We start from the raw sequence: 115343 nt of genomic DNA on the forward strand, positions 1-115343 counted from the left end.
GATCACCGTCGCCGCCTTCGCCGGAGCCCTGCTCTCGGTGCCCGCCGCGGCCGCCTTCTTCACCCTCCTCTACTCCATCGGCGGCACCACCGACGTCCCCGTAGTCAAGGTGTTCGGCGCGATGGTCGGCGTCCACGTCCTCATCGGCATCGGCGAGGCCGTCATCACCGCCGCCACCGTCGGCGCCGTGATCGCCGTCCGCCCCGACCTCGTCCACGGCGCCCGCGGCCTGTCCGCTCCGCTGAAGCTGCGCGTCGGCGGCGAACTCGTCGACGCCCCCTCCGCCCCCGCCGCCGTGCCGGTCGCCGCCCGCTCCACCAAGCCCGTGTGGATCACCGGCCTGGTCGCCGCGCTGGCCCTGGCCGGCATCGTCTCCTTCTACGCCTCCTCCAGCCCGGACGGACTGGAGAAGGTCGCCGCCGACAAGGGCATCGACCAGAAGGTCACCGAGCACGCGGCCGCCGACTCCCCGCTCGCCGACTACAGCGTCAAGGACGTCTCCGACGCCCGCCTCTCCGGCGGCCTCGCCGGGGTCATCGGCGTGGGCGCGACCGTCGTCGTCGGCACCGGCGTGTTCTGGACCGTGCGCCGCCGCCGCAGCGCCGACCTGACGGCCGCCTCCACGGCCGTACCGGCCGCCTGACATGGGCGCGGGTCACGCCCACAAGCTCTACCGGCCGGGGCGCTCGCCGGTCCACGACCTGCCGCCGCACTGCAAACTCGCCGCGACCTTCGGTTTCGTGGCCGTCGTCGTGTCCACACCGCGCGAGGCGGTGTGGGCCTTCGGCCTGTACGCCGTCCTCATCGCGGCGACCACCGCCGTGGCCCGGATCCCGCTCGGCTTCCTGCTGCGCCGCCTCCTGATCGAGGTTCCCTTCGTCGCCTTCGCCGTCCTGATGCCCTTCGTGGCCCAGGGCGAGCGGGTGGAGTTCCTCGGCATGTCGCTCAGCGTCTCCGGCCTCTGGGGCGCCTGGAACGTCCTGGCCAAGGGCACCCTCGGCGTGGCCGCCTCCGTACTCCTGGCCTCCACCACCGAACTGCGCGCCCTGCTGCTGGGCCTCCAGCGGCTCAAGCTGCCGCCGCTCCTCGTCCAGATCGCCTCCTTCATGATCCGGTACGGGGACGTCATCAGCGACGAGCTGCGCCGGATGTCCATCGCCCGGCGCTCGCGCGGCTTCGAGGCGCGCGGGATCCGGCACTGGGGGGTCCTCGCGAAGACCGCCGGAGCCCTGTTCATCCGCTCCTACGAGCGCGGCGAGCGGGTCTACCTCGCGATGGTCAGCCGCGGCTACGCCGGCTCGATGCCGGTGATCGACGAGGTGGCGGCGACCCGCACGCAGTGGGCGTACGCGGCCGCGCTCCCGGTGACGGCGCTCGCCGTCTGTCTGATGGGATGGACCCTTTGAACGCACCCACGCCCCCGCCCCCGCCCTCGCTCGACGTCTCCGGCCTCGCCTACGCCTACCCCGACGGCCACCAGGCCCTCTTCGGGGTCGACCTCGCCGTCGGGCGCGGGGAGCGGGTGGCGCTGCTCGGTCCCAACGGCGCCGGCAAGACCACCCTGGTGCTGCACCTCAACGGCATCCTGACCGGCGGCGTCGGTTCCGTGAGCGTGGCCGGGTTGTCCGTGGAGAAGCGCAACCTCGCCGAGATCCGCCGCCGGGTCGGCATCGTCTTCCAGGACCCCGACGACCAGCTGTTCATGCCGACCGTCCGGGAGGACGTGGCCTTCGGCCCGGCCGCCGCCGGGATGCGCGGCGCCGAGCTCGAGGAGCGGGTGCGCGAGGCCCTGGAGCAGGTCGGGATGGCCGCCTTCGCGGACCGGCCCCCGCACCACCTCTCCTTCGGGCAGCGCCGCCGGGTCGCGGTGGCGACCGTGCTGGCCATGCGGCCCGAGATCCTCGTCCTGGACGAGCCGTCCTCCAATCTGGACCCGGCCTCGCGCCGCGAGCTCGCGGACATCCTGCGCTCGCTGGACGTCACCGTGCTGATGGTGACGCACGACCTGCCCTACGCGCTGGAGCTCTGCCCGCGCGCGGTGATCCTCAGCGAGGGGACCATCGTGGCCGACGGCAGGACCCAGGACGTGCTGTGCGACGAGCCGCTGATGCGGGCGCACCGGCTGGAGCTGCCCTTCGGTTTCGACCCGCGCTCGGTCGTCGTCGGCTGACTCGGGGTGCCTCAGCGGTGGCATAACCGCCGGTCGGAGGTTGTTGCACAGGCCGTGGACATCCAAGGTGTGGTGGCGGAGGGCTTCGAGCCCGTCAGGGACGCGTTCGTACGCAACTTCCAGGTGCTCGGGGACCGGGGCGCGGCGGTGTCCGTGTACCGGGACGGGCGCAAGGTCGTGGACCTCTGGGGCGGGAGCAAGGACGCCGAAGGCACCGAACCCTGGGCCGAGGACACCGTGCAGATCGTCCGCTCCGCGACCAAGGGCGTGGCCGCGGCCGTACCGCTGCTGCTCCAGCAGCGCGGACTGCTGGACCTGGATGCGCCGGTGAGCTCGTACTGGCCGGAGTTCAAGGCGGGCGGCAAGGAGCGGACCCGGGTCCGCGACCTGCTCGCGCACCGGGCGGGCGTCCCGGCCCTGGATCGCGGGCTGACGGTGGCCGAGGCTGCGGACGGGGTCTCCGGAGCGCGTGCGGTCGCCGCCCAGCGGGCCTTCTGGGAGCCCGGCACCGAGCACGGCTACCACGCGCAGACCTTCAGCTGGCTGCTGTCCGAGCTGGTGCTGCGGGCGACCGGCCGTTCGCTGGGGGGCATCCTGGCCGAGGAGATCGCGGAGCCGCTGGGTCTGGACTTCTGGATCGGCCTGCCGCAGTCCGAGGAGCACCGGGTGGGCCGGGTGGGGCCGGTCGATCCGCCGGAGAGCGCGGGCACGCTCAGGACCCGGCCGAAGCGAAACGTTTCCGCGGCCTACGCCGATCCGGACTCCCTCACCCGCCGCGCCTTCGCGGCCATCGACCCGCTGCCCGACGAGAACGACCCCGCCTACCGGGCGGCGGAGCTGCCGGCCTCCGCGGGCATCGGCACGGCCCGCGCCCTGGCCCGCTTCTACGCGGCCACCATCGGCGTGGTGGAGGACGGCGCGCGGATCTTCACCCCGGCCACCACCGCGCTGGCGGGCAAGGAGTTCTCCTCGGGCCCCGACCGCGTGCTCGTGGTCAACACGCGCTTCGGCCCCGGCTACATGCTGCACGGCCCCGCGTCCCCGCTGCTGTCCCCGGCTTCCTTCGGGCACCCGGGCCGCGGCGGCTCGCTGGCCTTCGCGGACCCGGAGGCGGGCATCGGCTTCGGCTACGTCACCAACGCCCACGCCAAGTCGGTCACTGCCGACCCGCGCGCCCAGGCCCTGGTCCGGGCCGTCCGCTCGGCGCTCTAGGGCCCGCGAAAGGGCGTCGCGCGGGCGGGGCGGGGAGGGCTAGCGTGCCGTCATGACGACCACCACGCATCCCCTCTTCGCCGAAGCCCTCGCCGCACTGGGGCTGGAACCGGACGTACGCAGCTTCCCCGACGGGACCCGGACCGCCGCCGACGCGGCCGCCGCGATCGGCTGCGAGCTCAGCCAGATCGTGAAGTCGCTGATCTTCGCGGCCGACGGGGTTCCGGTGCTGGTCCTCATGGACGGGGCCTCCCGGGTGGACGTGGAAGCGGTGCGCCGCGAGCTGGGGGCGGGCGCCGTGACCCGGGCGGACGCTGCCCTGGTCCGGGAGACCACGGGCTACGCCATCGGAGGGGTGCCGCCCTTCGGGCACCGCACCCGCACCCGGGTCCTCGCGGACCGCTCCCTGCTGGCCCACGAGGTGGTCTGGGCAGCCGCGGGCACCCCGCACACCGTGTTCCCGATGGATCCGCGCGAGCTGATCCGGCACGCGGGGGCCGCGCTGGCCGACGTACGGGAGAGCTGACCGCGGGGGGCGAGCCCCCTGGCCGGCTCGCGGTCGGCCTGCGGTCGGCCCGCGGTCAGCCCGCGTTCAGGACGGCCGCCACGATCGGGCCCGCCGCGTCGCTGCCGTGGCCGCCGCCCTCGACCATCGCGGCGGCCGCCACGTCGCCGTTGAAGCCGGTGAACCAGCTGTCCGGGTTCTGCGCCCCGTCGACCTCCGCCGAGCCGGTCTTCGCGCCCTTGTCGGAGCCGTGGACCGCGGACATCGCACCCTGGGCGGTGCCCGCGGTGGCCGTCAGCTTCATCATCCGCACGAGCTGCGTCGCCACCGCGGGCTTCATCTTCCGGGTGGCCTTCGCGATCTCGCGGCCGTCCAGCGAGGCCTTGACGACGACCGGCTGGCGGAAGACCCCGGTCCGGGCGGTCGCCGTGATCGAGGCCATCGTCAGCGGGTTCATCTGGATCTGGCCCTGGCCGATGTACGCGGCGGCCGCCGCCGGACCGGTCGCGTCCGGGACCTTTCCGTCGACGGTGGGAACGCCGACCTTCCACTCGACGCCGGCGCCGATGCCGAAGACCTCACGGGCCTCCTTCGGGAGCGCGTCGTCATCGTCGACCGGCTTGATCTGCTTGATGAAAGCGGTGTTGCAGGACTGGGCGAAGCTCGTCGCGAAGGTCTTGCCGTCGAGCTTGAAGCCCTTCAGGTTCTTGAAGGACTTGCCTCCCCAACTCACCTCCGCCGGGCATTCGGCGACCTTGTCCGCCGCCACCAGACCCCGGTCCAGCAGCATCGCGCCGGTCACGATCTTCATCGTGGAGCCCGGCGCGCGGGCTCCGCTGAGGGATGCCGGGAAGCCGTCCCCGCGGTGGTCGGCGATGGCCAGGATGTTGCCGGTGCTGGGCTGGACGGCGACCACCGAGGCCTGCGGGAACTTCAGGACCGCCTGCTCGGCCGCCGCCTGGACGTCCGCGTCCAGGACGGTCTCGATCTCCCCCTCGCCCGCCTTCCCCTCGACCAGCGTCAGCAGGGTCCGCCGAGGTGCCTCCTGGGCGACCGGCTCGATCCACAGCTCGGCGCCGACCTTGCCGCCCTGCCGCTCCCCGTACGTCTTGCGCAGGCTGTCGAGGACCGGGCGCAGCGACGGGTACTTCTCGGCCGTCAGTTCCCTGCCCTTGCGGTCGACGGCCTTGACCGGCGGGTTGGCGGGCGGGCCGCCGCGCAGCTTCTCGCCCTTCTGGAGCTGCGGGTGGAGCACCGAGGGCTGCCAGTCGACGAGCGGCAGCCCCGTGGTGTTGCCGCGGACCACGGTCAGCTTGGACTCGTAGGCGAGGGGCTTGGTGACCCCCTCGTAGGTGACCTCCGCCGCGACGGAGTACGCCACCGTGGTCCCGGTCTGGGTGCCGGGGGTGATCGCGACCTTGGACACGTAGGCCTTGGTCGTGAACTCGCCGAGGGCGCCCTGCGCCTCCGCCGGGTTGTTCGTCAGATCGGCCCCCGCCCGGGCGTCCCCGGCCGCCCACGCGGTGAAGAAGGCCTGGGCGGTCGCCGCGGCATCCTTGTCGCTGACCGGCCCGGTGCCCTTGGCGGGCACCGCCGGGCCGGTCGCGCTCGTGCTCTTGACGTCGTCGTCACCGGCGTCCCCCACCAGTGCGTACACCCCGTACACGGCCCCGCCCAGCATCGCGAGGAAGGCCCCGCCTACGACGGCTCCCTTTGCAGCCCCGTTCATTCCCTCTCCCCGTTCCCGTGTGCCCCGCCCCGGCCCTTGAATGCTGAACGCGTTCAAGTGGCCCATGGAGTAGACCTTACGTCGAACAGACAAACGGTTCAGGGGTTTGGTTGCCCTGGTGCCTCCGGGATCACCGGTGCCTCAGTTTCGGGCCAGGGCGTCCGCGACGGCCCGGGCGAAGCCGTCGGGGTTGTCGAGCATGATGTTGTGCCCCGACTCGGGGACGGGGACGACGGCCACTCCGGCCGCCTCCAGGGCCTCGGTGCCGGGGAAGTGGCCGTCCTCGGCCGGAAGCAGGTAACTGCGCGGGATCTTCAGCCCCAGCAGCAGCTCGCGCATCGTCGGCGTCGTGCCCGCGGCCAGGTGGACGGCGCTGCGGTGCAGGGCGATGCGGCCGGCCAGCCGCATGGTGGACCACCAGTGCGCGCCGACCCGGTCGCGCACCTCGGCCCAGCCGCCGGCCAGGAACTCCTGCTCGGTGTAGGTGGCGAGCCCGCTGCTGCCCACGGCCGCGGGGTCGGGCGGGATCGGGTCCAGGTTGGCGTCGACCAGCACCAGTCGGGAGACGAGGTGGGGGTGCCGGTCGGCCAGCACGATGGCGATCGCGCCGCCCATGCTGTGCGCGATCAGTTCGGCGGCGCCGGTGCCCGCCTGCTCCAGCGCGGCGGCGAGGGCGTCGGCATGCGCCTCCAGCGTGTACGAGAAGTCCTCGGGCCGGTCGCTGTGCCCGTGCCCCAGCAGGTCGATCAGCAGGGACCACCGCCCGGCGAGCAGCGGATGCACGGCGCTCGCAGCAAAGTAGGCGGGCGAGGTGGATCCCAGCCCGTGCAGGTAGACCCGGGCCGGTTCGGCCCCGGGCAGTTCCACCCAGCGGATCCGGTCGCCTTCCGGCGTGACGACGGCACTACGCATCCTGAACTCCCCCGAGTCGATGTGGATCACGAGCGTAATGCGTCCACGTCCACGTACGTCGGCTCCGGCCCCAGCACGACGGCCCCGACGCCGGAAGGCGTCGGGGCCGTCGTTGTGGGTGCTACACCCAGGTGTCCAGCCACATCCGGTTCTGCCAGGAATCCATCGGGATGGACTGGCCGGTGTAGATCGGCCAGAAGTAGATGAAGTTCCACACGATCAGGAGCACCAGTACGCCCGCCGCCACCGCCCCCAGGGCGCGGCGGCGTTCCGAGGAGCCTGCCGGGCCCAGTAGGGCGCCGATCATCATGGCCACCGCCAGGCACAGGTACGGGACGAAGACCACCGCGTAGAAGAAGAAGATGGTCCGCTCCTGGTAGTTGAACCAGGGCAGCAGGCCCGCGCCCAGCGCGCACGCGATCGCGCCCGCCCGCCAGTCGCGGCGGAACAACCACTGCCACAGCACGTACAGCAGCGCGAAGCAGCCCGTCCACCACAGCAGCGGCGTGCCGAGCGCCAGCACCTCGCGCGCGCACTTGGCCGTCTCCGTCGCCGGGCAGCCGTCGGTGCCGGGCGCGGGGGACTCGTAGAAGTAGGAGACGGGACGGCCCAGGACCAGCCAGCTCCACGGGTTCGACTCGTAGGTGTGGCCCGAGGTCAGGCCCACGTGGAACTTGTAGACCTCCGTCTCGTAGTGCCACAGGCTCCGCAGCCACTCCGGGAGGAAGGACAGCGAGCTGTGCTGGTCGTTCTTGGCGGCCCAGTCGCGGAAGTAGCCGCCCTTGCCGTTGTCGGGGGAGAGGATCCAGCCGAGCCACGAGGCCACGTAGACGGAGATCGCCACGGGGACGAGGGAGAGGAAGCCGGGCCAGTTGTCGTGGCGCATCATCGCCGCGTACGGGGTGCCCGCGCCCGCCGTGCGGCGCGCGGCGACGTCCCACATGACCATCACCACGCCGAAGAAGGCCAGCACGATCAGGCCGTTCCACTTCGTGCCGAAGGCCAGGCCCAGGAAGACCCCGGCCAGGAGCCGGTACGGGCGCCAGCCCAGCTTCAGCGTCTCCGCGATCCGGGCGTCCGGCCGGGTCCGCCCCTCCTCGTCCACCGGGAGCGCCGCCGCGAGCCGGGCCCGCACCTTGTCCCGGTCGATCACCAGCGAGCCGAAGGCGCCGAGCACGAAGAACATCAGCACCAGGTCGAGCAGGGCGGTCCGGCTCATCACCAGGTGCAGGCCGTCCACGGCCAGCAGGAGGCCGGCCAGGCAGCCCAGGAAGGTGGAGCGGAACAGCCGCCGGCCGATGCGGCACAGCATCAGCACGGACAGGGTGCCGAGCAGCGCGGTCATGAACCGCCAGCCGAACGGGTCGAAGCCGAACATCCACTCGCCCAGCCCGATCACCCATTTGCCGACCGGCGGGTGCACGACGTAGCCCGGGTCCAGCGGGAGGGGGACCCCGTCGGGGTTGGCGAGGATCGACTTGTCGATGTCCTTGGGCCAGCTCGCCTCGTAGCCCTGCTTGACCGTGGCCCAGGCGTCCTTGGCGTAGTACGTCTCGTCGAATATCACCGCCTTCGGGGTGCCCAGATGGACGAACCGCAGCACCCCGGCGACCAGCGCCACCAGCAGCGGCCCGGCCCACGCCAGCACCCGCTCCCAGCGCTCCGCCGCGGCCGGCCCGATCCCGATCTGCGCCCACAGCTGCGCGGACGGCCGCGCGTACGGGGGCACCAGGCGGGTGCGCACGTCCGACTGCCGCTTCGCCCCGGCGGGCGGTACGTAGCCGAAGCCGCGCAGGCGGCGCAGCCAGGCGGACGGCTGGTCGGCGGGGTCCGGGCCGGGCCCGGCCTCGGTGGCGGGCGGGGCCCCCGCAGGGCTGGGCGGCGGCGTCGCGGTACTGGTCACCGGCACATCGTAGGGAACGACCCTGTGCCGGACCCAGGGGGACGGGAGTGTGGGGCGCGGCGGTTGGGGCGGCTGAGAGGATGGGGCGGTGACCACTGACCAGCCCGGCTCCGCCGAAGCCCCCTCCCCGGCCCCCTCCGACGCACTCGCGGGAGGCGTCCTCGTCCTCGCCGGGACCCCCATCGGCGACCTCGCCGACGCCCCGCCGCGGCTCGCCACCGAGCTGGAGCGGGCCGACGTGATCGCGGCCGAGGACACCCGGCGGCTGCGCAGGCTGACGCAGGGCCTCGGCGTGTACACCACCGGGCGCGTCGTGTCGTACTTCGAGGGCAACGAGTCCGCGCGCACGCCCGAGCTGGTCGAGGCCCTGGAGGCAGGCAAGCGCGTCCTGCTGGTGACGGACGCCGGCATGCCCTCGGTCTCCGACCCGGGCTACCGGCTCGTCGCCGCCGCCGTGGAGAAGGACATCAAGGTCACGGCCGTACCGGGGCCCTCGGCCGTCCTCACCGCGCTCGCCCTCTCCGGCCTGCCGGTCGACCGCTTCTGCTTCGAGGGCTTCCTGCCGCGCAAGGCCGGCGAGCGCCTCGGCAAGCTCCGCGAGCTCGCCGGCGAACGCCGCACCCTCGTCTACTTCGAGGCCCCGCACCGGCTCGACGACACCCTGGCCGCCATGGCCGAGGTCTTCGGCGCCGACCGGCGCGCAGCCGTCTGCCGCGAGCTGACCAAGACCTACGAGGAGGTCAAGCGCGGCGGGCTCGGCGAGCTGGCCGCCTGGGCCGCCGAAGGCGTGCGCGGGGAGATCACCGTGGTCGTCGAGGGCGCTCCGGCCGCGGCCCCCGGCGATGTGGACGCCGAGGAGCTGGTGAACCGGGTACGGGTGCGCGAGGAGGCGGGGGAGCGGCGCAAGGAGGCCATCGCGGCGGTCGCTGCCGAGGCCGGGGTACCCAAGCGCGAGGTGTTCGACGCGGTCGTGGCGGCAAAGAACGCGGCACAAAAGTCGCCGTGAGTCGGTAAAGAGCTAACCTGAAAAGCAAAGCTCAGACCGCGCACCGGGCGCTTTGGGCATGACTCGCCCAAGGACCGTCCAACACTAGACAGGGCCTGATGCGCTCCCGCCCGAAGAGGCGTCCACTGGCAATGGCAGCAGTGGAACAAGAGGAGCTGGCATGAGTGAGATCGCCGAACCCCGACCCCTCCCCCAACCCGCCGGACCCGTCGCTTCGACCGTCGCCGCGCCGGCCGCCCCGGCCGCCCCCGCGACGGGCCCCGGTCCCGCCGCCGTGCCGACCGTGCACGAGGCGTACGCCTTCGCCTGCATGAAGTGCGGCTACGGCTGGGAGCAGGGGTACGAGATAGAACACCACGTCGACGGCAGGGGCCTGCCGTTCATCGTCTACACGGCGGACGGCGAGCGGGTCCCCTCCCCGCTGTCCAATCCGACCTGCATGAACTGCGGCGGCCACGTGGTGCGGATCATGCGGGAGGGCCAGGTCAAGTCGGTCATCGGCATGCTCGACCAGCTCTACCACCACCGCGCGGCCCCGGGCATCGCCGGACCGGTGCCCGCCGGGTACACGGCGAGGGCCCCGAAGGCTCCGAAGCCCCGCAAGGCCGCCCTGCACGACGGCCCCGGGCCGGTCCCGGTGGAACCGCCCGGCCTGATGGCCCGGCTGCTCGGGTTCTTCCGCCGGTCATAAGATCGGCCGTATGAGCCGTAGTACGCCGAACGACGCGCCGCCCCCGCTGCCCGAACCGCTCCGGGTGGCGGTCGCCGACTCCCACACCCACCTGGACATGCAGTCCGGCACCGTCGAGGAGGGCCTCGCCAAGGCCGCCTCCGTCGGGGTGACCACCGTCGTCCAGGTGGGCTGCGACGTGAAGGGCTCCCGCTGGGCCGCCGAGACGGCCGCCGCGTACGAGAACGTCCACGCGGCCGTGGCCCTGCACCCCAACGAGGCCCCCCGGATCGTCCACGGGGACCCCGACGGCTGGTCGCGGCAGGGCGCCCGGACGGGCGGCGGCGAGGCCGCGCTCGACGACGCGCTCGCCGAGATCGAGGCCCTGGCGGCCCTCGCGCACGTGAAGGCGGTCGGCGAGACCGGACTCGACTACTTCCGGACCGGCCCGGAGGGCATGGCCGCGCAGGAGCGTTCCTTCCGCGCACACATCGAGATCGCCAAACGGCAGGGCAAGGCCCTGGTCATCCACGACCGCGAGGCGCACGCGGACGTGCTGCGCGTCCTGCGCGAGGAGGGCGCCCCCGAGCGGACCGTCTTCCACTGCTACTCCGGAGACGCGGAGATGGCCCGGGAGTGCGCGGCCGCCGGCTACTACATGTCCTTCGCCGGGACCGTCACCTTCAAGAACGCGGCGCCGCTGCGCGAAGCCCTGGCGGTGGCCCCGCTGGAGCTGGTGCTCGTGGAGACGGACGCCCCGTACCTCACCCCGGCCCCGTACCGCGGACGGCCCAACGCGCCGTACCTCATTCCGCTGACCGTACGGGCCATGGCCGCGGTCCGCGGCATCGACGAGGACGCCATGGCGACGGCCCTGGCGGCCAACACGGCCCGCGCCTTCGCCTACTGAGCACCCCCTCACCCGTTCGCCACGTTCCGTAGTCGCCCCGCTTTGTAGCGTGACGACCGCTCCGCTAGGGTGCCGTGCCCGAAGCAGCCGGACGGACCAGTGGAGCGAGCGCGATGAGCGATGTGGCCTGGCCGGCCGGTGGACGCGACCCCTGGGCCGTGGCCCCGGACCCGATCGCGGAACCGGGCACCTTCCCGGACCCGTTCCTCGCCCCGGGCGCGGATCAGGACCTGATGGATCCGTACGCGGACCCGTACCCGGACCCGGGGGCGACGGCCCCCGGCCCGTCCGCCGGAGCGGGGCCCTACGGGGACGTGGATCCGTACGCGGGTCCGGGGGCGTCGGCCCCGGGCCCGGCCGCCGCGGCGGGGCCTTACGGGGACGTGGATCCGTACGCGGGCCCCGGGTCGGGCCGGGGCGCGGATCTCGATCCGGGCCCGGAGGCGGGCCGGGATCCGGATGCCTTCCCGGGCCCGGCGGCGGATGCGGACCTGGGCCTGTTCCTGCGTCCGGGTGTGGACGCGGATCCGTACCCGTACCCGTACCCGGGCCCGCATCCGGAGCCCGCGGTGCCGGCGCCCCGGGGCGGTGGGCGGCGGCGGACGGCCGCCGAGCCCGGGGCGGGCCGCCGGGCACGCGGCCGGGCCCCCGCCCCGGCCGGTCCCGCACCGGGGCCCGCCCCTGCCCCCGCCCCCGAGCCGGAGCCACCGGCCACCGGCCGTCGGCGCCGCACCGCGCCGGTGGCGTCCCTGGACACCGCCCCCGCCCCGGCCGGACCCGTCCCCGCGGGGACCGGACGGCGCCGGGGCGGACTCGGCACGGTGCCCGCGCCGGCCGGTCCCGGTACCGGCGTCGGCCCCGGTGTCGGCCCCGCCCCCGGTCCAAGGCGGCGCAGGAGCGCCGCCCCCGCTTCCCGCGACACCTGGCGGCGCATCGTGCCGCAGGCCCTGGTCGTCGCCTTCCTGGCGGGCGGCACCACCGCCTTCGTGGCCGCCGACAAGGCCGTACGCCTCACCGTCGACGGAGTCCCGCGGACCCTGCACACCTTCGCCGACGACGTCGACGAGCTGCTCGCCGCCGAAGGACTCGGCGTCGGCCCCCACGACCTCGTCGCCCCGGCGGGGGCGGAGGTCCTCGACGACGGGGACGAGATCGTCCTGCGCTACGGCCGCCCGCTGAGCCTGACCCTCGACGGACAGCGGCGCGAGGTGTGGACCACCGCCCGCACCGTGGACGGCGCACTGCGCCAGTTCGGCATCCGCGCCGAGGGCGCCTACCTCTCCGCACCCCGCACCGCCACCGTCCCCCGGACCGGCCTGACCCTCGCCGTCCGCACCGAACGCAGCATCACCTTCATGGCCGACGGCCGCGAGCGGACCATCCGCACGAACGCCGCCACCGTTCAAGAGGCCCTCGACGAAGCCGGGATCACCCTCCACGGCCAAGACGCCACCTCCGTGCCCGCCGACTCCTTCCCGCGCGACGGCCAGACCGTCACCGTGCTCCGCATCACCGGCACCCGCGAGATCCGCGAGGAACGCATCCCCTACGCGACCGAGCGGGTCAAGGACCCCGCCCTCTTCGCCGGAACCGAAGTCGTCGAGCGCTCGGGCCGGCCCGGAGCGCGCAGGGTCACGTACAGTCTGCGCACCGTCAACGGGGTCCGGCAAAAGCCCCGCCGGGTCGCCCAGGAGACCGTACGCGAGCCCGTCAAACAGCTCGTCAAGGTCGGCACCAAGCCGCTGCCGACCTCCGTGCAGGGTGCGGACGGCCTCGACTGGGGCGCACTGGCCCGCTGCGAGTCGGGCGGCCGACCCGGCGCCACGGACCCCTCGGGCACGTACGGGGGGCTCTACCAGTTCGACGTACAGACCTGGCAGGCCCTCGGCGGCAGCGGCCGACCGCAGGACGCTCCGGGCCCGGAACAGACGTACCGCGCGAAGAAGCTGTACGTCCAGCGGGGGGCGAGTCCCTGGCCACACTGCGGCCGTACCCTTTATCGGTGAGCACCGCAGAGCAGCAGCCCGAAAGCACCGTGCCGGAGACCTCCGTGCCGGAGACGTCCGCGCCCGAGACCTCCGCCCTCCTCGGCGCGGCCGACATCCGGGAGCTGGCCGCCGTACTCGGCGTACGGCCGACGAAGCAGAAGGGCCAGAACTTCGTCATCGACGCCAACACCGTGCGCCGCATCGTGCGCACCGCCGAGGTCCGGCCGGACGACGTGGTCGTCGAGGTCGGGCCCGGGCTGGGCTCGCTGACGCTGGCACTGCTGGAGGCCGCCGACCGGGTCGTCGCCGTCGAGATCGACGACATCCTGGCCGCCGCGCTGCCCGCCACCATCGAGGCGCGGATGCCGGAGCGCAAGGACCGCTTCGCGCTGGTCCACTCCGACGCGATGCTGGTCAAGGAGCTGCCCGGGCCGCCGCCGACCGCGCTCGTCGCGAACCTCCCCTACAACGTGGCCGTGCCGGTCCTGCTCACCATGCTCGACCGCTTCCCGAGCATCGAGCGGACCCTGGTCATGGTGCAGGCCGAGGTCGCCGACCGACTGGCCGCCGAGCCCGGCAGCAAGGTGTACGGCGTCCCCTCCGTCAAGGCCAACTGGTACGCGGACGTCAAGCGGGCCGGCGCCATCGGCCGCAAGGTCTTCTGGCCCGCCCCGAACGTCGACTCCGGACTCGTCTCCCTGGTCCGCCGGGCGGAGCCGGTCAAGACCACCGCGACCAAGGCCGAGGTCTTCGCGGTCGTCGACGCGGCCTTCGCGCAGCGCCGCAAGACGCTGCGCGCGGCGCTGTCCGGCTGGGCCGGTTCCGCGGCCGGTGCCGAAGCGGCGCTGGTCGCCGCCGGTGTCTCCCCGCAGGCCCGCGGCGAATCCCTCACCGTCGAGCAGTTCGCGGCGATCGCCGAGCACAAGCCCGCTGCGGAGAGGCCCGCGCTGTGAGCGACACGATCGCCGTACGGGTCCCCGCCAAGGTCAACGTCCAGCTGGCGGTGGGCGCGGCCCGGCCGGACGGCTTCCACGACCTGGCCAACGTCTTCCTCGCGGTCTCCCTCTACGACGAGGTCACCGCGACCGCCGGCGACGGGCTCACCGTGACCTGCGCCGGCCCGGACGCCGACAAGGTGCCGCTAGACCGCACCAACCTCGTGGCCCGGGCGGCGGAGATCCTGGCGGAGCGGGCCGGGCTGAGCCCGGACGTCCACCTCCACATCGAGAAGCGGATCCCGGTGGCGGGCGGCATGGCCGGCGGCAGCGCCGACGGGGCGGCCGCGCTGCTGGCCTGCGACGCCCTCTGGGGGCTGAAGACCCCGGTCGACGAACTCCTCGCCATCTGCGCGGAGCTGGGCAGCGACGTGCCGTTCAGCCTGGTCGGCGGGGCGGCGCTGGGCACCGGGCGCGGGGAGATCCTGACCCCGGTCGCGGCCGGCACCTTCCACTGGGTGTTCGCGGTGGCCGACGGAGGCCTCTCCACCCCGGCGGTGTTCCGCGAGTTCGACCGGCTCACCGCCGGTACGGAGGTCCCCGCCCCGCAGGCGTCCCCGGCCCTCCTCGCGGCCCTGGCCTCCGGTGACCCGGACGCACTGGCCGCCACCCTGGCCAACGGGCTCCAGCCCGCGGCCCTTTCGCTGCGGCCATCGCTCGCCGAGACCCTCGCGGCGGGTACGGAGGCCGGGGCGCTGGCCGCGCTGGTGTCCGGCTCGGGTCCGACGACGGCCTTCCTGGTCCGCGATGCGGAGTCGGCGATCAAGGTGGCGGCGGCCCTCGACGCCTCCGGCACCTGCCGCAGCACCCACGTGGCCACGAGCCCGGCCCCGGGCGCGACCCTCCTCTGACCGGCCGCTCCGGGCGGAGCCCGTGGCGTGCGCTGCCGCCGGCCCGACCAGGCGGCGGGGGTGTGCCGCTGCGCGGCGCGGAGTCCCCTACCCGCCCTTCCACCGTTCCCCGCGGCTCCGCCCCGGACCCCTTGCCGCGGCTGGGTAGATCCAGCCTCGCCGGCGTTTGAGGCGCGGGGTCTGGGGCGGAGCCCCAGGGTCTTTGCGGGTCCGGGCGCAGCCCGGGTACCTAGGCGGGAGTGAGTACCCGCGCGCTGTTGCCGCGGAGGCCCGCGCGGGAGCGTAGGGCCCATGGGAGCCAGCGCAAGCGACATCGCCGCCGTCACCCCCGCCTCGCGGGACCGCTACGTCGACCTGCTCCGGGTCGCCTCGCTCGGAACCGTCATCGCCGGGCACTGGCTGATGGCCGCCGTCAGCACCGACGGCATAGGGAACCTGCTCGCCGTCGTGCCGCCGCTGCAGGTGCTCACCTGGGCGCTGCAGGTGATGCCGGTGTTCTTCTTCGTCGGAGGGTTCTCGCACGCCCTGTCCTACCGGTCCCTCGCGCGCCGCACCGAGGGCCCCGTGTACGCCGCCTTCCTGCGGGCCCGGCTCCGGCGGCTGCTGCGGCCCACCCTCGTGTTCGTCGCCGTCTGGACCGCCGTGGCCCTCGCCGCGCAGCTCCTCGGCGGGGGCGGCGGGCGCCTGTCCGGGGCGGCGTTCCGGCTGGTCACGCAGCCGCTGTGGTTCATCGGGATCTACCTCGCGATGGTCGCGCTCACCCCGCCCCTGCTGAAACTGCACGAGCGCCACGGCTGGGCCGCCTTCGGGGCCCTGGCCGCGGCCGCGGCCGCCGTCGATCTGCTGCGCTTCGCGGGCGGTGTCCCGTACGCCGAGTTCCTGAACTTCGCCTTCGTCTGGCTCGCCGTCCACCAGCTCGGCTTCCTGCGCGCCGACGGACAGCTCCGCCGCCCCGGCGCCCTCGCCGCCGCCGGGCTCGCCGGGGCCGTGGCGCTGGTGGCGTACGGGCCGTACCCGCTGTCCATGGTCGGGATGCCCGGGGAGAAGGTCTCCAACATGGCCCCGCCCACCCTCGCCCTGCTCGCGCACGGGATCTGGCTGGTGGGCGCCGTGGAGCTGCTCAGGACCCCCGCCGGCGCATGGCTGGCCCGGCCCCGGGTCTGGCGCGGTGTGGTCGTCGCCAACGGGGTCGCCATGACGGCCTTCCTCTGGCACCTCACCGCGATGCTCGCCGTGTACGCCGCCCAGCTCGGGCTCGGCATCGCCCTGCCCGAGCCCGCCGGGGCGGCCTGGTGGGCCCAGGTCCCGGTCAGGTTCCTCGCCGCCGCCGCGCTGACCGGCGTCCTCGTCGCGATCTTCCGGCGCTTCGAGGCGCCTGCCGCAGGCAGCACGAGCAGCTCCGGCTCCGGCTCCGGCTCCGGCCCCCGCGCCGCACTCGGCACCGTGCTCTGCCTCCTCGGCGTCCTCGGGCTCTCCACGACCGGCCTCGGCGGGCTCCTGGAAGGCCACAGCGCCACCCTGATCGCGCTCCCGGTCACCGCGCCCGCCGCGATCGGCATGGCGCTGGGCGGCTGGCTGCTGGTGGAACGGTCCGGCACTTCGCGGAGGGTTAGGCTGAGGGGCTGATCCACACCCCTTCCCTGGAGCGCTCCTGATGGCCGTCAACCTGGTCAATGTCGAGGCAGTCAGCAAGGTGTACGGCACCCGTACCCTGCTCGACGGCATCTCCCTCGGCGTATCCGAGGGGGACCGGATCGGTGTCGTAGGCCGCAACGGCGACGGCAAGACCACCCTCATCCGCATGCTCGCCAAGCTGGAGGAACCCGACACCGGCCGGGTCACCCAGAACAGCGGCCTGCAGATGGGCGTGCTCACCCAGCACGACTCGCTCGACCCGAAGGCCACCGTCCGGCACGAGATCATCGGGGACATGGCCGACCACGAGTGGGCCGGCAACTCCAAGATCCGCGACGTCCTGACCGGCCTGTTCGGCGGGCTCGACCTGCCCGGCTTCGGGCAGGGCCTCGACACGGTCATCGGCCCGCTCTCCGGTGGCGAGCGGCGCCGCATCGCGCTGGCCAAGCTGCTCATCGCCGACCAGGACCTCCTCGTACTCGACGAGCCCACCAACCACCTCGACGTCGAGGGCATCTCCTGGCTGGCCAAGCACCTCCAGGAACGCCGCTCCGCGCTCGTGTGCGTCACCCACGACCGGTGGTTCCTCGACCAGGTCTGCACCCGCATGTGGGACGTGCAGCGCGGTGACGTCCACGAGTACGAGGGCGGCTACAGCGACTACGTCTTCGCCCGCGCCGAGCGCGACCGCATCGCCGCCACGGAGGAGTCCAAGCGGCAGAACCTGATGCGCAAGGAGCTCGCCTGGCTGCGCCGCGGCGCCCCCGCCAGGACCTCCAAGCCGCGCTACCGCATCGAGGCCGCCAACGAGCTGATCGCCGACGTGCCGCCGCCGCGCGACAAGTCCGCGCTGATGAAGTTCGCCAACGCCCGCCTCGGCAAGACGGTGTTCGACCTGGAAGACGTGACCGTCCAGGCCGGCCCCAAGACCCTCCTCAAGCACCTCACCTGGCACCTGGGCCCCGGTGACCGCGTCGGTCTCGTCGGCGTCAACGGAGCCGGCAAGACCTCCCTGCTGCGCGCCCTCGGCGAGGCCGCCCGTACCCAGGGCGAGGTCCAGCCGGCCGCCGGCACCGTGACCGTCGGCAAGACCGTCAAGCTGGCCTACCTCTCGCAGGAGGTCGGCGAGCTCGACCCGTCCCTGCGGGTCCTGGAGGCCGTCCAGCGCGTGCGCGACCGGGTCGACCTCGGCCAGGGCCGCGAGATGACGGCCGGCCAGCTGTGCGAGCAGTTCGGCTTCACCAAGGAGAAGCAGTGGACGCCCGTCGGCGACCTCTCCGGCGGTGAGCGGCGCCGGCTGCAGATCCTGCGCCTGCTGATGGACGAGCCCAACGTCCTCTTCCTCGACGAGCCCACCAACGACCTCGACATCGAGACCCTGACCCAGCTGGAGGACCTCCTCGACGGCTGGCCCGGGTCGATGATCGTGATCTCGCACGACCGGTTCTTCATCGAGCGCACCACCGACACCGTCATGGCCCTGCTGGGCGACGCGAGCCTGCGGATGCTGCCGCGCGGCCTCGACGAGTACCTGGAGCGCCGCCGGAAGATGATCGAGGCGGCCTCCCCGGCGCCCGCCCCGGCCGCCGCCGGAAAGTCCTCCGCCTCCGGGGACGCGCGCGCCGCGAAGAAGGAGCTGCAGAAGATCGAGCGGCAGCTCAACAAGATGACGGACCGCGAGAGCAGCCTGCACGCCCAGATCGCCGAGAACTCCACCGACTTCGACAAGGTCGCCAAGCTCGACGCCGAACTGCGGGAACTCATCTCGGACCGGGACGACTTGGAGATGCGCTGGCTGGAGCTCGCCGAGGAGTCGTAGGCCGCGCCGGGCCTCCGGGGCCCGCGGGCCCCAAGTGGCCGATAACGGCCGCATCACGGGCCGGTCCTCCCTTGGGAACAGGGGCCGGACCGGCCCGGCCCACTTCTCGCCGTCAGTGATAGAAAGGGCTTCCTCCCACACCCGAAGCCGAAGGTATGCGCTGATGACCGAGCCGCCCCAGCCGCCGAACCCCTCCGGTTACGGGCACCTGCCGGGACCCCCGCAGCCCGGGTACGGTTTCCCGCCGCAGGGCGAGAACCCGTACGCGCAGCAGCCCCAGCCGCAGGGCCCGTACGGCCAGCCGCCGCAGGGCCCGTACGGCCAGCAGCCGCCCGGGGGCTACGGCTTCCCGCCCCAGCCCCCGCACATGCCCCCCGGCGCCCCCGGGGCCCCCGGCATGCCGCCGGCGCCGCCCGGCGGGCCGAAGAAGAAGCTCACCTTGCTGATCGCGGCCGCCGTCGCCGGCGTGCTCGTCCTGGGCACCGGTGGCTACTTCGCGTTCTTCGCCGGCAAGGACAAGGGCAACGACAAGGTCATCGGACAGGACACCACGCCGCCGCCCGCCGACGGCAAGGCCTCGCCCTCCGCCTCCGTGGACAAGGGCGACGGCAGCGGCAACGGCGACGAGGAGGAAGAGGACCTCAACGCCGGCCGCAAGCAGGGCGAGGGCAAGGTGCTCTGGTTCAAGACCAGCAAGATCGACGGCCCCGGCTCGGGCGTCGACTCCGAGGGGCAGTGGATCGTCGGCGACACCGTCGTCAAGACCCTCTGGAAGTCGATCACCGGCTACGGGGTCAAGGACGGCAAGGAGAAGTGGACCCTCACCCTCCCCACCTTGATCTGCGGGGTCACCGACATGACCGCGGACGGCAAGACCGTCGTCATGTACAAGAACGGCGAGTCCCAGAGCTCCGACTGCAACATGATGCGGATGATCGACCTCAAGGCCGGCAAGGAGGGATGGACGAAGGAGGTCCCGAAGGAAGGCCTCTTCGACGGCTTCTCCAGCCTCGAACTGGCCCTCACCGGCGACGCCCTCGTCGTCAACCGGATGGGCATGAGCAGTGCCTTCAAGGTCAGTACCGGGGACAAGCTCTTCGACAACAAGCGGGAAGAGGGCTGCCAGCCCGGCGACTTCGCCGCCATGAACGGCAAGATGATCGCCATCGCGACCTGCCAGGACGCCGACAAGACCGTCCAGGTCATGGACGCCGACCCGGCCACCGGCAAGAACACCTGGATCTACAAGCTCCCCAAGGGCTTCCAGGTCAAGACCGTCTACTCGCTGGACCCGATCGTCCTCGACCTCGGCAACAGCGAGGGCAAGGAGCGCTCCATCGTGGTCCTCGGACCCGACGGCAAGCAGCGCACCACCGTCTCCGGCGAGGGCAGCTTCCCGGTCGGCTGCGGCGGTCTCTTCAACCATTCGATCCAGAGCTGCGGTTCCTCCCACGTGGACGCGAACACCCTCTACCTGCCCACCAAGGCCGACATCGGCAAGGCGAACGAGATCGTCGCCTTCGACCTCGGCACCGGCAAGGTGAAGTGGCGCACCCCGGCCGGTGAGGGGCGCACCCTCACCCCGCTGAAGGCGGCGGGCGGCCAGGTCGTCGTCTACAGCGAGGCGGAGCGCGAGAAGGGCGGCGAGGTCCTCACGATCCCGGCCGCCGGGGGCACGCCCACCGCGGTGCTGCGCAACCCGTCCGGCGCCGCGGCCCCGGTGGAGAGCTCCTTCCTCTCCCCGAACGTGGACTACGTGGACGGCCGGCTGTTCGTCTCCGCCTCCCATCTGCAGGCCCAGAACAAGAGCGAGAAGTTCCTGATGGTCTTCGGCAAGTGAGCGACCGCCCCGAGAACGAGCAGTCCACCGCGCGACCCACCGCGCAGTCCGCCGAGCCGCCCACCGAGAGGCAGTAGCACCGATGAGTACCCCGCCGCCCCCCAGCCAGCCGCCGTCCGGCGGCTTCGGCGCGCCGCAGGACCCGCCGCCGGTCGGTTTCCGCAAGGCCGAGGACCAGCCGCCCGGCGGTTTCGGCGGGCCCCCGCCGGTACCCCCGGCCATGCCGGCCGGCCCCCCGCCGCCGCCCCCGGCCCAGCCGCCGACGGTCCCCGCCCAGCCGCCGACGGTCCCGGCCGGGCAACCCGCCGGGCAGCCCTCGTACGGCTATCCGCAGGAGTCCTACGGCTACCCGCAGCAGCCGCAGCCCGTCACCGCGCCGATGTACGCGGCCCAGAGCCCGGCGGCGCCCGCCGCCGGCGGCGGTGGCAACGAGGTCCGCACCCAGCTGCTGATCGTCGGCGCGGCCCTCCTGGCCATCGTCCTCATCGTCGGCGGCGGCTTCTGGTACGTCTCCGGCGAGGACAAGGGCTCCGACAACCAGCCCGTGGCCGAAGGCAGCGCGAGCCCCGGCGGCGACAAGGCCCCGGGCGGCGGCGGCACCGAGAAGGCGCCCGCCAAGACCAAGTCGAAGACGCTGGTCAACGTCCCGATGCCGGACTCGGCCGAGATCGTCCAGATCCCCGGCTCCTGGCTCACCGACACCACCTACGCCAAGTCCGACATGGGCAAGGTCGTCGGCTACAACGTGGCCGACGGCGCCAAGAAGTGGGAGATCCCGCTCGGTGCCAACGTCTGCGCCGCGAGCCGCTGGGTCTCGGACAACAAGACGGCGATCCTCTTCGACGAGGCCCTGCCGACGGCCGAGAAGAAGTACCAGCCGTGCAACCAGGTCGGCGTCATCGACCTGAACAGCGGCAAGCTCCTGTGGAAGGCCAACGCCAAGTCCCAGACCGGCGGCGACAAGCCCATCACCTTCGGCGAGGTCACCGTCAGCGGCCAGACCGTCGCCGCGGGCGGCCTGAACGGCGGCGCCGCCTGGAACCTGGCCGACGGCAAGGTTCTGTGGGCGGCCAAGACCGACGCGGACAGGTGCTCGGACCTGGGCTACGCGGGCGGCCCGGCCCTCGCCGTGATCCGCCGGTGCGGCCAGCACCCGAACTACGTACTGTCCGCCCAGAGCCTCGACCCGGTCACCGGCGCGCAGAAGTCCTCGTACAAGCTCCCCGCGGGCCTCGACTTCGCCCAGATCGTCTCCACCAAGCCGCTGATCGTCGCGGCGGACGTCAACGACACCTCCAAGAACGCCACCGGCGTGAGCGACCTCTTCGTGCTCGACGACGGGGGCCAGCTGAAGGCGCGCATCCCGCTCACCTCGGGGAACTACAACCCGGAGTGCGGGGCCACCGAGGTCGAGGACTGCGTCCACATGGTCGTCGGCAACGGCAAGATCTACCTGCCGACCGAGGAGCACAAGGGCACGACCGACTCCGGCCGCACCAACGAGATCATCTCCTTCGACCTGGAGACCGGCAAGCTGACCGCCGACCGCGCCGACGCCGGCGAGCGCCACACCATCTACCCGCTGCGCATGGACGGCTCCAACCTCATCGCCCACAAAATCCCGCCCTACGACGGCGGCGGCCAGGTCGTCTCCATCGACGGCAAGACGATGAAGGAGACCGTGCTCATGCAGAACCCGGCGACCAAGGAATCGCAGCGCGCCGAGACCCAGTTCGTGCCGGAGGCCGCCGAGTACCGCTACGGCAACGGGAGGTTCTTCATCGCCCGCGACGCCGTGCACAGCAAGTCCTCCGTGGTCACCGACCCGTACTACATCTTCGTCTCCTTCACGACGGGCTGACCGGCAGCGGCACCCGCGTGCCGCAGAACCCCCGGAAAGCCCCGAAGCCCCCGGAAGGTCCGTCCTTCCGGGGGCTTCTGCGCGGTATCCCCACCGCGTCGTCGAACAAGCGTGTAGCTTGCCGGGTCAGAAGGGCGGGGGTGGGTACCTCAATGGGCGTACGGGTCATGGTGGTCGACGAGCACCGGCTGCTGGCCGAGGCGCTCGCCTCGGCCCTGAAACTGCGCGGCCACCGGGTGCTGGCGGCCGCCGCCCCGGCCGCGGGCGCCGCCGAACTGGTCATCAGCCGCGCCCCGGAGGTCTGCCTGCTGGGCACCGCGACGCCCGCCGAGCCCGGGGTCTTCGAGCCGATCGTCCGGATCAAGCGGGAGCGCCCGCAGATCGCCGTGGTCGTGCTGGGCCCGGTGCCGAGCCCGCGCGGGATCGCGGCCGCCTTCGCGGCCGGCGCCTCGGGGTACGTTCGCCACGACGAGCGCATCGAGGGCGTGGAGCGGGCCCTGGCCAAGGCCCGGGCGGGGGAAGTGGCCATCGCGCCGCAGCTGTTGCAGGGGGCCTTCGCGGAGCTGCTCAACCCCGCCGCCCAGCCCGACGACGAGGGCAGCCGGCTGCTGCGGCTGCTCACCCCGCGCGAGGTGGAGGTACTGGTCCGGGTCGCCGAGGGCGAGGACACCCGGCTCATCGCCGCCGGCATGGCCATCGCGCCGAGCACCGCGCGCACGCACGTCCAGCGGGTGCTGATGAAGCTGGGCGTGGGCTCGCGGCTGGAGGCGGCCGCGCTGGCCGCCCGTACCGGTCTGCTCGACCGGGCCGGACTGCCGCCGTCCGGGGGCGCCAGGCCCTGATCGGGGCCGGGGATTTCCCCGACGGCGCGGATTCGGGTATGCCGGTGACCAGCACGCGCACGGTGCGTGCTTTTCCCCGGCGAGAGGCAGTAGTCACGTGAGCGAGACGGCGTCTTCCAAGGCTTCCAAGTCTTCCAAGTATCTGGTCACCGGCGGAGCCGGATACGTGGGCGGGGTGGTCGCGGCGCACCTCCTGGAGGCGGGCCACGAGGTCACGGTCCTCGACGACCTCTCCACCGGCTTCCGTTCCGGGGTGCCGGCCGGCGCCGCGTTCATCGAGGGCCGCATCCAGGACGCCGCCGAGCACCTGGACCCCTCCTACGACGGGGTCCTGCACTTCGCGGCCTCCTCGCAGGTCGGCGAGTCCGTGGTGAACCCCGGCAAGTACTGGGAGAACAACGTCGGCGGCACCCTGGCCCTGCTGGCCGCGATGCGCGGCGCGGGCGTGCGCAGGCTGGTGTTCTCCTCCACCGCGGCGACCTACGGGGAGCCGGGCGACGGGCCGCTGACCGAGTCCTCGGTGACCGCCCCCACCAACCCGTACGGGGCCTCGAAGCTGGCCGTCGACCACATGATCGCGGGGGAGTGCGCGGCGCACGGCCTCGCGGCGGTCTCGCTGCGCTACTTCAACGTGGCCGGTGCCTACGGGCAGTTCGGCGAGCTGCACGATCCCGAGACCCACCTGATCCCGCTGGTGCTGCAAGTGGCCCTCGGCGAGCGGGAGTCGATCTCGGTGTTCGGCGAGGACTACCCGACCCCGGACGGCACCTGCGTACGGGACTACATCCACGTCGCCGACCTGGCCGAGGCCCACCTGGCCGCGCTGCGGGTCGCCGCCGAGGGGGAGCACCTGGTGTGCAACCTCGGCAACGGCAGCGGGTTTTCGGTCCGCGAGGTCATCGAGACGGTCCGCAAGGTCACCGGGAAGGAGGTTCCCGAGGTGGTGGCTCCCCGCCGGGCCGGCGACCCGGCCTTCCTCGTCGCCTCCGCCCGCACGGCTCACGAACGCCTCGGCTGGACCCCGACCCGCTCGGACCTCACGGGCATCGTGACGGACGCCTGGAACTTCACCCGCGCCCGGCGCGGCTGAGCCCACCGGCACCCACCAGCACCCACCGACTCTCCGGCCCCACCCCTGCCGCAGGCGCGCTCCTGCCCCGACCAGGGCGGGGGCGCGCGCACGTTCCGGGCGCGCCCTCGCCGGGCGCTGCGCGCGGGCGCCCGGCGTGCGCACGCCGAGTGAAATACCCCCCGTGCAACTGCCCGCGGCACACGACCGGACGGAACGACACTTCCGCTGGAAGAAAGCAGTCGATTTCAAGCCACCCCGGAGCTCCTCCGGAAGCGCCTCGCCGGAAAATCGCTCGGAAAACTTCTGCAATTCGGCCAACCACGAGCCGACCCCGGCCCTACGCTGATGCGTGACACCGGTGGGGGCCGGTGTTGATTCAGGGGTCGAGACAAGTCGGGTACGACGTCCGGTCCGGGGTAGTGCAGAGATGTCACGGCGGCGGCCGCGGCGCCTGCGGATCACCCGGTCCGGGCGTCGTACCCGCAGTCGTCCGTTCCCCGACCCTTGGGGGTTTTGTGGTCCGTATCCGGGTACTCGTGGTCGACGATCACCGCATCTTCGCCGAATCTCTCGCCGCCGCGCTCGCGGCCGAACCGGACGTGGACGTCTCCGCGGCCGGCAGCGGCCCCGCCGCGCTGCGCTGCCTCGAACGCGCGGTGGCCGAGGGCCGCCCCTTCGACGTCCTGCTGGTCGACTCCGACCTGGCTGCCGTCCCCGCGGGCGTTCCCACCCAGCGGGAGTCCGGGTCCGCCCCGCCCGTCGCCGACGGGATCGCTCTGGTGGCGGGCGTACGGGTGTCCCATCCCGAGGTCCGTACGGTCGTGCTCGCCGAGCGCGACGACGCACGCCGGGCCGCCCTGGCGCTCCAGGCGGGCGCCTCGGGCTGGGTGGCCAAGGACTGCTCGCTCTCGCGGCTCCTGGCCGTCATCCGCGGAGTCCTGCGCGAGGAGACGCACCTTCCGCCCGCGCTGCTGACCGGAGTGCTCCGCGAACTGACCGCGGCGCGCAAGCACCGTACCGACAGCGAACGGCTGGTGGAGTCCCTCACGCCCAGGGAGCACGAGGTGCTGCGCTGCATGGTGGCGGGGCTGGGCCGCAAGGACGTGGCCGCGCGGCTGTTCCTCTCCCCGCACACCGTCCGCACCCACATGCAGAACGTGCTGGGCAAGCTGGGCGTGCACTCCACGCTCGCGGCGGTGGCCCTGGCCCGGCGGGCCGGCGTACGGCCCGCGGACCTGCCGGGACTGCCGGGGCAGGGACTAACCGGGGATGTTGTCGAACGGAGCGGTCAACTGGCGTAGCAGGCCGGCGAGATCGCCGCGCTGCGTCCGCGAGAGCTGGGCCAGGATCGCCCGTTCCTGGGCCAGCAGGCCGGCGAGCGCCTGGTCGGCGCGGTCGCGGCCCTCGGGGCTGAGGCGCACCAGGACCCCGCGGCGGTCGTTGGGGTCGGGCAGCCGTTCGACGAGGCCCTTCTTGGCGAGCCGGTCGATGCGGTTGGTCATGGTCCCGGAGGTCACCAGGGTCTGCGTCAACAACTGGCCGGGGGAGAGCTGGTAGGGCGCGCCGGCTCGCCGCAGCGAGGTCAGGACGTCGAACTCCCAGGGCTCCAGGCCGTGCTCGGAAAAGGCCAGCCGTCGGGCACGGTCGAGGTGCCGCGCGAGCCTGCTGACGCGGCTGAGCACCTCGAGCGGTTCCACGTCGAGGTCAGGGCGTTCCCGCCGCCATGCCGCGACCAGTCGGTCGACCTCGTCCTCCATGCCGATCAGTGTAAAGGGTCTGTCGACGTGAAGTCTCTTTAAATCGAGTATCTCGACCTCAAGTATCTTGACATCGAGATATATATTTCGCCACCATGGGGCATGGAGGGGGCCGGAGCAGCTTCCGATTCCGACCGTACTGCCAGCAGGGAGGCTCGAACATGCATTCCGATACCGCGCCGGCCAGGATTCCGGCGTCGACCACCGGCACCGCCACCACGACGGCGCCCCCGGCATCCCCAACGTCCCCCACGGACGACGCGCGCACCGCGCCGACCGCCCCCACCTGGGACCCGCAGCAATACCTCCGGCACGCCGACCACCGGGCCAGGCCCTTCCTCGACCTTCTGGCCCGCATACCCGATCTCCCCACCCGGGCCGCCCGCATCGCCGACCTCGGCTGCGGCCCGGGCAACGTCACCGCGCTCCTCGCGGACCGCTGGCCCGAAGCGCACATCACCGGCTACGACCTCTCCCCGGAGATGCTCCACCGCGCCGACGCCGAATACGCCGGTCCCACCGGCGGCGGGGGCAAGCTCGAATTCCGCCACGGCAACCTGGCCGACTGGCTCCCGGAGGAGACCTACGACCTGATCGTTTCCAACGCCGCCCTCCAGTGGGTCCCCGGCCACGCCGCATCCTTCGCCCCCTGGATCAACGGACTGCGCCCCGGCGGCACCTTCGCCTTCCAGATCCCCGGCAACTTCACGGCCCCCAGCCACCGGATCCTCGCCGACCTGTGCGACGCCCCGCGCTGGCGGGCCCGGCTCGCCGGACACGGCGCCCGCTACATCCACATCCTCGAACCCTCCGGATACCTGGAGCGGTTCACCGAGCTCGGCTGCGCCGCCGACGTGTGGGAGACCACCTACCACCAGCTGCTCCAGGGTCCCGACCCGGTACTGGACTGGGTCAAGGGCACCGCACTGCGGCCCGTGCTCACCGCGCTGGCCGACGACGAGGAGGCCGCCGAGGCCTTCCTCGCCGAGTACCGGGCCCTGCTCCGCGCGGCCTACCCCACGGGCCCCCGCGGAACCGTCTTCCCGTTCCGCCGGATCTTCGCCGTCGCCCGCAGGGAGGCCTGAGCGTGCTCGCCGGAGTCGACCACGTCCAGCTCGCCGCACCGCCCGGATCGGAGGAGCGGCTCCGCGCCCATTACACCGAGGTGCTGGGCATGACCGAGATCCCCGGCCTGGAGAAGCACGGCTTGGAAAAGGCCTGACGCCACACACGACGGCGCCCCGCCACCGGATCACCGGTGACGGGGCGCCGTCGTACGTGCACGCGGTACGGGGCTCACTTCTTGCGGTGGCCCACCAGCCGCGGCTTCGCTTCCAGGTTCTCCAGTCCGTGCCAGGACAGGTTCACCAGGTGCGCCGCCACCTCGGCCTTCTTCGGCTGGCGCGTCTCCAGCCACCACTGCCCGGTCAGCGCGACCATGCCGACCAGCGCCTGCGCGTACAGCGGTGCCAGCTTCGGGTCGAAGCCGCGGGCCTTGAACTCGAGGCCCAGGATGTCCTCGACCTGCGTGGCGATATCGCTGATCAGCGAGGCGAAGGTGCCCGTCGACTGGGCCACGGGGGAGTCCCGGACCAGGATCCGGAAACCGTCCGTGTAGTTCTCGATGTAGTCCAGCAGCGCGAAGGCCGCCTGCTCCAGGAGCTCCCGCGGGTGCCCGGCCGTCAGTGCGCCCGTCACCCCGTCCAGCAGCTGGCGCATCTCGCGGTCCACGACGACCGCGTAGAGGCCCTCCTTGCCGCCGAAGTGCTCGTACACCACCGGCTTGGAGACTCCGGCCTTCGCCGCGATCTCCTCCACCGACGTGCCCTCGAACCCCTTCTCGGCGAACAGGGTGCGGCCGATGTCCAGCAGTTGCTGACGCCGCTCGGCGCCCGTCATCCGGACCCGGCGGCTGCGCCTGGGCTTCTCGCTGCTGGAACTGCTGCCGTCGTTTCCCACGTCCCCCATCATGCCGCGTTCGACACTTCTTCCTTGCGCCGGGCGTCGATGCGGGCCTCGGACGGCCAGCGGACGTCGGACGCCCAGCCGAGCTGTTCGAACCAGCGGATCAGGCGTGCACTGGAGTCGACCTGACCGCGCAGCACGCCGTGCCGGGCCGAGGTCGGGTCGGCGTGGTGCAGGTTGTGCCAGGACTCGCCGCAGGACAGCACCGCCAGCCACCACACGTTGCCGGAGCGGTCGCGCGACTTGAACGGGCGCTTGCCCACCGCGTGGCAGATCGAGTTGATCGACCACGTCACGTGGTGCAGCAGCGCGACCCGGACCAGGGAGCCCCAGAAGAACGCCGTGAAGGCGCCCCACCACGACATCGTCACCAGACCGCCCACCAGCGGCGGCAGCGCCAGCGAGAACATCGTCCAGAAGATGAAGTCGCGCGAGATGCGACGGATCGCCGGGTCCTTGATCAGGTCCGGGGCGTACTTCTGCTGGTCGGTCTGCTCCTCGTCGAAGAGCCACCCGATGTGCGCCCACCACAGGCCCTTCATCAGGGCCGGCACCGTCTCGCCGAAGCGCCACGGCGAATGCGGGTCGCCCTCGTGGTCGGAGTACTTGTGGTGCTTGCGGTGGTCGGCCACCCAGCGCACCAGGGGGCCCTCGACCGCCATCGACCCCATGATCGCCAGGGCGATGCGCAGCGGCCGCTTCGCCTTGAAGGAACCGTGCGTGAAGTAGCGGTGGAAGCCGATGGTGATGCCGTGGCAGGCGAGGAAGTACATGAACACCATCAGGCCCACGTCCAGCCAGCTCACCCCCCAGCCCCACGCGAGCGGAAGCGCCACCAGCAGGGCGAGGAAGGGGACGGTGATGAACAGCAGCAGCGCGATCTGCTCCACGGACCGCTTGCTCTCACCGCCGAGGGTCGCGGACGGCACGGACGCGCCGGAAGACGCCGAGGCGTCCTCGATCACGTCGGGACTGATGGTCATAGATGTGTCCCCTGAGGGTGAGGGAGATTCGGCAGGCGCGCCGCCCGGCCACACATCCCTACGGGTGCGTAACCTACGGCAACGTAAGTATGGCAAAGGTCCTCCGCGCGGCAAGAGGAGCGCGCCCGCAGCCGGGTCCTTCGGCCCGGGCCGCAGGGCCGTCGTCCCGCCTGGTGACACAGGGACCTGGTCACCGGTACGGGCCACCTATCCTGGTGTCGTCGGACAGCGCGGTCCGCACGGGCAGCCCGAGCTGCGCATCAGGAGCGGTGGCTCCGCCGGACCAGGTCCGGACGGGCACCACCGCGCGCATCCGGGGCCCACCTCCCAGTAGCGCTCGAAACACTGCAAGGAGCCGCACCTGTGAGCAGTGCCGACCAGGCCCACTCGACCACCGCCCCGGCGACGACCCCCGCCGGCGCGGCCAACGCCGAGCTGCGCGCGGACATCCGCCGCCTCGGCGACCTCCTCGGCGAGACCCTCGTACGCCAGGAGGGCCAGGACCTCCTCGACCTGGTCGAACGCGTCCGAGCCCTCACCCGCACCGACGGCATCGCGGCCGCCGAGCTGCTCGGCGACACCGACCTGGAGACCGCCGCCAAGCTGGTGCGCGCCTTCTCCACGTACTTCCACCTCGCCAACGTCACCGAGCAGGTGCACCGCGGCAAGGAGCTGCGCGCCCACCGCGCCGCCGAGGGAGGCCTGCTCGCCCGCACGGCCGACATGCTCAAGGACGCGGACCCCGAGCACCTGCGCGAGACGGTCAAGAACCTCAACGTCCGCCCCGTCTTCACCGCGCACCCGACCGAGGCGGCCCGCCGCAGCGTCCTGAACAAGCTGCGCCGCATCGCGGCCCTCTTGGAGGAGCCCGTCGCGGGAGCCGGCGAGCGCCGCCGCCACGACCTGCGCCTCGCGGAGAACATCGACCTCGTCTGGCAGACCGACGAGCTGCGCGTGGTCCGCCCCGAGCCCGCCGACGAGGCCCGCAACGCGATCTACTACCTCGACGAGCTGCACGCCGGCGCCGTCGGCGACGTCCTCGAGGACCTCGCCGCCGAGCTCCAGCGCGTCGGCATCGAGATCCCGGCCGGCACCCGCCCGCTCACCTTCGGCACCTGGATCGGCGGCGACCGCGACGGCAACCCCAACGTCACCCCCGACGTGACCCGGGACGTGCTGATCCTCCAGCACGAGCACGGCATCACCGACGCCCTGGAACTCATCGACTTCCTGCGCGGACTGCTGTCGAACTCCATCCGCTACACCGGTGCCACCGAGGAACTCCTCACCTCCCTCCAGGCCGACCTGGAGCGCCTCCCCGAGATCAGCCCGCGCTACAAGCGGCTGAACGCCGAGGAGCCGTACCGCCTCAAGGCCACCTGCATCCGGCAGAAGCTCCTCAACACCCGCGAGCGCCTCGCCAAGGGCACCCCGCACGAGGAAGGCCGCGACTACCTCGGCACCGCCGAGCTGCTCACCGACCTCACCCTCATCCAGACCTCCCTGCGCGAGCACCGCGGCGCGCTCTTCGCCGACGGCCGCATGGACCGCACCATCCGCACGCTGGCCGCCTTCGGCCTCCAGCTCGCCACGATGGACGTGCGCGAGCACGCGGACGCCCACCACCACGCGCTGGGCCAGCTCTTCGACCGGCTCGGCGAGGAGTCCTGGCGCTACGCGGACATGCCGCGCGACTACCGCGGCCGCCTCCTGGCCAAGGAGCTCCGCTCGCGGCGCCCGCTGGCGCCCACCCCGGCCCCGCTCGACGCGGCCGGCCAGAAGACGCTCGGCGTGTTCGGCGCCATCAAGGACGCCTTCGAGAAGTTCGGTCCCGAGGTCATCGAGTCCTACATCATCTCGATGTGCCAGGGCGCCGACGACGTCTTCGCCGCGGCCGTCCTCGCCCGCGAGGCCGGTCTCATCGACCTGCACGGCGGCTGGGCCAAGATCGGCATCGTGCCGCTCCTGGAGACCACCGACGAGCTCAAGGCCGCCGACGTCATCCTCGACGAGATGCTCGCGGACCCCTCCTACCGGCGCCTCGTCTCGCTGCGCGGCGACGTCCAGGAGGTCATGCTCGGCTACTCCGACTCCTCCAAGTTCGGCGGCATCACCACCTCCCAGTGGGAGATCCACCGCGCCCAGCGCCGGCTGCGCGACGTGGCCCACCGCTACGGCGTGCGCCTGCGCCTCTTCCACGGCCGCGGCGGCACCGTCGGTCGCGGCGGCGGCCCCTCGCACGACGCGATCCTCGCGCAGCCCTGGGGCACCCTGGAGGGCGAGATCAAGGTCACCGAGCAGGGCGAGGTCATCTCCGACAAGTACCTCGTCCCCTCCCTGGCCCGCGAGAACCTGGAGCTGACCGTCGCGGCCACCCTCCAGGCCTCCGCCCTGCACACCGCCCCGCGCCAGTCCGACGAGGACCTGGCCCGCTGGGACGCGGCCATGGACACCGTCTCGGACGCCGCGCACGACGCGTACCGCGAGCTCGTCGAGGACCCGGACCTGCCGGCGTACTTCTTCGCCGCCACCCCCGTGGACCAGCTCGCCGACCTGCACCTGGGCTCGCGCCCCTCGCGCCGTCCCGACTCCGGCGCCGGCCTCGACGGCCTGCGCGCCATCCCGTGGGTCTTCGGCTGGACCCAGTCCCGCCAGATCGTCCCGGGCTGGTACGGGGTCGGCTCGGGCCTGAAGGCCCTGCGCGAGGCCGGCCAGGGCGACGCGCTGGCCGAGATGGGCGAGCGCTGGCACTTCTTCCGCAACTTCCTGTCCAACGTCGAGATGACGCTGGCCAAGACGGACCTGCGGATCGCACGCCACTACGTCGACACCCTGGTGCCCGACGAGCTCAAGCACGTCTTCGCCCGCATCGAGGCCGAGCACGAGCTCACCGTCCGCGAGGTCCTGCGCATCACCGGGGGCGAGAAGCTCCTCGACTCCAACCCGGTCCTCCAGCAGACCTTCTCGGTCCGCGACGCCTACCTGGACCCGATCTCCTACCTCCAGGTCTCCCTGCTGGCCCGCCAGCGGGCGGCCGCCGAGCGCGGCGAGGAGGCGGACCCGATCCTGTCCCGGGCCCTGCTCCTCACCGTCAACGGCGTTGCCGCAGGCCTGCGCAACACCGGCTGACGACACATGCGTGAGGGGCCCGTGCACCGATGGTGCACGGGCCCCTCGTGCATCGGGACCTGCTAGCTGTTGTACGTGGACTGCGCGCGCTCCAGGCCCTCCTGGATCAGGCACTCCACGGCGTCCGCCGAACGGTCGACGAACCAGTCCAGCTCCTTGCGCTCCGTGGAGGAGAAGTCCTTCAGCACGAAGTCCGCGACCTGCATCCGGCCCGGCGGCCGGCCGATGCCGCAGCGCACCCGGTGATAGTCCGGGCCCATCGCCTTGGTCATCGACTTCAGCCCGTTGTGGCCGTTGTCCCCGCCGCCCAGCTTCAGCCGCAGCGTCGGGTAGTCGATGTCCAGCTCGTCGTGGACCGCGACGATCCGGTCCAGCGGCACCTTGTAGAAGTCCCGCAGCGCCGTCACCGGGCCGCCGGAGAGGTTCATGAACGACATGGGCTTGGCCAGCACCACGCGCCGGTTCAGCGGTCCGGGCGGGCCCATCCGGCCCTCGACCACCTGGGCGCGGGCCTTGTGCGCCTTGAACTTGCCGCGCATCCGCTCCGCCAGCAGGTCGGCGACCATGAAACCGATGTTGTGGCGGTTGCCCGCGTATTCCGCACCCGGGTTCCCGAGGCCCACGATCAGCCAGGGCGCCGCGTCGTCCGACATCAAAAGCTCCTTATACGAAGACGACCGCCGTCCCGCTCCAGTGGAGCCGGACGGCGGTCGTTCAGCAAGTGCTGAGGGGGAGGGACGAGGCTCAGGCCTCGGCGCCCGCCTCCGCGGCCGGCTCCTCGGTGCCCGCACCGATGACCTGCAGGACGGCGATGTCGCCGTCGACGGCGAGGGTGGTGCCCGCCGGGAGGACCAGGTCCTTGGCGGTGATGGTGGCACCGGCCTCGAGGCCCGCGATCGAGACGGTGACCTCGGTCGGGATGTGCGTGGCCTCGGCCTCGACGGAGATGGTGTTCTGGAGGGTCTCCAGCATGTTGCCGCCCGGGGCCAGCTCGCCCTCGGTGACGATCGCGACGTCGACGGTGACCTTCTCGCCCTTCTTGACGATCAGGAAGTCGACGTGGGAGATCGAACGCTTCAGCGGGTGCTTCTGAACGGCCTTCGGGATGACCAGCTCGGTGCCGGCGCCCTCGATGTCCAGGGAGAGCAGGACGTTCGGGGTGCGCAGCGCCAGCTGGAGCGCGTGGGCGTCCACGTTGACGTGCTTCGGGTCGGTGCCGTGGCCGTAGATGACCGCGGGGGTCAGGGCGTCACGACGGGCCTGACGGGCGGAACCCTTGCCGAAGTTCTCGCGGACCTTCGCGGAAAGCTTGATCTCGGACATGCTCACTCCTCGTGGGGTGACGGAAATGGACGACAGTCACCCGGCCGGAACACGGCCTGCTACGAAGAGCGCGTCGATAACGGAGCATCCATACCCGTCTGAAACAGGTACGGCCTCCCTCGCCGAGCAACTCAAGGAGTGTACCCGGCGGGGAGGCCGTACCCAAAAATGATCTAACGCACAGCGGGCGTGCTTACTGCTGCTCTTCGAACAGGCTGGTGACCGAGCCGTCCTCGAAGACCTCGCGCACGGCGCGGGCGATCATCGGGGCGATGGAGAGCACCGTGATCTTGTCGAGCTCCAGGTCGGACGGGTCCGGCAGGGTGTTCGTGAACACGAACTCGCTGACCTTGGAGTTCTTCAGGCGGTCGGCGGCCGGGCCGGACAGGATGCCGTGCGTGGCCGTCACGATGACGTCCTCCGCGCCGTGCGCGAAGAGCGCGTCGGCGGCGGCGCAGATGGTGCCACCCGTGTCGATCATGTCGTCGACCAGGACGCAGACGCGGCCCTTGACCTCACCGACGACCTCGTGGACGGTCACCTGGTTGGCGACGTCCTTGTCGCGGCGCTTGTGCACGATCGCCAGGGGGGCGTCCAGGCGGTCGCACCAGCGGTCGGCGACGCGTACGCGGCCGGCGTCCGGGGAGACGATCGTCAGCTTGGAGCGGTCGACCTTGGCACCGACGTAGTCCGCGAGGACCGACAGGGCCGAAAGGTGGTCGACCGGGCCGTCGAAGAAGCCCTGGATCTGGTCGGTGTGCAGATCGACCGTGAGGATGCGGTCGGCGCCCGCGGTCTTCAGCAGGTCGGCGACCAGGCGGGCCGAGATCGGCTCGCGGCCCTTGTGCTTCTTGTCCTGGCGGGCGTACCCGTAGGACGGGACGATCACGGTGATGGAGCGTGCCGACGCGCGCTTGAGCGCGTCGATCATGATCAGCTGCTCCATGATCCACTTGTTGATCGGAGCCGTGTGGCTCTGGATCAGGAAGCAGTCCGCGCCACGCGCCGACTCCTGGAAGCGGACGTAGATCTCGCCGTTCGCGAAGTCGAAAGCCTTGGTCGGCACGAGGCCGACACCGAGCTGGTGCGCGACCTCCTCGGCCAGCTCGGGGTGGGCGCGGCCGGAGAAGAGCATCAGCTTCTTCTCGCCGGTCGTCTTGATCCCGGTCACAGCACTGTCTCCTCAGACGTGGGAAAGCTGCTCGCCCCCATGTGCGTCCGTCCCGCACACGGTGAGCCAGCCGAATTGCGTTCACCTATCACGGTACGCCGTCTCGGGCGTAGCCGTTTCCGGTCAGTTCACCTCAGCGTTCGTCGGAGTCCTCGTGGACCGCCGACTGAGCCGCCGTTGCGGCGGCACTTCCCGGACGCTTGCGGGCCACCCAGCCCTCGATATTCCGCTGCTGGCCACGGGCCACGGCCAGGGCGCCGGGCGGCACGTCCTTCGTGATCACGGAGCCGGCGGCCGTGTAGGCGCCGTCCCCGATCGTGACGGGAGCCACAAACATGTTGTCCGAGCCCGTCTTGCAGTGTGAGCCGACGGTCGTGTGGTGCTTGTGCTCACCGTCGTAGTTCACGAACACGCTGGCGGCGCCGATGTTCGTGTACTCGCCGATCGTCGCGTCGCCGACGTAGGACAGGTGCGGGACCTTGGTGCCCTCGCCGATCGTGGCGTTCTTCATCTCCACGTACGTGCCGGCCTTGGCCTTCGCGCCCAGGTTCGTGCCCGGACGCAGGTACGCGAAGGGGCCGACGCTCGCCGAGGCGCCGACGACGGCGGTGTCCGCCACGGTGTTGTCCACCCGGGCGCCCGCACCGACGTGCGTGTCCTTCAGGCGGGTGTTGGGGCCGACCTCGGCCTGTTCGGCGATGTGCGTGGTGCCGAGCAGCTGGGTGCCGGGGTGCACGATCGCGTCCTGGCCGAAAGTCACCGTCACGTCGACGAGGGTGCTCGCCGGGTCGACGATCGTCACGCCGGCGAGCATGGCGCGCTCCAGCAGACGGGCGTTCAGCAGGGCGCGGGCCTCGGCGAGCTGGACCCGGTTGTTGATCCCGAGGATCTGCCGGGGGTCCGCGCCCACGGCCGCGCCGACGCGGTGGCCGGCCTCGCGCAGGATGCCGAGCACGTCGGTGAGGTACTCCTCGCCCTGGCTGTTGTCGGTGCGGACCTTGCCGAGGGCGTCCGCGAGGAGGGCGCCGTCGAAGGCGAAGACCCCGGAGTTGATCTCACGGATGGCGCGCTGGGCGTCGGTCGCGTCCTTGTGCTCGACGATGGCGGTGACCGCCCCGTCGGTGCCGCGGATGATCCGGCCGTAGCCGGTGGAGTCGGGGACCTCGGCGGTCAGCACGGTGACGGCGTTGCCGTCGGCCTCGTGCGTGGCCGTCAGCGCGGCCAGGGTCTCGCCGGTCAGCAGCGGGGTGTCGCCGCAGACGACGACCACGGTGCCGGCCGGCCGGTCGCCGAGCTCTTCGAGGGCCATCCGGACGGCGTGCCCGGTGCCGTTCTGCTCGTACTGGACCGCGGTGCGGACGTCGGCGTCGATCGCGGCGAGGTGCGCGGTGACCTGCTCGCGGGCGTGGCCCACGACGACGACGAGGTGGGTGGGGTCCAGCTCGCGGGAGGCGGCGACGACGTGACCGACGAGCGAGCGCCCGCTGATCTCGTGCAGAACCTTGGGTGTGGCCGACTTCATGCGGGTGCCTTCACCCGCTGCGAGTACGACGACGGCTGCCGGGCGGTTGGCGCTCACGGGTGTGTCCTTCGGCTTCGGGTGGTGGACCCGTGAAGGATACCGGTGGGTTTAAGGCCCTAAACGAGGGTGGGTCCCGACTGCGAAAGCCAGGACCCGGACCGTGGGGCTCCCCTGTCAGGACTCGAACCCGAACATAAGGCACCAAAAGCCTCAGTGCTGCCAATTACACCACAGGGGATTAATCGGCTAAACCGGACATTAAGCCCTGGTGGTCGAGCCGACGGGACCTACTATGCCGCACCAGGCGCCCTGAATGCGACGGTACAAATCCGAGCCCTTCACCGGGATTTCCGGTCGCCTCCGGACCGGGGCCGCTGCGTAGGCTGGACCGTATGACCAGTACGGGGGAAGAGCAGGGAAAGGCGGGGGCCGGGCGGGACGGGCCCCTGTGGTGGGAGCGGCGCAGGTCGGCCGTGTTGGACCTGGGGCTCGGCGCGGTGTCGGCCGTCGAGTGCGGGGTGGAGGGAGTCGGGTTCGCGCACGAGGCGGGGATCCCGGTCTTCGCCGGGGTGCTGTTCGGGCTGCTGGTCGGGTCGGTGCTCGTCCTCAGGCAGCGCTGGCCGATCGTCGTGGTGCTCGTCGGCATCGCGGTGTCGCCCGCGGCCATGGGCTTCCTGCTCGGGGTCGTCGGGCTGTACACGCTGGCCGCCTCCGAGGTGCCCCGGCGGATCACCGCGACCCTGACGTCGATGTCGCTGGCCGCGACCTTCGTGGTGATGTACCTGCGGACCCGGGCGGACCCGGAGGTCACCCTCACTCTCGTCATCACCCTGTCCGTGTTCGTGGCGGTGGCGCTGACCGTGCCGCCGGTGCTGTTCGGGCTGTACACGGCGGCCCGCAGACGGCTGATGGAGAGCCTGCAGGAGCGGGCGGACTCGCTGGAGCGGGAGCTGTCGCTGCTCGCGGACCGGGCGGAGGAACGGGCGGAGTGGGCCCGTACGGAGGAGCGGACCCGGATCGCGCGGGAGATGCACGACGTCGTGGCGCACCGGGTGTCGCTCATGGTGGTGCACGCGGCGGCGCTCCAGGCGATCGCCGCCAAGGACCCGGCGAAGGCGGCGAAGAACGCGGCGCTGGTCGGGGACATGGGACGGCAGGCGCTCATGGAGCTGCGCGAGATGCTCGGCGTGCTGCGGGCGGAGGCGCCGAAGCCGGCGGCCGTCACGGCGCCGGTGGCTCTGGTGGGGAGCTTCGACGACGGGCCGACGCTGGCCGAGCTGGAGGTGCTGGTCGGACAGTCGCGGACGGCCGGGATGATCGTGGAGCTCGACGTGCGGGGCGAGTACTCCGCGTACGTGGCGGAGGTGGAGCAGACCGCCTACCGCGTGGTGCAGGAGGCGCTGACCAACTGCCACAAGCACGCCGCGGGCGCACGCGTGGTCGTACGGCTGGCGCACCGGGAGGGGGAGGTGGCCATGCAGGTGGAGAACGGCCCCTGCGACGGCAAGGCGGCCGAGCCGGGGCTGCCCAGCGGCGGAAACGGCCTGATCGGCATGCGCGAGCGGGTGCTCGGCCTGGGCGGCGTGTTCGTGTCCGGCCCGACGGACGAAGGCGGTTTCAAGGTCTCGGCGGTCCTGCCGAGCGAGCGGAAGTGGGGATGACGGTGGGGTGGGATCCGGTGGCGGAGCTGACGGACGAGGACCGGAAGCTGTTTCAGGGGCGGTGGGAGAAGAGGCTCTGGCTGAACGTGCCGGGGCCCTTCTACACGGGCGAGACGGACACGTGCTGGACCGGGCGGCTGAACGCGCCCCGCAACGTGATGTACGCGGCGAGCACCGAGGGCACCCTCGAGTACGTCTTCCGGCAGCCGCGGAACCCGGCCGAGGTGCGCGAGGTGGTGAACGCGGCGGACGAGGAGCCCTTCCAGGAGTACGCCTACGACGGGGACCGCTGGTGGACCCCGGAGACGGTGCGCCGCTGGTGGGCCGGGCGGGGCCGGGTCGAGGAGCACCTGACGCTCACGCTGGCCGAGTACGGGGACAGCGTCCATCCCGCCGACCGGGACGCCGCCGTGGGGGCGCGGGAGTTCCGGGCCTACCTGGAGGGCGGGCTCGCCGCCGATCTGCGGGCGTACCTCTTCCGGCTGGAGGAGGGCCGCTACCCCGGGGAAGGGGAGCGGCTCCCCGGGCTGGAGGGCTAGGCCGTCCCTTCCGGATCGTGCCGGCCCTAGGCCGTCGTCAGGCGGGTCGGCTGGAGGCCGGTGAGGAGGAGGGTGAGGGCCTCGTCGAGGCTCGCACCGAGGTACCAGTCGCCGGTGTGGTCCACGCAGTAGACGCGGCCCTCCTGGTCGAGGGCGAGGTGGGACGTGCCGTCGGCCTCGACGCCGAGCGGGCAGAGCTGCGTGGAGAGGGCGCGGCCGAGGTCCGCGAAGGTGCGGGCGAGGTGGAGGCCCGTGAGGGGGTCCATGCGTATCGCGGTGGGCGCGATCTGGCGGCCGGGGCCCGGAGCGGTGACGGTGAGGTTCCCGAACTCCGCCCAGGCCTCGACGGCGGCCGGAAAGACGGTGTGCCGGTGCCCGGCGGGGGTGGTGTGGTCGCGCAGGGTGTCGGCCCAGTACTCGGCCTGCTTGATGTCCCAGCGCCCCGGCTCCCAGCCGGCGGTGCGCAGGGCGGAGTCCACGGCGACCGGGAAGCGGGTGGCCGAGGAGCGGGCGTACGAAGCGGAAGCGGTGGTCATGGCGGCTACTCGGGGTGGGAGAGGTCGACGGGGCGTACGCCGAAGTGGGCGAGGAGGGCCTCGCAGGAGCGGCAGGGAGGTGCGTAGCTGCCGTGGAGCGGGTCGCCGTCCTCGCGGATGCGGCGGGCAGTGATCTTGGAGTGCTTCAGCGAGCGGCGGGCCTCGCTGGGGGTGAGGGGCTTGCGCGAGGCGCGCTTGCTGCGGGCGCCCTCCACGGTGGCGAGGTGGCGGGAGAGCAGGATCGCCTCCGGACACCGGCCGGTGAAACGTTCGCGCTGGCCGCTCGTGAGGGTGTCGAGGAAATCCTGTACGAGGGCGTGCAGTACGGGGGGCTGGTCGGCCTTGCCGGCGGTGCCGGTGAGGGTTTCGCCGCGTACGGACAGGGCGGCGGCCACGGTGGGCAGGATCCCGTCGCGGCGGAAGCGCAGCGTGGGCACGGCGGGGCGGCCGTCCCCGCCGCCGCCCCAGCGCAGGCGGGGATCGCCGGAGCCCTGGTCGGCCGCGGCGCCGGTCTGCGCCGGGACGGCCGCGGGGCCGCCGGGCCCCGCAGGGGCTGCGGGGCCTGCGGAGCCCTGAGCTCCCGCGCCTCCTGAGTGGGCGTCGGCCGATGCCGTACGTAGTGCCGTGTTCTGCATGGTGCGCTTTCCCTCCCGTGGCCGCGGTGCTGACCGCTGTCGCGCACGCCCCCGTGCTGTGGGGACAGCCTGTCAAATGTCTCCTCGCCTGTGGAAGCGGGGTCGAATATTCGTATCAATTCGGATCTTCCCGGCCGTCCTGCGGGGTCCCCGCACACGTGCGGGTGACGTCCTTGCCGGAGCACATAGGCTGTGGTGAACCAGCCAGATCCAGCAGGGGGCTACCGCCATGACGACAGGTCGGCTCGGGCATCAGGCCGCGCCACCCAACGCCGCTTACTCGGGGCAGGTCGTGCATTTCCCGGACCCCGTCCGGGCCGCGCGCCATCCCCACGGAGTCCGCATCGACGCGAACGGACATCCCGACTTCGCGCCGTACGCGCGCGCGGCCGTCGAGATCGCCGAGCCCCCGGAGGGCTTCGGCGTGGACGAGCTGCGCCTGACCGACTGCGTGTCCGCGAACGCGGCCATGCGGGCGACCGGCCACGAGCTGTGGGACACGGTCGGACCGGTGTCGACCCCGCACGGCTGGACCTGGCACCACGCGTCCGGCACGCGCCGGATGGAGCTGGTCCCCGTCGAGGTGAAGTGCCTGCTGAGGCACCACGCCGGTCTGACGACGACGGCGGTGGACCACGGCAAGCGCGGAACGCGGCCGTTGGAGGAGGTGCGCCCGGTGCACCTGGGACTGCCCAAGACGGTGGTCTCGGTGTCCGAGCAGCAGGTCCAAGGCGTCGAGGAGGACCTCGGCTACCGGCTCCCGGAGGCGTACCGCTCCTTCCTGAAGGCGGCGGGCGGCTGCGCGCCGGTGGGCACGGGGCTCGACGTGGAGCTGGGACTGCTGGTGGACCAGCCGTTCTTCACGGTGCGCGAGGAGGCGGCGGTCAACGACCTCGTCTACGTCAACAAGTGCCTGCGGGACCACCTGACGAAGGACTACCTGTGCGTGGCCTTCGCTCAGGGCGGGCTCCTCGCGGTGAAGGTGCGCGGCGAGGCCGTCGGCTCGGTCTGGTTCTCTCCGTACGACGATGCGCGCGACCAGGACGGCTGGTCGGTGCAGGAACGCGTGGAGCGGTTGCTGCTGCCGTGCGGTACGGATTTCGACGCCTTCCTGGAACGGCTGGCGGGCAATCCGCCGGAGCTGGAAACGGTGGCCGGTCTGATGGTGGACGGCGGATTCGCGCGCTCGGTTCCCGTGACGGGTCAGGGCTCGGGTGCGGGTTCGAGTGCGGGTTCGGCGGAGCGTTCGGTTCCGGGTGCCGGGTCGGCAACGGCACCGGTGGAGGGGTGACGGCGCGATGGTGACGTTTGCGCAGGCGCAGGAGCGCGCCGAGGAATGGATCAACGGGGACGTGCCCGCGTACCAGCACCGCGAGGTGCGCGTACGGGAGTTCGGACTCGGTTTCGTGGTGTGGGCGGAGGACCGCCCCGCGGGCCCCGTGTCCGGGGGCGGCCGGCAGCGGCTCGTCATCGCGCGGGACAGCGGGGAGGTGACGCTCTGGCCCGGCCTGCCGGTGGGTGAGGTGATCCGCCGCTACGAGGAGGAGTACGGGGCGTCGGCCGCGCAGGCCGAGGCTTCGGTGCCGGTGCCGCGCATCGACTCGGAACAGACCTCCTTCATGCTGAGTCCGCCGGAGTGGCTCCAGGAGGCGGCGGACCGGGCGGGGATCCCGGCGGCCCCGGCGAACCCGTTGGCCCCTTCGGCGCCCGTCGGGCAGGCGGCACCGGCCGCTTCCGGGGCGGGCTCTTCGGAGCCGGAGCCGGAACCGGAGCCCGTGCCGCTGCGGCGCGGGGGAGAGGTCCCCTACGAGCCGACCGCCAACGACGGGGTGCCCGCCGCGGTCCCGACCGGGGCCACGCCCTGGGCCGGGACCGACGTGAACCCCGGTGCGGACTCCGTGTCCGTACCGCTGCCGGCGACGGTGTTCGCGCCGCCGCTGTCCGGGTCGGACCTGGACGACGCCCCGGCTTCGTCGGGGCCGGGCCCGGAGGCGCGCACGACCCTGATGCCCAGGGGCAGTGAACTGCCGAAGACCGCCGTCGTGCCCGCGCTGGACCCGGAGTCGGGGTCGGGGCGGGGGCAGGCGTCAGGTCGGGGTTCGGCGTCCGGTCCTGGTTCCGGTTCGGCGCCTGGTTCCGGTTCGGTGTCCGGTTCCGGGTCGGTGTCCGGCGGGGACATCGCCGACGCGCCGACGAGCAAGGCCCGGGTCAACCGGCCCGGGGCCCCCGCGCCCGTGACTCCGCCGGGTCCGCCCGGTGCGCCGGGCGGCGGTGCGGAGTCGCCTTCGTACGCCGCCACCATGCTGGCCGGTCCCGGCGGGCCGCAGCAGCCCGGACCGCCCGGCCCGCCCGGAGCTCCGGGGGCTCCCGGCGTGCCCGGTGGCGGGCTGGACCATGCCGCGACGATGCTGGCGGGTCCGGCCGTGACCGGGCAGCCGCCGGCGCCTCCCGGTCCGCCGGGTGCTCCCGGGTCTTCGGGCGGGCGCGGAGACGCGTACGCCGCCACGATGTTGGCCGGTCCCGGTGGGCCGCGGCCGCCGGGTCCGCCCGGTCCTCCCGGGGTTCCGGGTGCCGGGCAGCCGCCCGGTCCCCCCGGCCCTCCCGGCGTGCCCGGTGGCGGGCTGGACCATGCCGCGACGATGCTGGCGGGTCCGGCCGTGACCGGGCAGCCCGCGCCTCCCGGTCCGCCCGGGGTGCCCGGTGGCTCCGGCGGACGCGGGGACGCCTACGCCGCCACGATGTTGGCCGGTCCGGGCGGACCGCAGCAGCCGGGCCCGCCCGGCCCGCCCGGTGTCCCGCAGTCGGGTGCCGGGCAGCCGCCCGCGCCGCCCGGCCCCGCGCCGCAGTCACCCGTACACGCGCCGCAGGCACCCGCCCCCGCTCCCGGGGTCCCCACGGTCGGCCCCGGCTACCAGGCCGTGCTGCGCTACCGCGCGCCCGACGGTTCCGAGCAGCAGCTCATCCGCCGTTCCGCGCCCGGCACCCCGCACCCGGAGTGGCAGATCCTGTACGAGCTGCGGTCGATGAACGTGCCTCCGCAGCAGGTGCTGGAGCTGCACACCGAGCTGGCCTCGTGCGAGCTGCCCGGCGGCTACTGCGCGCGCATGATCCGGGAGACCTGGCCGCAGGTCCGGATCACCAGCGTGGCCCCGTACGGCACGGACCACGCGGGCCGGCAGCAGGGCATGCGGCACCTGCTGACCCACCAGGGCGAACTGCACCAGGTGGCGGACGGACCGGCGCGCCCCGCGCCGGTGCGCGCGCCGCTGCCGCAGGTGCCGTTGCAGCCGGCGATCCCGCTGGACGCGATCGCGCAGGAGCTGGCGGGGGCGTTCGGGCCGCAAGGGGTGTTCCGCTTCGAGCAGCGCGCCGTGTCCCGGCAGGGTGTGCCGGAGATCGTTGCGCAGACGCTGATGTGGTCCGGACTGCCGGTCGATTTCGGGCCGTTCTTCTGGGCCCAGGCCGTACCGGGTGCCCCGCTGCCGACGCTGGCCGAACTGGCGGCGCAGCGGCAGGTGCAGCCGGCCTCGGACGCGGGCTCGTACCTGGTGGTGGGCAGCGACTTCGGCAAGGCGCTGTGCGTGCAGTACGGGACCGCGCACATCGTGGCGGTGCCGGTGGAGAGCGGTCCGGGCGGGGCGCCCGTGCCCCCGCAGTTCGTGAACTCCTCGCTGCCGCAGTTCGTACGGTCCCTGGCGATGCTGGGTCACATGTGGCGGCTGCGCCAGCATCTGACGCCGGAGCAGGCGGGCCGCTGGACCGTCGATTTCCAGGCGAATCTGGTGGGCCTGGACAGTGCGGCGCTCGCGTCGCCGGAGAACTGGTGGTCGGTGCTGCTGGAGCAGATGTGGGACGGGCTGCTCTGACCGGTTTCTGCTGATCTCGCGCGGATCTTCCGCTGATCCGGATGGCCGGGCCGTGACCCTCGAACAGGGTCTCGGCCCGGCCATTCGGGCTTCTATGAGCAAATGACGCATCCTTGGCAGGAACCCCCGCGAGAGAGGCGCTTCCAGGATGAGTGCACCCTTTACGACCGTGCGTGGCCGTGGCTACCGGGCGGAAGAGGTGGACCGGTACCTCGCCCGGCTGTCGGGGAGCCGGGACGATGCCTGGGAGCGGGTGGCCCGGCTGACCGTGCTGGCCAAGCAGATGGAGGCGGAGGCGGAGCGGCTGCGCGTGGAGGTCTCCGGACTGGCCCCGCAGACGTACGAGGAGCTCGGCGAGCGCGCCCGCCGGATCCTGCTGCTGGCCGAGGAGGAGTCCGAGACCCTACGGGGCGAGGCGCGGGCGGACGCGCTGGCGACGGCGGGCGCCGCCGAGGCGCACGCCGACCGGGTGACGGAGCTGGCGCGCGGCGACGCGGAGGCGGTGCGCGAGCAGACCGAGGTCCGGGCCCGGCAGGCACTGCTGCGTGCGGGGCGCGAGGCGGACGACGCGCGGACCGGGGCGCGGGACGACGCGGAGGCCTGGCGGGCGGAGGCGCAGGCGGCGCTGGCGGACACGGCCCGCCGGGCGGACGCGCTGCTCGCGGAGCGCGAGCAGGAACACGCGGAGCGCTGGGACGCGGCGGAGCGGGAGCTGGCGGCGCGGGAGGCGGAGTTGGAGTCCCGGCACGCGGAGCTGGAGCGGTACGCGGAATCCCGGCTGGCGGAGGCGAAGCGGGCGTTCGCGCAGGCCCAGGAGACCGCCCGGCACGGCCAGGAGGACGCGGAGGCGAAGGCGGCGGAGCTGATCGCGGAGGCGCGGGTGCGGGAGGAGCGGGTCGGGCGGGAGACGGAGCGGATCCTTCGGGAGCACGGGGAGTCCCAGGACGAGATGCGGGCCCACATGAACCACGTCCGCTCCAGCCTGGCCGCCCTGACGGGCCGCGCCCCGGCGGAGGGCTGACCCGGTCGGCTACGCGCGCCGCCGTTCCCGGGGACCAGCTCCCCGGACCCCCGCTCCTCAAACGCCGGAGGGACTGGATTTCGGCTGGTGCCGGCCCGCACGTACAGGCCGCGCCCGGCCAATCCAGCCGTCCGGCGTTCGAGGACCGGGGGACTTCGCCCCGCGCAGCGGATCCGTCAGGACGGCTGGTCAGACGGGGGGCCGTAGGGGGCCGGGTCGCTGCGCAGGCCGTGGGTGGTGACCACCACGGTGAAGGCGGGCGGCGCCGCCTCGGGGAGGGCGGCCGACAGGGCTCCCGACGGGGTGACGGTCGTCGGGAGGGCGGTGCCGTCCAGCTCGACCCGCGGGTTGTCCCCGAAGCCGCCGCCCTCGACCGTCAGGAGACCGTCCGTCACGGACACCCTCGTGATCACCGGGTTCCCCCGCACCGCCACCTTGTTCAGGAGGTAGGCCCCGGCCGGCGCCCCGGTCAGCGCCCACATCTCCGCAGGCAGCTTCGGCAGCCCGCCGCCCACGTCCGTCAGGAAGAACGCCACCACGTACAGCATCGTGACCGCGCTCAGGGCGACGTACTGCAGGTCGACCAGGTCGGTCCGCCCGCCGTCGTTCGAGATCAGGTCGTGCATCGGGCGCCGCTTCGTGCCCTTCGGCGCCGGTTTGGCCATGGAGCCCCGCTCCACCCGCATGCCGACCACCGCCTTCGCCGCGATGAGGGCGGCGTACGGGCCACCGAGCAGCGGGAGGTAGACGGTCGTCAGGGAGGACAGGGGCTCCTCGGGTCCCTGGAACCAGTCGACGCCGCCGCCCGCGGTGAGTCCGTAGCCGAGGGTCGTCAGGAGCAGCCAGAGCAGGATCACCGTCCAGGCCAGGGCGAGCGTGGTCGAGGTGGAGAGGCGCCCGTCGCGGCCGGTGACGAACCCGGGGTGGCGGAGCAGGCGCAGGACGATCGGGCCCGCCAGGGCGGCGAGTAAGGCGAGTGCGAAGAGCGCGGACGTCATGTGTGGTCCCCCCGGAAGTGCGGCGTCTCCGCAGAGGGTTACCGAATCAGCCCGAGCATGACAAATTCCCGGTCCCTCCGCGGGATCCCTTTCGCGCCATCCCCGCCGCGGCCGCCCGTACCCCTGCCGCCCGTACCCCTGCCGCCCGCACGCCCGCCGCCCTCATCCCTCCCGCTGCTCCGGCAGCACCGGGAACCGGCGCGGCGCCACCAGCAGCAGCACCAGGGCCGACGCGGCCGCCGCCAGGCTCGCGCCGAGGAAGATGTGGTCCCCGGCGGCGGCCACCGCCCGGCGCAGGTACTCGGCGGCCTCCGGGGGAAGGAGGCCGGGGTGGGTCAGGGCCCTGGACACGTCGTCCAGGTTCGAGGGGAGCCCGGGCACCGGGGACTGTGACAGCCGGGAGGCGATGGTGGCGTTGGCGACGGCCCCCAGCAGCGCCGCGCCGACGCTCTGCCCGACGTTGCGGCAGAACAGCACCGAGGCCGTCGTGGTTCCGCGCTCCTCCCAGCCCACCGTGGACTGGACCCCGACGATCAGCGGGAGCTGGAAGAGTCCGAGGGCCGCGCCCAGCAGCAGCATGATCAGCACCGGCTGCCAGGTCGGGGCGGGGTAGGGGAGCAGGGCGAAGGAGCCGAGGATCAGGGCGGCCAGCCCGACCCCGGTGGCGGCGGTGTTGCGGAAGCCGATGCGCCGGTAGACGTGCTGGGCGAGGGCGGCGCTGATCGGCCAGCTCAGGGTCATCGCGGAGGCGACCAGGCCGGCGCCGGTGGGGCCGAGGCCCAGGACGGACTGGGCGTACGTCGGCATGAACAGCATCGGGGCGACCATCAGCAGGCCGAGCCCGGCCATGGCCAGGTTGACGGCGGCGATGGTGCGCCGGCGCCACACCCAGCCGGGCAGGATGGGCTGCTCGGCCCGGCGTTCGATCCAGACGACGAGCGCGCCCAGCGCCGCGGCGGCTCCGAGCAGGACCAGCGAGGGCGCCGACAGCCAGGGCCAGGCGACTCCGCCCTGCACCAGCGCGAAGAGCAGCAGCCCCCCGCAGGCGAAGACGGCCACGGCTCCCGGCCAGTCGACGGGACCGGTACGGCCGGGGGGCCGGGTGGGCTCGACCAGGTGGCGGCTGATGATCCACAGGGCGGCGGCGGCCAGCGGCAGGTTGAGCAGGAAGATCCAGCGCCAGTCGGTGTACGAGGCGATCAGCCCGCCGAGCGCGGGGCCGGCCAGCGCCGAGCCGGCCCAGACCACGGACATCCGGGACTGGATGCGCGGCCGGTCCTTGAGGGGGTAGAGATCGGCGGCCAGGGTCTGGACGGTGCCCTGCAGGGCACCGCCGCCCAGGCCCTGGAGGATCCGGAAGGCGATGAGGGCGGCCATGTTCCAGGCGGCCGCGCACAGCAGGGAGCCGAGCAGGAAGAGGCTGATGCCGAGGAGCAGGACGGGCTTGCGGCCGTAGGTGTCGGAGAGCTTGCCGTAGACGGGCAGGGTGACCGTTCCGGCCAGGATGTAACCCGAGAAGATCCAGGAGAAGACGGCGAAGCCGCCGAGGTCGCCGACGATCTGCGGGACGGCGGTGGCGACGATGGCGCCGTCGAGGGCGACGAGGCCCATGGTCAGCATCAGGGAGGCGACGACGGCCTTACGGGGCCGCCCGGGTGCGGATGCCGCCCGCGTACGCGTGCTCGTACCCGCGCCCGCGCTCGTACCCGCGCCCGTGCTCGTACCCGCGCCCGCGCCCGTACCGGTATCCGCGCCCGCCTTGGCGGAGGCTTGACCTCCGGATCCGGCCTGGTCGTCCTCGGGTATGCCACCGGCACTGTCGTCGGTACTCGCGCCCGTGCTCTCCCCTGAGCCCATGAAAAACCCTTCCCCCCGTGCGTACCTGCGCGAACACCTTCTCACTGCGCCATTACGGGGTGGTATCCCCCGAGGGCGCCTCGTCCCAACGGGCGAGATCCCCTAGGGGTTGGTCCTCATAAGGGTCCAGGGACGCTTCGTCCCGGGGGAGGAGGAGGAAAGGCCGCGGGGGTCCTTAACTGGTGTCTACAGGGCGGGAGTCCGGGGGGTAGGGCTAGCACCCCTATGGATACGGCGATTGGCACCAGCGCGCCGCGGCACCCCGCCCGACAGACTTCGAATGAAGCGCATCACAGCGCACGAACCGACGACCAGACGCATACAGAACGAGGGGAAACACCGTGACAACGGCTATGACCGAAACCAGGCACGGGGGCACTGGAGGGCATGAGGCCGTCGCGGCGCGGGCGCGGAAGGTCGTCAAGGCCTACGGCTCCGGCGAGACGCGGGTCGTCGCCCTCGACGCGGTGGACGTGGACATCCACCGCGGCCAGTTCACCGCGATCATGGGGCCCTCTGGCTCCGGCAAGTCCACGCTCATGCACTGCCTGGCCGGTCTGGACACGGTCACCAGCGGGCAGATCTTCCTGGACGACACCGAGATCACCGGGCTGAAGGACAAGAAGCTCACGCAGCTGCGCCGCGACCGGATCGGCTTCATCTTCCAGGCCTTCAACCTGCTGCCGACGCTCAACGCCCTGGAGAACATCACGCTCCCCATGGACATCGCCGGCCGCAAGGCCGACGCCGAGTGGCTGAACCGGGTCGTGGAGACCGTGGGTCTGGCGGGTCGGCTCAAGCACCGTCCGACCGAGCTCTCCGGCGGCCAGCAGCAGCGCGTGGCGGTCGCCCGCGCCCTGGCCTCCCGGCCCCAGATCATCTTCGGCGACGAGCCCACCGGAAACCTCGACTCCCGGGCCGGCGCGGAGGTCCTCGGCTTCCTGCGCCGTTCGGTGAACGAGCTGGGCCAGACCATCGTCATGGTCACCCACGACCCGGTCGCCGCCTCCTACGCGGACCGCGTCATCTTCCTCGCCGACGGCCGCATCGTCGACGAGATGCACACGCCCACCGCGGACCAGGTCCTGGACCGCATGAAGGACTTCGACGCCCGTGGGCGGACGTCATGACCGTCATGAAGACCGCGCGGCGCAACTTCTTCGCGCACAAGGGGCGCATGGCGCTCTCCGCCGTGGCCGTCTTGCTCTCCGTCGCCTTCGTCTGCGGGACCCTGGTGTTCACGGACACCATGAACACCACCTTCGACAAGCTGTTCGCGGTCACCAACGCCAATGTCACGATCACCCCGAAGGCGGCCGAGAACAGCGGGGAGACCCCCGACACCGGCAAGCCGCAGGCGCTGCCCGGCTCGGTCGTCGAGCAGGTGAAGAAGGCCGAGGGCGTGCGGTCCGCAGAGGGCGGCGTGTCCTCGATGGCGGTCACCGTCGTCAACTCCAAGAACGAGAACCTCGGCTCGACCACGGGAGCCCCGACCTTCGCGGGCAACTGGACCGAGAACGAACTGCGGTCGATGAAGATCATCGAGGGGCAGGCCCCGCGCGGCCCCACCGACGTGATGATCGACAGCGACACGGCGAAGAAGCACCACCTCAAGCTCGGTGACGACATCCGCACCATCGCCGTCACCGGCGACATCCGCTCCAAGATCACCGGTATCGCCGCCTTCACCGTGACCAACCCGGGTGCGACCGTCGTCTACTTCGACACCGCCACCTCGCAGCAGAAGCTGCTCGGTGCCCCGGACGCCTTCACCCACGTGAACGTCACCGCCAAGGACGGGGTGAGCGACGCCCAGCTCAAGCAGAACGTCGCCTCCGCCCTCGGCGCCGACACCTACAAGCTGCAGACCGCCAAGGAAGCCGCGGACGACAACCGCAAGAACATGGACTTCCTCGACATCATGAAGTGGGTGATGCTCGGCTTCGCCGCGATCGCCTTCCTCGTCGGGATCTTCCTGATCTTCAACACCTTCTCGATGCTGGTCGCCCAGCGCACCCGGGAGATCGGCCTGATGCGGGCCATCGGCGCCGACAGCGGCCAGGTCCTCAAGTCGGTGGTCATCGAGGCACTGCTGCTCGGCGTGGTCGGCTCGATCCTCGGCGTCGCCGCCGGCGTCGGCCTGGCCGTCGGCCTGATGCAGCTGATGAGCCAGCTCGGCATGAGCCTGTCCACCGAGGACCTGACCATCGCCTGGACCACCCCGGTCATCGGCATCGTCCTCGGCGTCGTCGTGACCGTCGTCTCCGCCTTCATACCGGCCCGCCGGGCCGGCAAGGTCTCCCCGATGGCCGCCCTGCGCGAGTCCGGAACCCCCGGCGACAAGAAGGCGGGCCGGATCCGTGCCGCCCTGGGCCTGGGCCTCACCGGCATCGGCGCCGCGGCCCTGTACCTCGCCGGCAGCGCCGACGCCGCCGGGACCGGAGCGCAGTGGCTGGGTCTGGGCGTGCTGTTCACCCTCATCGGGTTCATCGTGATCGGCCCGCTCCTCGCGGGCGTCGTGGTCCGGGCCCTGTCCGCCCCGGTGCTGCGGCCCTTCGGCTCCATAGGCCGCCTCGCCGAGCGCAACGCGCTGCGCAACCCGCGCCGCACCGGTGCCACCGCCGCCGCGCTGATGATCGGCCTCGCGCTGGTCGCCTGCCTGTCGGTGGTCGGCTCCTCCATGGTGGCCTCGGCCACCGACGAGCTCGACAAGTCGGTCGGCGCGGACTTCATCGTCCAGTCCCAGACCGGGCAGCCGGTCGTACCGCAGGCCGAGGAAGCACTGCGCAAGACCCAGGGCCTGGCGCACGTCACCGCCTACCGGGAGGTCGACGCCAAGATCACCGCCCCCGACGGCACCACCGAGAACGACGGCCTCGGGGTCCAGGACCCCACCTACGCCCAGGACGTCCGTCGCAAGACGACCGCCGGCGAGCACGCGGACGCGTACAAGCCGGGCTCGATGTCGGTGGGCTCCGAATACGCCACCAAGCACCAGGTCAAGCTCGGTGACGAGCTGACGGTCGCCTTCACCGGCGGCAAGACCGCCAAGCTCAAGGTCGCGGCGATCACCAGCGACGAGGGCAACCTCGACAAGGGCATGAAGTACGTCAGCACCGCCGTCGCCGAGGCGAACCTGCCCGCCGACAAGATGCCCCGGCCCTTCATGGTGCTGGCCACCGCGAAGGACGGCCAGGACGACGCCGCCTACGCGGCGGTCAAGTCGGCGCTGGCCGAGTACCCGCAGTACCAGGTGCTCAACCAGACGGACTACAAGCAGGCGCTGAAGGACCAGGTCGGCCAGCTCCTGAACGTGGTCTACGCCCTCCTCGCCCTCGCGATCATCGTCGCGGTCCTGGGCGTGGTGAACACCCTGGCCCTCTCGGTGGTCGAGCGCACCCGCGAGATCGGCCTGATGCGCGCCATCGGCCTCTCCCGCCGCCAGCTGCGCCGCATGATCCGCCTGGAGTCGGTGGTCATCGCCCTCTTCGGCGCCCTGCTGGGCCTCGGCCTGGGCATGGGCTGGGGCGCCACCGCCCACCAGCTCCTCGCACTGGAGGGCATGAAGATCCTCGAGATCCCGTGGCCCACCATCCTCGGCGTGTTCGCCGGCTCCGCCCTGGTCGGCCTGCTGGCCGCACTGGTCCCCGCCTTCCGGGCGGGCCGGATGAACGTACTGAACGCGATCGCCAGCGAGTAATCGCCGGTCGGTCGTTCGGGGGAGTCCCGGCCCCGCCTCACCCGTTCGGGTGGGGCGGGGCCGGGGTCGTTCGGGAGCGGACCGGGTGCCGCGCCGCCACCACCACGGGCGGCCCGAATCCCACGCGCGGCTGTCGGACCCGCGTCGTAGGGTGGGAACCCCCGGCCCGTTCGACGTGTCGGGTCCTTCGCGTTGCCGCCTCGCGGGAACTCGCCGCACCTCATCGGATGGAAAGCCGCCTTCATGAGCTTGCACGGACTGCTCGACGCCGTCACCCGGGACCCCGCACTCGCCGAGGCGGTCACCGCGGCCGGGGACGGCAACCGCATGCACGTGGACCTCGTCGGCCCGGCGGCCGCGCGGCCCTTCGCCATCGCCGCGCTGGCCGCCCGTACCGGGCGCACCGTGCTCGCGGTGACCGCCACCGGGCGGGAGGCGGAGGACCTGGCCGCCGCGCTGCGCTCGATGCTCAACCCCGACGAGGTGGCGGAGTACCCCTCCTGGGAGACGCTGCCGCACGAACGGCTGAGCCCGCGCAGCGACACCGTGGGCCGCCGGATCGCCGTCCTGCGCCGGCTCGCGCACCCGAGCAAGGACGACCCCGCCGCCGGGCCGGTCTCCGTGGTCGTCGCGCCGATCCGCTCCGTGCTCCAGCCGCAGGTCAAGGGGCTCGGGGACCTGGTCCCGGTGAGCCTGCGCCAGGGCGAGAGCGTGGACCTCGGCGCGGTGACGCAGGCACTCGCCGCGGCCGCGTACGCCCGTGTGGAGCTCGTCGAGAAGCGCGGCGAGTTCGCGGTGCGCGGCGGCATCCTCGACGTGTTCCCGCCGACCGAGGAGCACCCGCTGCGCGTGGAGTTCTGGGGCGACGAGGTCGAGGAGATCCGTTACTTCAAGGTCGCCGACCAGCGCTCCCTGGAGATCGCCGAGCACGGCCTGTGGGCCCCGCCCTGCCGGGAGCTGCTCCTCACCGACCAGGTGCGCGAACGCGCCGCGGCCCTCGCCGAGCTCCACCCCGAGCTCGGCGAACTGCTTCACAAGATCGCCGAGGGGATCGCCGTCGAGGGCATGGAGTCCCTGGCCCCGGTCCTGGTCGACGACATGGAGCTGCTGATCGACGTACTGCCCGCCGGGTCGATGGCCGTCGTGTGCGACCCGGAGCGGGTCCGCACGCGCGCCTCCGACCTGGTGGCGACCTCGCAGGAGTTCCTGATGGCCTCCTGGGCCGCCACCGCCGGCGGTGGCGAGGCCCCCATCGACGTGGGCGCGGCCTCCCTCCGCGGGATCGCGGACGTACGGGACCACGCGCGCGAGCTCGGCATGATGTGGTGGTCGGTGTCCCCGTTCGCCGCCGACGAAGACGCCGCGGTCCACGGCGACACCCTCACCCTCGGCATGCACGCCCCCGAGGCCTACCGCGGCGACACCGACCGCGCGCTCGCCGACACCAAGGCCTGGCTCGCCGACGGCTGGCGCACCGTCTTCCTGACCGAGGGCCACGGCCCGGCCGCCCGTACCGTCGAGGTGCTCGGCGGCGAGGGCATCGCGGCCCGCCTGGAAGCGGACGTCAGCGTCCTGGAGCCCTCACTGGTCCACGTCTCGTGCGGCTCCCTCGACAACGGCTTCGTCGACCCGGCCCTCAAGCTCGCCGTCCTCACCGAGACCGACCTCACCGGCCAGCGCACCGCCACCAAGGACCTCGGCCGGATGCCGACCCGGCGCCGCAAGACGATCGACCCCCTCACCCTGGAGGTCGGCGACTACATCGTCCACGAGCAGCACGGCGTCGGCCGCTACATCGAGATGGTGCAGCGCACCGTGCAGGGCGCCACCCGCGAGTACCTGCTCGTCGAGTACGCGCCGGCCAAGCGCGGCCAGCCCGGCGACCGCCTCTACATCCCCACCGACCAGCTGGAGCAGGTCACCAAGTACGTCGGCGGCGAGGCCCCGACCCTGCACCGGCTCGGCGGCGCCGACTGGACCAAGACCAAGGCGCGCGCCAAGAAGGCGGTCAAGGAGATCGCCGCCGACCTCATCAAGCTCTACAGCGCCCGCATGGCGGCCCCCGGCCACACCTTCGGCCCGGACACCCCCTGGCAGCGCGAGCTGGAGGACGCCTTCCCGTACGTGGAGACCCCCGACCAGCTCACCACCATCGCCGAGGTCAAGGAGGACATGGAGAAGTCGGTCCCCATGGACCGCCTGATCTGCGGAGACGTCGGCTACGGGAAGACCGAGATTGCCGTGCGAGCGGCCTTCAAGGCGGTCCAGGACGGCAAGCAGGTCGCCGTCCTCGTCCCGACCACGCTGCTGGTGCAGCAGCACTTCGGAACCTTCTCCGAGCGGTACGCGCAGTTCCCGGTCAAGGTGAAGGCGCTGTCCCGCTTCCAGAGCGACACCGAGTCCAAGGCGACCCTGGAGGGCCTGCGCGAGGGCTCCGTCGACATCGTCATCGGCACGCACCGGCTGTTCTCGCAGGAGACCAAGTTCAAGGACCTGGGCCTGGTCATCGTCGATGAGGAGCAGCGGTTCGGCGTCGAGCACAAGGAGCAGCTCAAGAAGCTGCGCGCCAACGTCGACGTGCTGACGATGTCCGCGACCCCCATCCCGCGCACCCTGGAGATGGCGGTGACCGGCATCCGCGAGATGTCCACGATCACCACCCCGCCCGAGGAGCGCCACCCGGTCCTGACCTTCGTCGGCCCCTACGAGGAGAAGCAGATCGGCGCCGCGATCCGCCGCGAGCTGCTCCGCGAGGGGCAGTGCTTCTACATCCACAACCGGGTCGAGTCCATCGACCGGGCGGCCGCCAAGCTCCGCGAGATCGTGCCCGAGGCGCGCATCGCGACGGCGCACGGCCAGATGTCGGAACAGGCCCTGGAACAGGTCGTGGTGGACTTCTGGGAGAAGAAGTTCGACGTCCTGGTCTCGACGACGATCGTCGAATCCGGCATCGACATCTCCAACGCCAACACCCTCATCGTCGAGCGCGGCGACAACTTCGGCCTCTCCCAGCTCCACCAGCTGCGCGGCCGCGTGGGCCGTGGCCGCGAGCGCGGGTACGCGTACTTCCTCTACCCGCCGGAGAAGCCGCTGACCGAGACCGCGCACGAGCGGCTCGCGACGATCGCCCAGCACACCGAGATGGGCGCGGGCATGTACGTGGCGATGAAGGACCTGGAGATCCGCGGCGCGGGCAACCTGCTCGGCGGCGAGCAGTCCGGCCACATCGCCGGCGTCGGCTTCGACCTCTACATCCGGATGGTCGGCGAGGCCGTGGCGGACTACCGGTCGGCCGTGGACGGAGGGGTAGAGGAGGAGCCGCCGCTCGAGGTCAAGATCGAGCTGCCGGTCGACGCGCACGTCCCGCACGACTACGCGCCGGGCGAGCGGCTGCGCCTCCAGGCGTACCGGTCCATCGCGGCGGCCAACTCCGAGGAGGACGTCAAGGCGGTCCGCGAGGAGCTCACCGACCGCTACGGCAAGCTGCCGGAGCCGGTGGAGAACCTGCTGCTGGTGGCCGGACTGCGGATGCTCGCCCGCGCCTGCGGGGTCGGTGACATCACCCTCCAGGGGCCCAACATCCGCTTCGGGCCGGTGGAGTTGCGCGAATCGCAGGAGCTGCGGCTGAAGCGGCTCTACCCGGGCTCGGTGATCAAGCCGGCCGCCTCGCAGGTGCTGGTGCCGCGGCCGAAGACCGCCCGGGTGGGCGGGAAGCCGCTGGTCGGCCGGGAACTGCTGGGCTGGACCGGGGAGTTCCTCGCCACGATCCTCGGCTCGTAGGTGCAGCGCTCGTAGGCGCGGCGTTCGTGGGCACGGCGTTCGTGGGCACGGCGTTCGTGGGCACGGCGACGGCCGCGGTGGGGACCTTCCGGTCCCCGGTCGCGGCCGTTCGCGTTCCCGCTGGGTTACTTGTTCGGGTCGTCGTCGATGCCGAGCTTCTCTTCCATCTGCTGCTGTGCCTTGTCGACTTGGTCGGCGTACTTGTTGCCGGTCTTCTCGTTGACCTCTTGCTCGAGGTTGTCGGAGATGTCCTTGCCCTTGTCCTTGAACCTGTCGAAAATCCCCATGCTCGGGCTCCTTCCGTGATCCCGTTTGCGACGCTACGCCCGTTTGGTGCGGTTCGCTCGCTGGAGGGTCGGTACGTCCCGTAAACGCATGGAGTTTATGATCTTGTCCTATGCGTCCCCACCTGCTGTTTCCCGCCCTCCTGCTCGCCTCGGCCGTCGCGCTCTCCGGCTGTACGGTGCTCCCCGAACCCGGCGCCGGTGCCGGTGCGAACGCCCCCGGACCGGCCAACGGGCCGGTGGCCCTGGCCTCGGTGGACGGGCTCGCGGTCAAGGGGCGGGCGCCGAAGACCGGGTACGCGCGCGAGCAGTTCGGCAAGGGCTGGGTGGACACGGACGGCAGCGGCTGCGGGACCCGCGAGGACATCCTCAAGCGGGACCTGGCACGGACCACCTTCAAGGACGGCTGCACGGTGCTGACCGGGGTGCTGGAGAAGGACCCCTACACCGGGGCCCGCATCACGCACGAACGGGGCCGCACCGGCGTGGACATCGACCACATCGTGGCCCTCTCCGACGCCTGGCAGAAGGGGGCCGGAGGCTGGGACAAGGGCAAGCGGATCGCCTTCGCCAACGATCCGCTGAACCTGCTCGCGGTCGATGCCGCGGCCAACCGCAAGAAGGGGGACGGCGACGCGGCCACCTGGCTTCCGCCCGACCGCGGGTACCGCTGCCGCTATGTCGCGGCCCAGATCGCGGTCAAGCAGAAGTACGGTCTGTGGGTCACGGCCGGCGAGCGCGACGCGATGAAGCGCGTGCTGACCGGCTGCCCCGGGGAGCGCCTGCCGACCGGGGGCAACCCCACCCGCCCGCCGGAACGGCTGCGCTGATCCACCCCCGGGTCGGGTCCCGGGCCGCCCTGCGGGTCCGGCCCGGACCACCCCCCTGCATCAGGCCCTGGGCCACCCGTTGGGTCGGGCCCGGACCACCCCCTGCATCAGGCCTTCGATCAGGCCTTCTTCCAGTCCTGGCAGTCGACGGTCGTGAAGAAGCCGTCACCGGCCTCGATCGTCACGACGGCCTGGCCCTCGGGGTTCTCGTTCGCGATGATCGTGTCGACGCTGCCGGACGCGTCCTTGGTGCGCTCCCAGTAGCAGCCGGTGCCGTCTTCGGTGGAGCCTGCGGACTTGTAGGTGCCCGGGGCGACGTCGACGCCGACCTTGAGCATGCCGGCCTTGCCGGACATCTCGGCCTTCGGAGTGCCCGTGGCCTTCGGGTCCACGAGCTCCCAGCCCTTGCAGCCCTCGGTCTTGAAGATCTTGTCGGTGGCGGCGATGGCCACGTACGTGGAGCCCACGGCGTTGGCGTTGTCGATGAGCGACTCCGCCTCGCCCTTGGAGTCCTTGGCGCGCTCCCAGTAGCAGTTGTCGTCGGCCTTGTTGCCCGTCGAGCGGTAGAGGCCCGGCCGGACGTCGGAGCCGACCTGGAAGGTGCCGCTGCCCTTGATGGCCGACTTCGCCTTGCCCGCGTCGGGGGTCGGGGCGCTGCTCGCCGCCGCCGCCGGCTTCGAGGCGGCCGCGTCGGCACCCTTGTCGGCGGTGGTGTCCGCGCCGCTGCATGCGCTGAGCGTCACGAGGGCGATGGCCGCGGCGTAGCCCGCCAGGACCTGCTTCCCGGGGGTGCGGGCGATCCAGCTGGTGCGCGTGGTACGGGACATGCGTGTGGCTCCTGCCTAACCTGACGGTCTGTTCGGTGTGATCATCCCAGCAGGGCCTGTGAACCGAGTCAACGAGTTTTTGATGGATTGTTAAATTCACGCTGTGAATGGGTCTCTCCTCTTTGCGGCGGTATGCTCGCGCACATGCCGGAGCAGAAGCCCCCCACCGAGGCCCCAGCCACCCCAGCCGCCCCCACAGCCCCTATCGCCCCCGAAGCCCGCGAATCCCCCGAAGTCGCCACCCCCGAAGTCGACCCCGAAGTCGTCCCCGAGGTCACCGCCGCGGAGATCTCCCGCCTGGCCGGAGTCGGCCGCGCCGCCGTGAGCAACTGGCGCCGCCGCCACGCCGACTTCCCCCGCCCCGTCGGCGGCACCGAGACCAGCCCCTCCTTCGCGTTGGCGGAGGTCACCGACTGGCTCCGGGTCCAGGGAAAGCTCGCCGAAGTCCCGCTGCGCGAGCGCGTCTGGCAGTACGTCACCGCCCACCCCGGCGGCTCCGTGGCCGCGCTCGTCAAAGCCGGGAGCGCGCTGCTCCTCGTACGCGACCGGCCCATGGAGTGGCTGGAGGCCGCGGCCGTCTCCGACGAGCGGATGGCCACCCTGCTGGCGCCCGCCCTCGACCGGGTGCTCGCCCTGCGGTTCGGGCCGGCGCACCCGCTCGGAGCCACCGCCCACCTGGTGCCCGCCGCGGTGCCCTTCCTGCGGGCCGCGGCCGAGCTCGCCGCCGAACTCGGCACCAGGGGAGCCTTCGAGTTCCTGCTCGGCCGCCACCTCGAAGCCAACCCCCGCCAGTACACGCTCACTCCGGACGGCCTCGCCCTCCTCATGGCCGCCCTCGCCGGCCCCGCCTCCGGCGCGAGCACCGGCTCCACCGGAGCGGCCGGCGCCGCGCCCTTCACGGTCCTGGACCCGGCCTGCGGCACCGGCAGCCTGCTGCGGGCCCTCCCCGGGGCCACCACCCGCTACGCACAGGACAGTTCGCCCGAGCTCGCCTCCCTCGCCGCCCTGCGCCTCGCTCTGCAGTCGGACGCCCCGGTCCGCGCCGCCGCCGCCGACAGCCTGCGCGCCGACGCCTTCGCGCGGCCCGTCGCCGAACCGGTCGACGCCGTGCTCTGCCACCCGCCGTTCAACGAACGCGACTGGGGCCACGAGGAGCTGGCCTACGACCCGCGCTGGGAATACGGACTGCCGGCCCGCGCGGAATCCGAACTCGCCTGGGTCCAGCACGCCCTGGCCCACCTGCGCGACGGCGGCACCGCCGTCCTGCTCATGCCGCCCGCCGCCGCCGCCCGCCGCTCCGGCCGCCGGATCCGGGCCGACCTGCTGCGCCGGGGCGCGCTGCGGGCCGTCGTCGCCCTCCCGGCCGGCGCCGCTCCGCCGTACGGGATCCCGCTGCACCTGTGGGTGCTGCGCAGGCCCGCCCCGCACGCGGCGCCCCCCTCGGGACTGCTCCTCGTGGACACCGCCGCTCTCGCCGACGGGCCCGGGCAGGGACCGGGGCCGGGGCGGGCCGGGTGGGCCGCCGTGCACAGCGCGGTGGAGGAGGCCTGGACGGCGTACGAGCGCGGCGGCCCGGCCCCGGACGTGCCGGGCGTGCGCCGCGTGGTGCCCGTCGTGGACCTGCTCGACGACGATGTGGACCTGACCCCGGCCCGCCACCTGCCGCCGCCCGCCGCGGGCGGCGGCCTGGCCGAGCTGACCGCCGTACGGGACCGGCTGGACTCGACGCTGACCCGCGCGACCCGGCTCACCCCGCCCGCCCCGCCCGCCGCCTCCCCGGACCGGCCCGCCGCCGCGCCCGCCCGGCTGCCGCTGACCACCGTCGGCGAACTCGCCCGCGCCGGAGCCCTGCTCCTCTACACGGGCACGGGCAGCGGAGCGGGTCGGGCCCCCGTGCTGACCGAGTACGACGTGAGCGCCGGCACCGGGCCCTCCGGCACCCTGGCCGCCGCCGCGGAGCAGCCGCTGCTGACCGCACCCGGTGACGTGGTCGTCCCCCTCGCCGGAGGCGCCGGAGTGGCCCGCGTGGTCGACGCGGCCACCGCCGGGGCGGCGCTCGGCCGTGGCCTGCAACTGCTGCGGCCCGATCAGGGCGCGCTGGACCCCTGGTTCCTGGCCGGGTTCCTGCGCGCCACCGCCAACAACCGTCGCGCCAGCAGCCACGCCTCCACCACGACCCGGCTCGACGTGCGCCGCCTCGAACTGCCCCGGCTGCCACGGAGCGAGCAGGAGGTCTACGGGGCGCGGTTCCGGGCGCTGGCCGAGTTCGAGGACGCCCTGAGGCTGGCCGCCCGGCTCGGGGAGCAGCTCGTACAGGGGCTGTACGACGGATTGTCGGACGGCACGGTCCGGCCGGAATGAGGGCGGCGGACCGCCCGGGGCTGCGACCGTACAACGGTTGAGCGCATCCCCTCACTCCCGGCCGGGAACGCTGTATACGCTCTGACCCGGAATCCTCCGCACTTCTTCGCCCTTCCGCCCTTTCTCCGCCCTTTCTCCGCACGGCCCGTCAGGAGCAGCGATGCACGGCCCCGGCACCCCGCCGCCCCACGGACACCAGCCCACCACCGGGAGCGTGGTGGCGCTCCGCGTGCTGTTCGCGCTGCTGCCGATCCTGAGCTGCGGGTTCCTCGCCTGGGGGACGATGCTGCGGCTCGCTCTGATCACCCGCAAACCCCGGGACTGGTGGCTGCTCGGGGCCTCCGGCGTGGCCGAGGTGGTGTCGCTGGCACTGATCGGCGCGGACCCGACCGAGGACGTCAGCGGCTGGCAGAGCGACGTGGGGGCCTTCGGCACGCTCCTGAACGGCCTCGCGGTGTGCATCTACTACCTCGTCGCCGAGATCCGGCACTTCGAGGCGCTCAAGGCCGGGCCCGCCGCGGCCGGCTGGTACCCGCCGCCCGCCTCCCCCTACGTACCGCCCCAGCAGCCGGCCGGGCCCGCCTACGGATACCCGCCGGTGGCCCAGCCCGCCCCGCAGCAGGCCCCCGAGTCCGCGCCCGCCCCGACGGCGCCCCCGCGCATCGGGCAGGTCCGCGCCGAACTCGACGAGCTCAGCGAGCTCCTGCGCCGCCAGCAGCCGCCCCACAACGAGGACCCCCGCCCGTGACGGACCGGCTCATCGGTGACCGCTACCAGCTCGCCACCATCCTGGGCCAGGGCGGCATGGGCCAGGTGTGGACGGCGTACGACCGGCGCCTGGACCGCCGCGTCGCGGTCAAACTGCTGCGCCCCGACAAGGTGGCCGGCCCCGGCTCCGTGGCCGAGGAGCTGCGCCGCCGCTTCGTGCGCGAATGCCGGGTCACGGCTCAGGTCGACCACCCCGGGCTGGTCACCGTGCACGACGCGGGCAGCGACGGCGACGAGCTGTACCTCGTCATGCAGTACGTGGAGGGCGCCGACCTCGCCGACCACCTCGCCGAGCACGATCCCTATCCGTGGCCGTGGGCGGTCTCGGTGATCGCGCAGCTGTGCTCGGTGCTGTCGGCCGTGCACGCGGTGCCGATCGTGCACCGGGACCTGAAGCCGCGCAACGTCATGGTCCGCCCCGACGGGACCGTGCTGGTCCTCGACCTCGGTGTCGCCTCCGTGATGGACACCGACACCACCCGCCTCACCAGCACCGGTTCGCCGATCGGCAGCCCCGCGTACATGGCCCCCGAGCAGGCCATGGGCGGGGCCGTCGGCCCGCACACCGACCTCTACGCGCTCGGCGTGGTCCTGTACGAGCTGCTGTCCGGCAACGTCCCCTTCGCCGGCTCCACCGCGCTCGGGGTGCTCCACCGCCACCTGTACGAACCCCCGCTCCCGGTGCGCCAGTTGCGTCCCGAGGTCCCGCAGCAGCTGGAAGCCGTACTCCTGCACCTGCTGGCCAAGGACCCGCAGGACCGCCCCGCCTCCGCGCAGGCGGTGTACGCGGCCCTCGCGCCGCTGCTGCCCCACCACGGCTCGGGCGCCCCCACCGGCCCCCTCGACCCGACCCGCCCCTTCCTGCGCCCGCAAGCCCCCTGGCCCGACCGCGCCACCGTGATCCCGCCCCGGCCCGCGACTCCGCCCCCGCCGCCGAGGCCGGACGTCCCGGCGGCCGTCGAGGAGGCCAAGAAGCTCCTCGACCAGGGCAGGCTCACTCAAGCCGTGGACATCCTCGGCGGCATCCTCCCGGCGGCGGCCGAGCAGCACGGCGCGCACTCGCCGGTGGTCCGCTCCCTGCGCAAGCAGTACGCGGCCACGCTGATGGACGACGGCCAGTACCGGCGCGCCCTGCCCGAACTGCGCCGGCTCGCGGAGGAGTTCCCGGCCGGCGACCCGCAGTCCCTGCGCTTCCGCTACGACGCGGCCCAGTGCCTGGAACAGCTCGGCGAACCGGCGGCCGCCCTCGCCGAGTACCGCGCGCTGCTGCCGCTCTTCGAGAACCACTACGCGAACCCGGACCCGGGCCTCCCGCTGGAGGTCCGCCGCCGCATAGCGCACCTGCTGCTCTCCCTCGGCGACCGTCCGGCGGCCCACGACACCCTGGCGCGCCTCCTCTTCGACGCGGAACGCCTGCACGGCCCGAACCACCCCTTCACCGAGGAGGTCCGCCGCACCCTGCTCTGGCTGGGCCAGGTCCGCTGACGCTCCGGCCGGGGCAGGTCCGCCGACGCCGCCCGCCCGCCGCGAGCGGGCCGGGCCGGCCGGGCAGACCCAGCAGGGCCGCCAGGAGCAGCAGGGCCGCCACCGCGACCGCCGCCCCCGGGATGAGGCCGGGGGGCCGGAAGGTGCAGCTGAGACTGGTGGTGCGGCCGTCCAGCGGGACCGCGATCAGGCCCAGCCGGCCGGCGGCCGGGCGGCCGTTGCAGGTCCAGCCCGCGATCGCGGGGGCGGAGAGCACCGCCGTGCCCGTGCTGCCCGGCGGGAGCACGGCGCGGACGCCCGAGGAGCCGACCCGTACGGACACCGCCGCCGTGGCGCGCAGTCGGGCGACGGCCGAGGTCAGCAGGGAGCGGTCCAGGCAGGACAGCTGCCAGTGCGCCGGAGCCGCCTGCTCGAAGACCAGCACCGAGGCAGGGCCGTGCGAGACCCCCAGAGGCTGGAGGGCGGCCCTGTTGCGGGGCGGGTTGGCGTTCAGGCGGAAGGGCGGGCCGTCCGCGCGGCGGGCCGTGCCGTTGTACTCCGGGGCCCACAGGAAGGCCTCCGTCCCGGCCCGGCAGACCCCGGGGGAGAGCGGGTCCTCGTACACCCGCGCGCCCAGCAGGAGCTCCTGGTTGGCGAAGGGCGAGGCCCCGTAGGCGGGTTCCGCACCCGGCGGGCGTACGGTGACCAGCGGCGGGACCTCGGCCCGCGCGACCGTGCCGTCGGGCCGCAGCCGGGCGCCGACGGAGAACACGGCGTCCGTCACGGGATTGTCGAGGCTCTGCACGTTGCGGCCGCGCGAGGTCCAGCCCGCGCCCAGGGCCGCCATGGTCCGTGTGAACAGGTCCGGGGTGTGGCTGCTGTAGTACGCGCCGCCCTCCCCGCCCAGCAGCATCGGGTCGTTGCCGGTCAGCGCCGGCCGCCCGGCGTCCGTGCGGTACGCGGGCCAGCCCTCGGTTCCCGCCAGGGCCCCGGCGCGCGCCGAGTGGGCCGCGCCCCAGACGGGGTAGTCGTCCAGCCCCGCCAGCTTGCCCTTATGCCCGTACGCGGTCGTCGCCGACGCCTGGGCCGGCAGGACCAGCGCCAGCACGGCCGCCGCGGGCAGGACCAGGCGCGGGTGGCGCAGCGCCCACCAAGCCGCGCCCGCCACCACCAGGCCGCCGCCGAAGAGGGCGAGTCCCCACGGGGTCGCGAGCCGGCTCCCGCTCGCCGCGAGCAGGACGGCCGCCAGCACCGCCGCGCCGCCCGTCAGCGCCCACGGCCCGGGCGGCCCGGCCGACAGCCCCGCCCAGGCGGCCATCACCACGATCCCGGCCAGCACGAAGGTCTGCCGGTACGGGCTGCCGTTGGGCGTCGCGAAGAGGTGCCAGGCCAGGTGCGTCGGCATCCACTGGAAGGACAGCAGCACCAGCAGGACGAGCCCCGTCCACACCAGCCGCTCCCGCCCCGCCACGGCCCGGTGGAAGGGCAGGGCCGCCGCGAGCAGCAGGGTCCCGGTGCCGATGAACAGGGCGGGGGAGGAGAAGGAGTAGGTGGCGGGCAGCAGCCGGGCCAGCAGGTCCTCGGTCGCCACCGGCACGAAGGGCTTGAACCACCCCGGGTAGGCCTGCTTCGAGCTGAGGAAGAGGGGCACGAGCACCGGCGCCGACAGGGCGACGCCCAGCGCGGTGGTCAGCGCCGCCCGCACCAGGACCCGTAGCCGAGCCGCCGCGCCCTCCCGGGTGAGGAGCAGCCGGACCAGCAGCACCAGGACCGCGCCCAGCGTCGCCATGTAGGCGGTGTAGAAGTTCGCCGTCCAGCAGAGCGCCACCACCACCACGGCCGCCGCCGGGCGGCGCGAGCGCAACGCCCACTCACCCGTCAGACACAGGAGCGGGAAGGCGATCAGCCCGTCCAGCCACATCGGGTTGTACGAGGCCTCGATCACCGACCAGCCGCACAGCGCGTACGAGGCCCCGAGCAGCCCCGCCGCCCACACCGGCCCGCGCCGCTGGGTGCGCAGCAGCCAGGCCATCGCCGCCGCCGCGGCCGCCGTCTTGAGCACGGTGACCACGTACACCGCGAGGTCGATGTCCTGGCGCGGGAACAGCCCCACCAGGACCGCGAACGGGCTGGTCAGGTAGGTCCCGAAGTCGGGCAGGAAGCTGGTCCCGTAGCCGGACTGCCAGTTCAGCAGCAGCCCGCCCTCGGCGCGTCCGTGCAGCAGGTCCCACAGGTGCGCGTGGAAGGGCACGAACTGATTGCCGAGGTCGTTGATGCTGCGGTGGCGGGGCCCGTACGGGAAGACGCGCGCCACGGCGTCGCCGGCGCCCACGGCCACCACCGTGACCAGGGCGGCGAGCGCCGAGCCGAGCAGACCGGGGCGGCGCGGGGAGCGGTGCGGTGTCGACATGGTGGGCCGACCCTGGCACTCCCGGTGGGCCGAAGGGTGGCCATCGGTGGACGCGAACCCCAACACCCCCGGAATCGTTGGTCGAACCGGTGGCTCTGATCACCTCGACTGCATAACATCGATCACCGCACGGCCCTTGTGCACCGAAGCACAATCTCCCGGCCCTGGAGGCTCCTTTGCACCGTCGCACAGCGCTCTCCGTTTCCGCCGCCCTGCTCCTGGCGGCCCCTCTGCTGTCCGCGTGCTCGGGCGAAGCCCGCCCCGGCACCGCGGCCGTGATCGGCGGCGAACGGATCACCACCTCCGCGCTCCAGGCCCAGGTGAACGACGTCCGCTCCGCACAGAACCGCTCCGAACACGCGGCCGAGCTCATCGCGGCCGTCCCGCAGCTCGACCGGGTCAAGCTCAGCACGATGCTGCAGAGCCGGATCCTCGACCGGATGGCGAAGGACGCCGGGATCACCGTCACCCCCAAGGAGCTCCAGGACGCCCGCAAGGCCTACGACGAGGGCAACCGCGGGGCTGCGGCGTTCGAGGAGGCGATCTTGCAGAAGGCCGCGGTCGCCCCCGACCAGATCGAGCGCTGGGTAAGGGACCAGGTGCTCTTCGAGAAGCTGAACGCCAAGTACGGCGAGGGCAAGCTCGCCGAGCCCGCCGCGAAGGCCGCGGCCGGGCTCGGCATCGAGGTCAACCCGCGCTACGGCGTCTGGGACCCCCAGCGGGTCACCCTCGGCGAGCACTCCACCCCCTGGATCACCCAGGTCACCCGGCCCGAGCAGCCCCCCACCGGCGCCTAGGCCGGGGGAGGTAGGTTCGGAGGGTGACTGACGACGTGTCCTCCGAGCCCACCGGCCGCATCGTGCTGCTGACCACGAGCCACCGGGTGGCCCCCGGCATGCTGTCCTGGCCGGCCTGGCAAACCCTGCAGGCCGCGGACCGGGTGCTGTGCGCCGACCCGGGACACGTCCAGCTCCCCTACCTGCGCGAGGCGGGCGTCGAGGTCGCCCTGGAGGCCCCCGACGCCCAGGCGCTGATCGAGGAGTGCGCCGGCGGGCACACGGTCGTCGTCCTGCTCAGCGGTGAGGGAGACCGGCGGCTCACCGACGGGCTGGCCCGTTTCGCCGGCTCCGGCCGGGTCGCCGTACCGGACCTGGAGCTGCTGCCGGGCTCGTACGATCTGCCCGGCGCGCGCCTGCTCGACCTCGTCCAGGTCATGGACCGGGTCCGGCGCGAATGCCCCTGGACCTCGGAGCAGACCCACGAGGGACTGGCGAAGTACGCCATCGAAGAGGCCTACGAGCTGGTCGAGGCGATCGAGGCCGGGGACCGCGAGGAACTGCGCGAGGAACTCGGGGACGTCCTGCTCCAGGTGGTCTTCCACGCGCGCATCGCGGAGGAGGGCGGACCCGGTGAAGAGGACGAGGCGTTCTCCATCGACGACGTGGCGGGAGCCCTCGTCGAGAAGTTGATCCACCGGCACCCGCACGTCTTCGGCGACGCCACGGCGGAAACCCCGGAGGACGTGAACGCACACTGGCAGCGCACCAAGCAGGTGGAGAAGCAGCGGGAGTCGGTGACCGACGGGATCCCGCTCGGCCAGCCCGGTCTCGCGCTCGCGTCCAAGCTGGCGGGTCGCGCCCGCGCGGGGGCGGTACCCGTGGACCTGCCCCGCGGGGAGGGGGTCGGGTACGAACTGCTGGAGTTGGCGGCGCGCGCCGAGGCGGCGGGGACCGACCCCGAGACCGCGCTGCGCGCAGCGGCCCGGACCTACCGGGACGCGATCCGTGCGGCCGAGGGCGTCGGCGAGTAGCCCTCAGCAGCGGGAGGTCCCGCAACGACGTCAGGCAGCGATGTTCTCAATACTCCCGGGGCGCGCGGCCGGACGGGTTGTGCCAGTGCGGGTCGGGGCGGTTCAGGAACCACTCGCCGAAGCCCATCGGGCGGCTCGCGTCGTCCTGGCTCTTGCCACTGGCAGGTACGGAGTCGTAGAAGATCCGGTCGGGACGTGCGCCGAGCCCCTCCAGGAGGTACGAGGTCTCCCGGATGAACTGCGGCGGACCGCTCAGGTAGACGTCCTGGTCGGGCCAGAGCCCGCGGTTGCTGAGCGCGGTCGCCAGCCGGTCGGTGGCCTGGTTGCGGTGCTGGCCGGGGGCGGGGGTGATGTAGGTGACGCTCAGCCAGTCGAGGGAGTCCGCGTACGCGTCGATGAGCGGGCGGTCGTAGAGGTGCGCGGCGTCCCGTGCGACCACGAAGAGCCGCACGTCCTGATCGGGAGGGTGTTCCGCCAGGTCCTCCAGCATCGCGCGGACCGGGGCCCAGCCGGTGCCGGCGGCTATGAAGCTGACCGGGCGGTCCTCGCGGCGGAAGGTCATCTGTCCGCCGGCGGCGCCGAGCCGCAGCACGTCCCCGGGCTGCGTCTCGCGGATCAGGGCGGTGCTGAGGCGGCCGCCCTCGATCCGGCTGACGTGCAGGTCGAGCGTCCCGTCGGCGCGGGGGGCGTTCCCCAGGGAGTACGTGCGCCAGGTGGTCGGCACCCGGTTGCTGCTCACGCTCGTGTACTGGCCGGGGAGATGGGGGAAGTGCACGTGCGGGCGGAGGGTGAGGACGCCGATGTCCTCCCCGTACAACAGGTGGCGTACGACTTCCGAGTCCCACCAGGGCGGATCGTCGCTGGCGGCGGCGCCGGCCATCATCGCGTCGGCGATCATCTGGTACGCCTCTGACCAGGCCTTTTCGACCTGGGGATGCCAGGCGGACCCGGAGGCCTCGGCGAGCGCGGCGATGAGGCTGGTGCCCACGGCCGCGTAGTGCTCGTGCCCCGCCAGGAACTTGCGGTGGTCGCGGCCGAGGTCGCGTAGATAGGGGACGAGCGTCTCGTTCTCCAGGTGGGCGATCACATGGGTGAGCGCGGCGAAGAGCCGGTCCCGCTGTCGCTCCATGTCTTCGAAGGAGGCCGGGAAGAGATCACGGACTCCGGGGTTGTGCCAGAAGAGGTGGGAGTAGAAGAACTTGACCGCATGCTCGGCCCGTCTCTCCACCACCGCGAAGCTGCTTTTCAAGATCCTCACATCCACAAAACCGAAAGTAGGAACGCCGGGGAACGTGAGGTCAAGCCAGAGCCGATCTACGGACAGCCGCGACAACTGACCCATATGGGGTGATGGGTGGCGGGCGGGATACGGTCTCCGGGTGCACGAGCAGACCCCCGCAGCCCCCGAAGAGCCCGCCGCCGACCAGTCCGTGGACGGATCCACGGGCGGATCCGCAGACGGATCCGCCCCACCGCCGACCCTGTTCGACTGGGAGTTCGCGACCGACCCGTACCCGGCGTACGCCTGGCTGCGCGAGCACGCACCCGTGCACCGCACCACGCTCCCCAGCGGGGTCGAGGCCTGGCTCGTCACCCGGTACTCCGACGCCCGCCACGCCCTCGCCGACCAGCGGCTCAGCAAGAACCCGGCCCACCACGAGGGCTCCGCGCACGCCAAGGGCCGCACCGGCATCCCGGGGGAGCGCAAGGCGGAGCTGATGACCCACCTCCTCAACATCGACCCGCCGGACCACACCCGGCTGCGTCGGCTGGTGTCGAAGGCGTTCACCCCGCGCAGGGTGGCCGAGTTCACCCCGAGGGTGCAGGAACTGACCGACCACCTCATTGATCAGTTCTGCGAGAAGGGCGAGGCCGACCTCATCCACGAGTTCGCCTTCCCGCTCCCCATCTACGCCATCTGCGAGATGCTCGGTGTACCGCGGGAGGACCAGGACGACTTCCGCGACTGGGCGGGCATGATGATCCGGCACGGCGGCGGGCCGCGCGGCGGGGTGGCCCGGTCCGTGAAGCAGATGCGCACCTATCTCGGGGAGCTCATCCACCGCAAGCGCGACGACCTCGGCGACGACCTGATCTCCGATCTGATCCGGGCCAGCGACCACGGCGACCACCTCACGGAGGCAGAGGCCACGGCGATGGCCTTCATCCTCTTGTTCGCGGGGTTCGAAACCACGGTCAACCTCATCGGCAACGGGGTCCACTCCCTCTTCATGAACCCGGAGCAGCGCGAACGCCTCCAGCTGTCCCTCGCCGCCGGCGAGAGCGGGCTGCTGGCCACCGGCGTGGAGGAGCTGCTGCGCTACGACGGCCCCGTGGAGCTGGCCACCTGGCGGTTCGCCACCGAACCCTTCGTCCTCGGCGGCCAGGACATCGCGGCCGGGGATCCGGTGCTGGTGGTCCTGGCGGCCGCCGACCGGGACCCCGAACGGTTCGCCGAACCGGACACCCTGGACCTCTCCCGGACCGACAACCAGCACCTCGGGTACGGGCACGGCATCCACTACTGCCTGGGCGCCCCGCTCGCCCGGCTCGAAGGGCAGACCGCGCTCGCGACCCTGCTGACGCGGCTGCCCGATCTGGAACTGGCCGTGCCTCCCGAGGAGCTGCGCTGGCGCGGCGGGCTCATCATGCGGGGGCTGCGGACGCTCCCGGTCCGCTTCACGGCCGAATCCACAGCCCAAAACGCCTGAAACCGGCCTGACCTGAAGTCAGTTGACTGCCCAAACTTGTGACAGGCGTTCGAAGGCGACTAGGTTCTGCCGTTACCCCGCCGTTATGCGAAAGGTGCAGCCTCATGCGTTCCGGGAACGGCCGCCACAGACGCCCCCGACAAGTGCCCGCACTTGTCGTCACCGCCGGAGTCACCGGCACCGCACTCGCCCTGCCGCTGCTCGCGGCCACCGGCGCGAGCGCCGCGGAGACCTCCACATGGGACAAGGTCGCCGAGTGTGAGAGCGGTGGCACGTGGAGTGCCAACTTCGGCGGCGGCACCTACGGCGGGCTGCAGTTCAGCCAGGAGCAGTGGAAGAACGCCGGCGGGCTCGACTTCGCCGAGCGCGCCGACCTCGCCAGCCGCTCCCAGCAGATCGCCGTGGCCGAACGGGTACTGGCTTCCCAGGGCCCCCAGGCGTGGCCGCTGTGCGGAGTGCCGGCCGGTCTGACGCAGGACGCGCCGGCCGCCGTGGTGGACCCGGGTCTGCCCAGCGGTTCCGGATCCGCCACCCCCGCCCCGTCCCGCCCGGACGACTCCGTGCCCCACACCGGCACGGGCAAGCCGTCCACGGACTTCGGTGCCCCGACGCCCGAGAGCCCGGCTCCGTCGGCCCCGTCGGAGTCGCCACTTCCGGACTATCCGATCGGCGTGCCCGGCGAACTGCCCGTCATGCCCGCTCCGGACCTCCAGGCACCGCCTCCCGGGCTCCCGGGCGACCCGACGGCTCCCACGAGCCCCGTGGACCCCACCGCCCCGGTGGGCCCCGTCACTCCGGCGGACCCCACGACTCCGCCGCCGTCCGTGGACCCGACCGCGCCGGTGGACCCGACGGCTCCCGTGACCCCGTCGGTTCCGGGGGACTCGGCGAACCCGACGAACCCTGGCAATTCGGTGAACCCAGGCATTCCGGCAATTCCGGTCAACCCGGTTGATCCCACGGCCCCGACGACTCCGGCCGCCCCCGGCGATTCCGCTGCCCCGAGCGCTCCGGCGACCCCCGGCGCGACCGAGGGCGGCGGAAAGCACCGCGGCCAGGCGGCGGTCGAGACGCCCGCCGCGCCTGACGCCTCGTCGGAGCCGACGTACACCGTGAAGGCGGGCGACAGCCTCATCACGATCGCGGACGCCAACGGAGTGAAGGGCGGCTGGAAGGGGCTCTACGAGGCCAACGAGCAGGTCATCGGCGGCGATGCAGACCTGATCAAGCCCGGTCAGAACCTGGATCTAACGCACCAATAAGGGCACTTAAGGCGTCCGGAACCAGCTGATTGTCCGTTTTCTGTAAGTGAGACATGTGTCTCTTCAGGTCAACTGGCGTGTCCGGCCCGGACGGTTCCGCAAACCCCGCCCTCACCTGCGCAAACACCCTTCCGGGGAGCGCAAGTAGGCACCGCTTCCCCCCGATGTTCCTCGTTGAACATCGGGGGGAGACCTGTCTACCTTCTGAATCGCTCGCCACCGCGGGCTCCTTCGACCGCATCGCCGAATCCTGCCGGCGGACGGAGGGAACACTCGTCGCGTAAAGCGCCGAAGGCAGGAGCGGGGGAACCAAGGTAGGCGCCGGTAGCGGCCGTTGAGAGACGGTCACATCAGCCGGCTAGGGGTTAAGCCAAGCGCTAGGTCGCTCGGCCGGGCACTCACTCGCCCGAACCCGACAGCTCACCTCGTAGGCGTCGGTGAGGAGAACTCCATGCTGCTTTCGGGCAAGGGCAAGCACCGTCGCGGCTCCAAGGCCGTCCGCATCGTCACGCTCGCCGGTGTCGCCGGCGTCGCCGTGGCCGCGCCGCTGATGGCCGCGGGCACCGCTTCCGCTGCGACCGCCGGTGAATGGGACCGCGTCGCCGCGTGCGAGTCCGGCGGCAACTGGTCCATCAACACGGGCAACGGCTACTACGGCGGCCTGCAGTTCTCGTCCTCCACGTGGGCCGCGTACGGCGGCAAGTCGTACGCCGCGCAGGCCAACCAGGCCTCCAAGTCGCAGCAGATAGCCATCGCCGAGAAGGTCCTCAAGGGCCAGGGCAAGGGCGCCTGGCCGTCCTGTGGCGTGGGCCTGTCGAACTCCTCCTACACCGGCGGCTCGGCGGAGACCCCCTCCAAGCCGAAGACCCAGCCGAAGGCTGCGCCGAAGCAGGAGAAGAAGGCCGAGCCGAAGAAGGAGACCAAGCGCGTCGAGGCTCCGACCACCCGCTCCGAGCGTCCGGCCGTCGCGCCCGAATCCCCCAAGAGCGCTGCCCCCAAGACGGGCAACGGCTCCTACGAGGTCAAGTCCGGCGACACGCTGGGTGCGATCGCCGACGCGAACAACGTGTCCGGTGGCTGGGAGAAGCTCTTCGAGCTCAACAAGGACATCGTCTCGGACGCCGACCTGATCTTCCCGGGTCAGAAGCTGAACCTCAGCTGAAACATGTGAGAACGGTCGTGGCCGCTTCGGCGACGCGCAGTAGTTCCACACGTAGCTCCACCACGTAATTCCACCGCCCGGCGCGCAACCCCCTTCGCGCCGGGCGGTGCTGTGTGCGGGCGCGCTCGGCCTGACGGACCCTCCGGATCGCCGATGATCAAGGGTCCTATGTCCTGTAAGAGGGGCATTCAGGCCCTTTTTCGTCCCAGGACCCGGGCGGTCGGCTGGCCGAGTGCCCGGAGCCGGTTAGGCTCTAAGCGGCAAGGCCATCCCACGGCCTGACATGCCACCGCACACCCAGCGTCACATCCCAGAAGGAGATGCTCGTGCCGTCCATCGACGTCGTCGTAGCCCGGGAAATCCTGGACTCCCGAGGCAATCCCACGGTCGAGGTCGAGGTGGGCCTCGACGATGGCAGCACCGGCCGTGCTGCAGTCCCGTCCGGCGCCTCCACCGGAGCGTTCGAAGCCGTAGAGCTCCGCGACGGTGACCCCAACCGCTACATGGGCAAGGGCGTCGAGAAGGCGGTCCTCGCCGTCATCGAGCAGCTCGGCCCGGAGCTCGTCGGCTACGACGCCACCGAGCAGCGCCTGATCGACCAGGCGATGATCGACCTGGACGCCACCGAGAACAAGGGCTCCCTCGGCGCCAACGCCATCCTCGGTGTCTCCCTCGCCGTCGCGCACGCCGCGTCCGAGGCCTCCGACCTCCCGCTCTTCCGCTACCTCGGCGGCCCGAACGCGCACCTGCTGCCCGTTCCGATGATGAACATCCTGAACGGTGGGTCGCACGCCGACTCCAACGTCGACATCCAGGAGTTCATGATCGCCCCGATCGGCGCGGAGTCCTTCTCCGAGGCCCTTCGCTGGGGTGCCGAGGTCTACCACACCCTCAAGAAGGTCCTGCACACCAAGGGCCTCTCCACCGGTCTGGGCGACGAGGGCGGCTTCGCGCCGAACCTCGAGTCGAACCGCGCCGCGCTGGACCTCATCGTCGAGGCCATCAAGCAGGCCGGCTACGTCCCGGGCAAGGACATCGCGCTCGCGCTCGACGTCGCCGCGTCCGAGTTCTACAAGGACGGCAAGTACGAGTTCGAGGGCCAGTCCCGCTCGGCCGCCGAGATGACCGAGTACTACGAGGAGCTCGTCTCCGCGTACCCGCTCGTGTCCATCGAGGACCCGCTGTACGAAGACGACTGGTCGGGCTGGAAGACCCTCACCGACAAGCTGGGCGCGAAGGTCCAGATCGTCGGCGACGACCTCTTCGTCACCAACCCCGAGCGTCTTGCCCGCGGCATCGAAGAGGGCTCGGCGAACGCCCTGCTCGTCAAGGTGAACCAGATCGGTTCGCTGACCGAGACGCTGGACGCCGTCGAGATGGCCCAGCGCAACGGTTTCAAGTGCATGATGTCGCACCGCTCCGGTGAGACCGAGGACGTCACCATCGCCGACCTCGCGGTCGCCGTGAACTGCGGCCAGATCAAGACCGGCGCCCCGGCCCGCTCGGACCGCGTCGCCAAGTACAACCAGCTGCTGCGCATCGAGGAGATCCTCGACGACGCCGCCGTGTACGCGGGCCGCAGCGCGTTCCCGCGCTTCAAGGGCTGATCAGTCCTTTAGGGCGCAAGCCTCCCTACGTCCCCGCACTCGGTCCCGTACCGTGTGCGGGGACGTAGTGCGTCGTGCGCATATAGGGGAGGCGGATCAATGGCCGGGAACCGGGACCGGTTCGCCACGTTCTCGACCGCGACCAGGCTCAAGCAGCTCGGTGAGCGGACCGCGGCGCACGTGTACCGCTCGCAGTCCCGCCGGCAGGTCCGCCGCAGCCGGCTCACCGGCCGGGCCGCCCTGCTGGTCCTCGTCCTCTGTACCCTGGTCGTCGCCCTCGCGTATCCGATGCGCCAGTACGTGTCCCAGCGCTCGGAGATCGCGAAGCAGCAGAAGGACGCCGTCGCCGCGCGGGACCGGCTGGAACGGCTGCGCGACGAGAAGGCCCGCTGGCAGGACAACGCGTACGCCGAGCAGCAGGCGCGCAAGCACCTGCACTTCGTCCGGCCGGGGGAGGTCAGCTACATCATGACCGACCCCGGAGCCGCCGCGGGAGAGCAGCGCCGCAGCGGACAGGCCGCCACCGACCGGCCCTGGTACTCCAACGTCTGGGACGGCGTCGACAAGGCCGACCGCCCCGGCGACTGAGTCCCACCCATCCACGAGAACGAAAAGACTTCCTCCAGGCATGCAGACGCCCCCGCCCCAGACCGACCGGACCGAGCCGACCGCCGCCGACATCGAGGCGTTCGAACAGCAGCTCGGCCGCCCCCCGCGCGGGCTCCGCGCCATCGCGCACCGCTGCCCCTGCGGGCAGCCGGACGTGGTGGAGACCGCACCGCGGCTCCCCGACGGCACCCCCTTCCCGACGCTGTACTACCTGACCTGCCCGCGCGCCGCCGGTGCGATCGGCACGCTGGAGGCCAACGGCGTGATGAAGGAGATGCAGGCCCGTCTCGCCGTGGACCCGGAGCTGGCCGCCGCCTACCGGGCCGCGCACGAGGACTACATCACCCGCCGCGACGCCATCGAGGTGCTCCAGGGCTTCCCGAGCGCCGGCGGCATGCCGGACCGGGTGAAGTGCCTGCACGTGCTGGTCGGCCACTCCCTGGCCGCGGGCCCGGGCGTGAACCCGTTCGGCGACGAGGCCCTGGCGATGCTGCCCGAGTGGTGGGCCAAGGGTGCCTGCGTCACCCCGTGCGGCGAGAAGAAGGCCGAAGAGAAGAAGGCCGAAGAGAAGAAGGCCGAAGAGAACGCGGCAGCGGAGGCGGGCGCGTGATCCGCGTCGCGGCCGTCGACTGCGGTACGAACTCCATCCGGCTCCTCGTCGCCGACCTCGACCCCGCCACCGGCGAGCTGATCGAGCTGGACCGCCGGATGATCGTCGTCCGGCTCGGCCAGGGCGTCGACAAGACGGGCCGGCTGGCTCCGGAGGCGCTGGAGCGCACCTTCGCGGCCTGCCGCGAGTACGCGGTGGTCATCAAGGAGCTCGGCGCCGAGCGGGTGCGCTTCGTGGCGACCTCGGCCTCCCGGGACGCCGAGAACCGCGACGAGTTCGTCCGGGGCGTCCTGGACATCCTGGGCGTCGAGCCCGAGGTGATCAGCGGGGACCAGGAGGCCGAGTTCTCCTTCACCGGCGCCACCGGCGAGCTGACCGGCCGCACCGACCTGGAGCGGCCCTTCCTGGTGGTGGACATCGGCGGCGGCTCCACGGAGTTCGTGGTCGGCACCGAACACGTCCGGGCGGCCCGCTCCGTCGACGTGGGCTGTGTCCGGATGACCGAGCGCCACCTGACGGTGGACGGGATCGTCACCGACCCGCCGACCGCGGAGCAGATCGCCGCGATACGGGCCGACATCGAGGCCGGGCTGGACCTGGCCTCCGTGACGGTTCCGCTGGCCGAGGCGCGCACCCTGGTGGGCCTGGCCGGGTCGGTGACCACGGTCGCCGCGATCGCCCTGGGCCTGGAGGCGTACGACTCGGCGCGGATCCACCACTCCCGGATCCCGTACGAGACGGTCCGCGAGGTCAGCGAGCGGATGCTGACGCTGACGCACGCCGAGCGCGCGGCCATCCCGGTGATGCATCCGGGACGGGTCGACGTGATCGGCGCGGGCGCCCTGGTCCTGCTGGCGATCATGGAGCGGGTCGGCGCCTCGGAGGTCGTGGTCTCGGAGCACGACATCCTCGACGGCATCGCGATCAAGACCGCGGAAGAGGTCGAGACCGACAAGAGCCAGGTCTGACCTGCCGAATCGCTGAACGACGGTGCTCCGGTCGTGTACACGCGCCGGCGCGCACCAAACCAGTGCGGGTTCACCGGACATGCCGGACGCAATCGCCTGGTCCATCGCCTGACGACCGACGCGAACGCACGACACGGTGCCCCCGGCGGATCCATCCCGCCGGGGGCACCGTCATGTCCTGAGGCGCCTACGCATCCAGCCGGACCGGCATCAGGAGCGAGAACGACTCCTCGTCGTCGGGGCGGCGGACCACCACGGGGGCCTTGGGGGCGCCGAGCTCCAGGATCAGCCGGTCCCGGTCTCCGGCGTCGAGGGCGTCCAGCAGGAACGCGCGGTTCAGGCCGACGTTGGCCGGGTCGTCGTCCTCGTCGTCGCAGAGGGACAGCTCGTCCCCGTCGGTCACCTTGAGCACGCTGAGCTCGCCGGTCGCGCCGTCCTGCTCGCGTTCGGCCGGGCGGACGGGGCCGCTTTCGAGGGCCTCGCGGAAGGCCGGTACGTCGACGAGGACCCGGCGCCCCGCGGGCAGGCTGACGAGGCGGCGGTAGTCGGGAAACTCGTGGCCCAGGCAGCGGCCGGCCGCCTGGCGGTCCGCCGTCTCCGTCTCCAGGGCCACGCGGTCGCCGTCCACGGTGAGCAGGACCGGGGCGTCGTCGCTCAGCAGCGCCCGCATCGCGTCCGCGAGCGGGGCGGGTACGAGGAGCTGCAGGCGGGGGCCGGTGTGCCCGGTGGCCCCGGCGCGGGCGACGGCCAGCCGGTACCGGTCGGTGGCCACGACGCGCAGCGCCCCGCCCTCGATGTCGAACAGGATGCCGCCGAGCATCGGCAGCTCGGGGTCGGAGCCGACGGCGAACCGGACCGCGTCCAGGGCGGCGGCCAGCTCGGGCGCCGACAGGGTGAGCCGGGTGGTCGTGACGGCGGTGGCAAGGGTCGTGCTCATGGGGTGCTCCCTGCGTTCGAGATGTGCGCGGACCGCGGAGAGCTCGCTGCGTGCATCGGACAGGCCCAGTTCGAGCCGGAGCAGGTGCGCCCGGAGCAGGCCGCGCACCAGATCGGTGTCCGCGCCGGCCCAGCCGGCCAGTACGAGCCGGATGTCCGCCAGGGGCATGCCGGCCCGCCGGAGCCGGGCCAGCAGCCGGGCCTCCTCGACCTGCTCGGGCCCGTACCAGCGGTACCCGCTCGCCGGGTCGACCAGGACGGGGACCAGTACGCCTGCCCCGTCGTAGAACCGCAGGGCACTCACGCTCAGGCCGCTGTCGCGGGCCGTTTCGCCGATACTGCGCATCTCGTTCTCCACGCCCCGAACACTGGTCCCTCGACCAGGTCGAGGGTCAACAGCAGGGGTCGAAAGCGGTCTCGGGGGGCCGTTCGGGGGTCTTAGGTCCCGTCGTCCACATGAACTTCGTGAAGTTCTTCACAAGGAAAAAGTGCCTGTGAGGGCTCTGGAGGAGCCTTTTGGGCGAGTCCGGAGCCTCCTGGGCCTTCTTTTTGCTCGCGTTCGTGCGAATGACGGACGTCGCGCACCTCTGGCGGTAGGTATCCACGAAGGCGGTGGTCTACTCCGCTTGAGGGCTTGGATGCCAGTTCAGGACTGGTGTTCAACGACTCCCGTTACACCCTGGTTCCCGCTCCGCGCCATGACCTCGGTCACGTGGGCGGCGGAGTGTAGCAGAGGGGCCAGAGGTCCTTGTGAAGGGGCTCACGAGCGTCACCCCTGAGGGTGCTGGATACTCGTTCCATGAGCACCACGGAGCGTCCCAGGATCCTCGTTGTAGGAGGTGGGTACGTAGGCCTGTACGCAGCCAAGCGCATCATGAAGAAGATGCGTTACGGCGAGGCGACCGTCACGGTCGTCGACCCGCGCTCGTACATGACCTACCAGCCCTTCCTCCCCGAAGTGGCCGCAGGCAGCATCTCGCCTCGGCACGTCGTCGTACCGCTGCGACGCGTGCTTCCGAAGGCTGAGGTCCTCACCGGCCGGGTCACGAACATCGACCAGGACCGCAAGGTCGCCGTCGTCACGCCGCTGGTCGGCGAGGCGTACGAGCTGCCCTTCGACTACCTGGTGATCGCGCTCGGCGCCATCTCCCGCACCTTCCCGATCCCCGGCCTCGCCGAACAGGGCATCGGCATGAAGGGCGTGGAAGAGGGCATCGGCCTGCGCAACCACGTACTCGAGCAGCTCGACAAGGCCGAGTCCACGACGGACGAGGACGTCCGCCGCAAGGCGCTCACCTTCGTCTTCGTCGGCGGCGGCTTCGCAGGCGCCGAGACGATCGGCGAGGTCGAGGACATGGCCCGCGACGCCGCGAAGTACTACACCAGCATCAAGCGCGAGGACATGCGCTTCATCCTGGTCGACGCGGCCGACAAGATCCTCCCCGAGGTCGGGCCCAAGCTCGGCACCTGGGGCAAGGAGCACCTCGAGTCGCGCGGCATCGAGATCTACCTGAACACCTCCATGGACTCCTGCGTGGACGGCCACGTGGTGCTGAAGAACGGCCTCGAGGTCGACTCCAACACCCTCGTGTGGACCGCCGGCGTCAAGCCCAACCCGGTGCTGGCCCGCTACGGCCTGCCGCTGGGCCCCCGCGGCCACGTGGACGCCGAGCCGACCCTCCAGGTCAAGGGCACGGACTACATCTGGACCGCCGGCGACAACGCCCAGGTGCCCGACCTCGCCGCCCGCAAGGCCGGCGTGGAGAACGCCTGGTGCCCGCCGAACGCCCAGCACGCGCTGCGCCAGGCCAAGGTCCTCGGCGACAACGTCATCTCGGGCATGCGGGGCTTCCCGCAGACCGAGTACTCGCACTCCAACAAGGGTGCGGTGGCGGGCCTCGGCCTCCACAAGGGCGTGGCGATGATCGTCATGGGCGGGATGAAGATCAAGCTCAAGGGCCGGCTCGCCTGGTACATGCACCGTGGCTACCACGGCATGGCCATGCCGACCTGGAACCGCAAGATCCGCGTCTTCGCCGACTGGACCCTCGGCATGTTCCTCAAGCGCGAGGTCGTCTCCCTCGGTGCGCTGGAGACCCCCCGCGAGGAGTTCTACGAGGCCGCCAAGCCGGCGCCGGCTCCGGCCGTCGCGGCCCCGGCCGAGAAGGCCAAGGCCTCCTGACCCCGTAGGGACCGGCAGTTCCGGCAGTACCGGCAGGACCAGTTCCACCAGTTCGACCCAGCGTGTCCCGAAGGGGCCGCCCGCCATCCGTGGTGCGGGCGGCCCCTTCGGCATATTCGGGACCGGATCCGGGTATGCCGTGCGGTCGGAACTTATCGGAGCTCGTCTGACCTCGTCGGAGCTCGTCGGACCTTGTCGGAGGGTTTGCATGAACGACGCCGCGCCGCGGCTGGCCGCTTTAGCCGACACCCTGATGGGAGCCCCTCTCCCCGTCCGGATCCGGGCCTGGGACGGCAGCGAGGCCGGCCCGCTCGGCGGTCCCGTCCTGGTCCTGAACAACCGTCGCGCCCTGCGCCGGATCCTGTGGAAGCCGGGCGAGCTCGGCTTGGCCCGCGCCTGGGTGGCCGGGGACCTCACCGTCGACGGTGACCTGTTCGAGCTGCTGGACCGGGTCGGCGGGCTGCTCTGGGAGCGGGACCGCGAGCCCGGTGCGGAGGCGGCCGCCAAGGCTGCCGAGGCTGCCGAGGGCAAGTCCACCGGGCCCGCCGCCCTGCTGCGCGATCCGGGAGCCCGGGCCGCCGTACGGAGCCTCGTGGGCCTGGCGCGGCCGTGGACCAAGCCGGCCCCGCCGCCCGAGGAGGCCCACCGCCGCGGCGGCCCCCGGCACACCAAGGGAAGCGACCGGCAGGCCATCAGCCACCACTACGACGTGGGCAACGCCTTCTACGAGCGGGTGCTCGGCCCGTCGATGGTGTACTCCTGCGCCTACTGGACCCCCGGCGGGAGCCTGGAGGACGCCCAGCGGGACAAGCTGGACCTGGTCTGCCGCAAGCTCGCCCTGGGCCCGGGGGACCGGCTCCTGGACGTCGGCTGCGGCTGGGGCTCGATGGCCCTGCACGCGGCCCGGGAGTACGGGGCCAAGGTCACCGGGATCACGCTCTCGCGCGAACAGGCCGCCTACGCCCGCAAGCGGGTCGCGGAGGAGGGCCTGGCCGAACTCGTCGAGATCCGGGTCCAGGACTACCGGGACGTCAAGGACGGCCCGTACGACGCCGTTTCCTCCATCGGGATGGCCGAACACGTCGGCGCCGACCGCTACCGCACGTACGCCCGCACGCTGTACGGCCTGCTGCGGCCGGGCGGGAGGCTGCTGAACCACCAGATCGCGCGGCGCCCCGAGCCGGACGAGGAGGCGTACCGGATCAACGCGTTCATAGACGCCTACGTCTTCCCCGACGGGGAGCTGTCCCCGCTGGGCACCACCGTCGGCGAGCTGGAACGGGCCGGCTTCGAGGTCCGCGACGTGGAGGCGCTGCGCGAGCACTACGCGCTCACCCTGCGGGCCTGGGTGGCCCGGCTGGAGGAGCACTGGGAGGAGGCGCAGCGGCTGACCTCGCCCGGGCGGGCCCGGGTCTGGCAGTTGTACATGGCCGCCTCGGCGCTCGCCTTCGAGCACAACCGGCTCGGCGTCAACCAGGTGCTTGCGGTGCACACCGGGACCCGGTCGGCCTCGGGGATGCCGCTGCGCGCCCGGGAGTGGCCGGCGTAGGCCGTAGCGGCGGGGGAAACGGCGCAGGGCCCCGCGACGGGATGTCGCGGGGCCCTGCGGCTTCGTACGGGTGCGCTCGTACGGCGGCTGCGGCTACTCCGTCTTGATCGCGGTCAGCATGTTCAGCCGGGCCGCGCTGCGGGCGGGCCACATGGCCGCCAGGGCGCCCACGATGCCGGCCAGCAGCATGAAGATCGCGATCCGGTCGAAGGGGATGACCAGGGCGTAGTTCGGGATCGAGCCCTTGACGGTCTCGCCCACGGCCCAGGCGATGAAGGTGCCGAGGGCCACGCCGATCACCGCGCCGAAGAGCGCGATCACGATGGCTTCCAGGCGGATCATGTTCTTGACCCGGCCGCGGTCCAGGCCGATCGCCCGCAGCATGCCGATCTCCTGCGTCCGCTCGTAGACGGACATCGCCAGGGTGTTGACGACGCCGAGGACCGAGATGATCAGCGCCATGGCGAGCAGGCCGTACATGATGTTCAGGGCGGTGTTGATCATGCCGCCCATCTCGTTGCGGATGTCCTGCTGGGTGGCGAAGGTGATCGCCGGGTTCTTGCCGAGGGCGTCGACGAGGGCCTGCTCGCCCTTGGCCGAGGGGCCGCCGTCCATCTTGACGAGGACCTCGCGCAGGTACGGCTGCTCGCTGTGCTTGTCGAGGATGCCGGAGTCGATCACGTAGGGGGAGAGCATGCCCTCCATGTCCTTGTAGACCGCGCCGACCTTCAGGTCCGCCTTCTTGTTGTCCGCGAAGGTGACCTTCAGGGGGGAGCCGACCGACAGGCCCTCCGTCTTCGCGGTCTTCTCGGCGACCGCCACCTCGCCCCTGGCCAGGCTGGTCAGCTGCCCGCTGAGCACGTCGAAGTTGAGGAGCTGGCCGATGGTCGCGGGGTTGACCCCTGAGACGGAGCGGTAGGAGTCGCCGTCGCCGACCCGGAAGTCACCGGCCTGCTGCGGGGAGACCGCCTTGACGCCCGGGGCCTTCTCCAGGGCCGGGATCACGGAGGCGTCCAGGCTGCCGAAGCTCTGGCCCATGGAGACCGTGTAGTCCGCCTTGAGGTTGTCCGTCGTCATCCGGTCGATGGCCTTGCCCATCGTGATGCCGAGCACGGACAGGGCGGTGACCAGGGTCAGGCCGATGGCCAGCGAGGCGGCGGTGACGGCGGTGCGGCGCGGATTGCGGACCGCGTTCTGCGCGGCGAGCTTGCCGGCGACGCCGAAGACCTTCTCCAGCAGCGGGCGGACGGCCGCGATGACCGGCCGGGAGAGCGCCGGCAGCAGGATGATGATGCCGATCATCGTGAGGAAGGCGCCGGCGCCGATCATCATCTTGCCGTCCTTGCCGGTCATGGCGCCGCCGAGGATGGCGAGCAGACCGAGCAGGGTGACGGCGCCGCCGATGCTGTTGCGCAGCACCAGGGACTTGGAGGAGGCCGGCAGGTGGGCGCTGCCCATCGCGGCGACCGGGGAGATCTTGGCGGTGCGGCGGGCCGGCAGCCAGGCGGCGAGCATCGTGACGAGGACGCCGATGCCGATCGCGGCGGCGACGGTGAGCGGGGCGACGACCACCGGGCCGGCCGGGATCTTGGCGTCGAAGAGGCCCATGGCGGAGCGCATGCCGATCGCGAGGCCGACGCCGCCGATCAGGCCGATGGCGGAGGAGATCACGCCGACGACCAGGGCCTCGGCCAGGACCGAGCGCTTGACCTGGCCGCGGTTGGCGCCGACGGCACGCAGCAGGGCCAGTTCCTTGGTGCGCTGGGCGACCAGCATGGTGAAGGTGTTGTAGATCAGGAAGACGCCCACGAAGAGCGAGATCAGCGCGAACGTCAGCAGCATCTGGTTCATGCTGCTCATGCCCCGCTCGATGTCCTTGGCCTGCTCGGCCGCGAGCGCCGCGCCGGTCTGGGCCTTGGCGTCCTTGCCGACGAGCGGCTTGATCTCGGTGAGCAGCTGGTCGGCGGAGGCGCCGGCCTTGGCGCTGACCGCGAGCTCGTCGTAGTAGCCCGGCTCCAGGTAGAGCTGCTGGGCGGTCGGGGTGTCGAACAGGACCAGCGAGCCGCCCGCGTTGACCGCGCCGTCCTCGGTGGTGAAGATGCCGGCGAGGGTGTACTCCTTGGCCGGGCCGTTGTCGGCCACCCGGACCTTGTCGCCCACCTTGTACGTGCCGCGCTTGGCCGTCTCCTTGTCGAGGGCGATCTCGCCGGCCTTGGCCGGGCCGTTGCCCTCGGCGAAGGCATAGCGGGGGTCCTTGCCGTCCTTGACGGGGACGAAGTTGGCGCCGGTGTTGGACCAGCCGTTGCCGATCAGCTTGCCGTCCTGGTCGCCCACGGCGGCGAAGCCGTGGACGCGGCCGGAGGCGGTGTCGACGCCGCCGAGGGCCTTGACCTTGTCGAGGGTCTGCTGGCTGATGCCCGGCTCGCCCTCCTTGACTCCCTCGTCGTTGCGGGGGGCGCCGTAGGAGGTGACCGAGACGGCGACGCCGTCGAAGCTCTTGGCGGACTGGTTCGACATCGCCTTGCCGACGGTGTCGGTGAAGACGAGCGTGCCGGAGACGAAGGCGACGCCGAGGACGACGGCGAGCACCGTCATCAGCAGCCGGGCCTTGTGCGCGAGCACGTTGCGCAGGGCGGTACGGAACATGGTGGAGGAATCCAGGTCTGTGGGGTCAGCGGGGGCGGACGGCTGCGAGGGGGCGCGTCCCTCAGCTGGTGCGGCCCTTGGCGTCGAAGGCCTTCATGCGGTCGAGCACGCCGTCCGCGGTGGGCTGGATCATCTCGTCGACGATGCGGCCGTCGGCGAGGAAGATGACGCGGTCCGCGTAGGAGGCGGCGACCGGGTCGTGGGTGACCATGACGACGGTCTGGCCGAGCTCGCGCACGGAGTTGCGCAGGAAGCCGAGGACCTCGGCGCCGGAGCGCGAGTCGAGGTTTCCGGTGGGCTCGTCACCGAAGATGATCTCGGGGCGGGAGGCCAGGGCGCGGGCCACGGCCACGCGCTGCTGCTGGCCGCCGGAGAGCTGGGTGGGGCGGTGGGAGAGGCGGTCGGAGAGGCCGACCATGCCGATCACCGCGTCCAGCCACTGCTGGTCGGGCTTGCGGCCGGCGATGTCCATGGGGAGCGTGATGTTCTCCAGGGCCGTCAGGGTCGGCAGCAGGTTGAAGGCCTGGAAGATGAAGCCGATCTTGTCCCGGCGCAGCTGCGTGAGCTGCTTGTCCTTCAGCGTGGACAGCTCGGTCTCGCCGATGCGGACGGACCCGGCGGAGAAGGTGTCCAGGCCGGCGACGCAGTGCATCAGCGTGGACTTGCCGGAACCGGAGGGGCCCATGATCGCGGTGAACTGGCCCGCCGCGAAGTCCACGGAGACGTTGTCCAGAGCGACCACCTGGGTCTCGCCCTGGCCGTACACCTTGGAGAGGCCGGTGGCGCGCGCAGCGACGGCCTGGGTGGTGTGCGGGGCGTAGTTCGTGGTGGTCACGGGGGCTGCTCCTGTCAGGGGCGGGACGTGCGGACCGGGCTCACGGTCCGCGATTGGCGGGACTCCTCCATCGTCGCGGCGCCCACCCCCGCTCCGGATCAGCCGTGATGCCCGTTCTCCGGTCCACCGGAGAGTGACCACGGAGGGCTTCGCCTCCTCCTTTGGTATGACGGCAGCCCGGTGGAGGTGCGGGGAGGCCGCCGGACGGGCGGCGCGGGAGCGGGAAGCAGAGGCCGGCGCGGAGGGCGGGCCGGAGCCGGAACCGGGGCGCGAGCGGGATGCGAGCGGGGGCGGAACCGGAGGCGGAACGGGACCGGAAAGGGAGCCGGGCCGAGGGGGTGGCGCACGGGGTGGCGTACGGGGTGGCGCGGGCCATCGAAATCCCGTCAATCCCGTGGCGGTCAAGATCGACGCCCGGAACGTGCCGACCGCGGCTTCTGTCCCCTGACGGGCCATCAAGCGCCAATAAAATCAGACAACATCGGCGAGACGCCCAGGTGGGGGCGCAAGCGTTCCGGATAGGCTCGGCGCAGCGTTCAAGGCTTTTCCTACGGGGCCGCTACGCCCTGCCCGGATGGTGGAATGCAGACACGGCGAGCTTAAACCTCGCTGACCCTCGGGTCGTGCCGGTTCAAGTCCGGCTTCGGGCACGATGCTGTTGACGGTGTTCCGTTTCAGGCCGGAACACACGGAGGGCGGGGGCGCCACGGGTACCCCCGCCCGTCCCGCGGAGCGGGCCCGTACCAGCGGGGAAAGATCCTCCTCCAGCAGTAGGGCGATTTCTTTGCGTTCGCATTACTCTTGACTCCAAGGCCGCGCACGGTGGCCATGGAGGAGTGAGATGAGGAGCAGCAACCCGGTCTTCTCGCGACGGGGGTTCAGCCGCGACAACGGTGCTTATGCGGGCTTCGGCACGCAGCAGCCCCAGGCCCAGGCCGGGACCGCCACCAACCCGTACGCGACCAACCCCTACGCGACCGACCCGGCCACGGGTATGCCGCAGGCGCCGGTCCGCGGCAATGCGATGACCATCGACGACGTCGTGAGCCGTACGGCTCTGACGCTCGGCACGGTCGTCCTGACGGCGGCCATCTCCTGGATCGCGCTTCCGGTCGACCCGGCCAACATCAACAAGTCGTACGGCATCGCCTTCGGCGCCGCACTCATCGCGCTCGTCTTCGCGATGGTCCAGTCGTTCAAGGCCAAGCCCGTTCCGGCGCTGATCCTGGCCTACGCGGCCTTCGAGGGTGTCTTCCTCGGCGTCATCAGCTCGGCCGTCAGCACCTACGTCAGCCCCGGCACGGTCGTCCAGGCCGTCATGGGCACGATGTGCGTCTTCGCCGGCGTGCTGATCGCGTACAAGATGCGCTGGATCACCGTGAACCGGCGCTTCGTCGGCTTCGTGACGGCGGCCGCCATCGGCTTCGTGCTCCTGATGGTCGTCAACATGCTGTTCTCCGTCTTCGCGGGCGGCGACGGCCTCGGCTTCCGCAGCGGCGGCCTCGGCATCCTCTTCGGCGTCATCGGCATCGTCATCGGTGCTGCCTTCCTCGCCATCGAGTTCAAGTCGGTCGAGGACGGCGTGACCTACGGCGCCCCCCGCGAGGAAGCCTGGCTGGCGGCCTTCGGCCTCACCGTGACCCTGGTGTGGATCTACCTGGAGATGCTGCGCCTGATCTCCATCCTCAAGGGCGACTAGGCAGCGCTTCATGAACTGCCCCGGTACCCACCGGTTGAGCTGAGGAAGGCCCCGCGAGCACACGCTCGCGGGGCCTTCCCGCATGTCGGGGGTCAACAGATCGAGTGATCGGGCGGTCGGGAAGTCGGGGGCTGCGGACGGGGGCAGGGGCCGGCTCAGCCGAACTTGCGGGCGGCCCTGCGCAGGTCGTACTCGTGGATGATCGCCTTGGCTTGGCCGTACGACAGCTCGTGCGCGCCGAGCAGCCAGCTGACCTTCTCTTCGAACCGGACGAGGGAGGGGCCGTCGTCCACGGCCCGGAGCCAGTCGGAGAGTTCACGACCGGTGGTCTGGGGGATTCTGTCGATCATGTTGCGGTGGGTCTGTTCGGAGAACTCGACGGACATGGGCGCCTCCGGGGGTATCGCCGTGCTGTGCTGTTCTCTTCACGCCACCGTGCCGGAGAGTTCGCCCGTTGGCAATGGCGCCGCGGCGGCGCGTAAGGTCGGCCGGGTGCTCGATACCTCACCCCTGACCGCCGCCGTGGAACGTTTCGCCGACCGGCTGCGGGCGGCGCCGCAGAGCCGGCTCCAGCAGGGCGCCGCCGAGGTGGCGCTGGACCTGGCCCGGGAGCTCTCGCTGAGGGCGCAGCGGCTGGAGGCGGCCGCCGCGGGAGCCGGGAACGGCGCGGGGGCGGCTCCGGCGCGGACGATGCCCGACGCCGGGATCTTCGTCGTAGGGGACCAGCTGGCGGTGGCCGGGCTGGACCTCGCCGAGGCCCTGCACGCCGTGGTGGCGGGCCGGGTGGACGCATTGGGTCCGGATACGGATACGGATACGGCGAAGGCCCCGTCCGAGGTGCTGGACGAGGCCGTTCGGCTGGTGGATCAGGCGGAAGCCAGGGCGCTGCGGTGACGCGGATCGATGCGGTAACTCAGAGCGATGCGATGACGCGGTCGGCGAGGATGTAGACGTTGCCGTCCGGGTCCTCGGAGTCGCCGCAGGAGAAGGTCAGGGCGTAGGCGCCGGAGATGCCCGAGCCGCCCAGCAGGACCGGTGCGCTGCCCGAACGCAGGGCGTCGGCGAGCCGCTCGGCGGTCTCCCGGTGGCCCGGGGTCATGCAGAGCGTGGTGCCGTCGGTGAAGACGTACACGTCCAGGGTGCCCAGCGGGCCGGGGCGGACGTCCGCGAGGGCCGTACGGGCCTCCGCGAGCTCTTCCAGGCGGTTGACCGTGCGCTCGTGGTCGGCGCCGGGGTGCGAGGCCTGCACGGGGACGAAGTCGGGGTGCGAGGGGTGGCGCCGGCGGGCGGCGGCCAGCTCGGCCGAGTCCTCCGGGTATCCCTGGTAGTCCTCGGCGTCGTCGCCCAGGAGCGGCTCCAGGCCGACCATGTCCGCCTGCCGGGGCAGGAAGACGGGGCTCTCCTCGCCGAGGCCCGACGGGCCGCCCAGCAGCGAGGGGGCGTCGGCGGCGTCACGGGCCTCCTGCGAGGCCCAGAAGGCACGCGCCTCGGCGAGCTCGCGCTCGCGCTCCTCGGCGAGGGCCTCGGCGACGGCGGCTCGTATCTCGGCGGCGGGGGACTCCACGGCGCTGCGGGCGTGCGGGACGCTGGCACCACGGGGGTGCGAAACCGTCAGCTCACCGCGCAGTGCGGTGACCTGCTTGCGCAGGCCGTGGACGGCGTGCAGCGCAGCAGCGCCGACGGCCGTGGCAGCGGCCGTGGTCAGCAGTAGGGCAAGAGACATGGCGCTCACTGACTAACTCCTGATTGATTCGATCCCCCGACTTCCTACATCAGCTTGTCCTGACCTGGGAATGGCTTGCAGTGCATTACGTCATGAATTGGACAGGCCTTTCGTCCCGAAGCCCCCGCTCGAACCTGGCCTGACCTGCGGAAACAATGATCCCCCAGGACTAAGGTCACATCCTGGGGGACATTTGGTCACAGAATGGCCGCGACAGGATTAGATTCGGTGTCAGTACGGCGTACGGGATCAAGCGGATCCCTTACGGCGTCTGGCCTCGGCTCTTGATCCCGACGGCCACGCTCTGCCCGACCTAGCTCAGCCGCTCGATGATCATGGCCATGCCCTGGCCGCCGCCGACGCACATGGTTTCGAGGCCGAACTGCTTGTCGTGGAACTGCAGGCTGTTGATCAGCGTGCCCGTGATGCGCGCGCCGGTCATCCCGAACGGGTGACCGATGGCGATGGCCCCGCCGTTGACGTTCAGCTTCTCCAGCGGGATCTCCAGGTCCCGGTAGGAGGGGATCACCTGGGCCGCGAAGGCCTCGTTGATCTCGAACAGGTCGATGTCGCCGACGGTCAGGCCCGCCCGCTTCAGCGCCTGCTTGGAGGCCTCGACCGGGCCCAGGCCCATGATCTCGGGGGAGAGGCCGGTGACGCCGGTGGAGACGATCCGGGCCAGCGGGGTCAGGCCCAGCTCGCGCGCCTTGGTGTCGCTCATGACGACCAGCGCCGCGGCGCCGTCGTTCAGCGGGCAGCAGTTGCCCGCCGTGATCAGGCCGTCGGGGCGGAAGACGGGCTTGAGGCCCTGGACGGCCTCCAGGGTGACCCCGGCGCGCGGGCCGTCGTCCTGCGAGACGACCGTGCCGTCCGGGGTGGTGATCGGGGTGATCTCGCGGGCCCAGAAGCCGTTCTTGATGGCTTCCTCGGCCAGGTTCTGCGAGCGCACGCCGAACTCGTCCATGTCGGCGCGGGTCACGCCCTTGAGCCGGGCCAGGTTCTCCGCGGTCTGACCCATCCCGATGTACGCGTCGGGGGTGCGGCCGTCCTCACGCGGGTCGTGCCAGGAGGAGCCGGTGGACTCGGCGACCTCCTTGGTACGGGCCTCGGACTCGGCGAAGAGCGGGTTGTGGGTGCCCGGGATGCCGTCGGAGGAGCCGTTCACGGACCGGGAGACCATCTCCACGCCCGCGGAGATGAAGACGTCGCCCTCGCCCGCCTTGATGGCGTGCAGCGCCATCCGGGAGGTCTGGAGCGAGGAGGCGCAGTAGCGGGTGATCGTGGTGGCGGGCAGGTGGTCCATGCCCATCTGCACCGCGACGATCCGGCCGAGGTTGTGGCCCTGCTCGCCGCCCGGGAGGCCGCAGCCCAGCATCAGGTCGTCGATCTCGCGCGGGTCCAGCCCGGGAACCTTGGCGAGGGCGGCCTGGATGACCGTGGCGGTCAGGTCGTCCGGGCGGACGTCCTTGAGGGATCCCTTGAAGGCGCGACCGATCGGCGAACGGGCGGTGGAAACGATGACGGCTTCGGGCATCGGGGCTCCAAGGGAGGTGGTGTCGTACCGGGACCGCATGCGAAGTTACCGCCCCGTACCGTCGAGGTCACTGCCCTTGCGATGTGACTCCGGTCGCTCTGGGCGCCTCCGGGGTGCCGCCCGGCGCGGCTCCTCCAGTCTGCTCCGTGAGGTCCTCGCCCGGCACCCGGCGCCTGCGCCGGTACTTGAGCAGCGCCCACGCGCCGCGGGCCCCGGTCACCTCGGTGCCGGCCTGGCCCGCCGCGGCCGAGGCGGCCTTGGCCAGCGGGAGCATGTCCTCGTTGCGCGAGACGTCCAGCCGGTCCGACTCGGGCCACACGCCCAGGGCCGCGCACAGGGTCGGCAGTATGGCCATCGCCGCGGTCGCGTACCCCTCCGCCGACGGGTGGTAGGAGTCCGGTCCGAACATCTCGCGGGGGTTCGCCGCGAACTCCGTTCCCATCAGGTCGCCGATCGAGACGGTACGGGCACCCAGCGCGAGCACCCCGATCGTCTGGGCGGCCGCGAGCTGGCGCGAGACCCGGCGGGCCAGCCACCGCAGCGGCTGGTACACCGGCTCGATGGTGCCGAGGTCCGGGCAGGTGCCGACCACCACCTCGGAGCCCGCGAGCCGCAGCCGGCGTACGGCCGCGGTCAGCAGCCGCACCGACTGGGTGGGCGGCATCCGGCGGGTCACGTCATTGGCGCCGATCATGATCACGCACACGTCGGGGGCGGGGCCGTCGCCGTCCAGCAGCAGCCCCGTCTGGCGGTCCAGGTCGTCCGACATGGCACCCGAGAGCGCCACGTTGCGCAGCTCGACCGGCCGCTCGGCCACCGCCGCCAGCCCCGAGGCCAACAGGGCTCCCGGAGTCTGCCGGGCCCGCCGCACCCCCAGCCCGGCGGCCGTGGAATCACCCAGTACGCCGAACCGCAGCGGGCCCGGACTCAGCTCGGGACCGCCGAACTCGCTCCCGTACAGCCCGTCCGCGCGCGGCGGATCCGGCAGGCCGGTGCCGACCGTCCGCTTCGCGAACTGCATCTCCGCGACCACCAGCCCGACCGCGGCGGCTCCGACGAGCCCGAGCCCGCCGCCGCCGTACGCCGCTCCCGCCGCGATGCGGCGGGCCGTCCTCGCCCTGGACACCCTTCAAGCCACCTTCTCGGTCCCTTGGCCGGATCCCTGCGCCGTTCCTGCAGACCCGGCCGTCCTGTTGACCTACCTGCCCCGTACGGACGGTCGGCCAATCCCTTTCCGCATAGTCTGGCGGTGCCTCCCGGAGAACCCGTGGAGTCCCCTCCTTGGAGAACATGGTGCAATTCCACGACTCGATGATCAGCCTCGTCGGCAACACCCCGCTGGTGAAGCTCAACCGTGTGACCGAAGGCCTTCAGGCCACCGTCCTTGCCAAGGTCGAGTACTTCAATCCCGGCGGATCCGTGAAGGACCGGATCGCCGTCAGGATGATCGAGGCCGCCGAACAGAGCGGAGCACTCAAGCCCGGCGGCACCATCGTGGAGCCCACGAGCGGCAACACGGGTGTAGGACTCGCCATCGTGGCCCAGCAGAAGGGCTACAAGTGCATCTTCGTCTGCCCCGACAAGGTCTCGGCTGACAAGATCAACGTCATGCGTGCGTACGGCGCCGAGGTCGTGGTCTGCCCGACCGCCGTCGACCCCGAGCACCCGGACTCGTACTACAACGTGTCCGACCGCCTCGTGCGCGAGACCCCGGGCGCCTGGAAGCCCGACCAGTACAGCAACCCGAACAACTCGCGCTCGCACTACGAGACCACCGGCCCCGAGCTCTGGGAGCAGACCGCCGGGAAGATCACCCACTTCGTCGCCGGCGTCGGCACGGGCGGCACGATCTCGGGCACCGGCCGGTACCTCAAGGAGGCCTCCGACGGCCGCGTGAAGATCATCGGCGCGGACCCCGAGGGCTCGGTCTACTCCGGCGGCTCGGGCCGCCCGTACCTCGTCGAGGGCGTCGGCGAGGACTTCTGGCCCACCGCCTACGACCCGAACGTGACCGACGAGATCATCGCGGTGTCCGACAAGGACTCCTTCCAGATGACCCGCCGCCTCGCCAAGGAGGAGGGCCTGCTCGTCGGCGGCTCCTGCGGCATGGCGGTCGTCGCCGCGCTGCGGGCGGCCGAGGGCCTCGGCCCGGACGACGTGGTCGTCGTCCTGCTCCCGGACAGCGGCCGCGGCTACATCAGCAAGATCTTCAACGACGAGTGGATGGCCGGACACGGCTTCCTGGAGGACGCGGGCCCGTCGGCCCGCATCCGGGACGTGCTCGCGGACAAGGCGGGCGGCATCCCCTCCCTGGTCCACATGCACCCCGAGGAGACCGTCGGCGAGGCCATCGAGGTGCTGCGCGAGTACGGCGTCTCGCAGATGCCGATCGTCAAGCCGGGCGCCGGTCACCCCGACGTGATGGCGGCCGAGGTCATCGGCTCCGTGGTCGAGAAGGAGCTGCTGGCGGCTCTGTTCGCGCAGCGCGCCTCCCTCGGCGACCCGCTGGAGAAGCACATGAGCGCTCCGCTGCCGCAGGTCGGCTCGGGCGAGCCGGTCTCCGAGCTGATGGCGGTGCTCGGCGAGGCCGACGCGGCGATCGTGCTGGTCGAGGGCAAGCCGACCGGTGTGGTGAGCCGTCAGGACCTGCTGGCGTTCCTGGCCAAGGGCGCCAAGTAGCCCGAAGTCGCAGGACCCGTACGGCCGGTACGGCCCGTACGGGTCCGCGCGCGGGCGACGCGCAAACGGTACGGGCCCGACACGTGACGGCAGCACCCGCTTAACAAGGCTCCGGCACAGTGGTGGTTGTCGGCAGGGAAGCCCGGGAAACCGGGACCCGGCCGGCACCACGAACGGCGTCTTCGCACCTCCGGAGCGGCTCCCGGACCGCGTTGGACGCCACGGACGCGCGGACGGCCCTGACCCGGCCCGTGTCCTGCGCGGGGACCGCCGTCGTCCCGCCCCCGGGAAACCGGGGTGCGGCGGTCCCCGCGCATAAACACGTGCGCGGGCGCCCGCGGGCCCTTCCGGCCGCCGCCCCTGCTGCCTGCCCGTCAGTCCAGCGCGTCGGTACCGCGCTCGCCCGTGTGGCGGCGGCGGAACTTCGCCGCGTGGACGTAGTTGACGCCCAGGATGCCGAGCCAGGCGACGACCAGACCGCTGAGATGGGCCTGGGCGGCGCCGATCGCGGAGAGCGGGATCGCCAGCACCAAGGTGATGATCGCGAAGCCGAAGCGCTCGCCGAAGTTGCCGTCCGGGGAGTCCGCCGCGCTCGGATGGGTACCGCGGGCTGCGGAGAGCCGCTCCTCCGCGAGGCGCCGGCGCACCTGCGTGTCGACCTTCTCCACGAACGAGTCCACCAGCGCGGCCTCGTACTCCGCCCCCAGCTCCCGCCGGGCGTCGAGCGTGGCGGAGAGTTCCTTCTTCAGCTCCTGCGACTCCATCCCGTCACCCTAGGAGCCCCCGTCCTTCCCGACACTGGGGCTAGCCCCCGTATCGCGCCGCACGAGCCTGCGGACCGGGCGGACGACGACGAGGGCGAGGGCGCAGCCGAGGCTGATCGCGGCGCCGGCCAGCAGGAGCGGGCGGACGCCGACGAGGCCGCTCACCGGGCCCGAGAGGACCTGGCCGAGCGGGATGGCGAGGATCGAACCGCCCACCTCGTACGCCGTCACGCGGTTGAGCCGGTCCTCGGGGATCTGGGTCTGCACCGTGGTGGACCACTGGACGCCCCAGAACGCCCAGCCCACACCGCTGATCGCGTAGCCGAGCATGAGCAGCGGCAGGGCCGGGACCAGGGCCGCGGCCAGCGGCATCATCGGGAACAGGAACATCGCGAAGCCGCCGCCGAGCAGCGGGCGGGCCGGGCGGATCCGGATCGCGACGAGCCCGCCGAGGACGCAGCCGGCCCCGAAGGCGCCCTCCGCGTACCCGAAGGCGGCCTTGCCGTGCTCGGCGATGATCGAGGCCGCGCCGAGCGGGGTGAGCGGCCCCCAGACGAAGACGCCGAGCACCCACCAGATCAGGATCACCGCCCACAGCCAGGACCTGGAGCGGAACTCGTCCCAGCCCTCCCGCAGGTTCGTGAGGGTGGACTGCGAGCGGTCGGGTGCGAAGCGGGGGAGCCGCAGCGCGAGCAGGCAGACCCCGCTGATCGCGAAGGTGGCTGCGTCGATCACGAACACCCAGGCCGTCGAGGTGGCGGCGACCAGGACGCCGGCGAGCGCCGGCCCGGCCATCGTGGCCATCCCCTGGCTCACCCGCAGCACCCCGTTGGCCTGGGTGGGGTCGGTGGAGACCTGGGGGACGAGGCTGGCGGTGCCCGGCTGGAACATCGCGGTGGCGATGCCGCCGAGGACCGACCCTCCGATGACGAACCACAGGGTGGGGTGGCCGAGCCAGAGGTAGACGGCGAAGGAGCCCTGCGCCACGCACCGGACCGCGTCGGCGCCGATCATCTGCGGCAGGGGGTGGAAGCGGTCCGCGATCACCCCGCCGAAGACGATGAAGAGGGCGAAGGACCCCATCCAGGCGCCCAGCGCGTACCCGATGCCGCTCACCCCGTAGCCGAGCGAGATCATGGCGACGGCCAGGGCGACCGGCATCATCATGTCGCCCAGCATCGACACGATGCGGGCGGTGAAGAACAAGCCGAAGTTCTTGGTCCACAGGCGGGTTCCGGGCAGTGGTGGAGCGGAGACGGACGAAGACACCATGAGGGCCAATTCACTTGAATTCGGTGGGTGTTGACCGGGTGGATCTCGGCGGTCGGCCCTTGAGGATCAAGCGCCGTCCGTGGGCCGGTCAAGCGAATTGATCGGGGTGCGCGCAGGCTCCGGGAGGTCTCGGATGACGGGATCGGGTTGCCGTCCTGCATAGCCGCATGCAGAGTGCTCGGTGACTGAATATCCCGTCGGCGGCCGCCCGGCCGCCGGGTGGACGGGACGGAGGGGAACGGGATGAGCGAGAGCCCTGCGGCCCGGCTGCAGAAGCTGTTCGAGGGGCACCGGCTGACGCCGACCCAGCGGCGGATCGCGCACTGCATGGTGCGCGGCGCGGCGGAGGTGCCGTTCCTGTCGAGCGTGGAGCTCGCCGAGCTGGCCGGGGTGAGCCAGCCGTCGGTGACCCGGTTCGCGGTGGCCCTGGGCTTCGACGGCTATCCCGCGCTGCGCCGGCACCTGCGCGAAGTGGCCCCCGCCGAGCGGGCCGCGGGCGGGGAAGAGGACGCGTACAACGAGTACCAGCAGGCCGTGCAGGGCGAGATCGAGAACCTGCGGCAGCTCTCCGCGATGCTCGCCGACCCGGCGCCGGTGCGGGAGGCGGGGCGGCTGCTGGCCGGGTCGAGCCCGCTGCCCGTACTGGGGCTGCGCGCGGCCTCCTCGCAGGCGCGCGGGTTCGCGTACTTCGCCGCGAAGGTCCATCCGGACGTCCGGCTGCTCGACGAGGGCGGCTCGATGCTCGCCGACCGGATCGACGCGGCCGCGGGCGCCGGGGCCTCGGCCCTGCTGTGCTTCGCGCTGCCCCGCCATCCGAAGGAGGTCGCCGAGGCGCTGGAGCACGCGCGGGCGGCCGGGCTGACGGTGGTCACGGTCGCCGACTCGGCCTTCGCGCCGGTGGCCCGCCACTCCGACCTGCTGATCCCGGCGCCCGTCGGCACCGGCCTGGCCTTCGACACGGCGTGCGCGCCGATGCTGCTGGGGCGGGTGCTGCTGGAGGCGATGGCGGACGCCCTGCCGGACGCGCAGGCGCGGCTGGAGGCCTTCGACGCGCGGGCCGCGGCGCGCGGGCTGTTCGTGGAGTAGGCCCGGGGTGTCAGAGGAGGGCGTCCGGGGTGGCTGCGCCGGCTTCCGCCGGGATGGTTGACACCGGCTGGGCCGGACGGGCCAGGGTGAAGCGGACCTTGCCCGAGGGGGGCACCGTGAAGCCGTGCACCGCCGGTCGGGGCAGGCTATTGTAGCCGTAGTGCGCGGTGAAGGCGTACGCCCCCGTGTCGGGCACGCAGACCAGGTCCCCCGGGGCCAGCAGCGGCAGCTCCCGCGCCGCCGCCAGCAGGTCGCCCGCGAAGCACGCCGGCCCGGCGATGTCCTGGGCGACGAGGGGCCCGGTCAGCGGAGCCCCCTTCGCGGAGTACGGCAGGATCCGCACCGGCCAGGCCGCAGGGGCGTACACCGTTCGGGTGGCCACTTGGACCCCCGCGTGCGTGAGCGCGATCGCCCGCCCACCGGTGGTCTTCGTGTACTCCACCCTCGAGAGCACCAGCCCGTGTTTGGCCGTCAGGGAACGGCCGAACTCCGTGACCAGCCCGTACGCCCCCGAGAAGAGCCCGGGGACGGCCGAGCGCAGCGCGCTCACGTACTCCGCGTAGGTGGGGGTGGTCGCGTCCGAGGTGAAGTTCACCGGCAGCCCGCCGCCGATGTCCAGGGTGTCGACCTGCCGCCGCCCGGCCGCCGCGTTGATCTCCTCGGCCAGTGCGTACAGCTCCCGCACCCCTTCGGCGATCAGCGCCAGCGGCACCCCCTGGGAGCCCGAGTGGGTGTGCAGCCGGGTGAGCCAGGGCCGGTCCAGGTAGGCCCGTACGAGCCACTCGCGCGCGCCCGGATCGCGCAGTGCGATGCCGAACTTCGAGGTGGCCGTGGCGGTGGACAGGGCGTCGATGGTGCCGGCGCCGGTCTGGGTGTTGATCCGTACGCCGATCGGGGAAGCGGTGGCCGCCGCTGCGACGAGCGCGTCGAGCCGTTCGAGCTCCTGGCGGTTGTCGGCGTTCAGGGCGACGCCCAGGGCGAGGGCCTCCCGCAGCTCGGCGGCCGTCTTCGCGGGGGAGTCGAGGACGATGCGCTCCGGCGCCACCCCGGCGGCGCGGGCCAGGGCCAGCTCGCCGGGGCTGGCCACCTCGCAGCCGAGCCCGGCGTCGGCGAGCAGCCGCAGCACCGGGACGAGCGGGGCCGCCTTGACGGCGAAGGCGTGCAGGACGGGGGTGCCGGGGGCGAGGGCCCGCGCGAAGGCGCCGGTCAGAGCGGCGGCGGAGGCGCGGATGCCGGCCGTGTCGAGCAGGCACACGAGGGGTGCGTCCTCGTCGATCAGGCCCTGCTCCACGGCGGCCCGTACGGCCAGGTCCCGTCGCCGGGCGGAGTCCTCGGCGGAGTGCTCGGCGGCGTCCTCGGCGGTGGCTCCCGGGCCGTCCTCGGCGGAGCCTCCGGCGGCGTGCGCGTGTGCGTCGACTGCCATGTCCGCCATCCCATCATCCGGCGCGTCCACCCGCAGCTGTTGACTGAATCTATTCAGGACGCAAGGATGTGAATAGATAGACCAACAACGGAGGAGGCACCGCCATGTCAGGACCCCGCCCCGTACGTGCCGCGCGAGGTACCGAGCTGAGCACCCTGGGATGGCAGCAGGAGGCCGCGCTGCGGATGCTCCAGAACAACCTCGACCCCGAGGTCGCCGAGCACCCCGACAAGCTCGTCGTCTACGGCGGCACCGGCAAGGCCGCCCGTGACTGGCGCTCGTACGACGCCATGGTCCGCACCCTCCAGACCCTCAAGCAGGACGAGACGATGCTCGTCCAGTCCGGCCGCCCGGTCGGCGTGATGCAGACCCACGAGTGGGCGCCGCGCGTGCTGCTCGCGAACTCCAACCTGGTCGGCGACTGGGCCAACTGGGAGGAGTTCCGCCGCCTGGAGAACCTGGGCCTGACCATGTACGGCCAGATGACGGCCGGTTCGTGGATCTACATCGGCACCCAGGGCATCCTGCAGGGCACCTACGAGACCTTCGCCGCCGTCGCCGCGAAGAAGTTCAACGGCACCCTGGCCGGCACCATCACCCTCACCGCCGGCCTCGGCGGCATGGGCGGCGCCCAGCCCCTGGCCGTGACGATGAACGACGGCGTCGCCATCTGCATCGACGTGGACCCGCGTGCGATCGACCGCCGCATCGAGCACCGCTACCTGGACGTCAAGGCCGACAACCTGCGCCACGCCCTCCAGCTCGCCGTCGAGGCCCGCGACGCCCGCAAGCCGCTCTCCATCGGCCTGCTCGGCAACGCCGCCGATCTGCTCCCGCAGATGCTGGCCGAGGGCGCCCCGATCGACATCGTGACCGACCAGACCTCGGCCCACGACCCGCTCGCGTACCTGCCGGTCGGCGTCGACTTCGACGACATGGCCGACTACGCGGCCAAGGACCCGGCGGGCTTCACCACCCGCGCCCGCGAGTCCATGGCCACGCACGTCGAGGCCATGGTCGGCTTCATGGACGCGGGCGCCGAGGTCTTCGACTACGGCAACTCCATCCGCGGCGAGGCCCAGCTCGCCGGCTACGACCGCGCCTTCGCCTTCCCCGGCTTCGTCCCCGCCTACATCCGCCCCCTCTTCTGCGAGGGCAAGGGCCCGTTCCGCTGGGCGGCCCTGTCCGGTGAGGCCTCGGACATCCACAAGACCGACAAGGCGATGCTGGAGCTCTTCCCCGAGAACGAGTCCCTGCACCGCTGGATCAAGATGGCCGGCGAGCGCGTCCACTTCCAGGGACTGCCCGCCCGCATCTGCTGGCTCGGCTACGGCGAGCGCGACAAGGCCGGCGAGCGCTTCAACGAGATGGTCGCCGACGGCACCCTCGCCGCCCCCCTCGTCATCGGCCGCGACCACCTGGACTGCGGCTCGGTGGCCTCCCCGTACCGCGAGACCGAGGCCATGCTCGACGGCTCCGACGCGATCGCCGACTGGCCGCTGCTCAACGCCATGGTCAACGTGGCCTCCGGCGCCTCCTGGGTCTCCATCCACCACGGCGGCGGCGTCGGCATGGGCCGCTCCATCCACGCGGGCCAGGTCACGGTCGCCGACGGCACGAAGCTCGCGGGCGAGAAGATCCGCCGCGTCCTGACCAACGACCCGGGCATGGGCGTCATCCGCCACGTCGACGCCGGCTACGACATCGCCGAGACGGTCGCCGACGAGCGCGGCGTCCGCATCCCGATGCGCGAAGGCGACTCGGCGTGACCCAGGACGCCGCCGCCGGAGCCTCGTTCCACTCCATGTGGGCCGAGCTCCGGCCCATCGGCCGCCACGCGGACTCCGGCGGGTACCGCCGCCACGCCTGGACCGGCGCCGACGCCGACTGCCGGACCTGGTTCCAGGCGCAGGCGGAAGCGCGCGGGCTCGCGTACGAGACCGACCGCAACGGCAACCAGTGGGCCTGGCTCGGCGACCCCCTGGCCGGTGACGCCGTCGTCACCGGCTCCCACCTGGACTCCGTCCCCGACGGCGGGGCCTTCGACGGCCCCCTCGGGGTGGTGTCCTCCTTCGCGGCCCTGGACGAACTCCGCAGGAGGGGAGCGGAGTTCTCCAGGCCCCTGGCCATCACCAACTTCGGCGACGAGGAAGGGGCCCGCTTCGGCCTCGCCTGCGTCGGCTCCCGGCTCAGCGCCGGGCAGCTGACCAAGGAGAAGGCGTACGAGCTCCGCGACGCGGACGGCGTCAGCCTGCCCCGCGCCATGGAGGCGGCCGGCTACGACCCCGAGACCATCGGCGCCGACCCCGAACGCCTCGCCCGCATCGGCGCCTTCGTCGAACTGCACGTGGAACAGGGCCGCGCCCTCGACCTCTCCGGGGACCGGGTCGGCATCGCCTCCGCGATCTGGCCGCACGGCCGCTGGCGCTTCGACTTCCGCGGCGAGGCCAACCACGCCGGCACCACCCGGCTGTCCGACCGCCGCGACCCGATGCTCACGTACGCGCAGACCGTGCTCGCGGCGCGCGCCGAGGCGGCCCTCGCCGGGGCCGTGGCCACCTTCGGGAAGATCGCCGTCGAGCCCAACGGGGTCAACGCCATCCCCTCCCTCGTACGCGGCTGGCTCGACTCCCGCGCCGCCGACCAGGCCACCCTCGACACGGTCGTGACCGCGATCGAGAAGGCCGCCCGCGAGCGCGCGGACGCGGAGGGGATCGACCTGGACGTGGTCCGGGAATCCTTCACCCCGGTCGTCGAGTTCGAGCACGCCCTGCGCGAGGAGATGAACCGGATCCTCGGCGGGTCCGTCCCCGTGCTCGGCACGGGTGCGGGACACGACGCCGGGATCCTCTCGGCGGCCGTCCCGACCGCCATGCTGTTCGTGCGCAACCCCACCGGGGTCTCGCACTCCCCGCGGGAGTTCGCCGCCGAGGACGACTGCGTGGCGGGCGTCCTCGCCCTCGCCGACGTACTGGAAGGCCTCGCGTGCCGCTGAAGACGTACTGGCTGGAGCACGCCTGGCTCGGCACCCATGTCGAGCCGGGCGTAGCCCTGGACGTGTCCACGAGCGGCTCCGCCGCGGAAGCAGACGACGGGCGGATCTCCGCCCTGCGGACCGGGGTCGAGACCCCGCCCCCGGGAGCGGAGGTCCTGCGCGGCCTGACGGTCCCGGGCCTGGCCAACGCGCACAGCCACGCCTTCCACCGGGCCCTGCGCTCGACGGTCCAGGTCGGCTCGGGCACCTTCTGGACCTGGCGCGACTTCATGTACAAGGTCGCCCTGAACCTCACCCCCGACAGCTACTTCGCGCTCGCCCGCGCCGTCTACGCCGAGATGGCGCTGGCCGGCATCACCGCGGTGGGCGAGTTCCACTACGTCCACCACGCCCCCGGCGGAGTCCCGTACGCCGACCCCAACGCCATGGGCGAGGCCCTGATCGCGGCCGCCGCCGAGGCCGGCATCCGGATCACCCTGCTGGACACGGCGTACCTGGCGGCGGGCTTCGGAGAAGCACCCAACCCCCACCAGCTGCGCTTCTCCGACGGCACCGCGGACGCCTGGGCCGAGCGGGTCTCGGCCCTCAAGCCCCGCGAACACGCCCTGATCGGCGCCGCGATCCACTCGGTCCGCGCGGTACCGGCGGGGCAGCTCGCCACCGTCGCCGCCTGGGCGTCCGAACGCCGGGCCCCGCTGCACGTCCACCTCTCGGAGCAGACCGCCGAGAACGACGCCTGCCTGGCGGCCCACGGCCGCACCCCGACCCAACTGCTCGCCGAGCACGGGGTGCTCGGTCCGCGCACCACGGGGGTGCACAACACGCACCTCACCGACGCGGACATCGCGCTCCTGGGCTCCACCACCACCGGCACCTGCATGTGCCCCACCACCGAACGCGACCTCGCCGACGGCATCGGGCCGGCGGTACGCCTCCAGCGCGCGGGCAGTCCGCTCTCGCTGGGCAGCGACAGCCACGCGGTGATCGACCTGCTCGAAGAGGCGCGGGCGATGGAGCTGAACGAGCGCCTGAGCAGCCGGACCCGCGGCCACTGGACGGCGAACGCCCTGCTCACCGCCGCCACGGAGGACGGGCACGCGGCGCTGGGCTGGTCCGAGGCGGGCCGCCTGGAGGCGGGAGCCCTGGCGGACTTCACGACCATCGCCCTGGACTCCGTCCGCACGGCCGGGGCGCTGCCCCGCCTCGGCGCGGAGACGGCCGTCTTCGCCGCTTCCGCCGCCGATGTCCGGCACACGGTGGTGGGCGGCCGCCACATCGTCCGCGACGGAGCCCACACCCAGGTGGCGGACGTCCCGTCCGCCCTGGCCACCACCATCGCCGCCCTCCGCGGCTGACCACTCCGCCTGCGGCGGGCCTTCCCCCACCCCGAGGACGGCAACTCATGACCACCACAACCATCACCAACATCGGCAGCCTCGTCACCAACGACCCCGCACTGGGCGACGGCACCCCCCTCGGCTTGATCCAGGACGCGGCCGTGGTCATCGACGGTGACCGCATCGCCTGGGTCGGCCCCGCCGACAAGGCCCCGCCCGCCGACGAGGCGTTCGACGCGCAGGGCCGGGCGCTCATCCCCGGCTTCGTCGACTCCCACTCCCACCTCGTCTTCGCGGGCGACCGCACCGCCGAGTTCAACGCCCGCATGTCCGGCCACAGCTACTCCGCCGGCGGCATCCGCACCACCGTCGCCGCCACCCGCGCCGCCTCCGACGCCGCGCTCGAAGCGAACCTGGTGCGCCACCTCCACGAGGCCCGCCGCCAGGGCACCACCACCTTCGAGACCAAGTCCGGCTACGGCCTCACGGTCCAGGACGAGGCACGAGCACTCCGCATCGCCGCCGCGCACACCGAGGAGGTCACCTACCTCGGCGCGCACATCGTCTCCCCGGACTACGCCGACGACCCGGGGGGCTACGTGGACCTCGTCACCGGCGAGATGCTGACCGCCTGCGCCCCGTACGCCCGCTGGGTGGACGTGTTCTGCGAGAAGGGTGCCTTCGACGGCGACCAGGCCCGTGCGATCCTCACCGCCGGGGCCGCCGCCGGGCTGATCCCGCGCGTCCACGCCAACCAGCTCTCCCACGGCCCCGGCGTACAGCTCGCCGTCGAGCTCGAAGCCGCTTCCGCCGACCACTGCACCCACCTCACCGACGCCGACGTCGACGCCCTCGCCCAGGCGGCCGGCACGACCGTCGCCACCCTGCTGCCCGGTGCGGAGTTCTCCACCCGCGCGCAGTGGCCCGATGCCCGCCGGCTCCTCGACGCGGGGGTCACGGTGGCGCTGTCGACGGACTGCAACCCGGGCTCCTCCTACACGAGTTCGATGCCGTTCTGCATCGCCCTCGCCGTCCGCGACATGGGGATGACCCCGGACGAGGCCCTGTGGTCCGCCACCGCCGGCGGCGCCCGCGCCCTGCGCCGCGCCGACATCGGCGTCCTGACCCCCGGCGCCCGCGCCGACCTGGCCCTGCTGGACGCCCCCAGCCATGTCCACCTCGCCTACCGGCCGGGTGTTCCGCTGGTCTCGGCCGTCTGGCAGAAGGGCCTCAAGACGGCCTGAAACAGCCTGAATCCGGACGCCGCAGACCGCCCCCGGGTGCGGACCGCGGCGTCCGGGGGGTCCGTGGGCGGCCCATGCACCGCCTGTGGACGGGCTGTTGATACGGCGCTGTCCTTTGTCTTCCCTCCGTAAGGCCCCGGGGCTACCTTGAGCCACCAATCTGATGTGCCGTCAGTAACTTGTGGCCCAAGGTTCGAGGGGAAGACGAAGGTGTCCGACCGGAAACGCTCCACCGCGCTCGCGCTGGCCTCCGCGCTGGCGGGGGCGGCGGTACTGCTGGCCGCCCCTGCAGCCCATGCGGCCGTTGTCGACGTCCAGTACGACTGCAAGACCCCCATCGGGGACAAATCGGCGGTCTCGCCGATCGAGATCAAAGGAGTCAAGGAGGGCAGCGGGTACAAGCTGACGATGTCCTTCCAGAAGGGCGTCTCCTCCAGCCCCATCGAGCTCGGCAAGGGCGCGATGACGCCCAGTGCCGTGATCATGGTCGACGGCGCGGAGAAGGTGTCGGTACCGGTCTCCGGTCCGCCCAACTCCGAGGCCGTTCCGGCCAACACCCCCATCAAGATCAGCGACCTCTCGGGCACGTACACGCCCAAGAAGTCCGGCAAGGTCAACCTCACCGCCGGCGTGCTCACGATCAAGGCGATGGGTACGACCACCACCTGCACCCCGGGCAACAGCCCCAAGCCGTCCCTGGAACTCGACGTGACGGCCCCCGGAGGCGGCAGCGCGACCGGCTCGACCGGCTCCACCGGCTCCACCGGATCGACCGGATCGACCGGGGACAGCCTCCCGCAGACCGGCCCCGAGGACTCCGCCATCGCCCTCGGAACCCTCGGCGCCACCGTGCTCCTCTCCGGCGCGGCCGGCGTGCTCTGGCTGACCCGGCGCGGCCAGCGGGCCCGGTCCTGAACGGAGCGCACCCGGTCATGTCCGTGCTCCACTCGCCCCGAAGGCCCGGCGGGCTCCTCCGCGCCGCCCTCGCCGCCGTGGCCGCCGCCGTGCTCTCCTGCACGATGGCGGCCCCGGCCGCCGCCGACGAGCCCGGCTGGACCGCCGAGCCCGTCGCCGGGAGCGCACCGGCGACGGCGAAGTCCGGGGCCCGCCCGTTCTTCTACGCCGCGGGTACCTCCGGCACGGTGCTGGAGGACCGCCTCGCCCTGGCCAACACCAGCGACCAGGAGCACACCATCACCCTGCGGGGCGCCGACGCCTACAACACGGCGGCCGGCGCCTTCGCCGTGCGCTCCGCCAGGGAGTCCACCGGCGCGGGCCTGTGGATCAGCTTCGGCGCGGGCACCACGGTCAAGGTCCCGGCGCACACCCGCGCCGTGGTCCCCTTCACCGTCACCGTGCCGCCCGGCTCCCCGCCCGGGGACCACCCGGCCGCCGTCGTCGCCACCGAGTCCGGCCGCGAGGTGGGCGTACGGGTCCACCTGCGCGTCGGCGGCCCGGCGCTGGCGGCGCTCACGGTCGAGGACGTCTCCGTACGGGGCAAGGGCGCGACCGCGCGCGTCGCGTACACGCTGGTCAACCGCGGCAACGTGGCCCTCGCCCCCGAGCTCGCCATCAGCGCCGAGGGAGCCCTCGGCAAGGTCGCGGGCCGCAGCATCCGCACCCTGCCGGTCGAGGTGCTGCCCGGCCAGCGCGTCGAGCTGACCGAACCCTGGCCCGGTGCGCCCGTGTTCGACCGGGTCGCCTTGACCCTCACCGTCACGGCCCCCGGCGGCGCCCGCGCCACGGGGAGCACCTCGGCCTGGTTCGTGCCCTGGGGCATCGCGGGCGCGACCGGCCTCGGGCTGCTGGGCCTCGGCGCCGTCGCGGCGGCCGCGCTGCTCCTGGAACGCAAGCGGCGGATCCGGTCCGGCGACGGGACCGGGTCCGGGCCCGCACCGCACGGGAGCGCCGTACCCGAAGAAGCCCCAGCGCCGGAACACGAGTTGACGGGAGCACCCAGGTGAGCGCCAAGGCCGGTGGGAGACACGGCGGCAAGGTCAGGGCCCTGGTCGCCGCGGGACGCGCGGGGCTGGCGGCGGGGCTGGTGGTGTGCGCGCTGGCGCTGTTCACGGCGGCCCCGGCCGCCGCGGACGACGGGCCCAAACCTGCCGTGGCCCTCTCGCTCAAGGAAGCCGCCAAGGGCACGGAGATAGCCGTCACCGGAACGGGCTGGCGGGCCAAGACCATGGTGATGCTGCTGGTCTGCGGGCAGAACATGATCGGCGGCACCAACAGCTGCGCCAACGCCGACGGCGTGGCCGTCTCGGTCGCCGACGACGGGCACTTCTCCGCGCAGCTCCCGGTGGTCGGCCCGCCCAAGCCCTGCCCCTGCGTGGTCAACGTGACCTCCGTCAACGGGGACCAGTCCACCGTCGGGGCCCCGCTGAAGATCACCGACCACCCGGTGGCCGACCTGCCCGCCGAGGGCGGCACGGCCCGGCTCGCCCTGCTCACCGGGGTGCAGCTCAAGGGGGAGGACGGGGTGCTGACCTGGTTCGGGGCCCCGCCCGGCCGGAAGTTCACGGTCACCGTGGGCAATCTCGGCTCCGCCGCGGTCAAGGACCCGGTCTTCCAGCTCGGCACCGCCCACGGGGTGTTCGCGCCGACCTGGGAAGAGGTCCGCTGGAAGGGCACCATCCCGCCCGGCGGCAAGGCGGAGGTCGCCCTCGACGCCACCCTGTCGGCCGGCGCCCACGGCGACTACACCCTCTCCCTCAAGTACGGGGAGACGGTCCTGGCCACGCAGCCCTGGGGCGTGGCCCGCCCGTACGGGGTGCTGCTGTTCTGGGGCCTGCTCCTGCTGGTGATCCCGGCCGGGATCTTCCGGATCGGCATGGCCGTCGTCGACAAGGTCCGCCCCCGGACGGGACTTTCGGTGAGCGGGGGCCGCCACCGCGGCTACCGCCCGCAGCCCGACCCGGCGGCGGCGGTGACCGCCCGGCTGCCCCGGATCCCGGCGGTACGGGGGCCCGCGCGGGGTCCCGTACGAGGACCGCTGGCCCGCTCCGCCCCGCCGGCCGAACCCCCACAGACCACCACGGCGGCACTGCCGTGGTTCACCCCGGACAGCGCGCCGGGGCCACAGGAAACAGAAGCACCTGCACCACAGACGTCCGCACCGTCTGAGAACAGTCCGACGACGAAGGGACTTCAGTGAAAACCCAACGGAGGGCGAGCGCGGCCGCGGTCGCGCTGCTGCTCGGCGGCGCGGGCATCGCCATGGGGGCCACGCCGGCTCAGGCGGACGTGGTCGACGTGAAGTACGACTGCAAGACGCCGATCGGGGACAAGTCGGCGGTCTCGCCGATCGACATCAAGGCCGTCAAGGAGGGCAGCGGGTACAAGCTGACGATGTCCTTCCAGAAGGGCGTCTCCTCCAGCCCGATCGAGCTCGGCGCGGGCGCGATGACCCCGAGCGCGAAGATCGTCCTGGGTGGCGTGGACGCCGGGACGGTCGATGTCACCGGCCCGGCCAACCCCGAGCCCATCCCGGCCAACACGCCCATCAAGATCAGCGACCTGTCGGGCACGTACACGCCCAAGAAGTCCGGCAAGGTCACCTTCACCGCCGGTGTCCTGCTGATCAAGGCGATGGGCACCACCTCCACCTGCACCCCGGGCAACAGCCCCAAGCCGTCCCTGGAACTGGAGGTGACGGCCGGCGGCGGCACCACCCCGCCGACCACCCCGCCGCCGACCAGCAAGCCGCCCACGAGCCCGCCGCCCACCAGCAAGCCACCGACCACCCCGCCGCCCACGACGGCTCCGCCCACCAGCCCCGCACCCTCCCCGTCCGGCGGGGGCCAGACCGACTTCCCGGGCCAGACCGTGGACGTCACCTTCGACTGCGGGGCCTTCATCCCCGGAGGCCCGCTCAAGGGCAAGGTGACGATCAACGCGAAGAAGAACGGCGGCAGCTACGACCTGACCGCCACGACCGCCAAGGGCGTGATGAACAGCCCCGCGGACCTTCCGGCGGGAGCCCTCAAGCCCCAGATGGACATCAAGCTGGGCGGCGCCGACAGCGGCACCGTCAAGGTCGGCGGTCCGGCCAACGCCGAGGCGATCAAGGCCGGCTCGCCGGTCAGCCTCAACGACATGACCGGCACCTACAAGCCGGGCAAGACCGGCAAGACCACGCTGACCCCGGGCCAGCTGACGATCAACGTGGTCATGGCCCCGGGCGCCGCCCCGATCGTGGTGCCCTGCGCCGCGACCACCAGCGCGGTGTCGCTCACGCTCGACACCGCCGCCCAGCCCGGCGGCTCCGGCACCTCGGGCGGGAGCAGCTCGGGCACCTCGGGCAGCACCTCGGGCGGCCTCGCCCAGACCGGAGCATCGGACGACGGCGGCATCAAGGCCCTGGCCCTGGTCGCCGGCACGGTCATGCTGCTCGGCGCCGCGGTCTTCACCTTCACCCCGTGGCGCCGCCTGCGCGGCCAGCGGTAGGCCCCACCCGCAACGACGGAACGGCCCGGCACACCTTTCGGTGTGCCGGGCCGTTCCGCGAGGTCGGACGCGTCAGTGGACGCTGCCCATCAGGGACTGGACCTTCTTGCGGTACGAGTAGACCGCGATGCCCGCGATCACGGCGGCCAAGGCCTCGAAGCCGATGATCCAGGTGCCGTTCAGGTCCACCTTGGCGATGGAGAGCAGGCTGGTGATGCAGTCACCGGCGGTGACCGCGAGGAACCAGACGCCCATCATCTGGGAGGCGTACTTCTGGGGAGCCATCTTCGTGGTGACGGAGAGGCCGACCGGGGAGACGCACAGCTCACCGATGGTCTGGATCATGTAGATCGAGACGAGCCACATCGGGGAGACCTTGACGTCGCCGCCCGCCATGTTCATCGGGACGATGAAGACGAAGAACGAGGCGCCGACCAGGACCAGACCCATCGCGAACTTCACGATGGTGTTCGGCTCCTGGTTCTTGCGCGCCAGCCACAGCCACAGCCAGGCGAAGACCGGTGCCAGGGCCATCACGAACAGCGGGTTCAGCGACTGGTACCAGGTGGCCGAGAAGCCGAGGCCGAAGACGGTGTCGGCGGTCTTGTCGTCCGCAAACAGCGACAGCGTGGAGCCACCCTGGTCGTAGATCATCCAGAAGACGGCGGCGGCGATGAAGAAGAAGATGTACGCGGTCATCTTCGACTGCTCGGTGACCGACAGGTCCTTGTCGCGCTTGATGCGCGTCAGCACGGCGATCGGGATGAACAGGCCGGCCAGCGTCAGCGGGACCAGGGCCCAGTTCAGCGTGTAGGCACCGAGGGCGACCACGGCGCCGTAGAAGACGGCGACACCCAGAACGGCGAGGGCGACCTTGGTGAGGACGGCCTTGCGCTCCTGCGGCGTCAGCGGGTTCGGGACCAGGCTGCTCTTCGGGCTCAGGTGCTTGGTGCCAAGCAGGAACTGGGTGAGGCCCAGCGCCATGCCGACGGCGGCGAGCGCGAAGCCCAGGTGCCAGTTGTGCTCCTTGCCGACCGTACCGACGACCAGCGGGGCGACGAAGGCACCGAGGTTGATGCCGATGTAGAAGAGCGTGAAGCCACCGTCGCGGCGCGGGTCCTCGGGACCGTCGTACAGGTGGCCGACCATCGTGGAGATGTTGGCCTTCAGCAGACCGGAACCGGCTGCGACGAGGATCAGACCGACGAAGAACATCGCCTGGCCCGGCACGGCCAGCGACACGTGACCGGCGATGATCACGAAGCCGGCGATGGCGACCGTCTTGCGGGCGCCCCAGACGCGGTCACCGAACCATCCGCCCGGCATGGCCATGAGGTAGACCATCGAGACGTACACGGAGTAGATCGCCGTGGTCGTCGCCGCGGTCATCGCGAGGCCGCCGCCCTGGCTGCCCGTGGCGGCGTCGGCGCCGCCCGAGACCAGGTAGTACACGAGGAGGGCGCGCATGCCGTAGTAGGAGAACCGCTCCCACATCTCGGTCATGAACAGAGTGGCCAGGCCACGGGGGTGTCCGAAGAAGGTCTTCTCGGTGGAGGGGTCCGCCGAGTCCTTCGTCAGGCTGGAAGCCATGGTCGATCCTTGCTTGCTCGGGACGCGCGGCTTCGTGAGCTCAACGGCGCCCGGTGAGGGGTGGCCGGTACCGGCTTCGGGTGTTCCGGACCCCACGCCCGGGGGTTCGCTCCGCGGGGGCGAAGACGAAAGAACATCCGTAACCGGGATCCACGCCCCGTCGCGCTCCATCGCGCGAAGGGCCCGGCCCATAGGTCATTCACTGTCATCTGCCCGGAACGGGCGGTGCGACAACAATGCCTGCCCGATCAGGGCAGAAATAGAGACTTTCGGCTGGTTTTGGCTCGAAAGTCTCTTGGAGATAGTGCATCAGGCGTCTCGACACCATACGACACGACAGTGCCGCATATGAAAGTACTTGAGATATGGATCACAGGTTCCGGTGGAACCAACTGGGTGCATTCGAAGGCCGTGAGGGGTTAATGGGCCCAGATAGAGAGGGGCTTGCAGGCGGGCCTCTTCTTTCCCCCGCCGCGGACTACCATCACCCACATGACGCGTGTACTGCTCGCCGAGGACGACGCATCCATCTCGGAACCCCTGGCCCGCGCCCTGCGCCGGGAAGGGTACGAGGTCGAGGTCCGGGAGGACGGCCCCACCGCCCTGGACGCGGGACTGCAGGGCGGCATCGACCTCGTCGTGCTGGACCTGGGCCTGCCGGGCATGGACGGTCTGGAGGTCGCCCGCCGGCTGCGCGCCGAGGGCCACGGGTTCCCGATCCTGGTCCTCACCGCCCGCGCCGACGAGGTCGACACGGTCGTGGGCCTGGACGCCGGCGCCGACGACTACGTGACCAAGCCCTTCCGGCTCGCCGAGCTGCTCGCCCGTGTCCGGGCCCTCCTGCGGCGCGGCGCCACCGAGGCCTCCCAGGCCCCGGCCACCCACGGGGTGCGCATCGACGTCGAATCGCACCGCGCGTGGATGGGCGAGGAAGAGCTCCAGCTCACGGCGAAGGAGTTCGACCTGCTGCGCGTCCTCGTCCGCGACGCGGGCCGGGTCGTCACCCGCGACCAGCTCATGCGCGAGGTCTGGGACACCACCTGGTGGTCCTCCACCAAGACCCTCGACATGCACATCTCCTGGCTGCGCAAGAAGCTCGGCGACGACGCGGCCAACCCCCGCTACATCGCCACCGTCCGCGGGGTCGGCTTCCGCTTCGAGAAGAGCTGAGAGCACCTTCGAGAAGAGCTGAAACCACCCCGGACCGCATATCTAGGGCATTCTCTGACCCATGCGCCGCCGCCTGATCAACTCCACGCTCGCCGTGGTGCTCGTCGTCATCGCCGTCTTCGGGGTCTCCCTCGTCATCGTCGAGACCCGCACCATCACCAGCAGCGCCCAGGACCGCATCGAGTCCGAGGCGCTGCGGCTGGTGGGCATCGTCGAGAGCGACGTCCTGGAGAAGAAGCCGGTCGACCCCGGCACGCTCGCCGAACAGCTCGACCCCGGCCGGTACGCCCGGATCACGATCCCCGGCCGGGAGCCGGTCGAGATCGGGACGCACATCACCGACAGCGTCATCCGGGGCACCGCCCGCGGGGAGCAGGGCGAGACCGTCGTCGTCGAGGAGTCCCGCTCCACCGTCACCCGCGAGGTCGGCCGGACCCTGGCCGTGGTCGGCGCCGTCGCCCTGCTCGCCGTCGTGGCGGCCGTCCTGCTCGCCGTGCGCCAGGCCAACCGGCTGGCCTCCCCGCTGACCGACCTCGCCGAGACGGCCGAGCGCCTCGGATCGGGCGACCCGCGGCCCCGCCACAAGCGGTACGGGGTCCCCGAGCTGGACCGGGTCGCGGACGTACTGGACTCCAGCGCCGAGCGGATCGGCCGCATGCTCACCGCCGAGCGGCGCCTGGCCGCGGACGCCTCGCACCAGCTGCGCACCCCGCTCACCGCCCTGTCGATGCGGCTGGAGGAGATCACCGTCACCGACGACCTGGAGACCGTACGGGAGGAGGCGACGATCGCCCTCACCCAGGTGGAACGGCTCACGGACGTGGTCCAGCGGCTCCTGACGAACTCCAGGGACCCGCGCACGGGCTCGGCCGTCCCCTTCGACCTGGACGAGGTCGTCAAACAGCAGCTGGAGGAGTGGCGCCCCGCCTACCGCAGCGCCGGCCGGGCCGTCGTCCGCTCCGGGAAGACCGGCATCCGCGCCGTGGGCACCCCGGGCGCGGTCTCGCAGGTCCTGGCGACCCTGGTGGAGAACTCCCTCATGCACGGCGGCGGCACCGTGGCCCTGCGGACCCGCGTGATCGGCAACCAGGCCGTACTGGAGGTCACGGACGAGGGGCCGGGCGTTCCGCCGGACCTCGGCAACCGGATCTTCGAGCGGGCCATCAGCGGCCGCAACTCCACCGGCATCGGCCTCGCCGTGGCCCGGGACCTCGCGGAGGCCGACGGCGGCCGCCTGGAGCTGCTCCAGACCCGGCCGCCGGTGTTCGCCCTGTTCCTCAGCCGGACCGCGCCGGAGCACTCCGAGCCGGAGCAGACGGTCCGCTGAGGGCGGCCGGAGGCAGGGAACCTCAGTTCGCGGCGGTCTCCGGGGTCCGCGCCACCGGGGCCTGTGCGTCGGCCGGGGCCGCCGGGGCCTGTCCGTCGCGCTGCTCGACGACCAGCGAGGCCGCGGACGGCGCGGGCAGGGCCTTGAAGACCCAGGTGCGGTAGGACCAGAAGCGGAACACGGTGGCGATGCCGATGCCCGTGAACTTGAAGAAGTTCGAGGCGAGCGGCCCGTCCCAGTGGAAGCCGTAGGTGGCCGTGAACAGGATGCCGTTCTCGATCACGAGCCCGATCGCGCTGAACGCGACGAACAGCCCGAGCTCACGGGTGCGGCCCGCTCCGGTCCGGTCGGCCCGGTCCCGGTAGGCGAAGTAGCGGAAGCCCAGGTAGTTCGTGACGATGGCCACCAGCGTGGCTATCACGCTCGCGCGCACCACCTGGAGATCGGTGACCTGCCGGATCAGGTTGAAGACGCCCAGGTTGACCAGGACCCCCAGCCCGCCGACGGCCCCGAACCTGGCGATCTCGCGTGCGAGCCCGCGCACGCGGTCGAGGACGGATCCGTTCTCCGGCTTGCTCATATGAGGCTCAGTCCTGTCTTCGGGGCCCCCGTATGAGGCGTCACACGTTTACGTCACACGTTGACCCGTGCGCGCCCATGCTAAGTGTCGCCCCATCGGTCCGTCTGCGCCTTCGGACACCGTGCGACACACGGCACACCCGCCACACCCGAGCGCCGGGTACCGGCCAGGGGCGTCCCGATGCGGGTCCGGATGGCGGAATACCGCCGGATACCCTGGAGGAGTGACGTTCCCGGTAGTCGGCATGGTCGGCGGCGGACAGCTCGCCCGCATGACCCACGAGGCGGGTATCCCCCTCGGCATCAGATTCAAGATCCTCAGTGACACCCCACAGGACTCGGCGGCCCAGGTCGTGAGCGACGTCGTCATCGGCGACTATCGCGATCTGGAGACCCTCCGCGCCTTCGCGCGCGGCTGTGACGTGATCACCTTCGACCACGAGCACGTGCCCATCGCGCACCTGCGGGCCCTGGAAGCCGACGGCATCGCCGTCCGCCCCGGGCCCGACGCGCTGATGCACGCCGCGGACAAGGGGGTGATGCGCGCCCGGCTCGACGAGATCGGCGCGCCCAGCCCCCGCCACCGGATCGTGAGCGATCCGGCGGACGCGGCGGCCTTCGCCGAAGAGGTCGGCGGGTTCCCCGTCATCCTCAAGACGGTGCGCGGCGGGTACGACGGAAAGGGCGTGTGGTTCGTCCGTACGCAGGCGGACGCCGAGGCCCCGTTCAAGGCGGGCGTCCCGGTCCTGGCCGAGGAGAAGGTGGACTACGTCCGCGAGCTCGCGGCCAACATCGTCCGCTCCCCGCACGGCCAGGCCGTGTCCTACCCCGTCGTGGAGTCGATCCAGGTGGACGGGGTCTGCGACACGGTCATCGCCCCCGCCCCGAACCTCTCGGAGGCCCTCGCCGGCGAGGCCCAGGCCCTGGCCCTGCGCATCGCCAAGGAACTCGACGTGACCGGCCACCTGGCCGTGGAGCTCTTCGAGACCACCGACGGCCGGATCCTGGTCAACGAACTGGCGATGCGCCCGCACAACAGCGGCCACTGGACGCAGGACGGTGCCATCACCTCCCAGTTCGCCAACCACGTACGGGCCGTCCTGGACCTCCCCCTCGGCGACCCGCGCCCCCGCGCCCGCTGGACGGTCATGGCGAACGTGCTCGGCGGGGACTACCCGGACATGTACGCGGCGTACCTCCACTGCATGGCCCACGACCCGCAGCTGAAGATCCACATGTACGGCAAGGACGTGAAACAGGGCCGCAAGGTCGGCCACGTCAACACCTACGGCGACGATCTGGACGATGTGCTGGAGCGCGCACGTCACGCAGCCGGCTATCTCAGAGGATCCATCACCGAATGAGCACCTCCGCAGCAGCTCCCGTCATCGGCATCGTCATGGGCTCGGACTCCGACTGGCCCGTCATGGAGGCCGCCGCCAAGGCCCTCGACGAGTTCGAGATCCCCTACGAGGTCGACGTGGTCTCCGCGCACCGGATGCCCCGCGAGATGATCGCGTACGGGGAGCGGGCCGACGGGCGCGGCCTGAAGGCGATCATCGCGGGCGCGGGCGGGGCAGCCCACCTGCCCGGCATGCTCGCCTCCGTCACCCCGCTGCCCGTCATCGGCGTACCCGTCCCGCTGAAGTACCTCGACGGCATGGACTCCCTGATGTCGATCGTCCAGATGCCGGCCGGAATCCCCGTCGCCACCGTCTCGATCGCCGGCGCCCGCAACGCCGGGCTGCTCGCCGTACGGATGCTGGCCGCGCACGACCCGGAGCTGCGGGCCCGGATGAACGACTTCCTCCAGGACCTCAACGACCAGGCCACCGAGAAGGGCAAGCGGCTGCGCAACAAGGTCGCCGGCCAGGAGTCGTTCGGGTTCGGCAAGTGAGCGCGGCGGGCGGGACGGGCGCCGCCCGGCACCTGGACGCGGCGCGCGAACTGCTCGCCGAGCACCCGGTCGTCGACGGACACAACGACCTGCCCTGGGCCCTGCGCGAGACGGTGCGCTACGACCTGGACCGGCGCGACATCGGCCGCGACCAGAAGGGCCACCTGCACACCGACATCCCCCGGCTGCGCGCCGGCGGGGTCGGCGCGCAGTTCTGGTCGGTCTACGTGCGCTCCGACTACGCGGGGGACGAGGCGGTCAGCGCCACCCTGGAGCAGATCGACGTCGTCGCCCAGCTGATCGACCGTTACCCGCACGACCTGGTGCGGGCGCTGACGGCCGACGACATGGAGGCGGCGCGCGCCGAGGGCCGGATCGCCTCGCTGATGGGCGCCGAGGGCGGGCACTCCATCAACAACTCGCTCGCCACCCTGCGCGCCCTGCACCAGCTCGGCGTGCGGTACATGACGCTCACGCACAACGACACCATCGACTGGGCGGATTCGGCGACCGACGAGCCCCGGCACGGGGGTCTCAGCGAGTTCGGCCGCGAGGTCGTCCGCGAGATGAACCGGATCGGCATGCTCGTCGACCTCTCGCACGTCGCCGCGACCACGATGCGCGACGCGCTCGCGGTCACGGCGGCGCCGGTGGTCTTCTCGCACTCCTCGGCCCGGGCCGTCTGCGACCACGTGCGCAACATCCCCGACGACGTGCTGGCGCTGCTGCCGGCCAACGGCGGGGTCGCGATGGCCACCTTCGTGCCCAAGTTCATCCTCCCGGCAGCCGTCGAGTGGACCCTGGCCGCCGACGAGAACCTGCGCGCGCACGGCTACCACCACCTCGACACCACCCCCGGGGCGATGGCCCTGCACCGGGCCTTCGAGGAGGCGCGCCCGCGCCCGGTGGCCACGGCCGCCACCGTCGCCGACCACCTCGACCACATGCGCGAGGTGGCCGGGGTCGACCACATCGGCATCGGCGGGGACTACGACGGCACCGCCTTCACCCCGTCCGGGCTGGACGACGTGGCCGGGTACCCCAACCTGGTCGCCGAGCTGCTGGCACGCCGCTGGTCGAAGGCCGACCTGGCCAAGCTGACCTGGTCGAACGCGGTACGGACGCTGCGCGACGCCGAAGCGGTGGCGCGCGAGCAGTCGGCCTCCCGGGGCCCGTCCAACGCGGTGCTCCAGGTGTGAGGCCGAGGAGCCCCGCCGCTTCCTGGCCGCCCCCGCCCGGCGGATCCGGCGTACGGACCGTGACCAGCGAACACTGCCGGTTACACCCGAACGCCACATCCGCCGGGCGCCCCCGGCGTCCCACATGTCACGGTGGCAACATCTTCCCTGCTTCTCTCCCGCTGCTTTTCGCAACGACACAGCCGCCGAGACCGGAGCGCACGCCATGGCCGACCTGCAGGACGAACCGCACACGAACCCGGTGACCCCCGTGGGCCCCGGCTCCCTAGGAGCCGAGGATCCCACCGGCACGTTGCTCCCGGGCGCCCTGGACCGGGCCGCCGCACTGCTTTGCGTCCATCCCGTCGCGGATGGCTGCAACACCCTCGTCTGGACCCTTCGGACAAGTCCGTACCACGACATCGACACCTCGGACACGGGCGTCGACACCGACATCCCGCGGCTGCGCGCCGGGGGAGTGGGCGCCCAGTTCTGGTCGCTGCTCATGCCGCGCGAGGCCGAGGCCACCGACCAGGTGGTGTCCGACACCCTCGAACAGATCGACGTGGCGCTGGCCCTGATGCGCCGATACCCCGACAGTCTCTGCCTCGCGCTGACCGCGGACGACCTGGCGGACGCCCGCAACCGGGGCCGCATCGCCTCCCTCCTCGGCCCCGTGCCGGGCCGCACCCTGACGGACTCGCTGGGCGTGCTGCGCGCCTTCCACGCGCTGGGCGTACGGATCCTCGCGCCGGCCGGGGCGCCGTGGGCGATGGAGGGGCTGACCGCCTTCGGCCACGAGGTGGTCAAGGAGATGAACCGGCTGGCGATGCTGCTGGACCTCCGGGGCTGCCCGCCCGCGCCGGCCTGCCAGCTCGCCGCGGCCTCCAAGGCGCCGGTGATCATCTCGCACACCGGGGCGGCCGCCCTCAATCCGCACCCGGGCAACGTGACCGACGAGGTGCTGCTCGCGCTGCGCGCGGCGAACGGCCTGGCGATGGTCAGCTTCGACACCGCGCTGACCGGGGACTCCCTGCACGCGGTGGCCGACCACGTGGAGCATGTACGAGCCGTCGCGGGCCCCCACTGCGTGGGCCTGGGCGCCGGCTTCGGCGCCGAGCCGGGCTCCCCCCGGCCGGCGGGACTAACGGATCCCTCGGGCTATCCGCGACTGATCGCGGAACTGCTGGAGCGGGGCTGGCCGGAGACCGACCTGGCGCTGCTGACCTGGGGTAACGCCCAGCGGGTGGTGCGGGACGCGGAGTTCACGGCCCGCGCGGCGCAGCACCGTAGGGCGTCCTGAGCGGGATTCAGACGCGCGCCGGGACCTCGGAGCCGGCCTTGGACGCCGGGACCGCCGCGGTCCCGGCGTCGTTCCCGTTCACGGCCCCGGTTTCGGGGACGGGGCTCACGCTGGCCCGCCACAGGCGCAGGCAGGACCAGACGGCGGCCCAGGCCAGCAGGCCGTTGCGGAGCACCAGCAGGAACGTGCCGAAGCCGGTGCCGGGGAGGATCTCCGAGCCGTAGGTGAGCGGGTAGATCGCCGTGCTGAGCGCGGTCGAGGCGACGATCAGCCAGGCCACCGGCCGCTGCGTGGTGTGCTTGCAGGTCAGGCAGACGGCCGCGAGGCCGACAAGCCAGATCAGGTACTGCGGGCTGAGCACGCGGCTGGTGACGGTGAAGACGAGGATGGCGCACAGCGCGGCGTCCAGCGGGGTCGCGGTCGTCCAGCGCCGGGCCTTCACCCGCCACAGCAGCAGCCATGCGAACCCGACGACCGTGAGGCCGACGGAGAGCAGGGCGACGCTGGAGACGTACGGGCCGAGGTACTCGTAGGCGCCGTAGCGGACTTCGACCTTCCCGGACCAGGCTCCGACGAGCTTGCCGAGCATCAGGGCGGAGCCGCCGAGGGACTCGACCTGGATGCCGCGGTTGCCCTGGTTGCCCAGGAAGCCGAGGGTGTCGCGGAAGAACAGCGCGAGCACGGCGAGCAGTACGGCCCCGGCCGCCACGGCCGAGACGACGGCGTCGCGGGTGGTGCGGCCGCGCGGGGTGCCGATCAGCGTGAGCAGCGGCCAGACCTTGACCAGGGCCCCGACTCCGGCGAGGACGCCGCCGAGCTTGCGGCGGAAGCGCAGGCACAGCAGCGAGCCGACGGCGAGCAGGGTGACCTGGAGGTCGTAGCGGCCGAAGGGCAGCGACAGCAGCAGCGGCAGCGTGGTCAGCCACAGCACGGCGCCGGCCAGGCTGCCGTCGGCGCGCCGGGCGGCGCGGACCAGGCCGACGGCGATCAGCGCGTCGCAGATCACGGTCAGGGCGACGAAGGCCTGGAAGTAGCTGAGGAAGGGGAGCAGGTCGGGCGACAGGAAGATCGCCGCCGCGGCCGGCGGGTACTGCCACATGACGTCGTCGTGCGGCATGGTCCCCGTGACGAGGACGTCGTACCAGTTGTTGTAGGTCTGGGTGATCTCCACGCGCACCGAGGAGGTGCCGTGCAGGTTCACCACCAGGAGGACCACCATCAGGGTCCGGGTGGCCAGCCAGAAGCCCGCCATGGCCAGGCGGCCGGCGCGCCCCCGGAGTGCGGAGTCGATGGTCGTGCTCGTACTGGTCATCGGCCGTGAGTCTAGCGATCCATTGCGCGCGGCCCGGCGGCTCCCGCCAACGATCCGGTGACGAGATGTGAAACCGCGCATTCCGGAACGAAGCGGATCAAGGCCCGCCGGGGACGGGCGCGGTGGTCAGGTGCCGTGGTCAGGTGCGCTGGTCGGGCACCGTGGTCAGGCGCGGGGCCGGCCCATCGCGCGGTAGGTCCAGCCGGCGGCGCGCCACAGGGCGGGGTCGAGGGCGTTGCGGCCGTCGAGGACGAGCCGGTCGGTGACGACCTCGCCGAGGGCCGCGGGGTCCAGGTCGCGGAACTCCCGCCATTCGGTGAGGTGCAGGACGACCTCGGCGCCGCGGGCGGCGTCCAGGGCGGTGTCGGCGTACCCGAGGGTGGGGAAGACGCGGCGGGCGTTGTCCATGCCCTTGGGGTCGTAGACGGTGACCTGGCCGCCCTGGAGGTGGATCTGGCCGGCGACGTTCAGCGCGGGGGAGTCGCGGACGTCGTCGGAGTCGGGCTTGAAGGTGGCGCCGAGCACGGCGACGCGCTTGCCGAGGAAGGAGCCGCCGACGGCATCGCGGGCCAGCTCGACCATGTGGCC

94 protein-coding genes, 2 tRNA genes, 1 pseudogene and 1 riboswitch (2 of these 98 running past the window's edge) are annotated in these 115343 nt (G+C 72.2%); of the genes and pseudogenes, 63 read left to right on the forward strand and 34 right to left on the reverse strand.

The annotated features are described in order from the left end of the window. The 5 genes in view from ACFVX6_RS00265 to ACFVX6_RS00285 are tightly spaced (at most 54 nt apart) and all read left to right on the forward strand, a layout consistent with a single transcriptional unit that may run on beyond the window. A protein-coding gene (locus ACFVX6_RS00265; RefSeq protein WP_389686358.1) for an energy-coupling factor ABC transporter permease crosses the window boundary here: on the forward strand, positions 1-643 show its 3' portion. The gene continues 413 nt to the left of window position 1, outside the view; 643 of the gene's 1056 nt are visible here — the last part of the coding sequence; the start codon falls outside the window, past its left edge; the stop codon is at positions 641-643. A 1-nt stretch (position 644) separates the two neighbouring features. Continuing rightward, a complete protein-coding gene (gene cbiQ, locus ACFVX6_RS00270) occupies positions 645-1406 on the forward strand; it encodes a cobalt ECF transporter T component CbiQ (RefSeq protein ID WP_389686360.1) in 762 nt (253 codons plus the stop codon). Then, positions 1394-2170, forward strand: a complete 777-nt coding sequence (locus ACFVX6_RS00275) for an energy-coupling factor ABC transporter ATP-binding protein (protein WP_389686362.1) — start codon at positions 1394-1396, stop codon at positions 2168-2170. Before cbiQ ends, ACFVX6_RS00275 begins: the two co-directional genes overlap by 13 nt. Before the next feature lie 54 nt (positions 2171-2224). After that, positions 2225-3382, forward strand: a complete 1158-nt coding sequence (locus ACFVX6_RS00280; protein WP_389686364.1) for a serine hydrolase domain-containing protein — start codon at positions 2225-2227, stop codon at positions 3380-3382. A gap of 52 nt (positions 3383-3434) precedes the next feature. Beyond that, positions 3435-3908: a YbaK/EbsC family protein gene (locus ACFVX6_RS00285; protein ID WP_389686366.1), complete on the forward strand. Its 474-nt coding sequence runs from the start codon at positions 3435-3437 to the stop codon at positions 3906-3908. 55 nt (positions 3909-3963) lie between these two features. Here ACFVX6_RS00285 and ACFVX6_RS00290 read toward each other — a convergent pair whose 3' ends face one another. The 3 genes from ACFVX6_RS00290 to ACFVX6_RS00300 all read right to left on the reverse strand — a co-directional run bounded on the left by ACFVX6_RS00290 (position 3964) and on the right by ACFVX6_RS00300 (position 8431). Continuing rightward, positions 3964-5616, reverse strand: a complete 1653-nt coding sequence (locus tag ACFVX6_RS00290) for a penicillin-binding transpeptidase domain-containing protein (protein WP_389686368.1) — start codon at positions 5614-5616, stop codon at positions 3964-3966. Positions 5617-5757: 141 nt separating this feature from the next. Then, a complete protein-coding gene (locus ACFVX6_RS00295) occupies positions 5758-6528 on the reverse strand; it encodes an alpha/beta fold hydrolase (RefSeq protein WP_389686370.1) in 771 nt (256 codons plus the stop codon). A 121-nt stretch (positions 6529-6649) separates the two neighbouring features. Then, a complete protein-coding gene (locus tag ACFVX6_RS00300) occupies positions 6650-8431 on the reverse strand; it encodes a dolichyl-phosphate-mannose--protein mannosyltransferase (RefSeq protein WP_389686372.1) in 1782 nt (593 codons plus the stop codon). Between the two features lie 181 nt (positions 8432-8612). On the opposite strand from ACFVX6_RS00300, the gene rsmI reads away from it, so the two are divergent. The 13 genes from rsmI (at position 8613) to ACFVX6_RS00365 (ending at position 25221) form a co-directional block, all read left to right on the forward strand. Continuing rightward, positions 8613-9437: a 16S rRNA (cytidine(1402)-2'-O)-methyltransferase gene (rsmI, locus tag ACFVX6_RS00305; RefSeq protein ID WP_389686563.1), complete on the forward strand. Its 825-nt coding sequence runs from the start codon at positions 8613-8615 to the stop codon at positions 9435-9437. 310 nt (positions 9438-9747) lie between these two features. Beyond that, the gene (locus ACFVX6_RS00310; RefSeq protein ID WP_389686565.1) at positions 9748-10128 is read left to right on the forward strand and encodes a hypothetical protein; all 381 of its coding nucleotides are present in this window, start codon (positions 9748-9750) and stop codon (positions 10126-10128) included. A gap of 10 nt (positions 10129-10138) precedes the next feature. Beyond that, a complete protein-coding gene (locus ACFVX6_RS00315; protein ID WP_383956350.1) occupies positions 10139-11017 on the forward strand; it encodes a TatD family hydrolase in 879 nt (292 codons plus the stop codon). A 569-nt stretch (positions 11018-11586) separates the two neighbouring features. Then, entirely contained in the window at positions 11587-13023 is a 1437-nt protein-coding gene (locus tag ACFVX6_RS00320; RefSeq protein ID WP_389686567.1) for a ubiquitin-like domain-containing protein, read from the forward strand. Then, on the forward strand, positions 13020-13958 hold the full coding sequence (gene rsmA, locus ACFVX6_RS00325; protein WP_389686374.1) for a 16S rRNA (adenine(1518)-N(6)/adenine(1519)-N(6))-dimethyltransferase RsmA: 939 nt from the start codon (positions 13020-13022) through the stop codon (positions 13956-13958). Before ACFVX6_RS00320 ends, rsmA begins: the two co-directional genes overlap by 4 nt. Further along, positions 13955-14851 (forward strand): 4-(cytidine 5'-diphospho)-2-C-methyl-D-erythritol kinase, encoded by an 897-nt coding sequence (locus ACFVX6_RS00330; RefSeq protein WP_389686376.1) that lies wholly within the window; start codon positions 13955-13957, stop codon positions 14849-14851. Before rsmA ends, ACFVX6_RS00330 begins: the two co-directional genes overlap by 4 nt. A 291-nt stretch (positions 14852-15142) precedes the next feature. Continuing rightward, the gene (locus ACFVX6_RS00335; RefSeq protein WP_389686378.1) at positions 15143-16477 is read left to right on the forward strand and encodes an acyltransferase family protein; all 1335 of its coding nucleotides are present in this window, start codon (positions 15143-15145) and stop codon (positions 16475-16477) included. 28 nt (positions 16478-16505) lie between these two features. Continuing rightward, positions 16506-18305, forward strand: coding sequence for an ABC-F family ATP-binding cassette domain-containing protein (locus ACFVX6_RS00340; RefSeq protein WP_389686380.1), 1800 nt, complete (start codon positions 16506-16508; stop codon positions 18303-18305). Positions 18306-18468: 163 nt separating this feature from the next. Further along, a complete protein-coding gene (locus ACFVX6_RS00345) occupies positions 18469-20145 on the forward strand; it encodes a PQQ-binding-like beta-propeller repeat protein (RefSeq protein WP_389686382.1) in 1677 nt (558 codons plus the stop codon). A 721-nt stretch (positions 20146-20866) separates the two neighbouring features. Then, positions 20867-22006 (forward strand): PQQ-binding-like beta-propeller repeat protein, encoded by a 1140-nt coding sequence (locus ACFVX6_RS00350; RefSeq protein WP_389686569.1) that lies wholly within the window; start codon positions 20867-20869, stop codon positions 22004-22006. 152 nt (positions 22007-22158) lie between these two features. After that, complete coding sequence (locus ACFVX6_RS00355; RefSeq protein ID WP_266913012.1) at positions 22159-22848, forward strand: LuxR C-terminal-related transcriptional regulator; 690 nt, start codon at positions 22159-22161, stop codon at positions 22846-22848. Positions 22849-22945: 97 nt separating this feature from the next. After that, positions 22946-23938, forward strand: coding sequence for a UDP-glucose 4-epimerase GalE (galE, locus tag ACFVX6_RS00360; RefSeq protein WP_389686384.1), 993 nt, complete (start codon positions 22946-22948; stop codon positions 23936-23938). Positions 23939-24435: 497 nt separating this feature from the next. Then, entirely contained in the window at positions 24436-25221 is a 786-nt protein-coding gene (locus tag ACFVX6_RS00365) for a LuxR C-terminal-related transcriptional regulator (RefSeq protein WP_389686386.1), read from the forward strand. On the opposite strand, the gene ACFVX6_RS00370 is transcribed toward ACFVX6_RS00365, so the two are convergent. Beyond that, on the reverse strand, positions 25180-25677 hold the full coding sequence (locus ACFVX6_RS00370) for a MarR family winged helix-turn-helix transcriptional regulator (protein WP_243335294.1): 498 nt from the start codon (positions 25675-25677) through the stop codon (positions 25180-25182). The two genes, ACFVX6_RS00365 and ACFVX6_RS00370, sit on opposite strands and share 42 nt — an antisense overlap. A 161-nt stretch (positions 25678-25838) precedes the next feature. Here ACFVX6_RS00370 and ACFVX6_RS00375 point away from each other — a divergent pair, with 161 nt between their 5' ends. Both ACFVX6_RS00375 and ACFVX6_RS00380 read left to right on the forward strand, forming a co-directional pair. Next, on the forward strand, positions 25839-26762 hold the full coding sequence (locus ACFVX6_RS00375; RefSeq protein ID WP_389686388.1) for a trans-aconitate 2-methyltransferase: 924 nt from the start codon (positions 25839-25841) through the stop codon (positions 26760-26762). Between the two features lie 2 nt (positions 26763-26764). Then, positions 26765-26866: pseudogene (locus ACFVX6_RS00380) on the forward strand (glyoxalase); the annotation flags it as partial. A gap of 107 nt (positions 26867-26973) precedes the next feature. Here the strand turns inward: ACFVX6_RS00380 and ACFVX6_RS00385 are convergent. The 3 genes from ACFVX6_RS00385 to ACFVX6_RS00395 form a co-directional block, all read right to left on the reverse strand. Next, positions 26974-27648, reverse strand: coding sequence for a TetR family transcriptional regulator (locus ACFVX6_RS00385; RefSeq protein ID WP_383947427.1), 675 nt, complete (start codon positions 27646-27648; stop codon positions 26974-26976). Beyond that, positions 27645-28625: an acyl-CoA desaturase gene (locus tag ACFVX6_RS00390; protein WP_389686390.1), complete on the reverse strand. Its 981-nt coding sequence runs from the start codon at positions 28623-28625 to the stop codon at positions 27645-27647. The genes ACFVX6_RS00385 and ACFVX6_RS00390 overlap by 4 nt, the downstream gene beginning before the upstream one ends. A 190-nt stretch (positions 28626-28815) precedes the next feature. Next, positions 28816-28938 (reverse strand): hypothetical protein, encoded by a 123-nt coding sequence (locus tag ACFVX6_RS00395; RefSeq protein WP_389686392.1) that lies wholly within the window; start codon positions 28936-28938, stop codon positions 28816-28818. Between the two features lie 50 nt (positions 28939-28988). On the opposite strand from ACFVX6_RS00395, the gene ppc reads away from it, so the two are divergent. Next, entirely contained in the window at positions 28989-31754 is a 2766-nt protein-coding gene (gene ppc, locus ACFVX6_RS00400; protein WP_389686394.1) for a phosphoenolpyruvate carboxylase, read from the forward strand. A gap of 62 nt (positions 31755-31816) precedes the next feature. On the opposite strand, the gene pth is transcribed toward ppc, so the two are convergent. The 5 genes from pth to ACFVX6_RS00425 form a co-directional block, all read right to left on the reverse strand. After that, complete coding sequence (gene pth, locus ACFVX6_RS00405; protein WP_250737445.1) at positions 31817-32407, reverse strand: aminoacyl-tRNA hydrolase; 591 nt, start codon at positions 32405-32407, stop codon at positions 31817-31819. Positions 32408-32498: 91 nt separating this feature from the next. After that, complete coding sequence (locus ACFVX6_RS00410) at positions 32499-33077, reverse strand: 50S ribosomal protein L25/general stress protein Ctc (RefSeq protein WP_389686396.1); 579 nt, start codon at positions 33075-33077, stop codon at positions 32499-32501. A 193-nt stretch (positions 33078-33270) separates the two neighbouring features. Beyond that, positions 33271-34248 (reverse strand): ribose-phosphate diphosphokinase, encoded by a 978-nt coding sequence (locus ACFVX6_RS00415; RefSeq protein ID WP_112451977.1) that lies wholly within the window; start codon positions 34246-34248, stop codon positions 33271-33273. Positions 34249-34381: 133 nt separating this feature from the next. Continuing rightward, complete coding sequence (gene glmU, locus ACFVX6_RS00420; protein WP_389686399.1) at positions 34382-35827, reverse strand: bifunctional UDP-N-acetylglucosamine diphosphorylase/glucosamine-1-phosphate N-acetyltransferase GlmU; 1446 nt, start codon at positions 35825-35827, stop codon at positions 34382-34384. A 109-nt stretch (positions 35828-35936) separates the two neighbouring features. Then, positions 35937-36008, reverse strand: a tRNA-Gln gene (locus ACFVX6_RS00425). 154 nt (positions 36009-36162) lie between these two features. Here ACFVX6_RS00425 and ACFVX6_RS00430 point away from each other — a divergent pair. Further along, entirely contained in the window at positions 36163-37431 is a 1269-nt protein-coding gene (locus ACFVX6_RS00430) for a sensor histidine kinase (protein WP_389686401.1), read from the forward strand. Beyond that, a complete protein-coding gene (locus tag ACFVX6_RS00435; protein WP_389686403.1) occupies positions 37428-37970 on the forward strand; it encodes a hypothetical protein in 543 nt (180 codons plus the stop codon). The genes ACFVX6_RS00430 and ACFVX6_RS00435 overlap by 4 nt, the downstream gene beginning before the upstream one ends. Positions 37971-37996: 26 nt before the next feature. Here ACFVX6_RS00435 and ACFVX6_RS00440 read toward each other — a convergent pair whose 3' ends face one another. After that, a complete protein-coding gene (locus ACFVX6_RS00440; RefSeq protein WP_389686405.1) occupies positions 37997-38506 on the reverse strand; it encodes an SUKH-3 domain-containing protein in 510 nt (169 codons plus the stop codon). Positions 38507-38511: 5 nt separating this feature from the next. Next, entirely contained in the window at positions 38512-39141 is a 630-nt protein-coding gene (locus ACFVX6_RS00445; RefSeq protein WP_389686407.1) for a YwqJ-related putative deaminase, read from the reverse strand. A gap of 229 nt (positions 39142-39370) precedes the next feature. On the opposite strand from ACFVX6_RS00445, the gene ACFVX6_RS00450 reads away from it, so the two are divergent. From ACFVX6_RS00450 to ACFVX6_RS00460, 3 genes are all read left to right on the forward strand, one after another. Continuing rightward, the gene (locus ACFVX6_RS00450; protein WP_389686409.1) at positions 39371-40432 is read left to right on the forward strand and encodes an SMI1/KNR4 family protein; all 1062 of its coding nucleotides are present in this window, start codon (positions 39371-39373) and stop codon (positions 40430-40432) included. Between the two features lie 7 nt (positions 40433-40439). Next, entirely contained in the window at positions 40440-43007 is a 2568-nt protein-coding gene (locus ACFVX6_RS00455) for an SUKH-4 family immunity protein (protein WP_389686411.1), read from the forward strand. A gap of 148 nt (positions 43008-43155) precedes the next feature. Continuing rightward, on the forward strand, positions 43156-44028 hold the full coding sequence (locus tag ACFVX6_RS00460) for a DivIVA domain-containing protein (RefSeq protein ID WP_389686413.1): 873 nt from the start codon (positions 43156-43158) through the stop codon (positions 44026-44028). A gap of 176 nt (positions 44029-44204) precedes the next feature. On the opposite strand, the gene ACFVX6_RS00465 is transcribed toward ACFVX6_RS00460, so the two are convergent. Beyond that, complete coding sequence (locus ACFVX6_RS00465; RefSeq protein ID WP_389686415.1) at positions 44205-45026, reverse strand: hypothetical protein; 822 nt, start codon at positions 45024-45026, stop codon at positions 44205-44207. Between the two features lie 162 nt (positions 45027-45188). Then, positions 45189-46883 carry an MFS transporter gene (locus ACFVX6_RS00470; RefSeq protein WP_389686417.1) on the reverse strand — a complete coding sequence of 565 codons (1695 nt, stop codon included), beginning with the start codon at positions 46881-46883 and terminating at the stop codon, positions 45189-45191. Positions 46884-47236: 353 nt separating this feature from the next. Here ACFVX6_RS00470 and ACFVX6_RS00475 point away from each other — a divergent pair, with 353 nt between their 5' ends. From ACFVX6_RS00475 to mfd, 3 genes are all read left to right on the forward strand, one after another. Further along, complete coding sequence (locus ACFVX6_RS00475) at positions 47237-48013, forward strand: ABC transporter ATP-binding protein (protein ID WP_382756123.1); 777 nt, start codon at positions 47237-47239, stop codon at positions 48011-48013. Then, positions 48010-50583 carry an ABC transporter permease gene (locus tag ACFVX6_RS00480; protein ID WP_389686419.1) on the forward strand — a complete coding sequence of 858 codons (2574 nt, stop codon included), beginning with the start codon at positions 48010-48012 and terminating at the stop codon, positions 50581-50583. The genes ACFVX6_RS00475 and ACFVX6_RS00480 overlap by 4 nt, the downstream gene beginning before the upstream one ends. 243 nt (positions 50584-50826) lie before the next feature. Next, positions 50827-54363, forward strand: coding sequence for a transcription-repair coupling factor (mfd, locus tag ACFVX6_RS00485; protein ID WP_389686421.1), 3537 nt, complete (start codon positions 50827-50829; stop codon positions 54361-54363). Positions 54364-54488: 125 nt separating this feature from the next. Here the strand turns inward: mfd and ACFVX6_RS00490 are convergent, their stop codons facing one another. Further along, on the reverse strand, positions 54489-54650 hold the full coding sequence (locus ACFVX6_RS00490) for an Rv0909 family putative TA system antitoxin (protein ID WP_250737350.1): 162 nt from the start codon (positions 54648-54650) through the stop codon (positions 54489-54491). Positions 54651-54760: 110 nt separating this feature from the next. Between ACFVX6_RS00490 and ACFVX6_RS00495 the strand changes: the two genes are divergently transcribed. After that, positions 54761-55477 carry an HNH endonuclease family protein gene (locus ACFVX6_RS00495; protein WP_389686423.1) on the forward strand — a complete coding sequence of 239 codons (717 nt, stop codon included), beginning with the start codon at positions 54761-54763 and terminating at the stop codon, positions 55475-55477. Positions 55478-55596: 119 nt separating this feature from the next. Here the strand turns inward: ACFVX6_RS00495 and ACFVX6_RS00500 are convergent, their stop codons facing one another. Beyond that, positions 55597-56304 (reverse strand): hypothetical protein, encoded by a 708-nt coding sequence (locus tag ACFVX6_RS00500; protein ID WP_389686425.1) that lies wholly within the window; start codon positions 56302-56304, stop codon positions 55597-55599. Positions 56305-56448: 144 nt separating this feature from the next. Between ACFVX6_RS00500 and ACFVX6_RS00505 the strand changes: the two genes are divergently transcribed. The 3 genes from ACFVX6_RS00505 (at position 56449) to ACFVX6_RS00515 (ending at position 60918) form a co-directional block, all read left to right on the forward strand. Then, complete coding sequence (locus ACFVX6_RS00505; protein ID WP_389686427.1) at positions 56449-58665, forward strand: N-6 DNA methylase; 2217 nt, start codon at positions 56449-56451, stop codon at positions 58663-58665. 160 nt (positions 58666-58825) lie between these two features. After that, the gene (locus ACFVX6_RS00510) at positions 58826-59413 is read left to right on the forward strand and encodes a hypothetical protein (RefSeq protein WP_389686429.1); all 588 of its coding nucleotides are present in this window, start codon (positions 58826-58828) and stop codon (positions 59411-59413) included. Next, complete coding sequence (locus ACFVX6_RS00515) at positions 59410-60918, forward strand: protein kinase (protein WP_389686431.1); 1509 nt, start codon at positions 59410-59412, stop codon at positions 60916-60918. The genes ACFVX6_RS00510 and ACFVX6_RS00515 overlap by 4 nt, the downstream gene beginning before the upstream one ends. On the opposite strand, the gene ACFVX6_RS00520 is transcribed toward ACFVX6_RS00515, so the two are convergent. Beyond that, the gene (locus tag ACFVX6_RS00520) at positions 60869-63307 is read right to left on the reverse strand and encodes a YfhO family protein (protein WP_389686433.1); all 2439 of its coding nucleotides are present in this window, start codon (positions 63305-63307) and stop codon (positions 60869-60871) included. The genes ACFVX6_RS00515 and ACFVX6_RS00520 overlap by 50 nt on opposite strands. Before the next feature lie 176 nt (positions 63308-63483). Here ACFVX6_RS00520 and ACFVX6_RS00525 point away from each other — a divergent pair, with 176 nt between their 5' ends. Next, a complete protein-coding gene (locus tag ACFVX6_RS00525) occupies positions 63484-64104 on the forward strand; it encodes a SurA N-terminal domain-containing protein (RefSeq protein WP_389686436.1) in 621 nt (206 codons plus the stop codon). A 23-nt stretch (positions 64105-64127) separates the two neighbouring features. Then, complete coding sequence (locus ACFVX6_RS00530) at positions 64128-65117, forward strand: nucleoside triphosphate pyrophosphohydrolase (RefSeq protein ID WP_389686438.1); 990 nt, start codon at positions 64128-64130, stop codon at positions 65115-65117. Positions 65118-65163: 46 nt separating this feature from the next. On the opposite strand, the gene ACFVX6_RS00535 is transcribed toward ACFVX6_RS00530, so the two are convergent. Then, entirely contained in the window at positions 65164-66375 is a 1212-nt protein-coding gene (locus ACFVX6_RS00535) for a globin domain-containing protein (RefSeq protein ID WP_389686440.1), read from the reverse strand. 172 nt (positions 66376-66547) lie between these two features. On the opposite strand from ACFVX6_RS00535, the gene ACFVX6_RS00540 reads away from it, so the two are divergent. From ACFVX6_RS00540 to ACFVX6_RS00570, 7 genes are all read left to right on the forward strand, one after another. Then, positions 66548-67828: a cytochrome P450 gene (locus ACFVX6_RS00540; protein WP_389686571.1), complete on the forward strand. Its 1281-nt coding sequence runs from the start codon at positions 66548-66550 to the stop codon at positions 67826-67828. Between the two features lie 143 nt (positions 67829-67971). Further along, positions 67972-69090 (forward strand): transglycosylase family protein, encoded by a 1119-nt coding sequence (locus tag ACFVX6_RS00545; RefSeq protein ID WP_389686442.1) that lies wholly within the window; start codon positions 67972-67974, stop codon positions 69088-69090. A 276-nt stretch (positions 69091-69366) separates the two neighbouring features. Next, positions 69367-69539: riboswitch (cyclic di-AMP (ydaO/yuaA leader) on the forward strand. A 2-nt stretch (positions 69540-69541) separates the two neighbouring features. Next, positions 69542-70252: a transglycosylase family protein gene (locus ACFVX6_RS00550; protein ID WP_389686444.1), complete on the forward strand. Its 711-nt coding sequence runs from the start codon at positions 69542-69544 to the stop codon at positions 70250-70252. Positions 70253-70572: 320 nt separating this feature from the next. Further along, positions 70573-71859 carry a phosphopyruvate hydratase gene (gene eno, locus ACFVX6_RS00555; RefSeq protein WP_266908150.1) on the forward strand — a complete coding sequence of 429 codons (1287 nt, stop codon included), beginning with the start codon at positions 70573-70575 and terminating at the stop codon, positions 71857-71859. Between the two features lie 99 nt (positions 71860-71958). Then, positions 71959-72447, forward strand: a complete 489-nt coding sequence (locus ACFVX6_RS00560) for a septum formation initiator family protein (protein WP_389686446.1) — start codon at positions 71959-71961, stop codon at positions 72445-72447. A 40-nt stretch (positions 72448-72487) separates the two neighbouring features. Beyond that, entirely contained in the window at positions 72488-73078 is a 591-nt protein-coding gene (locus ACFVX6_RS00565) for a DUF501 domain-containing protein (protein WP_389686448.1), read from the forward strand. Beyond that, a complete protein-coding gene (locus tag ACFVX6_RS00570) occupies positions 73075-74046 on the forward strand; it encodes an exopolyphosphatase (RefSeq protein WP_389686450.1) in 972 nt (323 codons plus the stop codon). Before ACFVX6_RS00565 ends, ACFVX6_RS00570 begins: the two co-directional genes overlap by 4 nt. Before the next feature lie 187 nt (positions 74047-74233). Here the strand turns inward: ACFVX6_RS00570 and ACFVX6_RS00575 are convergent, their stop codons facing one another. Continuing rightward, complete coding sequence (locus tag ACFVX6_RS00575) at positions 74234-75328, reverse strand: MerR family transcriptional regulator (protein ID WP_389686452.1); 1095 nt, start codon at positions 75326-75328, stop codon at positions 74234-74236. A 453-nt stretch (positions 75329-75781) separates the two neighbouring features. On the opposite strand from ACFVX6_RS00575, the gene ACFVX6_RS00580 reads away from it, so the two are divergent. Together ACFVX6_RS00580 and ACFVX6_RS00585 are read left to right on the forward strand one after the other, a co-directional pair. After that, positions 75782-77164 (forward strand): NAD(P)/FAD-dependent oxidoreductase, encoded by a 1383-nt coding sequence (locus tag ACFVX6_RS00580; RefSeq protein WP_250737314.1) that lies wholly within the window; start codon positions 75782-75784, stop codon positions 77162-77164. A gap of 208 nt (positions 77165-77372) precedes the next feature. Then, on the forward strand, positions 77373-78713 hold the full coding sequence (locus tag ACFVX6_RS00585) for a class I SAM-dependent methyltransferase (protein WP_389686454.1): 1341 nt from the start codon (positions 77373-77375) through the stop codon (positions 78711-78713). A gap of 93 nt (positions 78714-78806) precedes the next feature. Here ACFVX6_RS00585 and ACFVX6_RS00590 read toward each other — a convergent pair whose 3' ends face one another. Further along, a complete protein-coding gene (locus ACFVX6_RS00590; protein ID WP_389686456.1) occupies positions 78807-81359 on the reverse strand; it encodes an ABC transporter permease in 2553 nt (850 codons plus the stop codon). A 61-nt stretch (positions 81360-81420) separates the two neighbouring features. Then, positions 81421-82194, reverse strand: coding sequence for an ABC transporter ATP-binding protein (locus ACFVX6_RS00595; protein ID WP_389686457.1), 774 nt, complete (start codon positions 82192-82194; stop codon positions 81421-81423). Positions 82195-82762: 568 nt separating this feature from the next. On the opposite strand from ACFVX6_RS00595, the gene ACFVX6_RS00600 reads away from it, so the two are divergent. Further along, positions 82763-82844: transfer RNA gene (locus ACFVX6_RS00600), tRNA-Leu, on the forward strand. A 191-nt stretch (positions 82845-83035) separates the two neighbouring features. Next, positions 83036-83893 (forward strand): Bax inhibitor-1/YccA family protein, encoded by an 858-nt coding sequence (locus ACFVX6_RS00605; RefSeq protein WP_389686459.1) that lies wholly within the window; start codon positions 83036-83038, stop codon positions 83891-83893. A gap of 155 nt (positions 83894-84048) precedes the next feature. Here ACFVX6_RS00605 and ACFVX6_RS00610 read toward each other — a convergent pair whose 3' ends face one another. Next, positions 84049-84279, reverse strand: a complete 231-nt coding sequence (locus ACFVX6_RS00610) for a DUF4287 domain-containing protein (protein ID WP_250736957.1) — start codon at positions 84277-84279, stop codon at positions 84049-84051. Positions 84280-84385: 106 nt separating this feature from the next. Between ACFVX6_RS00610 and ACFVX6_RS00615 the strand changes: the two genes are divergently transcribed. Beyond that, positions 84386-84787: a hypothetical protein gene (locus ACFVX6_RS00615; protein ID WP_389686460.1), complete on the forward strand. Its 402-nt coding sequence runs from the start codon at positions 84386-84388 to the stop codon at positions 84785-84787. A 19-nt stretch (positions 84788-84806) separates the two neighbouring features. Here ACFVX6_RS00615 and ACFVX6_RS00620 read toward each other — a convergent pair whose 3' ends face one another. The 3 genes from ACFVX6_RS00620 to ACFVX6_RS00630 all read right to left on the reverse strand — a co-directional run bounded on the left by ACFVX6_RS00620 (position 84807) and on the right by ACFVX6_RS00630 (position 88276). Continuing rightward, positions 84807-85616: a hypothetical protein gene (locus ACFVX6_RS00620; protein WP_389686573.1), complete on the reverse strand. Its 810-nt coding sequence runs from the start codon at positions 85614-85616 to the stop codon at positions 84807-84809. A 313-nt stretch (positions 85617-85929) separates the two neighbouring features. Then, positions 85930-87150, reverse strand: coding sequence for an acetyl-CoA C-acetyltransferase (locus tag ACFVX6_RS00625; RefSeq protein WP_389686462.1), 1221 nt, complete (start codon positions 87148-87150; stop codon positions 85930-85932). 67 nt (positions 87151-87217) lie between these two features. Beyond that, positions 87218-88276 (reverse strand): SGNH/GDSL hydrolase family protein, encoded by a 1059-nt coding sequence (locus ACFVX6_RS00630; RefSeq protein ID WP_389686464.1) that lies wholly within the window; start codon positions 88274-88276, stop codon positions 87218-87220. Between the two features lie 167 nt (positions 88277-88443). Here ACFVX6_RS00630 and ACFVX6_RS00635 point away from each other — a divergent pair, with 167 nt between their 5' ends. Then, on the forward strand, positions 88444-89829 hold the full coding sequence (locus ACFVX6_RS00635; RefSeq protein ID WP_389686575.1) for a cystathionine beta-synthase: 1386 nt from the start codon (positions 88444-88446) through the stop codon (positions 89827-89829). 374 nt (positions 89830-90203) lie between these two features. Here the strand turns inward: ACFVX6_RS00635 and ACFVX6_RS00640 are convergent, their stop codons facing one another. Both ACFVX6_RS00640 and ACFVX6_RS00645 read right to left on the reverse strand, forming a co-directional pair. Then, on the reverse strand, positions 90204-90593 hold the full coding sequence (locus ACFVX6_RS00640) for a hypothetical protein (protein WP_389686466.1): 390 nt from the start codon (positions 90591-90593) through the stop codon (positions 90204-90206). Positions 90594-90602: 9 nt separating this feature from the next. After that, positions 90603-91865: an MFS transporter gene (locus ACFVX6_RS00645; protein WP_389686468.1), complete on the reverse strand. Its 1263-nt coding sequence runs from the start codon at positions 91863-91865 to the stop codon at positions 90603-90605. Between the two features lie 243 nt (positions 91866-92108). Here ACFVX6_RS00645 and ACFVX6_RS00650 point away from each other — a divergent pair, with 243 nt between their 5' ends. Further along, positions 92109-92951, forward strand: a complete 843-nt coding sequence (locus ACFVX6_RS00650; protein ID WP_389686470.1) for a MurR/RpiR family transcriptional regulator — start codon at positions 92109-92111, stop codon at positions 92949-92951. Positions 92952-92961: 10 nt separating this feature from the next. Here ACFVX6_RS00650 and ACFVX6_RS00655 read toward each other — a convergent pair whose 3' ends face one another. Further along, positions 92962-94374 carry a diaminopimelate decarboxylase gene (locus tag ACFVX6_RS00655; protein WP_389686472.1) on the reverse strand — a complete coding sequence of 471 codons (1413 nt, stop codon included), beginning with the start codon at positions 94372-94374 and terminating at the stop codon, positions 92962-92964. A 104-nt stretch (positions 94375-94478) separates the two neighbouring features. On the opposite strand from ACFVX6_RS00655, the gene hutU reads away from it, so the two are divergent. From hutU to ACFVX6_RS00695, 8 genes are all read left to right on the forward strand, one after another. Then, positions 94479-96143, forward strand: coding sequence for a urocanate hydratase (gene hutU / locus ACFVX6_RS00660; RefSeq protein WP_389686474.1), 1665 nt, complete (start codon positions 94479-94481; stop codon positions 96141-96143). A gap of 35 nt (positions 96144-96178) precedes the next feature. After that, positions 96179-97369, forward strand: coding sequence for an allantoate amidohydrolase (locus ACFVX6_RS00665; RefSeq protein WP_389686577.1), 1191 nt, complete (start codon positions 96179-96181; stop codon positions 97367-97369). Further along, entirely contained in the window at positions 97360-98724 is a 1365-nt protein-coding gene (locus ACFVX6_RS00670) for a formimidoylglutamate deiminase (RefSeq protein WP_389686476.1), read from the forward strand. Before ACFVX6_RS00665 ends, ACFVX6_RS00670 begins: the two co-directional genes overlap by 10 nt. A 47-nt stretch (positions 98725-98771) precedes the next feature. Then, complete coding sequence (gene hutI / locus ACFVX6_RS00675) at positions 98772-99950, forward strand: imidazolonepropionase (RefSeq protein ID WP_389686478.1); 1179 nt, start codon at positions 98772-98774, stop codon at positions 99948-99950. A gap of 210 nt (positions 99951-100160) precedes the next feature. Beyond that, complete coding sequence (locus ACFVX6_RS00680) at positions 100161-100865, forward strand: LPXTG cell wall anchor domain-containing protein (protein WP_389686480.1); 705 nt, start codon at positions 100161-100163, stop codon at positions 100863-100865. A 17-nt stretch (positions 100866-100882) separates the two neighbouring features. Next, positions 100883-101914 carry a hypothetical protein gene (locus tag ACFVX6_RS00685; RefSeq protein WP_389686482.1) on the forward strand — a complete coding sequence of 344 codons (1032 nt, stop codon included), beginning with the start codon at positions 100883-100885 and terminating at the stop codon, positions 101912-101914. Beyond that, positions 101911-103107 (forward strand): hypothetical protein, encoded by a 1197-nt coding sequence (locus ACFVX6_RS00690; RefSeq protein WP_389686484.1) that lies wholly within the window; start codon positions 101911-101913, stop codon positions 103105-103107. The genes ACFVX6_RS00685 and ACFVX6_RS00690 overlap by 4 nt, the downstream gene beginning before the upstream one ends. Continuing rightward, positions 103104-104399 carry a hypothetical protein gene (locus tag ACFVX6_RS00695; RefSeq protein ID WP_389686486.1) on the forward strand — a complete coding sequence of 432 codons (1296 nt, stop codon included), beginning with the start codon at positions 103104-103106 and terminating at the stop codon, positions 104397-104399. The genes ACFVX6_RS00690 and ACFVX6_RS00695 overlap by 4 nt, the downstream gene beginning before the upstream one ends. Positions 104400-104471: 72 nt before the next feature. Here ACFVX6_RS00695 and ACFVX6_RS00700 read toward each other — a convergent pair whose 3' ends face one another. Next, positions 104472-105989, reverse strand: a complete 1518-nt coding sequence (locus ACFVX6_RS00700; protein WP_389686488.1) for a peptide MFS transporter — start codon at positions 105987-105989, stop codon at positions 104472-104474. A 492-nt stretch (positions 105990-106481) separates the two neighbouring features. On the opposite strand from ACFVX6_RS00700, the gene ACFVX6_RS00705 reads away from it, so the two are divergent. Further along, positions 106482-107159, forward strand: a complete 678-nt coding sequence (locus ACFVX6_RS00705; protein WP_243335168.1) for a response regulator transcription factor — start codon at positions 106482-106484, stop codon at positions 107157-107159. 61 nt (positions 107160-107220) lie between these two features. Then, complete coding sequence (locus tag ACFVX6_RS00710; protein WP_389686490.1) at positions 107221-108486, forward strand: ATP-binding protein; 1266 nt, start codon at positions 107221-107223, stop codon at positions 108484-108486. Positions 108487-108508: 22 nt separating this feature from the next. Here the strand turns inward: ACFVX6_RS00710 and ACFVX6_RS00715 are convergent, their stop codons facing one another. Beyond that, positions 108509-109066 (reverse strand): GtrA family protein, encoded by a 558-nt coding sequence (locus ACFVX6_RS00715; protein WP_389686492.1) that lies wholly within the window; start codon positions 109064-109066, stop codon positions 108509-108511. A gap of 223 nt (positions 109067-109289) precedes the next feature. On the opposite strand from ACFVX6_RS00715, the gene ACFVX6_RS00720 reads away from it, so the two are divergent. The 4 genes from ACFVX6_RS00720 (at position 109290) to ACFVX6_RS00735 (ending at position 113443) form a co-directional block, all read left to right on the forward strand. Next, entirely contained in the window at positions 109290-110429 is a 1140-nt protein-coding gene (locus ACFVX6_RS00720) for a 5-(carboxyamino)imidazole ribonucleotide synthase (protein ID WP_389686494.1), read from the forward strand. Then, complete coding sequence (gene purE, locus ACFVX6_RS00725) at positions 110426-110962, forward strand: 5-(carboxyamino)imidazole ribonucleotide mutase (RefSeq protein WP_389686496.1); 537 nt, start codon at positions 110426-110428, stop codon at positions 110960-110962. Before ACFVX6_RS00720 ends, purE begins: the two co-directional genes overlap by 4 nt. Then, positions 110959-112161 (forward strand): dipeptidase, encoded by a 1203-nt coding sequence (locus ACFVX6_RS00730; RefSeq protein ID WP_389686498.1) that lies wholly within the window; start codon positions 110959-110961, stop codon positions 112159-112161. Before purE ends, ACFVX6_RS00730 begins: the two co-directional genes overlap by 4 nt. 205 nt (positions 112162-112366) lie before the next feature. Continuing rightward, the gene (locus tag ACFVX6_RS00735) at positions 112367-113443 is read left to right on the forward strand and encodes a membrane dipeptidase (protein ID WP_389686500.1); all 1077 of its coding nucleotides are present in this window, start codon (positions 112367-112369) and stop codon (positions 113441-113443) included. Between the two features lie 7 nt (positions 113444-113450). Here ACFVX6_RS00735 and ACFVX6_RS00740 read toward each other — a convergent pair whose 3' ends face one another. Beyond that, the gene (locus ACFVX6_RS00740) at positions 113451-114755 is read right to left on the reverse strand and encodes a glycosyltransferase 87 family protein (protein ID WP_389686502.1); all 1305 of its coding nucleotides are present in this window, start codon (positions 114753-114755) and stop codon (positions 113451-113453) included. A 165-nt stretch (positions 114756-114920) separates the two neighbouring features. After that, a protein-coding gene (locus tag ACFVX6_RS00745; protein ID WP_389686504.1) for a UDP-glucose dehydrogenase family protein crosses the window boundary here: on the reverse strand, positions 114921-115343 show its 3' portion. 921 nt of this gene lie beyond the right edge of the window; the window shows 423 of its 1344 coding nt (coding positions 922-1344); the start codon falls outside the window, past its right edge; the stop codon is at positions 114921-114923.

This window comes from Streptomyces sp. NPDC058289 (assembly GCF_042880975.1).
Lineage (GTDB): Bacteria > Actinomycetota > Actinomycetes > Streptomycetales > Streptomycetaceae > Streptomyces > Streptomyces stoeckheimensis.

Coding starts and splice junctions, on each gene's coding strand:
- ACFVX6_RS00655 (WP_389686472.1), bottom strand. CDS start 94,374: ATGGCAGTCGACGCACACGCGCACGCCGCCGGAGGCTCCGCCGAGGAC.
- ACFVX6_RS00475 (WP_382756123.1), top strand. CDS start 47,237: ATGACCGAAACCAGGCACGGGGGCACTGGAGGGCATGAGGCCGTCGCG.
- ACFVX6_RS00495 (WP_389686423.1), top strand. CDS start 54,761: ATGCGTCCCCACCTGCTGTTTCCCGCCCTCCTGCTCGCCTCGGCCGTC.
- ACFVX6_RS00620 (WP_389686573.1), bottom strand. CDS start 85,616: ATGTCTCTTGCCCTACTGCTGACCACGGCCGCTGCCACGGCCGTCGGC.
- ACFVX6_RS00275 (WP_389686362.1), top strand. CDS start 1,394: ATGGACCCTTTGAACGCACCCACGCCCCCGCCCCCGCCCTCGCTCGAC.
- ACFVX6_RS00285 (WP_389686366.1), top strand. CDS start 3,435: ATGACGACCACCACGCATCCCCTCTTCGCCGAAGCCCTCGCCGCACTG.
- ACFVX6_RS00335 (WP_389686378.1), top strand. CDS start 15,143: ATGGGAGCCAGCGCAAGCGACATCGCCGCCGTCACCCCCGCCTCGCGG.
- ACFVX6_RS00290 (WP_389686368.1), bottom strand. CDS start 5,616: ATGAACGGGGCTGCAAAGGGAGCCGTCGTAGGCGGGGCCTTCCTCGCG.
- ACFVX6_RS00490 (WP_250737350.1), bottom strand. CDS start 54,650: ATGGGGATTTTCGACAGGTTCAAGGACAAGGGCAAGGACATCTCCGAC.
- mfd (WP_389686421.1), top strand. CDS start 50,827: ATGAGCTTGCACGGACTGCTCGACGCCGTCACCCGGGACCCCGCACTC.
- ACFVX6_RS00640 (WP_389686466.1), bottom strand. CDS start 90,593: ATGGAGTCGCAGGAGCTGAAGAAGGAACTCTCCGCCACGCTCGACGCC.
- ACFVX6_RS00650 (WP_389686470.1), top strand. CDS start 92,109: ATGAGCGAGAGCCCTGCGGCCCGGCTGCAGAAGCTGTTCGAGGGGCAC.
- ACFVX6_RS00315 (WP_383956350.1), top strand. CDS start 10,139: ATGAGCCGTAGTACGCCGAACGACGCGCCGCCCCCGCTGCCCGAACCG.
- ACFVX6_RS00550 (WP_389686444.1), top strand. CDS start 69,542: ATGCTGCTTTCGGGCAAGGGCAAGCACCGTCGCGGCTCCAAGGCCGTC.
- ACFVX6_RS00740 (WP_389686502.1), bottom strand. CDS start 114,755: ATGACCAGTACGAGCACGACCATCGACTCCGCACTCCGGGGGCGCGCC.
- ACFVX6_RS00345 (WP_389686382.1), top strand. CDS start 18,469: ATGACCGAGCCGCCCCAGCCGCCGAACCCCTCCGGTTACGGGCACCTG.
- ACFVX6_RS00445 (WP_389686407.1), bottom strand. CDS start 39,141: ATGCAGAACACGGCACTACGTACGGCATCGGCCGACGCCCACTCAGGA.
- ACFVX6_RS00605 (WP_389686459.1), top strand. CDS start 83,036: ATGAGGAGCAGCAACCCGGTCTTCTCGCGACGGGGGTTCAGCCGCGAC.
- cbiQ (WP_389686360.1), top strand. CDS start 645: ATGGGCGCGGGTCACGCCCACAAGCTCTACCGGCCGGGGCGCTCGCCG.
- hutI (WP_389686478.1), top strand. CDS start 98,772: ATGACCACCACAACCATCACCAACATCGGCAGCCTCGTCACCAACGAC.
- ACFVX6_RS00700 (WP_389686488.1), bottom strand. CDS start 105,989: ATGGCTTCCAGCCTGACGAAGGACTCGGCGGACCCCTCCACCGAGAAG.
- ACFVX6_RS00375 (WP_389686388.1), top strand. CDS start 25,839: ATGCATTCCGATACCGCGCCGGCCAGGATTCCGGCGTCGACCACCGGC.
- ACFVX6_RS00505 (WP_389686427.1), top strand. CDS start 56,449: ATGCCGGAGCAGAAGCCCCCCACCGAGGCCCCAGCCACCCCAGCCGCC.
- ACFVX6_RS00310 (WP_389686565.1), top strand. CDS start 9,748: ATGAAGTGCGGCTACGGCTGGGAGCAGGGGTACGAGATAGAACACCAC.
- ACFVX6_RS00565 (WP_389686448.1), top strand. CDS start 72,488: ATGCAGACGCCCCCGCCCCAGACCGACCGGACCGAGCCGACCGCCGCC.
- ACFVX6_RS00610 (WP_250736957.1), bottom strand. CDS start 84,279: ATGTCCGTCGAGTTCTCCGAACAGACCCACCGCAACATGATCGACAGA.
- purE (WP_389686496.1), top strand. CDS start 110,426: ATGAGCACCTCCGCAGCAGCTCCCGTCATCGGCATCGTCATGGGCTCG.
- ACFVX6_RS00510 (WP_389686429.1), top strand. CDS start 58,826: ATGCACGGCCCCGGCACCCCGCCGCCCCACGGACACCAGCCCACCACC.
- pth (WP_250737445.1), bottom strand. CDS start 32,407: ATGTCGGACGACGCGGCGCCCTGGCTGATCGTGGGCCTCGGGAACCCG.
- ACFVX6_RS00580 (WP_250737314.1), top strand. CDS start 75,782: ATGAGCACCACGGAGCGTCCCAGGATCCTCGTTGTAGGAGGTGGGTAC.
- hutU (WP_389686474.1), top strand. CDS start 94,479: ATGTCAGGACCCCGCCCCGTACGTGCCGCGCGAGGTACCGAGCTGAGC.
- ACFVX6_RS00735 (WP_389686500.1), top strand. CDS start 112,367: ATGGCCGACCTGCAGGACGAACCGCACACGAACCCGGTGACCCCCGTG.
- ACFVX6_RS00385 (WP_383947427.1), bottom strand. CDS start 27,648: ATGATGGGGGACGTGGGAAACGACGGCAGCAGTTCCAGCAGCGAGAAG.
- ACFVX6_RS00685 (WP_389686482.1), top strand. CDS start 100,883: ATGTCCGTGCTCCACTCGCCCCGAAGGCCCGGCGGGCTCCTCCGCGCC.
- ACFVX6_RS00340 (WP_389686380.1), top strand. CDS start 16,506: ATGGCCGTCAACCTGGTCAATGTCGAGGCAGTCAGCAAGGTGTACGGC.
- ACFVX6_RS00395 (WP_389686392.1), bottom strand. CDS start 28,938: ATGCGCGCGGTGGTGCCCGTCCGGACCTGGTCCGGCGGAGCCACCGCT.
- ACFVX6_RS00520 (WP_389686433.1), bottom strand. CDS start 63,307: ATGTCGACACCGCACCGCTCCCCGCGCCGCCCCGGTCTGCTCGGCTCG.
- ACFVX6_RS00665 (WP_389686577.1), top strand. CDS start 96,179: ATGTGGGCCGAGCTCCGGCCCATCGGCCGCCACGCGGACTCCGGCGGG.
- ACFVX6_RS00370 (WP_243335294.1), bottom strand. CDS start 25,677: ATGGAGGACGAGGTCGACCGACTGGTCGCGGCATGGCGGCGGGAACGC.
- ACFVX6_RS00455 (WP_389686411.1), top strand. CDS start 40,440: ATGGTGACGTTTGCGCAGGCGCAGGAGCGCGCCGAGGAATGGATCAAC.
- ACFVX6_RS00450 (WP_389686409.1), top strand. CDS start 39,371: ATGACGACAGGTCGGCTCGGGCATCAGGCCGCGCCACCCAACGCCGCT.
- ACFVX6_RS00625 (WP_389686462.1), bottom strand. CDS start 87,150: ATGCCCGAAGCCGTCATCGTTTCCACCGCCCGTTCGCCGATCGGTCGC.
- ACFVX6_RS00500 (WP_389686425.1), bottom strand. CDS start 56,304: ATGTCCCGTACCACGCGCACCAGCTGGATCGCCCGCACCCCCGGGAAG.
- ACFVX6_RS00480 (WP_389686419.1), top strand. CDS start 48,010: ATGACCGTCATGAAGACCGCGCGGCGCAACTTCTTCGCGCACAAGGGG.
- ACFVX6_RS00435 (WP_389686403.1), top strand. CDS start 37,428: ATGACGGTGGGGTGGGATCCGGTGGCGGAGCTGACGGACGAGGACCGG.
- ACFVX6_RS00715 (WP_389686492.1), bottom strand. CDS start 109,066: ATGAGCAAGCCGGAGAACGGATCCGTCCTCGACCGCGTGCGCGGGCTC.
- eno (WP_266908150.1), top strand. CDS start 70,573: ATGCTCGTGCCGTCCATCGACGTCGTCGTAGCCCGGGAAATCCTGGAC.
- ACFVX6_RS00465 (WP_389686415.1), bottom strand. CDS start 45,026: ATGACGTCCGCGCTCTTCGCACTCGCCTTACTCGCCGCCCTGGCGGGC.
- ACFVX6_RS00355 (WP_266913012.1), top strand. CDS start 22,159: ATGGGCGTACGGGTCATGGTGGTCGACGAGCACCGGCTGCTGGCCGAG.
- ACFVX6_RS00645 (WP_389686468.1), bottom strand. CDS start 91,865: ATGGTGTCTTCGTCCGTCTCCGCTCCACCACTGCCCGGAACCCGCCTG.
- ACFVX6_RS00710 (WP_389686490.1), top strand. CDS start 107,221: ATGCGCCGCCGCCTGATCAACTCCACGCTCGCCGTGGTGCTCGTCGTC.
- ACFVX6_RS00705 (WP_243335168.1), top strand. CDS start 106,482: ATGACGCGTGTACTGCTCGCCGAGGACGACGCATCCATCTCGGAACCC.
- ACFVX6_RS00390 (WP_389686390.1), bottom strand. CDS start 28,625: ATGACCATCAGTCCCGACGTGATCGAGGACGCCTCGGCGTCTTCCGGC.
- ACFVX6_RS00585 (WP_389686454.1), top strand. CDS start 77,373: ATGAACGACGCCGCGCCGCGGCTGGCCGCTTTAGCCGACACCCTGATG.
- ACFVX6_RS00590 (WP_389686456.1), bottom strand. CDS start 81,359: ATGTTCCGTACCGCCCTGCGCAACGTGCTCGCGCACAAGGCCCGGCTG.
- ACFVX6_RS00440 (WP_389686405.1), bottom strand. CDS start 38,506: ATGACCACCGCTTCCGCTTCGTACGCCCGCTCCTCGGCCACCCGCTTC.
- ACFVX6_RS00575 (WP_389686452.1), bottom strand. CDS start 75,328: ATGCGCAGTATCGGCGAAACGGCCCGCGACAGCGGCCTGAGCGTGAGT.
- ACFVX6_RS00410 (WP_389686396.1), bottom strand. CDS start 33,077: ATGTCCGAGATCAAGCTTTCCGCGAAGGTCCGCGAGAACTTCGGCAAG.
- ACFVX6_RS00470 (WP_389686417.1), bottom strand. CDS start 46,883: ATGGGCTCAGGGGAGAGCACGGGCGCGAGTACCGACGACAGTGCCGGT.
- ACFVX6_RS00560 (WP_389686446.1), top strand. CDS start 71,959: ATGGCCGGGAACCGGGACCGGTTCGCCACGTTCTCGACCGCGACCAGG.
- ACFVX6_RS00350 (WP_389686569.1), top strand. CDS start 20,867: ATGGGCAAGGTCGTCGGCTACAACGTGGCCGACGGCGCCAAGAAGTGG.
- ACFVX6_RS00460 (WP_389686413.1), top strand. CDS start 43,156: ATGAGTGCACCCTTTACGACCGTGCGTGGCCGTGGCTACCGGGCGGAA.
- ACFVX6_RS00430 (WP_389686401.1), top strand. CDS start 36,163: ATGACCAGTACGGGGGAAGAGCAGGGAAAGGCGGGGGCCGGGCGGGAC.
- ACFVX6_RS00295 (WP_389686370.1), bottom strand. CDS start 6,528: ATGCGTAGTGCCGTCGTCACGCCGGAAGGCGACCGGATCCGCTGGGTG.